Origin of the sequence: Prevotella sp. HUN102 (genome assembly GCF_000688375.1) — a bacterium.
Classification (GTDB): Bacteria; Bacteroidota; Bacteroidia; order Bacteroidales; family Bacteroidaceae; genus Prevotella.
Genome location: NZ_JIAF01000004.1, coordinates 1,036,906 through 1,152,248 on the forward strand (window position 1 = coordinate 1,036,906; position 115,343 = coordinate 1,152,248).

Below are 115,343 nucleotides of genomic sequence, written 5' to 3' on the forward strand. Positions count from 1 at the left end.
GCCCGTGCCCGCAGCGAAGCCGACTGGCTGGTGGGCATCAATGCCACACAAGCCATATCCATTGCCGCAGGGCGAGGCACTTACTCCTTGGGCAGGGTACAGACCTCGACGCTTTGTATGGTCTGCTCCCGTTTCTTGGAGAACAAGAAGTTCGAGCCACAGTCATTCTGGCAACTCAGCCTTGCAGTGAAGGAAGGTGATGAGAGCTTCCGCTTCTCCTCCGCTGACCGCTGGTTCGATAAGACAGAAGCCACCGCCCTGTACGAGAAACTCAAACAGGCTCCTTATGCCACTGTAGAGACAGTTGTGCGCAAGGAAACCAAACAGGAGCCACCGCTTCTGTATGATTTGACAACCCTGCAGAAAGAAGCGAACAGCCGATACGGATACACGGCAGAACAGACCCTTTCCTTGGCTCAGAAACTCTACGAAAAAGCATACATTACCTACCCACGCACGGGCAGCCGCCATATCCCCGAAGATGTATTTGCCGAAATTCCAGCTTTGATAGCATTTTTGCACGACCACCCCGTCTGGGGTGTCCATGCCCGCCAACTGACCGAACTGAACGCACATTCGGTGGACGGCAAGAAAGTGACCGACCACCACGCCCTGCTCATCACGGGCAAGAAGCCGATAGATGCGTTTGGAGAGGAAGCGGTCATCTACAATATGATTGCGGGGCGTATGCTGGAAGCCTTCTCCGCCCGGTGCGAGAAAGACGTTACCACCGTAACCGCCTTGTGCGAGGGCATGAAGTTCATGCTCAAAGGGGAAATCATCAGGCAGGAAGGCTGGCGGAGCATCCTTAAAAACGAGAAAGGAAAGGACAAGGAACAGCTCGAAGCCGAAGAGCGGGAAAGCAGTGAGAACGGTGAGGGTGTCCTCATTCCGGAATGGAACGAAGGTATTCAACTTGCCATTTCCGCCTGTTCGCTGGCACAAGGGACGACCAAGCCCAAACCGCTGCACACGGAAAGTTCGCTGTTAGCTGCTATGGAGACGGCAGGTAAGGAGTTGGAGGACGAGGAACTGCGTGCACAGCTCAAGGATTGCGGCATCGGCACGCCTGCTACCCGTGCCGCCATCATCGAAACCCTCTTTGCACGCGAGTACATGGTGCGCCAAAAGAAGTCGCTCGTTCCCACGGAGAAAGGACTTGCCGTCTATTCCATCGTCAAGGAGATGAAAATCGGCAATGCAGAGATGACCGGACAGTGGGAAGCGGACTTGGCGAAAATCGAACGGGGAGAGTTGAAAGAGCGGGACTTCCGCAAAGGCATCGAAAGCTATGCCACACAGATTACCGACGAACTCCTCTCCTCCAAAATCCTCTTTCCCAAGAAGCAGAGCGACATCCATTGCCCCAAATGCGGCAAAGGGTCATTGGTCTTCTATCCCCGATGTGCCAAATGCTCGGATGCCGATTGCGGTCTGACGCTTTTCCGCAGCGTGGCAGGCAAGAGCCTGACGGACGAGCAACTGACGCAGTTGGCGGTAAACGGAGAGACAGGCATCATCAAGGGCTTTACCTCCAAAGCGGGCAAAAGCTTCGAGGCTTCGCTCTCCTTGGATGGAGAGTTCAAGACGGTATTTGTCTTTCCCGAACGCAAGAAAACGGGCAAATCCCGAAGGTAAATCCCCGTAATTTGCTAATTTTGCCACTGAATGACGCGGTCATAAACAATCATCTTGTTTTTACTGCGGATTTTAGTGGTGGCACTCGGCGGGGACGTCGAGTGCCTTTGCATTATATACCTCACTAAAATCATTCAAAATGACAGCCATTCATTTTTCATACTACGAGCTTTCCCTGCTCTCTTTTCTTCGGGAAAGCCATCCCGGAAAAGCCGATGACATTCCTTTTGTCAAAGAACGTGCGGCAGCCGCTTCCGAAGCCTATGCCGAAGCCTTCAATGCCGGTCTTCCCTTAGCCGAATGTATCGGCATTGCCAATAAGACGCTATATGCAGGTCTGCACTTCTCCCGTCACGATACCATCTCTTCCGTGCTTTGGAACGAGTTCTCCGCCGAAGTGCCGCTTGAAGCGGTCAGGGAGACCGCCATCCGCCTGCGTCCGCTCTTGGAAGCAATCTTCGCCAAGTATCCGATTTCGGACGAGTTCGCCTATACGCCCGAATACAACTCCCTCTATACGGAGCTTACGGGCTTTGTCCAACTAAAACTCGAAGAAGATGGCACACTATAACAAAAAGGAGCACCTAAGGGCGAATATAGAAGCCATCAAGACGCTCTTTGCCCTGCATCGGGAACAGCGCACGGCAACGGAGGAGGAAATGGAGGTGTTGCGGGCTTATACGGGCTTCGGAGCTTTGAAGTGTATTCTTTCACCGGCAAACTCGATGGAGGACATCGCCCGATGGAACAAGTCGGAGTTGGAGCTTTTCCCCTTGGTGATGGAGCTGCATCGCACCATTCGGGACAACACCGCATCAGAGTCGCAATACAGAAGCTATATGCAGAGTCTGAAGAACTCCGTGATGACCGCTTTCTATACTCCTGCGCCCGTAGTGCGGGAGATTGCCGCTTCCTTACAGGAGGCAGGCATCGTCCCCAAGCGAATCCTTGACCCCTCGGCGGGGATGGGCGAGTTCATCCGCTCTTTTGACGGCATTGCAGCCGAAGGGCATACGACCTTCGGTTTTGAGAAAGACATCCTTACGGGACAGATGCTCTCCGCCCTGCATCCCGAAGACAAGATACGCATCCGGGGCTTCGAGGAAATCGAATCCAAGCTCAACGGTTCCTTCGATGTGGTCAGCAGCAACATCCCTTTCGGAGATGTAGCCGTCTTCGACCCTGTTTTCAGCAAGACGGACGAACCAGCCCGAAAGGTCGCCCGCACGTCCCTGCACAATTACTTTTTCGTCAAGGGGGTAGATATGCTCCGTGAGGGTGGTGTGCTGGCATTCATCACCTCGCAAGGAGTTATGAACGCCCCGACGAACGAGTCTGTACGGGAGTGGCTGATGAGCCATACCCGCCTTATTTCGGCAGTTCGTCTGCCCAACAATCTCTTCTCAGAGAATGCGGGAACGGAAGTGGGTAGTGACCTTATCGTCCTGCAAAAGCAGAGCGAAAAGACAAGTCTGACCGAAGAGGAACAGCGTTTCATCAAGAGCGAGAAACGCCCCAGTGGAGTGCTGTTCAACACCTATCTGCGAAGCATGTCGCAAATCGTGCACACCGAGTGGAAGCAGGATACCGACCCTTACGGCAAGCCTGCCATTCTGTTCCATCACGAGGGCGGAGCGGAAGGCATCGCCACCGATATGGGTAAAATCCTGCGGGCAGATTTAGCCAAACGCTTGGACGAGGCATTGTACCAAAAGCATATCTCCATTCAGGAGCAGCCCAAAGTTGCCGTTTCCGTTCCTCCCGAAGTCAAGCAGGAAGAGCCTACGCTTACGCTAGCCGCTTCGACAGAGGAGCAACCACACAAAGAGGTGGTGCAACCGAGAGAGGAACAGCCTGTGGAGCATCCCCGAAGCAGTGTCACCCCGCAGGTACAACTGCTCGACCTTTTCGGCAATGTTATCCCGGAGGAAAAGCCCAAACGAAAAACCGCCACTGTGAAACGTGCTGTGGTTTCTACTCCTTCTCCCACTATCGAAATAAAGCCACAAGAAACTGCTATGAGGTTACGGGACACGAACGAGCTGTGGTGGCAGCAGGACAAGGAGAAAGGGATGCAGCAGCGTCCCTATGAGGGAGTATGGCACGAACACCTCAAAGAGGGCTCTCTGCTTGCCTCGGACTTTCAGGTCGGAATGCTTGTCCGTGATATGGAGGACAACCGAATGTTCCAGCCCATAGACCTCCCGTCCCAAGAGCGACAGAAAATGTTGCTCTACATAGACTTGCGGGATGCTTACCACGCACTCTATGATTATGAAGCGGAACGCAAGGTGGCGAATGAATCCTTGCGACAGAACCTCAATGAACTGTACGACCGTTTCGTGCGGCAGTACGGGTATCTGAACGACCGCAAGAACCACGAGCAGATCCTGATGGATGCCGGTGGCAGGGAAATCCTTTTCTTGGAACGGAAGGTGGATAAAGAAACGCTCAAAGCCGATATTTTCCGTCAGCCCGTTTCGTTCAGCCTGCACGAGGTGACAGAGGTGAGCAATGCCCAAGAGGCTCTCTCAGCTTCACTCAACAAATTCGGATCGGTGGACACCGAGTATATGCTCTCTTTGCTCCCCGACACCTCCGAGGAAGAAATGCTCTCCGAGTTACACGGAAAGATTTACTACAATCCCATGGAGGGAGAATATGAAATTGCCGAGAAATTCATATCGGGCAATGTGGTTGCCGCTTCGGAGCGTATCGGACAATATCTCTTGGAGCACCCGGAGGACACAAGGGCGCAAGCCTCCTTGCAGGCACTGCAAGATGCCATCCCCGAACCGATTCCTTTTGTGGACTTGGATTTCAATTTCGGGGAACGATGGATTCCCGTAAATCTCTACTCAGACTATGCCTCGCACCTCTTCGACACGGAGGTGACGATACGCTACAATTCAAGTGCGGACGAATACTCCGTGGAAGCACGGATGCACAATGCCAATATCTGGGACAGGTTCTGTGTACGGGGACAGCATCGTCGCTACGACGGCATTGCCCTGATGAAGCACGCCCTGCTGAATACGACGCCCGACATCACCAAGAAAATCATGGTCGGTGACAAGGAGGTCAAGGTACGGGACACCGAAGCCATACAGATGGCGAATGCTAAAATCGACGAGATACGAAACGGATTCACCGATTGGCTGAACGAGCAGAGCGATGAGTTCAAGCAGCGGTTGGAGAAACTCTACAATGACACCTTTAATTGCTTTGTCCGTCCCCAATACGACGGCTCTCACCAGACATTCCCCGACCTCAATCTGAAAGGCTTGGGCATCGAAAGCCTGTACGACAGCCAGAAAGACGCCGTGTGGATGTTGAAGCTCAACGGAGGGGGAATTTGCGATCATCAGGTGGGAGCCGGAAAGACGCTTATCATGTGCACCGCTGCTTATGAGATGAAGCGGCTCGGCTTGGCAAACAAGCCGATGATACTTGCTCTCAAAGCCAACGTGCAGGAGATAGCACAGACTTTCCAAACGGCTTACCCGAATGCCAAGTTGCTCTATCCGGGCAAGAACGATTTTACGCCCGACAAGCGGCAGCGGATTTTCCACGACATCAAGAACAACAACTGGGACTGCATTGTCCTCACGCACGACCAGTTCGGTATGATACCGCAGTCGGACGAGATACAGCAGAAAATCCTTCAGGACGAGCTGGACAGCGTGGAAGAGAACTTGGAAGTATTGCGTCAGCAAGGACGCAGCATCTCCCGTGCGATGGAGAAAGGGCTTGTCAAGCGGCAGATGAACTTACGGGCAAAACTGGACGAAATCAAGTTCAAGATAGAGAACCGCAAGGACGATATAGTGGATTTCAAGACAATGGGTATAGACCACCTTTTCGTGGACGAGTCGCATACGTTCAAGAATCTGATGTTCAACACCCGCCACGACCGTGTGGCAGGATTGGGCAACAGCGATGGCAGCCAAAGAGCCTTGAATATGCTCTTTGCTATCCGAACCATTCAGGAGCGGACGGGGAAAGACTTGGGAGCCACTTTCCTTTCGGGTACGACCATCAGTAACTCACTCACGGAGTTGTACCTGCTGTTCAAGTACCTGCGTCCCCAAGCCCTAGAAGCACAGAACATCAAGACCTTTGATGCGTGGGCTGCCATCTTCGCCAAGAAGTCGGTGGACTATGAATTCTCTGTCACCAATGAAATCGTGCAGAAGGAGCGTTTCCGCTATTTCATCAAAGTGCCGGAATTGGCGGCGTTCTATGCCCAGATAACGGACTATCGTACGGCAAAGGACATCGGTATTGACCGCCCCGAAAAGAATGAGATTATGCACAATATACCGCCCACTCCCGAACAGGAAGAGTTCATCGCCAAGTTGGTGGAGTTTGCCAAGACGGGTAATGCGGAATTATTGGGACGAGAGAAACTTTCCGAACGGGAGGAGAAAGCCAAGATGCTCATTGCCACAGATATGGCGAGGAAGATGAGCTTGGATTTGAGGCTCATTGATCCGAACAGGTACGGAGATCATGTGGATAACAAGGCTTCCCACTGTGCCACCAAGATTGCGGAGTACTACCAGAAGTTCAATGAGCAAAAAGGAACGCAGTTTGTGTTCAGCGACCTCGGCACTTATAAGCCCGGTGAATGGAATCCTTACAGCGAAATCAAACGAAAGTTGGTGGAAGATCACGGCATTCCTGCTCAGGAGATACGCTTCATTCAGGAAGCCAAGACCGACAAGGCACGAAAGACGCTCATTGCAGGCATGAACGAGGGAACAATACGCGTACTGTTCGGTTCCACCTCCATGCTCGGCACGGGCGTGAACGCCCAGAAACGTGCCGTGGCCATCCATCATCTGGACACGCCGTGGCGTCCTTCCGACTTGGAGCAGAGGGACGGCAGAGCCGTGCGTAAGGGCAATGAGGTTGCCAAGTTCCATGCGGACAACAAGGTGGATGTCATCATCTATGCGGTGGAGAAGTCGCTCGACAGCTATAAATTTAACCTGTTGCACAATAAGCAACTCTTTATCGAACAGTTGAAAAACAACCGTATGGGCAGCCGTACCATCGACGAGGGAAGCATGGACGAGAAATCGGGAATGAATTTTTCCGAATATGTAGCCATCCTCTCGGGGAATACCGACTTGCTGGAAAAGGCGAAATTGGAGAAGAAGATTGCCGGGTTGGAGAGTGAGAGACAGGCGTTCATTCGCAGTAAGTCATCCTCCCGAAGCCGATTGGACGAAGTCGTGCGGACGGTGGACGGCAACAAGGAACTGATTGCCCGTTTCCAAAGTGACTGGGATTTGTACCAAAGCCGTGTGCAGAAAGACAAGGAGGGAAACACACTCAATCCGATAACGCTCAAAGGGGTGGAAGGAAGCGACCCGAAACGCATTGCTGCCAAACTCACGGAAATCAACGAGAAAGCCTGCACACGGGGAGAGTATTTCAATATCGGAACACTCTACGGATTTAACCTCGTGGTCAAGACGGAGTCTTCCTCCAAAGACCTTTTCGACCTTTCGCAGAACAAGTTCTTCGTGATGGGCGAAAGTGGAATGAAGTACAGTTACAACAACGGGAGGATTGCGGCAGACCCGCAACTCGCTTGTATGAACTTCCTGAACGCCTTGGAGAAGATACCAGGCTTGATTGAGAAGTTTAAGGCGGATACGGAAAAGATAGCCAAGGATATTCCCGTTTTGCAGGAGGTAGTAAACGGCTCATGGAAAAAGGAAGAGCAGCTCAAAGACCTCAAAACGGAACTTGCCGCCCTTGACCGCAAGATACAGCTCTCCCTAAAGCCCATTGAGCAGGGAGATAGTCCGCAAGAGGAAGTGGAAATGATGCAGGATGGCGAAGGAGCGAGGGAAGAAATGGAACGGTCTCGTCCGATTGAGTCGACTGTCACCGCTCCCTCCGTCAGCACCTCCGTGGCTCAAACCGACAGACCGTTGGAAAGCAACGGGCAGAGTAGCTCAGCTACACAGCCCTCGATGGACGGACTGCCGCCGTCTTTGGCGGAAAAGGTGTTCGTTGTCAGACCAAAAATATAATGTACATCCTAAGAAACCATATCAACCCTAATTATAGGATTGATATGGTTTCTTGCCCTTGAATTAAGAGCATATAGTTTTAGGGGATATTACCTTTGTTAATATTTGTCTTTATTGTTTGTTTTGATGTAATTTCAACAGATTCTGTAGGTGCTGAAGGTATTCGCTCTTTTTCTCTCCTTCTTTCATGAAGAAATGAATATATTCCCATAGAGCGCTAATTCCAACAATAATATTGGAATTCATAAGATCCTTAGATTCTACATCAGTATTAATACAGACATTGTCAAAATCTGCCAATTTATACAACAAATCCACATCTGTCTGCATCTTATTTCTACCAAAGAAAAAGGCATCCTCACAAATAGATATATGATTTTTTGCCAATGTAGTCACATCTTTTTTTATTCGATCCAAAATAATTTTATAATTATTTATTTGCTTTATCTGATTTTGCAGACAGTATTCCTCTTCTTCTGATATTTTATTGCTATGATTCTCTATTCCGATAGCTTGGAGCAATTCCACTTTTTCAGTAGGTATATAACCTCTAATCGTATTAGGCGACACATAAAAAATATCACCTTCATTTAGGTTTTCACAAACCAAGTTTTTTTCATTATCGCAAATATGAAATATACAATATTCTATCGTAGGTATTCCTATTGACCTTATCTGTTTGTGAATATCTTGACTATGGATATACATGTCATCCTTGGTAGATCTGATACATCTTTTTATAATAGGATTCTTATATTCATTGGGATGAATACAAAGAATTCCATCAAATTTATAGACATTCCAATGACCTCCGTTGGCAATAAATTTCATATTATCCATATTTTGAAATTTCTTTTAGTTGCAAAGTTACAGAAATCAAGACTAAAGGAATAATATGTCTAATGCAAATTCCATCTTTGTCATCAAAATTGGTATAATCTCTAAAACAACAAGATGAGAAGAATTTATGTCTGTTTGGGTACTCTCTTCCTCTTGCGTTTGAGGTTCTCCGTAAAATGGGCTTTCATAAAGGCAAGGATTTCCGATTCCAAATACCACGTCTTGTGGTAAACGATGTGGAAAGGAAGCGTACCCGATGCCCGATAACGTTGCAGGGTACGCTTGCTGATTTGGAGCATCAGGCAGACCTCTTGGTTATCCAGCAGAGGTTCTCCGTCTATCATCGGACGTTGGGGGATGTCGGGAGCCGTCTGCTTCAAGTCATCAAAACGCTTCATGATGCGTTCCATCCATTCAAGGAAAGTCGCTCTATCCAATAGTTCCATCCTTTACCCTCCTGCTTTTAAGTTCGAAGTTATGCCGTAGCTCTTTCAGGTTCTGAGGATTGCAGTACAGGCTCTTGCTTCGTATCGCCTCCTCGATGTCATGCAGGGCGTAGTAGCAACGTCCGTAGATCATCTTGTAGCTGATTCTGTCCGCACTGCGCATACGCTGAAGGGTACGCTTGCTGATACCGAGTATATCGGCTAACTCATCATTGGTAACAAGGCGGTTCTCATACTCCGTCTTTGCCTTTTCCTCTTTCTCCACATACCGGAGGATTTTTTCTATTTTGCCCATCAATTCGTGGTAGGCTTTGCTTTCGATTGTTATGACATCCATGACGCTTTGAATTTGATTATACTGCAAAGTTCGGGAGTTAAAACCGTCCGGATTGTATGCTAAATATGTACTGAATAGAGATTTTTCTGTCTGCTTCCAAAAGTCATACGACAAAAGTATCCATATCGAAGCCACAAGTACGCAGTAAAGAGAATGATGGTTTTGAATACTTACTCCGTAAGTACATTTGCACAAAGTGTAACATTAAAACGGACAAGAATATGGAAGTAATAACAATCGAGAAGAAAACGTATGAAGCCATGATGGAGCGTTTCCGCATTTTGACCGCCAAAGTCGATGCCCTGTGTCGGGAGTGTGACGAAAAGCGTATGGGCAGGTGGCTGGACAATCAGGATGTCTGCCAAATCCTGAACATCAGTTTGCGTACCCTGCAAACCTACCGCAGCAACCGGATGCTGCCCTATACGCAAATAGGGTATAAGATGTTCTACAAGCCGGAGGATGTCGGGAAACTGCTCGAACAATCCTCCGCTTTATGACCAATGAATAGTATCACCGCTAAATCCGATGTAAAATATGGACAACGATGTAAAGACCAAGAACAACGAAGAGATTGCGCACTTTCTCAACGCGAGCGACCGCATGATAAAGGGAATAGATGTCCTGCGGAAAAAGAACAGACCTCTGCTTAACGGGCATCGCTATCTGACGGACGATGAACTGTCCCGCCTGTTGCATATCAACCGGCGCACGTTGCAAGATTATCGCAACATGGGAAGAATCTCCTTTATCAAGTTAGGCGGAAAGGTGCTCTACCGGGAAGAAGATGTGGAAAAACTGTTGCAGGAGAATTATCGCCCTCGGTTTGAGAAGCCTTGACAGAGAAACAGGCAGTAAGACAAGAGTTTCTTACTGCCTGTTCTCATATTCAGTTGTACCATCCGCCTTTGGTATAGCACACGAGTAGCGGAGGAGCTGTTCTCTTCTTTTCGGTCAGTCTTCCGATTATCCATTGACGGAAACTATTTGCCTGTGGAGAGGCAAAACGAAATGACAGCATCGTTATCATTTCAAGATTGTATAAATCCACCGAACCATCCCTAAACAATAGCGTTTGCATCACCTCATCTTCTCTGAGTAAGCCCTCTTTGAAGATAGACTTGATGTGGCTGTTTATCTTACCGGAGAATACGCCGAACAAATCGGCTATTTCACAAGCCGACATCCAAACGGGAGCTGTCGGGATATATACTTTTCCGTTCTCTCCAATGGTTATGATTTCTCTTTTCATCGTTCGTCCTCCTTTTATATAGTGATACCATTGAACTGCTCTATCTTACTCAGTTTGTCGGAGAGTGCCGCCATGTCCCGACTTTCCTTTTCGTGGGTGATTTTGGCGTAAATCTGCGTGGTGCGGATATTCGTGTGTCCGAGCATTTTGGAAAGGGTTTCGATGGGAACGCCATTGGTCAGGCAGATTTCCGTCGCCATAGTATGGCGGCTGGTATGCCACGTAATCTCTTTTTCGATACCGCAGAGTCCGATGATTTTCTTGATGTTCTTACAAGCAGTTATATACGTCGGAACGGGAAGAAGCAAGTTGTCTTTTGCCATACCATCGTATTTATCGATAATCTGCTTCGGAATATCCAAGAGCATGATGTTGGATTCCACACCCGTCTTTTGTCGCTTGGTCATAATCCAGAGTTTCCCGTCAAAGGAAGTTTGAAGGTTGTCCTTGGTCAGGTTCTTCATATCTGTAAAGGACAAGCCTGTAAAGCAACAGAAAACATACAAATCCCGAGCAAGTTCCATTGACTTGCGTCGGAATTTCAAGTCCAACAGCCTGCGGATTTCATCCTTAGTCAGATAGTCCCTATCAGTACTCTCGGCGGATATGCTGTAATCCACAAATGGGTCACGGACTATCCATCCGTGGTTCTGGGCAATGGTAATCATACGGCGCAGGGGCATCATGTAAATCCATACCGTGTTGTTACAGCATTGTTTTTCGGTGCGAAGAAAGATATCAAAGTCGGTAATGAAAGCCGGAGTGAGTTCTTTCAAAGCAATGTCGCTGACACGGTAGCGGGTCTTGATGAACTCCTCCAGATGCTTATAGACAGTGCAATACTTGTGGTAGGTGGATTGGCTTCGCAAGCCTGCATCGACCTGTTTGAAAAAGTCCTCATTGTGCTGGGCAAAGACTTTCAGCAAGGTTTCATGCCGCATTTCCAAGCCCAAGAAAGCGTTCTTCACTTTCTCGGCAGTGACATAGTTATCCCGCTCGGCTATCTCCTTGTATTTGGCATTGATACCGACACGTATCTTGTCCAAGAAACGGTTGGTTTCCAAGGCTACGGTACTTTTGCCCGAAGCTCGGTTGCTCTTGATGTCCCACAAGTCGGGATGGATGTCGCATTTGCAACTGAACTGGGCTATCGTACCGTCAATGGTGATACGACACATCACGGGAACGGAACCGTTCTTCTTGGGGGCGTTCTTTTTGAGGTAGAACAGAACCTTAAACGTACTACGCATAACTCTGACTTTTTACGGTTTACAAAACTATTCATTGTCAGGTTATTTGTTGCTATGCAAAACATTGTCGTTCAATGGTAAAGAAACAATCTGCAATTTATTTGCCTATTTCTTTTCATCGACGTACCTTTGCAGGAGGTAATCCCCGAAGTTCAGGTCGGATTTTACACTGTTCGTTACCGCTTTTCCCAATCCTCACTTGCAAAGGAGGTGGTAATGTTTTGGTAACGCTGCTCTGTCCGAAGTTGGTATAACCCCGTCTTTTCGAGGTTTTGCGTCGAAAGGCTCAAAAAACAGAACCGACTGACTCACAAATCATTCACGCTGTTTCGCCTTTTCTTGAACCTTGAGGATAGATTTTTCACAAAAAAATAACATAAATAAATCTTAAAAATGCTTTTTTGCAATAATTCCATCCATATATTTACTAATTATAATTATAAATGTGGAAAAGAAAAAATAAGGAGATAAGTGCAAGGTGTTCTTTAATTTATTTATCTAAATTTATTTTGCTGCTTGTTCAGCAAAACAATAACAATTTCAGACCGATAAAAGAACGATTTGCAAACGTGCGAAAAACGCAGCGCATTCTTCGCACGTTTGCCCTGCATTTGTGCGAAGATTGAAACGCATTCTTCGCTAAAATGGAAACCGATTTTTTATCCATTGATTTTCAATGATTTACGGATGGATGACAGAATAAAGAATTTTATGTTTTCATTTTCGATACTTGGCAATTATCAATATTTATAAATTCAATTCCATTATCGGAATATTCTATTTTAAAATGTGTACTTCGTCCTTTATGCAATCGTTTGCATACAAATTGATTTAAATCGTGCAACGGTGCAAGAGGCTTTATTTAAATTATTATTATCTTTGAACAAAAATAACTAACCATACTCTATGAATTTACAGTTTATTATAGATTATCAGACCTATTACGGTCAGGACCTTATCCTGAACATCATAACGGGTCAGCATTTGGGAGAAACTGATTTTTCTCAATACAGAATGCACACTCACGATGGCAGCCATTGGTTTGTGGAACTTAATAAAGATGTAAAGCCGGGTACGCAGATTGATTACTTTTACAGCATCAATCGGGGCGATTACGAGGAGAGACGCGAGTGGGGAGTATGCCCCCACCGTATTGTCTTCGACGCCGACCGTGGCTTGAACTACAAGGTTTTCGACCATTGGAGAGACATTCCTGAAGATGCGTATCTCTACACCTCTGCCATTACCGACTGCGTGATGGGCAAGAAGGTGGGAAAATCATTCCTCCACAGCTATCGAAAAACGGTTTGCCTGAAGGTTCAGGCTCCGCAGCTGGGCGTTGGCGACAGGCTTTGCGCCGTAGGTGCCGACCCGATGTTCGGTGCGTGGAAGCCGAACAAGGCGATGGCTCTGGTTCAGCAGAACATCAACGAATGGGTTGTTGAGTTCGATGCAGGCAAACTGGCAGGTAATAAACTGGAATTCAAGTTCTTCATCGACAACGACAACAAGGAATACACGCCCGTTTGGGAATACAGCGAAAACCGTACTATCGAAATTCCGGAGATGGGCGACGGCGACGTAGTTGTCTACGAGCTTGCACAGGCCAGCTTCCCCGTACCTCCGGTCCGCGTTGCCGGCACATTGGTTCCGGTGTTCTCGCTGCGTTCCAACGACAGCTTCGGCATCGGCGACTTCGGCGATATGAAGAAGATGGTGGACTGGGTAAGCCACACGAACCAGCGATTGCTGCAGATTCTTCCTATCAACGACACCACCACCACGCACACGTGGACAGACTCCTATCCATACAGCTGCATTTCCATCTTCGCACTCCATCCACAGTACGTGGACCTTACTGCGCTGCCGGCATTGGACGACAAGGCACAGGCAGAGAAATTCGAGGCTCTGCGCAAGGAACTCAATGCGCTTCCTCAGATAGACTACGAGCGTGTGAACAATGCAAAGACGGAATACCTGCACCTGCTCTACGAACAGGAAGGCAAGAATACAGTTGCAAGCAACGAATACAAGGCATTCTTCCTCGAGAACGAGAGTTGGCTGGTGCCTTATGCGCAGTATTGCTATTTCCGCGAACAGTACGGAACGGCCGACTTCTCGCAGTGGCCCGACCATAAGCAATGGGACGAGGCCGACCGTAAGGCACTTACTTCTGCCCGAAACAAGGCTTATAAGGACGTAGAGTTCTACTATTATGTGCAGTTCGTGCTGAGCAGTCAGCTCAAGGCAGTCCACGAATACGCCACAGCGAAGAATGTAATCCTCAAGGGCGATATTCCAATCGGCGTGAACCGTTACGGTTGCGACGTATGGACGGAGCCCCGCTACTTCAACCTCAACGGACAGGCAGGTGCACCGCCCGATGATTTCTCCGTGAACGGTCAGAACTGGGGCTTCCCCACCTACAACTGGGATGCAATGATTGCCGACGGCTGCAAGTGGTGGATCCGCCGTTTCCAGAATATGGCGAACTATTTCGACGCTTACCGTATCGACCACGTGCTCGGCTTCTTCCGTATCTGGGAGATTCCAGTGCATTCGGTTCACGGCCTGTTGGGGCAGTTTGCGCCGTCGCTCGGTATGTCGCGCGAGGAAATTGAGGGCTACGGACTGCATTGGCAGGAAGAATTCTTCACGGAACCGTTCATTGCCGACTGGGTGCTCGACCGTATATTCCGTGAGCACGCCGACGAAGTGCGTGAGAAATATCTCGAAAAGACTTGGGGCGACCGTTGGAAGATGCGCCCTGAATACGATACGCAGCGCAAAGTGGAAGCAGCTTTCGCAGGCAGGGATTCTGAAGTGGACAAGTGGATCCGTGAGGGTCTCTACGCTCTGATAAGCGATGTGCTCTTCGTCCGCGACCATAAGGACCCGAATCGTTTCCACCCACGCATCACGGTTCAGTTCGCCTTCATCTACGAGAGTCTCTACGACAGCGACAAGGCCGTGTTCAACAGGCTTTACAACGACTACTTCTACCGCCGCAACAATCAGTTCTGGTATCAGGAAGCGATGAAGAAACTGCCTAAACTGGTAAACGCAACACGTATGCTGGTGTGCGCCGAGGACTTGGGTATGGTGCCCGACTGCGTGGAATGGGTTATGAACGAACTGCGTGTTCTCAGTCTTGAGATTCAGAGTATGCCGAAAGACCCGAAGGTGCGCTTCGGACATTTGGGTTCCAACCCATACAGAAGTGTCAGCACAATCTCCACGCACGATATGGCAACGCTCCGTCAGTGGTGGGATGAGGACTGGGCACGCACTCAGGACTACTTCAACAGTATGCTGCACCGCGGCGGTCCGGCTCCGCATCCGCTTCCGGGATGGTTGGCGCGCGACGTTGTAAGCCATCATCTTACCTCTCCGAGTATGCTCTGCATCCTTGGAATACAGGACTGGATGAGCATCGACGAGAATCTCCGTCTGGCAGATGCCGACGCAGAGCGCATCAATGTCCCGGCAAATCCGAAGCACTACTGGCGTTACCGTATGCACGTAAGCATTGAGGATCTGATGAAGAACGAGGAGTTCAATGCAAACGTAATGGATTTGGTAAGCCAGTCTGCACGCAGGTAATTATCATCTTCTTTCCCTCTCTCCGTGAATGAGGAAAGAGTGGAGGCGCAACCGTGCTGTTATGCCTCCATTCTTCCCCGAATCGGAGAAGAGGGAATAATCGTATATATATTAAAGGTAAAAGATGGCAGACCGATTAAAACATTCTCTGTTTTTTCCGTCTATGAAATGTATTCTCTGAATATGTTGATGTATCTTTTCTCAACACAAAACAAATCAAATCATTATTGAAATATGCTCAAACGATCAAAACTTCTTCTGGCAGCCATCGCGCTCCCGCTGTTCGCGTCTGCCCAGACCGTGAGTTCGCCCAACGGCAACGTGGTATTGAAATTCTCACTGACCGGCAACGGCGTGCCTACTTATGAAATGACCTACAAGAACAGGGCTGTGGTAAAGCCGTCGCACCTCGGACTCGAACTGGCGAAGGACAAGCACGCCTCAAAAGGCAAGAACGAGACCGACCTGATGGACGGTTTCACTACGACGAGCACGCAGACTTCTACATTCGATGAGACGTGGAAGCCGGTGTGGGGCGAAACGAAGACCATCAGGAACAACTATAACGAGCTGCAGGTGAACCTCAATCAGGCAAGCAGCAGCAGGGACATCATCATCCGTTTCCGTGTCTACGACGACGGTATGGGTTTCCGATACGAGTTCCCGCAGCAGAAAGAGCTGAACTACTTCATCGTGAAGGACGAGAAGACGGAGTTTGCAATGGCAGGCGACCACACGGCGTGGTGGCTTCCGGGCGACTACGACACACAGGAACAGGAAACACAGGAGAGCAGACTGTCGGAAATACGCAGCAAGTTCCGCGACGCTGTGAACTGGGGAAATTCCTCGGTGGCAGTATTCTCGGAAACCGGCGTGCAGACATCGCTTCAGATGAAGACCGAGGACGGACTCTACATCAATCTCCACGAGGCGGCACTCGTGAACTATCCGGCGATGCACCTCAATCTGAACGACAGGAATATGACGTTCACGTCGTGGCTCACGCCCGATGCCACAGGCAACAAGGCTTACGTACAGACGCCGTTCAACACGCCGTGGCGCACCGTAATCGTGAGCGACGACGCCCGCGATATGCTTTCAAGCAACCTGATTCTCAATCTCAACGAGCCGTGCAAGATAGAGGACACGAGCTGGATTCATCCAACGAAGTACGTCGGCGTGTGGTGGGAAATGATCACGGGACACAGTGCGTGGAACTACACCGACGACTATCCTTCCGTTCATCTGGGTAAGACCGACTATGCGAAAGCAAAGCCGAACGGACGGCACGGTGCGAACAACGAGAACGTGCGCAAGTACATAGACTTTGCCGCCGAGCACGGCTTTGATCAGGTGCTCGTGGAAGGTTGGAACATCGGTTGGGAAGACTGGGCGAATATGTGGAAAGACAAGGTTTTCGATTTCGTTACCCCCTATCCCGACTTCGACATCAAGGCACTCAACGAGTATGCGCACGCAAAGGGCGTGAAGCTGATGATGCACCACGAGACTTCCTCGAGCACAATCAACTACGAACGCCATCTGGAAAATGCGTTCAACCTGATGAACAAGTACGGCTATGACGCTGTGAAGACCGGCTACGTGGGCGACATCATTCCCCGCGGCGACTTCCACAACAGCCAGAACACCGTGAATCACTATCAGTACGTCGTGGAAACGGCTGCCAAGCACAGGATTATGGTCAATGGACACGAGGCCGTGCGCCCGACAGGCCTTTGCCGCACGTGGCCGAACCTCGTAGGAAACGAGAGCGCACGCGGCGGAGAATACGAGGCGTTCGGCGGCTCCAAGCCCGACCACACCGTGGTTCTCCCATTCACACGTCTGCAAGGTGGCCCGATGGACTACACGCCGGGCATCTTTGTTACGAAGCTGAGCGAGTGGACGGACAACAAGAGTTGGGTGCGCTCCACGCTCGTCGGCCAAATGGCTCTCTACCTCACGATGTACAGCCCACTGCAGATGGCTGCCGACACGCCCGAGAACTACGGAAAATATATGGATGCCTTCCAGTTTATCAAGGACGTGCCCTGCGACTGGGACGACTCGAAATACCTTGAGGCAGAACCCGGCGACTACATCACCGTTGCACGAAATGAAAAGGGAACGAAGAGCTGGTTCATCGGTGGAAAGTGCGACGAGAAGGGACACAAGAGCACAATCAAGCTCGACTTCCTCGACAAAGATTACGTATATGACTGCACCATCTACGCCGACGGCAAGAACGCTCACTACGAAAAGAACCCACAGTCGTACACCATTACTAAGAAAAATCTGAAGAAGGGCGACGTGCTGGAGCTCACGATGGCTCCCGGAGGTGGTTTCGCAGTTTCCCTGCACGCCAGATGGAACGGCGAAGACAGGGCAATAGGCAAGTAATCCTGCCAGTTTGTCCTGTCGGAAAAACATCGTGAAACGGAGGCGAAAACGACCCTTTTGAGGAGGGATACGGAGCCTTTCAAAAAAAGGTACGTACTTTTCATTGAAAAAGTACGTACTTTCCGGGCAAAAAGTACGTACTTTTTCTTCAAAAAAATACAGTAGAGTTTCATTTTTATTATACCTTTGTACCAAAAATTTATATCCTCATAAGAGGAAACATATCTATCTCAAGAAAAAGATATAATATTCCTCATTTTAGCTGAATGGAATTTACAGAGTTGAGAACTTTGCTATAAACTAAATTTACTGATGAAAAAAACTGTAATCATCTTTTGTATGAGCTTATTGTGCAATGCAGTCTTTTCGCAAAGGCAACAAGGTGTGTATCTTGAGTTAGGAGGTGCATCTACATCGGTTGGGTTGCACTACGACACGAGATTTAATGAAAAGACAAGATGGGGAGGACGAATAGGAATAGCCTATACCTATTCGTCGTCGGAAGATTTCTTTGATTTTGGTCCCCAGAAAACATCAGGGTGGAGCATACCTGTTGCTGTTAATTATCTGATTGGCAGCAAAAGGCATAATCTGGAACTTGGTATTGGAATTAGCTATGGTATGTATTCGTGTAAAAAACAAGCGAATGGGTTTGAAGTTGAACAACCACGCAACGGTGCTTTCGGTTTTGTGGACATAGGCTACCGTTATCAATCAAGCAAAGGGTTGATGGTGCGAATGGGAATGAATCCCGGTGTGGCACTTGGAGAATACAATGAGTTTGGAATAAAAGAGAATGGAGTAAGCCGTGCAGCAGTCATATATCCGTATGTAAGTGTTGGATATGATTTCTAATTTATTGCGCTTATGAGTTTTATGATGTAATCTCTCACAAACTCCACAGAATCACAGACGTTTATTTTCGCCACAAAGAAGGCAAAGCCTTCAAGGATGGCACGGATTTCCTTGTGTGAATGAGTGTTGCAGCTTCGCAAAAATGCAGGGCAAACGTGCGAAGAATGCGCTGCGTTTTTCGTACGTTTGCAAATCGTTCCTTTATGCGTCTGAAATCGTTATTGTTTTGCTGAACAAGTAACGAAATGATTTTGGATAAATAAATGAAAAAATACTTTTAATTTATCTCCTTTTATGATTTGCAACTAATTATAATCAATGCGAGATAAATTAAACATTTCGGCAATCCTATTTACTGTTGCTTGTTAATTTTTATTAATGATATGAATCGAAGTGGATTAAAAATAACTTTGAAAATAAAATATTTGTATATTTGCGCACAATTTAATTCAAATAGAAATTTAACCATTAAACCATTAAAAAAATAATCAAGTCGACACGATTATATGCAGACCTTAATTACTGCTAAAAGGAGCGGATACCGAAAAGCTATTATTAAAGAGTAGGTAAAAAAAACATAACTATGAGAAAAATTTTATTATTAATTGTTTTAGTTTTTTCACTTTTTGCGTGCAATTCTGAAAATGAAATTGTTCAGGTTGAAAAATCTACTAGTGGTGTTGTATCTAATGATAATGTACAGAAAATAGCAGTTTATAATGTACAAAGTCAGATAGATTCTTTAAATCACACAATGTTTACTACGGAGTATGGTCAGACAAGAGGTTTCTTCAAATTTTTAAAGAAGTTCTTATTTGTTACAGTTGCTGATGCTGTTGGAGGGATGTTGGGTTCAATGATAACTCCTGCCGGAACGGTAGCTGGTGCTACGGTAATGTCTGGATTAGCTTCAGGATTAGTCTCAAGAACTTCTGCGGATAAGATAGATATGAATATAAGACTTACAAGAAGTGCAAATGCAAATAATCCTGAAATATTTATGCCAATGAATCCAGATAGTATTGCATTGAATAATCTCATTCCTTTGAAAAAGGATTGTAGTATTCCTGAACTCTCTGACAGTATTGGTTACAATCATAATCGTATTTTATTAGAGTTGAAGGCTGAAGCAACTGAGGAAATTTTAGATTTAGATACAATGTTAACAAAAATTGCCCAAAAGACATCTAAAATATACAATGTTGACGAACAGATTGTTTTGCGAGATTTACAGATTAACAGAAAAATTTTTGATGATGTTGTTTCGCCTGAAATGGATATTGAAAAGATGAATTCACTTACTGATTATCTCAATGCTTGGAACCAGAAATATCCAGAGAAAACAGATGAACTTTCTGTGTTGAAAACTTTCTTTGAGGGAGTTGCTCAACTAAAAGTGGAAGAAAATGATGGACAATATCTTTCTAAAATTTTAGATCTAATTTCAAATTCTTCTTTAAATCCTGAAATGAAACAGAACTTAAGAAATGCTTTTGTAGTAGGAAATGCAAGTTATCAATTATGGAATACAGAAAATTAAAATCTAAAATGCGCTTGATGTTTGCATCGCTGTTGCTGCTGAATCCACTTTGTGGTTGGGGACAGAATGCGCAAAATGAAACAAGGAAAGAATCTCCGTGGCATTTTGAAATGGGACTGTCGGCTGGTAGTCCTCAAAAAAAAATAATGCCATTTGGGGCAGTTGCCGATGTGAATTACAGTTTAAGCAGCAGATTCTTGCTCCACGCAGTGGCACAGGGCGATTATTTTCATCCTAAGAATGGTCTGACGGTGGACTACAACAAGACATTAAATCTTGGTGGTGGTGTGGGCTACGTGTTGAATCTGTCAGAGGATGGGAGCAACAGTACATTGGAAGCGCGTGCTTTCGTTACTTCTTCCGTTAGTGGAAAAGATGCCGTTAGGAATACTGCCTACAATGCCGGTATCTATTGGTATGGGAAGCATTCGCAAAGAGGAATTGGCACCGTATTAGGATTAGGGCTTTCAGTAAGAGATTTTCATAAGGATGGAGTTCCTACATACGTTGGAGGATACCTGTCTTTTGGAATAAATTTCTAATATGAAGCCATAGAATATTCTCCCGCATATAATGTTGGAGATTCATTACCAATAGCTTAGAGCTTATAAAACAGAAAAACAGAGAGGTCGGAAATAGCTGACCTCTCTGTTTTTGTTATAATGGTAAAGGTATATACAAACAATGTTTCTTTTAAGTTTGCATCCCGATATGAAGCATTTTTATTCTGCCGACTTCACGTCCTTGATAACGGAAACACAGAGTGCGCCGAGCACCAACGCCACGCCTGCAACAATCATCATATTGCTCTGCACGCCACCTACGACAGTAAGAATTGCTCCGCCCACGACGGCTGCTACAATCTGTGGGATACAGATGGTGCCGTTGAACAAGCCGAGATAGGCTCCCATGTGGCCGTAGCCTTCCAAAGCATTGGTAACGAAAGTGAAAGGCATTGCAAGCATCGCAGCCCAAGCGCATCCGATGAGGACGAACGGAACGAACATCATATACTGGTCGTGAACGAATGCCGTCATTGCGAAACCTATGCCGCCGAGTATCAGCGAAAGGGAATAGGCGAGCTTACGGTTCTTGAACTGCGGCAGAATCATTGCCCAGACCACAGAGCCGATGGCCTGAACGGCAAACAGCACGCCCACCCAGTTGCCTGCTTCCTGATAGCCCTTGCTTGCAACGTCTGTCGTGTCCCAGCAGTTGGCAGCCACGGTGCCGTTGGTGTAGGTCCACATATACATAAATGCAAACCAAGAGAAGAACTGCACGAGTCCCACCTTCCAGAATGTAGCCGGAGCGTTCTTCAGCAAGTCTATCCAGTTTGCCTTCGATTCATTGTCCGTTTCCGTAAGACTGTGGTATTCTGCATATTCCTTCGGAGGCATTTCCTTTACCTTCGCCGTGGTGTAAAGCACGCAGAGGATGAGGATTGCGGCACCGACGTAGAATGAATAGATAACCGAATCGGGCACAACGCCGCTCGGAGCCGTGTTGGCAATGCCGATGGCTGTGAAGAAGAACGGGAACACGTAGCCCACGAGCGAACCTGCATTGCAGAGGAAACTCTGAATGGAGTAGGCGAGGCCTTTCTGCTTCTCGTTCACTTGATCGCCCACGAGCATCTTGAACGGCTGCATCGCCATATTGATACTGGTATCGAGGAACATCAGGGCTATCAGTCCGAATATCATAGCCGTGGAGACGGTCATTCCGAACGAACCGGAGTTGGGCAGAAGGCACATTACGAGCACGGCAACGGCTGCACCCACGAAGAGATAGGGAATGCGGCGGCCGAAGCGGGTCCAAGTCTTATCGGAGAGCGTGCCTACGATAGGCTGCACGATGATGCCCATCAGCGGAGGAAGAATCCAGAAATAACTCAAATTGTGAGGGTCTGCTCCCAATGTTGCGAAAATACGTGAGATGTTTGCACTCTGAAGTGCGTAAGCAATTTGCACACCGAAGAATCCGAAGCTCAGATTCCATAGTTGCCAAAAACTTAAATTTGGTCTTTGTTTCATATCTTTAGTTGAATAATCGTTATGTTCTATGCTTTTTTATCGTGTTGTTCCCCTGACAATGAGCCTTGTCCGTACCACGCGTTTCTCGACTGCGTCCATAGCCAAGGCTCCTTCCACCTTTTCTATGAGAATGTTGGCAGCCTCTTCGCCTACCCGGAGACCACGCTGTTCAACCGTGGTCAGCATTGGTTCGCAGGCAGTTGCACGCTCGCCGTTCGTGAATCCACAGATGGAAATATCGTCGGGAATGTGATAGCCGAGTCGTTTGCACGAGTAGAGAATGCCGATGGCAGTATCGTCGTTCACGGCGAAGAACGCATCGGGAGGCGTCGGCAGCAGCATCACGTCGGGGGTGATTGCCTCTGCGTCGGTACGGTTGTCGCATATTCTTATGAGCGACTCATCAGGCTTTAGTCCGTGCTTGAGCAATGCGTCGCGATAGCCGTTGTAGCGGTTCTTTCCGATTTCCAAATTGAGCGACGTTCCGTAGTAGGCAATGCGCGAACAGCCGCTGTCTATCAGGTGGGTAACGGCTGCAAACGCACCCATATAGTCGTCTACGACTACTCTGCTCGCATTCACACCCGTGCTGATACGGTCGTAGAACACCAATGGCACTCCCTGATTGATGAGATACTGGAAATGGTCGTACTTCTGTGTGTCCTTTGCCTGCGATACGATGATGCCGCAAACCTTGTTTTCGTAAAACGACTTGCAAATCTTGACCTCCTTCTCGTACTTTTCGTCGCTCTGCGCAACCATTATCCGATAGCCGCGTGCGGAAGCCTCTTCCTCGATGCCTGCGAGCACGGAAGAAAAGTAATAGTGTGCAAACTTTGGAACAATGACACCGATGATTTTCAACGGCTGCACCTTGCTTTTGCGCAAAGTCTCTGCAAGCATATTCGGGAAAAAATTATGTTCGCGTGCGTAACGCTTGATTTCCTCCCTCTTCTCGAGCGAAATTCTGGGGCTGTCCTTCAAGGCACGAGAGACCGTAGCCACGGACACACCGAGTTCCCGGGCTATATCTTTCATTGTCAGATTTGCACCTTCTTTCATAGATTTGTTGTCGTTTTTAGTCTAAAATCAAGTTTGATAGGACAAAAATACATAAATCCACAGAAAGATTGACCTATGTCAATTTAATTAATGCTAAATAGTTTGTGCAAACGTTTGCATTAATTAATTAGCGTTTTTAAACATAAAAAAGGTACAAAATAGGTTTAAGAGTCCTACCTTTGCCCTCGAATATGCCTGAAAACAGGCTATTAACCGACAAACGCAATAGATGCGACAATTACTTTAATCAATTATTAATAACTTTAGTAACAAAATGATGAAGCAGGTAAAATGCAAATTTCCTGTCAGGATGCTGGCTTTCGTGGCCGGTATATTCCTGTCAATCAGTGCCTTTGCACAGACAACTGTGAATGGCCATGTTAAAGATGCTGCCGGCGATGACGTTATTGGAGCCTCTGTCCTGATCGAAGGAACAGCAGACGGTACCACTACTGACATCGATGGTAACTTCTCATTGAACGTACAACCGGGTGCAAGACTCAAGATTACCTACATTGGCTATCAGGCTTTCGTAGGTGCTGCCGTTGATGGAATGGAGGTGGTTCTCCAGCCGGACCAGCAGCAGATCGAGGAAGTTGTTGTCATCGGTTATGGTGTTGCCAAGAAAAGCGACCTTACAGGTTCTGTTCTCGCAATGAAGCCGGATGCTAAGAACAAGGGTGTTGTGGTAAACGCTCAGGATATGATGCAGGGTAAGATGGCCGGTGTCAATGTAACCAGCGACGGTGGTACGCCGGGCGGTGGTGCGCAGATACGTATTCGTGGTGGTTCTTCTTTGAACGCATCTAACAGCCCTCTGATTGTTATCGACGGTGTGGCAATGGACAACACCGGTATCAAGGGTATGGCTAACCCACTTTCTATGGTTAATCCACAGGATATTGAAAGTTTCAACGTGTTGAAGGATGCTTCTGCTACTGCTATCTACGGTTCTCGTGGTTCTAATGGTGTCATCATCATTACTACAAAGAAGGGGCGCTCCAATCAGCCTCTCTCAGTTTCTTATGCAGGTAGCGTAACTGCAAGTATGAAGAAGAAGGACATCGACGTGATGACCGGCGACCAGTATCGTGAGTTTATTACAAACTTGTTCGGCGCAGGTTCTCCACAGGTTGCAGCTTTGGGCACTGCCAACACAGACTGGCAGGATGAAATCTATCGTACTGCTTGGAGCCACGACCACAACCTGACGGTTTCAGGTGCAATAGGCAATGGCAAGAATGCACTTCCGTTCCGTGCTTCTGTTGGCTATACCAACAATCAGGGTATCCTCAGAACTTCACAGTTCGAGCGTTACACGGCTGCATTGAACTTGAATCCTTCACTCCTCGACAATCATTTGAATGTGAACATCGCTTTGAAGGGTATGTTTGCAAAGAACCGTTATGCTGATGGTGCTGCAATTGGTAGTGCAGTAGGCTATGATCCAAGCCAGAGCATCTACGACCATACTTCTCCTGATGCGGCAAACTTTGGCTTCTATCACACTTGGCGTGGTGCCGGTCTTGAAAAGGCAGAAGATCCAAACTGGCCTTCTACTTTCAACACTTTGGCTACTAAGAACCCATTGGCTATTTTGAACTTGAAGAACGACCGTGCTCATTCACGCGATTTCATCGGTAATGCTGAAGTAGACTACAAGATTCACGGTTTTGAAGATTTGCGTCTGCACGCTACCGTTGGTGCTGATATCGCAGCAGGTCAGCAGGACACAGACATTGACCCAACGTCTCCTCTCGCTTCTTATTATGGTTACACAGGATGGAGCCGTCAGTTGAAGCGCAACTTGACTTTCAACACTTACGCTCAGTACTATCACGACTTCAATGATAAGTACAACAACCATTTCGATATTATGGCCGGTTACGAGTGGCAGCACTTCTGGCACAGAGACAAGAGCAACTCTATTCAGTACTATCCATCTACCAACCTCCTCAAGGCTGGTCAGATTTACAAGCAGGGTGGTAAGGACTACAACGGCGACGGCGTATTGGAAGATTACGTTTACGCAACAGAAAACTACCTTGTATCATTCTTCGGTCGTGCTAACTGGAGCTTGATGGATCGCTATTACCTGACTGCTACTGTACGTGCTGACGGTGCTTCCCGTTTCAAGGACCACTGGGCAACATTCCCATCTTTGGCATTCGCTTGGAAGGTTAAGGATGAAAACGCATTCAAGAATATCAACTGGCTTTCTGATTTGAAGTTCCGTCTCGGTTGGGGTATGACCGGTCAGCAGGAAGGAATTGGCGATTATAGCTACTTCGATATCTATCAGATGGGCAGCGGCACCAACAACTTCTATCCAATCACTGGCGACGGTACAGTTGCTCGTCCACAGGCAGTAAATAAGAATCTGACTTGGGAAACAACAACGACTTATAACCTTGGTCTTGACTGGGGTGTTGCTAACCAGCGACTCACCGGTAGTTTGGACTGGTACTTCCGTAAGACTACTGACCTTTTGAATACGGTTTATGTTCCTGCTGGTTCTAACTTCCGTAATCAGGTTTCTTCTAACATTGGTTCACTTACAAATACTGGTGTTGAAGTTGCATTGAGCTGGAAGGCTATTCAGGCTAAGGACTTCTATTGGACTTTGGATTACAACTTCACTTACAACCATAACAAGATTACTGACCTGACAGGTGGCAGCGATGCTAACTACTTTATTCCAACAGGTGGTATCTCTGCCGGTACCGGTGGTAACGCACAGGCACACGCAGTAGGCCATCCTATGTCTTCATTCTACGTTTATCAGCAGGTTTACGACAAGGATGGCAAGGCTATCGAAGGTGCTGTTGTAGACAGAAATGCTGACGGTCAGATTACAGAAGCCGACAAGTATTTCTACAAGAGCCCTAACGCTCCTGTAACAATGGGTCTTTCTTCTCGTATGGACTACAAGGGATGGGACTTCGGTTTCACACTTCGTGCAAGTCTTGGAAACTATGTGTTCAACGATATGATGGCAGGCAACTCCAACGTTTCCGCTGCTGCAATCTGGGCTTCTTCCGGCTTTATGTCAAACCGTCCGGTGGCTTCTCTTGCAGACAACTGGCAGACAGGTGCTACGGCAGCTATTCTTTCAGACCGTTGGGTACAGAATGCTTCTTTCTTGAAGCTCGACAACGTAACATTGGGTTACAGCTTTGCTGATCTCTTCAAGACAGGTAACTGGCGTGGTTTGAATGGCCGTGTTTACGGAACAGCTTCTAATATCCTTACTATTACAAATTACGATGGTATTGATCCGGAAGTGTTTGGTGGTATCGACAACAATCTCTACCCACGTCCTATCTCATTCATTCTCGGTTTGAACTTGAATTTCTAATTCTATAAGATTATTACAAATGAAACAATATATTAAGAAAATTGTACCGGCAGCTGCACTGTTGCTTACAATGGGCGTAACATCTTGCGTCGGCGACCTGGACGTTACACCTATCGACCCTAACCTCCAAACGGAGATCGATGCTAACAACCTATTTAACAAGTGCTATTCAGACTTGGGTTTGGCAGGTAACAGTGGTCCTGATGGCGACTGTGATATCGACGGTCTTGATGGTGGTACGACAGGTTTCGTTCGTCAGATGTTCAACTCTAATGAATTGACAACCGACGAAGCTATCTGCAACTGGGTATCTGACGAAGGTATTCCTGAATTCAACTTCAATAACTATGGTGCTTCTCATCCGATGCTCCGTGGTTTCTACTATCGTTTGTATTTTGGTGTAACTATCTGCAACCAGTACATTAATAACTTTGGTAAAATTGACAAGCAGAAGACGGCAGAGGTTCGTTTCCTCCGTGCCCTCAACTATTACTTCTTGATGGATGCTTACGGAAACGTTCCTTTCACAACAGAGATTTCTGCTTCTGCTGCACCTCAGTACACACGTAAGCAGGTTTATGATTTCATTGAAAAGGAATTGCTCGAAATTGAACCTGACTTGGCTGATGCAAAGGCAAAGACATCTGCTGATGCAAACTACGGCCGTGTTGATAAGGCTGCTGTTTGGATATTGCTTTCCCGTCTCTACTTGAATGCTGAAGTTTATACAGGAACTCCACAATGGGCTAAGGCTGCTGAATATGCAAAGAAGGTCATAGATTCTCCGTATCAGCTTTATACCGGTGCTACAACTAATGGTTGGACGGCTTATCAGCAGCTCTTTATGGGTAACAACGGCGAAAACGGTTCTTCAGTAGAAGCTATACTTCCTGTTCTTCAGGATGGTAAGACAACTGCTTCATACGGTACAACGGTATTCTTGATTAACGGCTGCTTCGATGCAGATGCAACTGTTAAGCGTGACGGTGCCAAGGCTGGTAACCTGTATGAAAATGCCAACTGGGCTGGTAACCGTGCTCGTAAGGAGTTGGTTGCAAAGTTCTTCCCTAACAACAATGCACCTGCCGTGTCTGGTATAGATATGCCGGCTGAAGCAGGCGACGACCGTGCTCTCTTTGATGGCTTGGATCGTACAGTCAGTCAGAATACTTCAACAGAAATCTCTCAGTTCAAGAAAGGTTTTGCAGTAGTTAAGTTTACAAACTTCTACTCAGACAACTCTTCTGCTCACGATTTGAAGTTCGCTGATACTGATTTCTTCCTCTTCCGTGCTGCTGAAGCATACCTGACATACGCTGAAGCTACGGCTCGTCAGAACGGTGGCAACACGACTGCTGAGGGTACGGCTTACATCAATAAGCTCCGTGCCCGTGCTCACGCACAGCAGAGAACTTCTGGTTCATTCTCTCTCAACGATATCCTTGATGAATGGAGCCGTGAGTTCTATTTCGAAGGTCGTCGTCGCATTGACTTGGTTCGTTTCAATGCTTTTGGTGGAAACAACAACTACAACTGGTCTTGGAAGGGTGGCGAACTTAACGGCCGTAACTTCTCTGCTACACGTAACATCTTCGCTATTCCAACCAGCGACTTGACTGTAAACACCAACTTGGTTCAGAACCCAGGCTATTAATAAAAATAAGTTGAGGGGACTAACCTCTCCTCAACTTCAATCATTTAATAAACATAAGAATTATGACAAAGATATTAAAGTCAGCATTATTGCTTCTTTGCACAGTATGTTTCTTTACTGCTTGTAGCGATGATAACGATGACAACCCAGTGTTGAAAGCTCCGACGACTTTCCACTTGAATACACCAGCCCTTGCTGCTAACGGTGTATACGACTTGGCCAACTCTTCTACTTTAGAGCTGACTTGCTCTCAGCCAGACTACGGCTTCCCGGCAGTTACCAAGTACACCGTAGAGGTTGCAACCAGTGCTGATATGTCAGACGTAAGAGCTATGTCTGAAACTTTCACAACAGCTAAGATGAACATTAACTCTGCTGACTTGGCGAGTTTGCTCACAGATATGTATGTAGCCAAAGGCAAGACAGAAGCAGATTTTCCTATCGATGGTCCTGTCTACATTCGTTTGAAAGCTGTTCAGACTACTGCCGACGGTACAGAAATCGCAGGTACGGAAATTACTTCAAACACTATCACTTTGAACAAGGTTCACTTGTTGTTCTCTCTTCCTCCTGTTAAGACTCCGGAGAAACTTTACATTACCGGTGCATTCAACAGTTGGTCTTGGGATAGTGCTCTTGAAATGACTCCGGTAAACAGTGCTACAAACATCTTCTGGCATCTCGTTTACATTGATGGTTCTGGTATTAAGTTCAACACAACCAAGGCTTGGGACGGCAACGAAGCAGGCTTCACTAAGATTACTGTGAACGCTGCAAGCGAATTAGGAAGCGAAATTATCGACAACGGTGGCAACATCGCATCTTCCACCCCGGGTTGGTACCTGATGATCGTTGAGTGCTCTGTTGTAGGTCGTGATATCGTTTACAACGTAACATTTAACAAGCCTAACGTCTACCTTATGGGTCCTGTTACTCCTGCCGGTAGTTGGGATGAATTGCAGGCCGATGCACTCTTCACAGTTCCTACAACGGCGACAGGTGAATTTGTTTCTCCGGCATTCTCTACATCAGTTCCCGGTGGCGACGGCGACGGTATCCGTGTTTACGTTAAGATTCCGGGATTCGACTGGTGGAAGTCTGAGTTCATTGTAATCGACCAGAAGATTGTTTACCGTGGCAATGGCGGCGATCAGGCTCGTGTGGCAGGTTCACAAGGTCAGAAGCTCTACTTGAACTTCACAAGCGAAACAGGTAAAGTTGAATAAAACCAAACAAAGTTTTAAAAGAAAGTTATGAAAAAATTATCATTATATGTCTCTCTCGCAATCGCAGGACTCTTTTTAGGGTCTTGCGGTGAGGACAACAGCTATGGCGATTGGGCAAATCCTCAGGCCTACAATCAGGAAGATGCAATCACTATCCCGGGTTTCAAAGCTACTGCCGTAGCAAATCAGGATTTGGCAACAACCGGCGACAGCACAGCTACATTCGTATTAAGCAGTGCTGCACTTCCAGAAGGATTCTCACTGGCTAATGCCCGTGTAGAGCTTACTCCAACTGGCTTAGATGGTGCCAAAACAACTACTGTAAATACTTCTTTGGCAGGTTTGGCTTCAACATCTGAGCTTCAGGCCCTCGTTGAAAGTGTATACGGAAAGCGTCCGGAAGCCCGTACTTTCGATGCACACGTTTACGTAAACGCTGTAAAGGATGGTCAGGCAGTTCTCATTGATGCCGGCACTATTACTGTTACACTTATTCCAGAAGCTCCATTCATCGACTCGGCTTACTATCTCGTAGGCGATATGGCAGGTTGGGATGCTGCTTCTGCTGTCAAGTTCAATCACAGTGGTGCAGACGTTTATGCTGATTCTAAGTTCACGGTAACATTCACCACAACCAAAGCCGACCAGTACTGGAAGATTATTCCTCAGAACAACTATGCAGGCAACTTCTGGGCAGAAGGCAAGACAGGTGTTGTTGGTGTTGCAGTAGATGGCGATGCAAACCTTGAAGGCTCATTGACAACAGACGCTCCTAAGGCAGGTAAGATTGCTGAAGCAGGTATGTACCGTATGACGCTCGATATGATGTCATACACATACAAAATCGAGAAACTCAATTTCGTAGAATTCCTCTATATGGCAGGCGATGCCAACGGTTGGAACCACTCAGACATTCTCCACGGACCAGCATTCGACGGCAAATACACTGGCTATATGTACTTGACACAGAATGGCTTCAAGTTCTCCGAAGAGCAAGGATGGAACGGCAAGAACTATGGTGCAGGCTTCAGCACAGCAGGCGATGCTGCCAACATCACAATGTCAGAGCCTAATGGTTTCTACAAGGTTGATGTAGACTTGGGGGCACAGTCATACAGCTTGACAGCTATCAACACCATTGGTATCATCGGCGATGCTACTGCTGGTGGTTGGGACAGCGATCAGGATATGACCTACGATCCTACCAACCACTGTTGGGTGGCTAACGGCGTTGTACTCACTAACGGCACTATCAAGTTCCGTGCCAACGATGCTTGGTCAATCAGTTGGGGTGGTACAGACCTTAACAAACTGACAACTGCAAATGGCGGTAACATCAGCGTAACTGCTGGTACTTATACCATCAAGTTGTATCCTTCTTACGACGGCAACACTAAGGTTACATTCGAGTAATCTTGTTGATAATAATTAAAAATAGGAGAACATCATTCGGTGTTCTCCTATTTTTTTGTATTTCTGTCAATGTATAAGTACGCCATTCATCAGCGTTAATCCCATTCCTCACGGTATTTCCTTAGCGTCTTATTGTTTCTCGTTTTTATGCGCATTATGATTGTAAATATTCTTGTGTAGCGTGCTTTTTTGTTTCAATTCTGTATATTTATTGACATTGTTTTTTGCCAATCTCCAAAAAGTTGTTATATTTGCAAATCAAGTTATATAATAATTTATTTTTTATGAAGAACATTTTACTTTTTTGTTTCGCGCTTGTCTCTTTCTTTACAGAGGCATTTGCTCAAGGAGAAGTAGTCATCGGAACGAATATGCCCGAGGGCAGCACGTTCAAGTTTTCCGTGGCTCGAGTTGATGAAAACGCCGACGTCTATGTGGACTGGGGCGATGGTGTAAAACAGAAAGCCACGCTTTCGGGATGGCGCGACGTGAAGGATGCCGAAGGCGAACTGAAGAACGACACCATTATAATATATGGCGATTTCACGAAAATTGAAATCGAGGACAGAAAGATTGACTACTTGAATTTTAAAAATCAGAACAGCCTCAAGCAGCTTTCCGCACAGAACAATGAATTGACTTACGAAGGATTCCTGTTTGAAGGTGCTCCGAATCTTGAGATTATCGACATTACCAACAACAAGGTCAGACGATTGGATCTGCGCACTCTCACTAAGCTCGTACAGTTTCAGGCGAGCAAAAATCCTGAACTTGCAACCGTGCTCTTCAAGGATGGCTGCACAACGTTGAGGACCATTGATATGAGCGATTGCGACATTACGCATTTCTATCCAATCAGCTTGCCCAATCTCGACCATCTGAATCTTGGAAACGACAATCTTATGGACTTGGAAATCGGCGGGAACTATCCGAATTTGAAGAGTCTGACCGTAACGAACAACGTGGGGCTTGATAGCATTGACGTTACCAGTCTGAAGACGCTGACCTCACTCAAGATTGCCGGAACGCAGATAGTGGAATTGAATCTTGTGAACAATCCCGAGCTTATCACTTTGGAAGCAACAGGCACAGGGCTTGAAAAGCTCGACCTGACACAGAATCTGAAGATTACAACCTTGCTGCTCGGCAACACAAAGATAGCCAAACTGGATGTCAGCAAGTTGGCTAATCTGACGACAATCAATATGGAAAACACGCTCGTGAAGCGTGTAGACCTTTCAAATTGCCGTGCTCTTAGAGAAGTGAATATGAAGGGAACAGGCATTCAGTTCCTTGATATGCACAGCGCAATCGGTACAAACCGCCTGAACAAACTGGATATCAGAGACTGTAAGGAAATGACTCCGCAGTCCTTGAACTTCACTTATATGGCAATGCCCCCACACCGAGGCAGCTCCTATGGTCAGAATGTGCTGATAAAAGGCTCTAACGGCGAGACTTCAAAGACAGATTTGCTCAAATACGACGAAGACAACTACTACATTTCCGATGTGAAGGGCGACGGTACTGCAAAGATGGATTCCATCAACATCGTTATGACACCGGTTGATGGCGTTGCATATTCTCTTTCTCAGGTAGCCAACGACGGCTACTATGCAACTTGGAATGCCATTACGAAGAAAGCCGTTCCGGGTTTCCCAATCCGAATTTCCGGAAATGCACCTGAAGGACAAGAACTTATTGGCGTTGAAATAAATGGAAAGCTCTATGAAGACAGCATATTCGTGGTTTCAGCAGACGCTACTGTCAAGCCAGTTTATGCCACAACCGGCAATGGCGATTACATCACGATTACTGTTCCGGCAGGCGTTGCACAGCAATATTTCCTTGCGAAGAGTGCCGACGACAATGAAATCTCCATCGACTGGGGTAACGGCGATAAGGTTCCGGTAGATGTAAGAACCACAACCACCGTTGTTCAGGGAACCACAAGCGGCACGAAGGTTACTATCTACGGTGCCGTTACACGTGCCGACTTCTCAAGCTATCCACAGGCCAATCTCGATAATAAGATTACGGCTGTCGATGTAAGCCACAACAACAACCTGCATTGGCTTTCAACCTATATGAACTCTATTCAGACATTGAACATCAGCAACTTGACTAACCTCGATACACTTGATTGTGCATACTCTGAACTCAGCAAACTCGACGTAACAAAGAATACAAAGCTCATCTGTCTGCGTGCAAACGGCAACAGTTTCGAGCAGATTGACCTGAAGAATGCACCTGAATTGCAGTATCTCGAAATCAACAACAACAGCCTCGACGACCTCGACTTGAGTAAGAACAGCAAGTTGGTAACGATTATTGCAAGTACCAACAGTCTCACTTCTATTGATGTTGCGAATATGCCAGACCTTGAAGTACTGCGTGTGGGTGCAAACGTTCTGAGCACATTGAATGTGGATGCCAATGCCAAACTCAGAGAACTGGATGCTTCCAACAACTCTTTGACAACCCTGAACCTTACCAACAACAAGAACCTGAGCCGACTGATGGTAAACGGAAACAAGCTGACGGGTCTTGATTTGACAGGTCTCGACAATCTCTCCTATATCAATGTAGGCGATAACAAATGGGATGCCTGCACGCTGAACGATTTTTATTACACACTTTCCGAATACAAGGCTGAACCGAATGCGCCTGCCGGTTTCAAACTGTTCTCACGAGGCGATAGATCCGACAGATACAACGATGCCGATCACGCAGAGTCTAAACTCGCCACCGATAAGGGATGGGCAGTAAACTACGAGGGTAACGGCACAGGTTGCGATATGGCTTACGTAACGATAGAGAATGCTGAAAACGGTACGGTGAAGGTGTTCACTACTGCCGACACAGAGGTCTTGAGCGGCACCAAGGTTAAGAAAAACTCCGACCTGAAGGTTGTTTGCACACCGGCGACAGGCTATGCAGTCCAGTCTTCAACTGCTAATGGTGCCAACATCGTGAACAATACGTTCAAGATTACGGAAGCTACCACGGTGGTTGTGAAATTTGCAGTAGCAAACGGCATCGGAGGCGTAAGCGAGAATGCTACTACCGTTGAAGGCGGCAGCAACGAGCTTTTGTTCACAACTTCTGAACCTACCGAAATCCGTGTTTACACAACAGGCGGAAAGCTCGTGTTTGCAGAAACTGTACGTGGCTCTCAGGCTATTGGTCTTCCATCAGGTGTATATGTAGTGAAAACTCGTGGAGTGGCCAAGGCAGTTGTAGTGAAATAATATGCTTGTGATTCAGTTCACTTATTTATAGGCTTGTTCTTGTGGATTTGGAGTTTGTCTCGAATCCAGTTATTACAGGTCTTTCTTTCTCAAACAAAGAGCGCGGCAGATAATTGTCGCGCTCTTTTCATATTTTGTTGTATTCCCTTTCGTTTGTAAGTGCTTGAAAATCAGATGCTGTTTTCTTGGGTTTCAAACGTGCGAAGAATGCAGCGCAATCTTCGCAAAAATGGCGTGCAAACGTGCGAAGAATGGAATGCGTTTTTCGCAAGAATGGAAAATGCCTGTATTTTAGATGAGTAGACAAGTGAACAGACAGGCAAATATTTCCTTGTTTCCTCGTCCTCTTTGTCCCTTGTCCACTTACCCGAAAAACAACTATATAATGATGAAGAATCTTCTTTAAAATGATAATTTGGAATAAAAATCTTGTTTTTATGTTAAAAAAGTTGTTGAAGTCTTATTTTATTTATAACTTTATCATTCATAGAAAACAAACAAGAAAACCTTATTGTCATTATTTTTTTGATTAATATATTATTAACTTAAACCTAAACAGGCGTATGAAAAAAGTATTTTTACTTCTTATTGCTATTTTCCAATTCTGCTGTATGACCTATGCGCAGACCGTGGAGAATGGGGTTTTGAAGTCGTGGGGTGGTGCTTCCGGTGCCATAACTATTCCGGATGAAGTTACGGAAATTGCTGCTAACTGCTTCTATACAGAGGGAGAAGAAAGTGGCGATGACGGTTGGGGCTCTTCCGATCCGCAGAGCAACACGGACATTACAAGCGTGGATCTCAACAATGTGAAGAAGATTGGCAAGAATGCCTTTAACGGTTGTCTGAACATTGAGACAGTCAAAGCCGGAAAAGTAGAGGAAATTGCCGAAGGTGCATTCTCAAAATGCAGCAGCCTGAAGAACATTAGTCTCCCTGCAATCAAGGTGTTGGCAAGGAAGCCTTTGCTTTCTGTTCTGAAATTACTGGTGTTGAGCTTGGCAATCAGCTTGCCGACGTTACGGATAATCCTTTCAAGATGTGCGGAGCCGTAACTTCGCTGACCGTAGCGAACGGTTGTTCGGTATTCAAGAGCGTGAACAACGCGTTGATTAGGACTGCCGACAAGACTTTGGTGGCACTTGCAGGCACGGCGACTGAGATTGTGTTGGGTGAAACGGAATGTACGGCGATCGGTTCGGAAGCCCTTTATGGCAATGCTGCTTTGAAGAAAGTGAATCTCCCCGGAGTTGTAACGATTGGCAACAAAGCTCTTACCAACTGCTTTTCCTTGTCGGAACTGTTGGTTCCTAATCTGAAAAATGTAGTAGACGACAGCTTTATTACTTGGAATGGAGTCGGTTCGCTCAGTGTGGTCGATATTCATTTGAGTGCTGATTTCGATTCTTTCGGCTATTCTCCGTTCCCCGATAAGACTGTAACGATCATTTACGTGGCAAATAATACCATTAAGGAGAAACTCGAAAAAACTTTCAAGAAATGCAAAATTGTGGTGGGTGCTCCCGGAGAAGTTCAGAAATATGCCGTAACTTTCAGCCACAACGAGGGCGGCACGATGGAAGCGTGGAACACTGGCGGCGTGGATGTTGTGAGCGGACAGGAAGTGAATGCAGGCAGTATGGTCAGAATCAAGGCTGTGCCCCGCTATGGATATGAGATAGAGAAGTGGGAAGTAAACGGCACCGTGCTCACGGAAACACTTCCGTCTGAAGGCACGAACGGGCAGATATACACGGTAGAAACGTTGAATGCACCTTTGAATGTGGTTGTAACATTCGCTAAACTTCCCGAAGGCTATGTGGTGTTCTTCAAGAGCCGTTCGCCTAATTATGGTAAGCTGACCTGTAAAACAGAAAAGGGCGAAGAGGTTACGTCGAGTGGTTTGGTGCCGGTCGGCAGCAAGCTCACGTTCACGGCTGTTCCGAACGAGGGTATGCGCGTAACGGAATGGTACAAGGAGGTTACATCAGGCACGGAATCTTCCTACCAAATCATCGAGGGACAGACCGGCAAACTTACCTATACGCTTGATGCTTACGACGCAATGGATATTCAGGTGGACTTTGAACGAAATCAGGGCACACATATCGTAACTTTCAGTTCGCTCAATGAGTTTGCCACGGTAACAGCAAAAGCAAATGGAGCGGAAATCAATTCCGGCGCAGCCGTTGCTGAAGGTGCTACGGTTGAGTTTACTGCGCATCCAAAGGAAGGTTATAGTGTAGACAGTTGGCTGCTCGGCTCCGATGTGGTAGATGGCGAAAAGGGACTGACCTATACTATTGAGAATCTGTCTGCCGACGTGAATGTATCGCTTGTTTGTGCCGAAACGCAGCCCGAAAAACCGAAGGACGCGGTAATTGTAGACGGACATCTGGTTTCGTGGACACCTGAAGGTGCTGCCGTTACGCCTCCTTCCGTTACAGTTATCGACCGTGAGGCTTTCAAGGGAGCCAACGAAATGACCTCGTTCCACATCAGCAAGGACGTAAAGGTCATCGGAGAATTGCCGTTCCTCTATTGTGCGAAACTCGCCAAGATTACCGTTGAACCGGAAAATCCTTATTTTACCGAAGTAGACGGCGTGGTTTACACGAAAGACAAGACTAAACTCGTAGCTTATCCTATTGGCGACCGTCGCGAAAATTACGAGATTCTTGCCTCTGCTACCGGTATTATGCCAGGCGTCTTTGCCACGAATATGTACCTGAAGGGCGTTTCCATTGCGAAATCCAATACGGCAATGAAGGCCGTAGAGGGCATACTCTATTCTAAAGACGGTGCAAAGGTGCTCTTCCACCCTGTAACCGGAGCATCGGAAATTACGCTTGAGGAGGGCGTTAAGACCATAGGACGCTATGCCCTTGCATTCAATCCTGTTTTGGACAAGCTCCATCTCCCGCAATCTCTGAATGCCATCGAGGCTTTGGCGTTGCCGTATAACGGTCTGCTTACGAGCATTGAGTGGGAAGAAGGCATCGCGCCGGAACTGGAGAGCATCGGCGACTCTGCATTCTACTATAACTTCTCGTTGTTGCAGTTGCCATACATCGGCACGTTGAAGTCTGTCGGAAAGGCTGCATTCCTCAACTGTCTGCTGCTTGAAGAGGTTCATATCCCTGCATCTTGCACAGCCATCGGCGAGAATACTTTCTCTCATTGCCGTGCGCTGAAGAATGTCTATGCCTATGCTGCGACACCGCAGAACATTGCAGACAACCTTTTCCACGATATAGAATATATTGACGAGGCTACGCTCTATGTTCCGGAAGGCAAGGCAGACGTTTATAAAACTGCATTGGGATGGAGACATTTTAATAAGGTTGTAGATGTAATCACGGGCATCGGCAGAACTACGGCAGATGCAGCAGTAGGAATTACTGCACAGGCTGACGGCTATCTCGTGGAAGGTTTAAAGGCTGGTCAGGGCTATGCCGTTTATGCGCTTTCCGGCGCAAGGGTTATGGCTGGTAAGGCGAATAGCAACACCCTGTTCTTGCCATTGGAAAGAGGAAAGATGTATATCCTGCGCCTTAACGATGGTAAGGCATATAAGCTCTTTTAAGCCATTAGGCAATGAGTAGGATTGGTTAAGAAAACGAGTTCTTGTCTGAATAAAACTTTAAAAGGCATCTGATGAAATACCATCCGATGCCTTTTTTGAGTTGGGAAACAAGTTTACAAGTGGACGAGTGGACAAGTTTACAAGTGGACGAGTGGACAAGGAAACAAGTGGACGAGGAAACAAGTGGGCAAGTAGGTTTCTTCATTTCTGTTCTTTCATTCATAGCCTGCCATTAATTTTTGTGCAAACATAAGGAAACTTACTTGTCCCCTCGTCCCCTCACTCGTTCATCCTCCCTCACTCCCTAATACTGAACGCAAACTGCAATCCGTGTGGGCTTCTATTGTGTGCTTCGATAGTGCCGTCGTGCAGCAAAATGGCGTTCTTCACGATGGCAAGTCCCAGACCCGTTCCACCGAGTTTTCTGCTTCTGCCTTTGTCTATCCGATAGAAACGCTCGAAAAGCCGGTGAAGATGCTCGTTAGCGACTCCCTGTCCGTTGTCGGAAAAAGTGAAGTGCCAATGCCCGTCCGTCTTCTTTGCATTCAGGGTAATGGTGGTTTCTTCGCCGGCGTAGGCGATGGCGTTGTCCGTTAGATTTCGGAAAACGCTGTAAAGGAGACTTCTGATGCCCTCCACGATAATGTCGTCGGGGAGATTGTTCTCGAATTTCATCTTGCGTTCTTGCAGTTGCAGGGCAGTTTCCTTTAGGATTCCCGCCACCATACTGCTGATGTTCACTGTTTCCTTGCCCATCATCTTCGCACCGTCGTCCATTCTGTTCAGTGTGGAAATGTCGCGGAGCAGCGATGTCAGCCGTTCGGTCTGTGTGTAACATCGGTCTATGAATTGGCGTTGATTCTCTTCCGTAATCTGTGGATTGCTGATAATGGTTTCGAGATAGCCTTGAATGGAAGCCACCGGCGTCTTGAGTTCGTGGGCAATATTCTGAGTTAATTGTCTTTTCAGAATGTCCTGTTCCTGTCGTGTAGACTGCAACCGTTTGTAAATCTTGATGATGCGTTCAGCAATTTCGCCAAGTTCGTCGTCGGGGAAATCGAGAAGGTCGTCGGTGTCGAGGCTCTCGTTGTGGTCGGCTCTCGAGGCAAAGGTTTTCAGTTTGGTGATGTTCTTGTCGAGACTGTTCACGAAACGGTAGATAACGATAGTGAGCAAGGTCAGAGCCACGAGTGCAAACCAAATATAATGTTGGTCGGATTGCAGCGACTTGATGAGGTCGTTGTTGTAGGGTAGGGCAGAGCGCACCACCAGTTGTCGGCCTTTAAAGTAGGTTGCGGAATAGAAATAGTCTTGTTTCAGCGTCTTGCTCTTTCTTTCCACCGTCGATCCTTTGCCCGTTCGGAGTGCCTGTGCCACTTCGTCGCGGTTCCTGTGATTGGAGATATTGGCATAGTCCTTCCTGATGTTGTCGAAAAACACGGTCCCGTCAGGGCGGACCAGCGTGATTCGCATATCCCTTTTGGAGTGCGTCTTTACGAATTGAGTGATTTCCATTTCGTTGAAGCCCTTCGTTTGCAGTATCTCCGCCATCTGATCGTTGAACATCTGGAGCTGCAAATCGAGCGTTGCAACTTTGAATTGCTTCTCACGGTCTTGCTGGAAGATGATGAAAGCAATGGAAAAAATAAGAAAAACGGCCATAATGCTCAGGTAGAGTTTACGGCCGATGCTGATTCTGTTCATAAAAGGGGACAAGTTTACAAATTTACAAGTTTACGAGGGAACAAGTTTACAAGGAGACAAGGAGACAAGAGGACGAGTTTACGAGGGACAAGAGGACAAGGAGGGCTTACAAGTTCTTTCCCATTAGTATTATTGGCTGTCTTCCTTGTAAAACCGTCGATTCTATGAGTTGAAGTAATAGCCAAATCCCAGTCGGGTGGCGATGCACTTTGAGAATCTTCCAATCTTCTTGCGCACCCTCGTGATGTAAACATCGACGGTTCTGTCGAGCACCAGCACGTCCTTGGGCCATATTCGCTCGATGAGTTCCTGACGTGAGAACACCCTTCCTTTTTCTCTCAAGAGCAGATGGAGAAGTTCAAATTCGGTTTTGGTAAACGGAATTTCCTCATTGTCAATCTTTACAGTCTTCTTTTCCAGATTCATTTCCAGTCCTTGAAACGAGATGGTTTCTCCCATCGGGACGTTGGTTTCCCTGAAAAGGTCTGTTCGGTTGAGCACGGCACGCACTCTCTGGATTACCTCACGAATGGAAAACGGCTTGGAGATGTAGTCGTCGGCACCGAGGTTGAACCCTGTTACGGTGTCGTTTTCCGAATCGCGTGCCGTGAGGAAGATGATAGGAATGTTCTTGGTAGACGGATTTGACTTCAGCCGCTTTGCCATAGCAAATCCGGAGATTTCTCCCATCATCACATCAAGGAGAATGAGATTGTAGTTTTCAATATTCAGCTCAAGAGCTTCTTCGGCAGAGTTGGCTGTTTCAACAGCATATCCCTCTGTCTCCAAGTTGAATTTGAGAATTTCGCACAAATCTTCTTCGTCGTCTACTACTAAAATGTTCTGTTTGATGTCGCGCATCGTTCGTTTGAATTAGAGTTTCTGCAAAATTATCAATTTCTTCCTTAATACCTTTGTTATTCGTGTTAAAATACTATGAAACTCGCATCGGATGGATTGAAATCATAAAGTGCGGCGTAATGAATAGTTTTCTGATAATTGTTTAGCTCTTATTCTATCTTTCACAGGTTTTACTGAATCTCTGATTTTATTTCTTTCTTGAATCCCCTTATGTCCTGTATGAGAAACCTGTACGAAACGCCGTCGGCAAAGGGATATTCCTGCATTTGTTCGAGCGAGTTGATGGGCTTACCGTCGATGGAAAGGATGATGTCGCCTTCCCTGATGCCCTTCTTATAGAGATTGGACGTGTGTCGGATGGTGGCCACCATCGGTTTTCCGTCCTTTTCCATATAGGAAATGTCTTCAATCTTATTGCTTACTTCTACGGATTTTCCACCGGTGTATGCCCAGAACTTGATGCGCTTGCGCTTGGGATTAATGACGAGGGTACCGTAGTTCAGTATCTGCGCACCGATTTTTGAGTCGCCTTGCGTGGTTGTTCCGTGAACGTTTCTGAAGGAGAAGTTTCCCCATCCTATCGTTGGAAAGTTGATGATGAACATCAGGGCTCGCTTTTCTACGCCATAGCTTCCCATTACCGATTGTCGGTAGATGGTTTCTTCTATCATTTCCGGGATTCTTGGGTCTTTGTAGCGTTCTGCGTCGAAGCTGTTCTTGTTCATCACGAAGAAATCATCTGCTCCAAGGTCGAGCAGCGTCGACTCTTTATGGTCGAGAAAGGTGTTGATTTCCAGATAAGGAGTCCAGCGTTGGAGTTTGTATTTTACCTCAAAACCGGGCTCCTTGTCGAAATAGTTTTTGATGTCGGTAATGATGAGCCGTCCTCGTTTGGCATCTATCTTTGCCTGCAAGCCCTTGTTGAACAAGTCGAAACCGATGATGCCGTCGTAGATGTAGTGCCTTTGCGGCCTTTTGAGGAGTGAACCAACGTAGTTGCTGATTCTTATTCCGCCTTTATGACCCAGTTCAAAATCGGGCAGTCTCACAATTTGCAGCGTATCGATGATACCGTTTGCATCCTTTGAATTGATGTCTCCCAAGGGGTTGCTGTATTTTATTTTTGAATCGGTATAAGCAATACCCTGCGACGAGCCCGTGTCGAGATTGAAGAGATGCCGTTCCCCGTTGATGTAGACGGGTACGTAAATCTGGTTTCCCATCATTTTGATAGGAATTGTGTCTACGAAATTTGTTTTCGATATGCTGAAATTCGTGTTGTATCTGTGAATCCCGTCTGTTGTTTGCCCGAACGAACTTATTGAAATTAATAGTCCCAATGTTGTTTTAAGGAATCTTCCTTTTGTCATTTAGTATCTTGTTCTTGAAAAATCTTCTGCAAATATAGTAATTTTTGCTTTACAATTCGATGTCTGTAGATTTTATTATTGTGTTTATTGTCGGATTTTCAGTCATTATATTATTCCCTGCGAATGGAATGATGCCAGAATAATGAAGATTATGATAGAGCAGATATGGAGAAAAAAGCAGTATCTTTATTAGTCTTGAATGCTCGTGTAGTGCTATCTGATGATCCTCATATTTTTGCCTGAACGTTTTTATTTTTCCGAATAAAGGATTTATAAACCTCTTCTGTCTGGAATTTCAGGAGTGCAGTTTCTTTTCTTATAGTTTGTTTATAAAGTCTGTTTCCTATATATAATATAATGTGTAGGGGCGTATTTTGATTGATTTAAATCAATCTTTACTTTGTTTTTCAATAAATTTCCAAATTTGTCGCCGAAAGTTTTGGTGGTAATTTAAATTTGTCTTATCTTTGCACTCGCTTTTCAGAAATGAACCTTTCAGCAGTTTCAGTTGAGCGCCGATTAAGAAAGAGTTCTTTGAATAGATTTACATAATACAGAGTAGTAGTACAAGAAGCGTCCGCTTTTTTAGCGGACGGGTATAAGAAACGAACCTTATCAATTCCGGTGTGTGTGCCCTGTGGTCTTGTGGTTCTGTGTCCTTGCGAAATTTCATATTTCCCATCACACATTTCCCATTTCCCATTACACATCACACCGAACATATCGAACAGGTACTTTTGGACTTGATACTTTCATTATAGGATAGGCATTCTGGAACAGAGACAGCTCGGCGCATCCTTCCCGTTGTTTTCACTTCGGTAGGATTCCGCCGGTACACATATTTTTACAGTGGAGAGTTTGATCCTGGCTCAGGATGAACGCTAGCTACAGGCTTAACACATGCAAGTCGAGGGGAAACGGCGTTGGGTGCTTGCATCCTTCGGACGTCGACCGGCGCACGGGTGAGTAACGCGTATCCAACCTGCCCCGGCCTGCGGGATAACCCGTCGAAAGACGGACTAATACCGCATGGGGTTCCCTGAGGGCATCTGACGGGAACTAAAGATTGATCGGACCGGGATGGGGATGCGTCTGATTAGCTCGTTGGCGGGGTAACGGCCCACCAAGGCAACGATCAGTAGGGGTTCTGAGAGGAAGGTCCCCCACATAGGAACTGAGACACGGTCCTAACTCCTACGGGAGGCAGCAGTGAGGAATATTGGTCAATGGGCGGGAGCCTGAACCAGCCAAGTAGCGTGCAGGAAGACGGCCCTATGGGTTGTAAACTGCTTTTATGCGGGGATAAAGTGGGCCACGCGTGGCTTATTGCAGGTACCGCATGAATAAGGACCGGCTAATTCCGTGCCAGCAGCCGCGGTAATACGGAAGGTCCGGGCGTTATCCGGATTTATTGGGTTTAAAGGGAGTGTAGGCGGCCTGTCAAGCGTGTTGTGAAATGCGGATGCTCAACATCCGCACTGCAGCGCGAACTGGCTGGCTTGAGTGCACGCAACGTAGGCGGAATTCATGGTGTAGCGGTGAAATGCTTAGATATCATGAGGAACTCCGATCGCGAAGGCAGCTTACGGGAGTGCGACTGACGCTAAAGCTCGAAGGTGCGGGTATCGAACAGGATTAGATACCCTGGTAGTCCGCACGGTAAACGATGGATGCCCGCTGTCGGTGTTTTGCTCCGGCGGCCAAGCGAAAGCGTTAAGCATCCCACCTGGGGAGTACGCCGGCAACGGTGAAACTCAAAGGAATTGACGGGGGCCCGCACAAGCGGAGGAACATGTGGTTTAATTCGATGATACGCGAGGAACCTTACCCGGGCTTGAATTGCAGATGAAGGATCCAGAGATGGTGACGCCCCTCGGGGCATCTGTGAAGGTGCTGCATGGTTGTCGTCAGCTCGTGCCGTGAGGTGTCGGCTTAAGTGCCATAACGAGCGCAACCCCTCTCCCCAGTTGCCATCGGGTTATGCCGGGCACTCTGGGGACACTGCCGCCGCAAGGTGCGAGGAAGGTGGGGATGACGTCAAATCAGCACGGCCCTTACGTCCGGGGCTACACACGTGTTACAATGGCCGGTACAGAAAGTCGGTGGCGCGCGAGCTCCATCCAATCCTCAAAGCCGGTCCCAGTTCGGACTGGGGTCTGCAACCCGACCCCACGAAGCTGGATTCGCTAGTAATCGCGCATCAGCCATGGCGCGGTGAATACGTTCCCGGGCCTTGTACACACCGCCCGTCAAGCCATGAAAGCCGGGGGTGCCTGAAGTCCGTAACCGTCCAGGAGCGGCCTAGGGCAAAACTGGTGATTGGGGCTAAGTCGTAACAAGGTAGCCGTACCGGAAGGTGCGGCTGGAACACCTCCTTTCTGGAGAGGGTGCCTTTTCCGGGGAAGTTTTCCTGTTCGGAAGTTGCGTTTGGTATTCATTGGTGGGTTCATTTCCCTTCTTGTGCTGCGCCTCGCTCTGTATTGACTCTGGAGATCCGGGTTCTAGGCCCGCCGTCCGAGGTTCGAGCCCTCCGTCTTCACTTCCGTTCCCCCGCGCCTCTGGCGTTTGCGGGAATGCACGATCTTTGACATATTGACACAAGCAAACTGTAAAGTAAAGACGAAAGTGCGCGCTCCTTTGTGGAGTGTGTGCGCAAATGATTTCTAGATACAGCTGAAAGTATGAGCTACTCGCTCCTTTTTTGGAGCCGAGTCGAGCAGAAAGTATATAAGGGCGGATGGCGGATGCCTAGGCTCACGGAGGCGATGAAGGACGTGATAAGCTGCGACAAGCCCGGGGTAGGTGCAAATGACCTTTGATCCCGGGATTTCCGAATGGGACAACCCGGCATCCTGGAGGGATGCCATCCCGGCTGCTGCCGGGAGGCCAACGCAGGGAACTGAAACATCTTAGTACCTGCAGGAAAAGAAAATAATTCAATGATTCCCCCAGTAGTGGCGAGCGAACGGGGAGCAGCCCAAACCCGCGGCGTGGCGACGCGCTGCGGGGGTTGTAGGACCGCGGGGTCGCATCCCGGAGGCGAGAGGAAGATTCTGGAAAGAATCCCGGTACAAGGTGACAGGCCTGTACTCGAAGCCCGAGGGAGCGTAGCGGTATCCTGAGTAGCGCGGGACACGTGAAATCCTGTGTGAATCCGCCGGGACCATCCGGCAAGGCTAAATACTCCCGTGAGACCGATAGTGTACGAGTACCGTGAGGGAAAGGTGAAAAGCACCCCGGCGAGGGGAGTGAAACAGTTCCTGAAACCATCCGCCTACAAGCGGTCGGAGCACGCCCTGCGTGTGACGGCGTGCCTTTTGCATAATGAACCTACGAGTTACCATGTCTGGCGAGGTTGAGGGGCTCAGCCCCGTAGCCGCAGTGAAAGCGAGCCTGAAGAGGGCGTTTAGTCAGATGGGGTAGACGCGAAACCAAGTGATCTACACTTGCCCAGGTTGAAGTCCCGGTAACACGGGATGGAGGACCGAACGGATAAGCGTTGAAAAGCTTCCCGATGAGGTGAGTGTAGGAGTGAAAGGCCAATCAAACTTGGAGATAGCTCGTACTCCCCGAAAGGCATTTAGGTGCCGCGTGCGATGTTCTCCGTGAGAGGTAGAGCGACCGATAGGTCGAGAGGGCTTCACCGCCTATCGAGACCTGACGAACTCCGAATGCTCACGGACTGGAGTCGCGCAGTAAGGGGGCGGGTGCTAAGGTCCGTCCCCGAGAGGAGAAGAATCCTGACCGCCGTCTAAGGTCCCGAAATTCCGTGCTGAGTTAGTCTAACGAAGTCTGGTCCCGGTGACAGCTAGGATGTTGGCTTGGAAGCAGCCATTCATTCAAAGAGTGCGTAACAGCTCACTAGTCGAGGGTCCGGGCGTGGATAATAATCGGGTATAAGCCGGATACCGAAGACGCGGGATAGCATTGTATATAAAAAGTATCGGTAGGGGAGCATTCCATGTGCGCCGAATGGTGCGGGTGACCTATCCTGGAGCGCATGGAAAAGCAAATGTAGGTATAAGTAACGACAAGGGGGGTGAGATTCCCCCCCGCCGCAAGACCGAGGTTTCCCGGGCGATGCCAATCAGCCCGGGGTCAGTCGGGTCCTAAGTCTCAGCCGAACGGCGATGGCGATGGCAGACACGGTTAACATTCCGTGACTTGCGTGTTCAGCGACGTGGAGACGGAGCAGTGACACTCTCGCGCCCTGACGGAATAGGGCGTTGAAGGGCGTAGTCCGTGAGGGGTGCAGGCAAATCCGCATCCCGAGACGAACCCCGACAGTACGGAGCCTCCCCCGGGAGGGTCCGACAGCAGAGGTAACCATACTCCCGAGAAAATCCGCTAAGCTCATGTTCACGCAACCCGTACCGCAAACGGACACACGTGGTCGGGTAGAACATACTCAGGCGTTGAGAGATTCATGGTTAAGGAACTAGGCAAACTGACCCCGTAACTTCGGGATAAGGGGTCCTCCCTGTTAGCTCAGGGAGGCGCAGAGAATAGGTCCAGGCAACTGTTTAACAAAAACACAGGGCTGTGCAAACTCGAGAGATGACGTATACAGCCTGACACCTGCCCGGTGCCGGAAGGTTAAGAGGAGAGCTCAGGAGCGATCCGAAGGCTTGAATTGAAGCCCCGGTAAACGGCGGCCGTAACTATAACGGTCCTAAGGTAGCGAAATTCCTTGTCGGGTAAGTTCCGACCTGCACGAATGGTGTAATGATCTGGACGCTGTCTCAACCATGAGCTCAGTGAAATTGTAGTATCGGTGAAGATGCCGATTACCCGCGATGGGACGAAAAGACCCCGTGAACCTTTACTACAGCTTAGCACTGACCTCGGTCATCCGATGTGTAGGATAGGCCGGAGGCTTCGAAGCGGGTGCGCCAGCATCGGTGGAGCCATCCTTGAAATACGGCCCTTTGGCTGTCTGAGGTCTAACGCGCGATTTGTGCGGACACTGCTTGGCGGGTAGTTTGACTGGGGTGGTCGCCTCCAAAAGCGTAACGGAGGCTTCCAAAGGTGCCCTCGGGCCGATTGGTAACCGGCCTTACAGAGTGCAATGGCATAAGGGCGCTTGACTGGGAGGCAGACATGCCGAGCAGGCAGGAAACTGGGGCATAGTGATCCGGTGCAAGTGTATGGAAACTGCATCGCTCAAAGGATAAAAGGTACTCCGGGGATAACAGGCTGATCCCCCCCAAGAGCTCATATCGACGGGGTGGTTTGGCACCTCGATGTCGGCTCGTCACATCCTGGGGCTGGAGAAGGTCCCAAGGGTTGGGCTGTTCGCCCATTAAAGTGGCACGCGAGCTGGGTTCAGAACGTCGTGAGACAGTTCGGTCTCTATCTATCGTGGGCGTTGGAGTTTTGCGTGGTGCCGCCACTAGTACGAGAGGACCGTGGTGGACAGACCTCCGGTTTGCCGGTTGTGCCGCCAGGTGCACCGCCGGGTATCTGAGTCTGGTATGGATAAGCGCTGAAAGCATCTAAGTGCGAAGCCTTCCGCAAGATTAGAGCTCCTATTTGAGGGTCGTCATAGACGATGACGTTGATAGGGCGCAGGTGTAAAGACGGCGACGTCAAAGCCGAGCGCTACTAATTGCCCGAAGCTTTCGCTTGTTGGTTTATGCTTTGAGCTGTATTCCGGTTCGGGTTTCCCCGTGTGGTCCGGAAGTGAGAGAGGATTCTTTGCGGCGTCTTTCCTTTGTTTTGCTTGTGGCGATAGTCGCCCTTACGGTTCCTCCCCAGAGTGAGCGGGGATGGTGGTCCGATAAAACTTATCAGGTGGTTATTGCGCCGGGGTTCCACCTCTTCCCATTCCGAACAGAGAAGTTAAGCCCGGCTGCGCCGATGGTACTGCGATGCAATGCGGGAGAGTAGGTGGCCGCCTTCTTTTATTTTGAGTTCCCTTCCATCTTATCGTGGGAGGAGACTCTTTTTTGTTATCTGTAAGTTGATATGACACTCTTGCAGGCCTAAATGTTGCAGCTGGGATAAAACTTGGCATAATGGACATCTGGAGCTTTTTCAGCCTGCCAAATATCCATTATGCTGAACTTTATATGATTCAATTCTACTATGGAGAGTGCGTTTTTTCACAAAGCAGATAAATAAAAGTCTATTTTTTCATTTATGATGCTTTTGTTCTGTATGATTTCAATTCCTGAAAAGCCCAGACCATCATTTATCGAAAATGAGATAAACAGGTTATCATTTATCACATAATTATATTTACATTCCCCTTCAAATGTTTTATCTGTAAAATTGGGATGCCCATATTTATCTACAATAATATCCTCTTTAGAGCCAAAGTCAAATCCGATTCCAATTTTTTGAATAATTTTTCTTGCAAATTTTAGCAACTGCTTATTTTCAAAAACATCTATCATTGAGATTGCAGTGGTTTCAGACGATTTCTTTTCTCTAAAGAAAATAATTTGCCACCCATATAAATCAGCAATTCCACGAATATCACAATAGTAGAATTCTTTTTCTGCAATGAAACTATGAGGTATAAAGTCTGATAATCTGAGTGTTAGAATATTCATTATTGCCTATATTATTTATAAACTTTATATGACTTGACAATATCATAGGATTGACAATCTCGTTTATTTTCAAGTTACAGATATTGTATAGGATAGCCGTTAAAAGGCGGCTTATGTATCACTTGCAGCACTTAATTCAAGTCTGTCAAAAATCAAGAACTCAGAGGAGTGGTTTAGTTTCGACAGCCTTTCTTTCATCCGTTCGTTTACTATGACTTCAAATTGACTGTATTTATCCCAACCTGACAGAAAGAAAGCGTCAATATGCTTGGGAATTTCAGATTCTTTCAATATCAGTTTGCTGAGAAAGGTAAAATCTTTCCGAATGGATTTTTCTTCATCAATGCAATCAGATGTAATGTTTGCACACTGCATCAGTTTATAGGAACTTGTATAGCTGCCCCTTATCTCTAAGGGAAGAAAATTTACTCCTTTGATATCATCAAACAAGTCGTTTTGGAAAACAGTATCATTAATAAGGATGATACTCTCCACGCTGCAAAAATATGGTGCAGTTGTTTTAGAAAATTCTCTTTCATCATATACTACAAAACCTTTTGAATCTAAAGCCCGTATATAAAGATTTTTAAGTATGTTCTGCTTGTTATATATGTTATGAAATTTCACCGTATTCTCGTTGTTAAGAAAGCATTCGTCTATGACAAAATACTTTTTCCAAACTTTGTTTTCAGTTGTTGTTCTCAGTTTATAATAATTCATAGTTGTATTAGAAGTGTTTGTTAATCGGTAAAATTAGTGCCCACTAATGTATATGAAAGTGTTGTTATAGGCGATGGATTCAGGTTTCTAAACTGCTTATAATCTTTGTACCACATCATACAGAATAACGTATGCCATTTCTGTTATATTATATATTGGGAGAATTTAACCTAAAGGTTGTAGAGTCAACCAGCAAGTGCAAAATTACAACACATGTTTGAAGAACTCGCACTTTGGTGTGGAAAAGTTTAGTTTTTCCCTTGGTCTTTCATTCAATTTCTTCTGTATGGCCATAATCCTCTTGTCCGTATAGTTCTCAAAGGAATCCTTTTTAGGTATATATTGCCTGATTAACTTGTTTGTATTCTCAATGGCTCCCTTTTGCCATGAACAATATGGATCTGCAAAGTACACAGGCACGCCCAACCATTTCGTGATATCCTTATGTGCGGCAAACTCAGGTCCGTTGTCAGTGGTAATGGTCTTCAGTCTGTCCTTGTATGGCAGCAGCAGTCTCCTGACTGCTTTTGCCAGAGGCTTCGACTGCTTCCCAAATGGCAGTTTCTGCATAAGCAACATATTGGTGGGTTTCTCCACCAGTGTGAGTATGGCGCGCTGGGCAGGGTCGACGATCAGGTCCATCTCAAAGTCTCCAAATCTCTTCCCGTCCACTTCCTTGTTTCTCTCATGGATGCTCACCCTGTCCTTGACAGGAAGATGCCCCCCTTTGGGTGATGCCTGTATTTCATCTTGTGTCTTGTGTGCCCGGCAAGTTTCCCTGTCGGGTCATTGTGGATGATGTTGTAGATGGACTGATGGGACACCCTTATCCCCTCATTCACACGCAGATACCCTGATATTTGTCTTGGAGACCATTGGTCATTAACGATATATTCCTTGATTCTCCAGCCCAATTCGTCGGAGAGCCTGGAGTTGCTCACCGTTCGCCTCCTTTGCTCCATGGCCATGTCGTGCGCCTTCGTCCAGATATACTTTCCCGAGGGCGTGCTGTTGCGTTTGATTTCACGTGAGAGTGTTGCCTGACTGATGCCGACGATGGCGGCAATTTCTTTTCTTGCGGTTTTCTTTTGAAGTAAGGCGAAAATTTGCGACCTTTGCTCCGAGATTAATTGATGGTACATAAACAATACAAAGTTAGTTAATCTTGGGGAGACTTCGGTCTCCCTTTTTTAATTTGTATTGCCGGTTGTTGCTTTTTCCTCGCCGAGAGATGCAGACAACCTCTCGCTACGCTTCGAGAACGTCTGCATCTCTCGGCGAGGGCTACTCTTTTTTGCACTTCGATTTGGAATCTTCAAGGTTCTTTTAATAAATTGATTGTTGTTTATTTGTTGTTTTCGTGGGCTTAATGCTGCGCTGAATCTTGGTGTTTCAAATCATTCTTCTTATCTTTGCAGAAGATACTGGTGGGGCAAACCGTTGAAAAACCACTTTCAGGTATCAGGAATGAATATATAATAATGTGAGGTATGAGATGTAAACTTCTTTCTTGGGCTATCATTGCAGGCTTTATAGTCTGGATGGTTGATTTTGCGATACAGGCATTGAATGGTAATGTAACTGCTGAACTGGGAATATCAACGTTTGCTATTTCCCTGATTACGGCCCTCCACATAGTGGAAAGTATGCTGCATTCACGGAATAAGATTCAAAGTAATGTCTTGTATTTTATGATTGGAGGATGTTATCCGGTCTTTATATTCATCTGTTATCACGTGTTGCGATAAACAAGGGAGTGGCAAGATGGTAGTGAATAGGTGGACTGAGATAAAACTTTGCTGAATAATAAATTGTGATATATCCAATAGTTGAGAGCCTTCCGAGTGGATTCGGGAGGCTCTTTTGTTTATGTGCAGACAGTTGAGATTAACCGTGCCCGAGATAAGCATTTGCTCTGATTCCATATAAGTAATGCGAGAGAACCGAAAGGGTGGATAAATAATAATGAAATGCGATAAGGATAGTTGTTTGTTTATCTTGGAGTGGGGTTTAGGGAAGAAAAAGGGTTATATTCGGCAGTTCGATTATCGTGATTAATACATTATTTTTGTTTTTTTATGATATACACCTTGTGCAAACGTTTGAATAGGGCTGTTTGTTAATTGTAGTTTAAGGAATTGATTGTCAGTCATTTTTTATGTATCTTTGCATCGCAAATATGGAACTGAGACACGGTGGTAACTCTATTCTCACATAGGAACGTGTCGCTAATTTTATTTCATTTGAGATAACTTTTCAAGTTCCGGAAATTTATTAATGATGAGAATAACAAAATTATTTTGTTTTGTTTTCTTTATGTTTACAGCAATAACTTCTGTCAATGCAGAAACTGCAGGCAAGGGAAAGCAATTCAACTGGGGTCCGGTTATGGACGCAATTGGTAAAGTAGAGAGTAGTGGAAATTCAAGAGCCGTAAATGGTGCTCACGTTGGAATTTTACAGATTTCTCCGGTTCTGGTAACAGAATGCAACAAGATTCTGAAAAGTCAGGGCAGCAAGAAGCGTTATTCGCTGAACGACAGATACAGTGCTGTAAAATCACGTGAAATGTTTGTACTGATACAATCTGTTCACAATCCACGGAATAGTGTTGAAAGAGCTATTCGCTCTTGGCACGGAGGAATCAATTACAGTGTCGCCAAGACACAGCGTTATTACAGAAAGGTTATGAACCATTTATAGGTTTATTCTATTGGAACAGTCCGATTATCAGCAATGGTAATCGGACTTTTTCTTTAAATGTTATTTCTTCCTCACTTTCCAAATTTCAGGAGAAACTCTTTGTATCTTGTCAAGATAATTTCCGAGTATTGACAATGAGTTTTATACGCACGGGCTCTGTGTTTGTAAGTTATTGAAGATCAGCTTGTAAAGTCCTCGTTTTCAAACGTGCGAAGAATGCAGTCCAATCTTCGCACGTTTGCAGTGCGTTTTTGCGAAGAATGGGCTGCATTCTTCGGTTACTTGTAATTGAGCTTGGTTCGGGATAAGCCCAAACTATGGGAATAGGCTGAAAAAATGAATAAGTTTATTATTATTTACATCATATTTTGATGTTGCTACTCGTATTTGCCATTATATTTTTATCTTTGCATAATGTATGGAAAATAAATTAATGACATTGGAGAAATTGCGCAGATATAAGGTTTGGTTGCAGCGAATGGGCTGCTCCAGAGGCTTTGGGGTGCAGTCGCCTTCGGCCTACTCCTTTGTTCGTTATGTCATCAACGAGCATTATCCATACTATGCATACGAAGAACTGTTGGGGGAATATCCTGAAATAAGTGTAATTACGCGCAGAAAAGCAGAGTTTCTGTTCCGGTTGAGCAACTTTCTGCAATATGAATACTGCTATATGGGCGGAGATTCGGAATCCTGTTTCAGCACCTATATAAGTTACGGATGCAGGAAAACCATCATTCGTTCTTTTAATGTCGGGATGAATGCGCCTGATGCAGCCTTATACATTCTTAGTCAGAAGGATGTTGATTTGAATGATTTTTCGGATTTCATTGACTGTCTGCCGGATAATTCCGTGATTTTTATCAATGGTCTGCTGAAGGAGGAGCGCACCAAGGCCGTGTGGAACATAATGATGCAGCACAAACGGATAAGTTTTTCTTTCGATATGTATTATTGTGGTGTGGCGTTTATGAACCCCAAGACACCCAAGCAAAACTTTAAAATAAATTTTTAATCTTGATATAATGGGAAATTTTAAAATTTACACAAAGACCGGCGATAAGGGAATGACCAGTCTTGTAGACGGAACGAGAGTGAAGAAAAATTCGCTGCGCATAGAATCCTACGGCACTGTCGATGAGCTGAACGCACAACTCGGTTTGCTTGCCAGTTTCGTAACCGACGAAGCTACCCTTAAAATCCTCTCTTCCATTCAGAACGAACTATTCACGCTTGGCTGCAATCTTGCTATGGGCGACAATCCAAAGCGCAGTTTGGAGGAATCTATCGTTTCTGATGAAGTAATTAAGATAATAGAAAATGAAATCGACAGACTGCAGGCAATAGTTCCGCAGCTCCGGGCTTTCATCTTGCCTGCCGGTTCGCACGCTGCATCCGTTGCGCACGTGGCAAGAACGGTTTGCAGAAGGGCGGAGAGAAATATCATCTCGCTCGATGAAGTCTCACCAGTGGACACTAATCTGATGGCATACATTAATCGCCTGTCCGACTATTTATTCGTGCTTTCACGTTACTTGAACTTTATTGACAAGGTGGAAGAAAAAACTTGGCAAAAAACTTGCAAATAAAAAATAATATATTACTTTTGCACGCAAATCGAAACCGAATTAAATAATAAGTATTATGTATTGGACACTAGAATTAGCATCAAAGTTGGAAGACGCGCCGTGGCCAGCAACAAAAGACGAGTTGATTGACTATGCTACTCGTTCTGGAGCCCCATTGGAAGTGTTGGAAAATCTGCAGGAGATTGAAGACGAGGGAGAAATCTACGACAGCATCGAAGATATCTGGCCGGATTATCCTTCAAAGGACGACTTCCTATGGAATGAGGACGAATATTAAGGGAAAAATAATTTGTTGATAAATAATTGTGCAGCCTATAATGCTTTTAGCAATAGGTTGCACTTTTTTTGTTAAGGAAGTAGAGAATTGAGAATTTTCTGTATTTTCACTTGGCTTATTTTTTCAACTTCGGAGGATATTCTTCGCCCTGATGCAATAATAAGCAACAAATATCGTTATAAAGTCGTGTTTAAACGCTTAATACTCATAATTGCAATCGTTGTTTCAGCCAGTACTTCCGTTCTGGCTCAATACGATGTGTCGTTCAGCCATTACTGGGCAATGGAACCTTCGTTCAATCCGGCAACCGTAGGTAAGGGCAACAAAATGAACGTGGTGGGTGCCTATGCACTTGATTTTGCAGGCTATGAGCACAATCCCCAGTCGTTTTACGTGGGTGCCGATATGCCGCTGTATTTTATGAAGCAGTATCACGGCGTAGGTGTGTCCGTGCTGAATGATAAGATAGGTCTTTTTACGCATCAGCGCATTGCCGGTCAATACGCTTTCCGTAAGAATCTGTTGGGAGGTATGATTTCAGCCGGAGTGCAATTGGGCGTGCTGATGGAAAAGTTTAATGGAACAAAGCTCGATCTTGAAGATGCAAGCGACCCTGCTTTGCCACGTTCGGAAGTCAGCGGCAACTCGCTGGATATGGGGTTCGGACTCTATTACACGAAGAAAAACTGGTATGTGGGCGCATCCGTTCAGCATCTGAATGCGCCGTTGGTGGAACTGGGCGAAACCAACGAACTGCAAATAGACCGAACCTATTATTTGACGGGAGGATACAATATTAAATTAAGAAATCCGTTTCTTTCTATACCGACTTCGGTGCTGGGGCGATATGACGGAAATGGCTATCGGGCCGACGTTTCTGCGCGTCTTTTGTACACGAACGACAAGAAGATGCTCTACGGTGGAGTTTCCTACAGTCCTACCAATTCGGTTACGGCATACGTTGGAGGAAGTTTCCACGGCATAAACATCGGTTACAGTTATGAAATGTACACAGGAACGGCAGACCCCGGAAACGGCAGCCACGAACTGTTCGTGAGTTATCAGACCGACATCAATTTGCAGAAAAAAGGCAGAAATAAACATAAAAGCGTTAGATTCCTTTAGTAGAAAGATATATGAAAATGAGAAAAAGTATAATAACTCTTTGTCTTAGTGTCGTAGTTATAGGAACACTTACGGGATGTTTTTCCGGTAAGTCGGCTTCGCCCTCCGGTCGTGGTGGCGAAGTTACCGGCGTAGGAGGCGGAAAGTCGTTTCGCGAACCGGCTCCTTACGGTATGACAATGGTAAAGAGAGGATGGCTGAAGATGGGTATCGAGAAGCAGGACAGCCTTTGGGGCAAGGAAACTCCGGTAAAGGATATTTCCGTGGATGGCTTCTGGATGGACGAAACTGAAGTGACGAACTCTGAGTACAAGCAGTTTGTGGAGTGGGTAAAGGACTCCATTCTCCGAACACGTCTTGCCGATCCTGCATACGGAGGCGACGAAACCTATATCATTACCGAAGACAAGAATGGCGATCCCGTTACTCCTCATCTGGACTGGAGCAAGCGTCTGCCGCGCAAACCTACCGAAGACGAGCAGCGTGCCATTGAAAGTCTTTATGTCACCAATCCCGCAACTGGCGAAAAGAGCCTTGATGCACGTCAGTTGAATTACAGATATGAAATCTATGATTACACTACTGCGGCATTGCGCCGCAACCGTCTGAATCCGGAAGAGCGTAATCTGAATACGGATATTACGGTGGATCCGAATGAGGTTGTGATGATTTCAAAGGATACTGCCTATATCGACGATGAGGGGAGAATACATTCAGAAACAATCAATCGTCCGTTGTCTGGCCCTTGGGACTTCCTGAACACCTATATCGTAAACGTTTATCCTGACACAACGTGTTGGGTAAATGATTTCCGTAACTCTGACAACGAGACTTACCTGCGCAACTATTTCAGCAATTCCACTTATAATGAATATCCGGTAGTGGGAGTAACGTGGGAACAGGCTAACGCTTTCTGCGCTTGGCGTACGGACTACCTGCTGAAAGGTCTTGGCAAGGAAGCACGTTTCGTGCAGCGTTATCGCTTGCCTACTGAGGCTGAATGGGAATATGCGGCGCGTGGAAAGAATCAGGACGAATTTCCGTGGGAAAATCAGGACGTAAAGAGTGGAAACGGATGTTTCTATGCTAACTTCAAGCCCGACCGGGGAAATTACACGAAGGACGGTAACTTGATTACGAGCAGGGCAGGTATTTACAGTTCCAACTCTAACGGCTTGTATGATATGGCAGGCAACGTGGCTGAATGGACAAGTACGATTTACACCGAGGCAGGTGTGGACGCAATGAACGACCTTAATCCGCAGTTGGACTACAAGGCTGCGAAAGAAGATCCGTACCGTTTGAAGAAAAAGAGCGTGCGTGGTGGTAGTTGGAAAGATCCGGAGAGCTACATCCGCAGTGCTTGGCGTACGTGGGAATACCAGAATCAGCCCAGAAGCTACATTGGCTTCCGTTGTGTCCGCAGTTTGGCAAGTTCGTCAAGCGAGGCTGCAAAACAAATGAAGAAGAGCATTAAGAAAAGTAAAAAGAATAGAAGATAATGTCACAGTATAGCAAATATAATATTGTGTATCGTCTGCAGAAGTGGATTGATACTGTTCCCGGTCAGACTTTCCTCAACTATGGCTACAGTTGGGGCGCAGCAGTCGTTATTTTGGGTGCCCTTTTCAAGCTCACCCACCTTCCCGGAGCCAACATTTGGCTGTTCATCGGTATGGGAACCGAGGTTGTGGTGTTCTTCCTTTCGGCTTTCGACCGTCCTTTCGACAAAACTGACGATGGTAAGGAGATTCCTACGCATTATGAGGAAGAAGGAATGGAGAGCGAATCTATGGCTGACGGTGCTGCAAGAGTGAGTCAGTCTGCATCCGCATCAAACATACCGTTTGATGAAGTTGCACGCCAGACAATGCCAACGGCAGATGCCATTGCGGCAGCCGTCGTGAATCAGCAGAGTCAGGTCATTGCAAATGCTGAGCAGCAGACACCGGAAATGGTTGAGGCGCAGACCAACTACGTGGACGCTTTGAAGAGTCTTACCGAGATGTTGGGACGTGTCAATGATCAGAGCCAGCGACTCACGCGTGATAGCGAAGAGATGGAGAATCTCAACCGTACACTTACCGGTATCACTAAGGTTTATGAAATGCAGCTCAAGGGAGCAAGTCAGCAGATCGGAACAATTGATCAGATCAATGAGCAGACCCGAAAGATGGCTCAGCAGATAGAGCAGTTGAATAAGGTTTATGCCCGGATGATTGAGGCTATGACTGTCAATATGCGAGTTGCTGCCCCTGCGGCAGCACAATCAACGGAAGAATTGTAATACCGACTGTACGCAATCTTGCGTTCTGAATGCAAGATGATGACAATAAAAAAGAATAAATAGTAAATGGCAATCATAAAGAGAAAGGTTTCCCCACGCCAGAAGATGATCAACCTGATGTATATCGTCTTGATGGCTATGCTTGCGCTAAACGTATCTACGGAGGTTCTCAACGGATTCTCTATCGTTGAGGAAAGCCTTAACCGTACAACGGGAAACTCGTCGAAGGAAAATGCAGCTATCTTCAGCGAACTGGAACAGATGATGCAGAAGAACCCTCAGAAGGCAAGAGAGTGGTTTGATATGGCAACGACCGTTCGCTCTATGAGTGATTCTCTCTTCAATTATGCGCAGCAGTTGAAGGTTGATATCGTGAAAGAAGCCGACGGTACTGATGGCGATCCTTTGAATATTCGTAATAAGGAAGACTTAGAAGCTGCTTCGTTCGTGATGCTTGCACCGGGAACAGGACAGGGACATAAGCTCTTTGAGGCAATCAACAGCTATCGCAACAGAATCCTCGGCTTTATTACCGACCCTGTAAAGAAGGAAATTATAGCAAGTAATCTCTCTACTGAGGTTCCTTCGCACTCAATGGGCAAGAATTGGGAGGAATATATGTTTGAGGATATGCCTACGGCAGCGGCAATTACCTTGCTTTCAAAGTTGCAGAGCGATATCCGTTACGCAGAAGGAGAGGTTTTGCATACGCTGGTGGCAAATGTTGGATTGAAGGATCTTCGTGTGAACAAGTTGCAGGCGTTTGTCGTTCCGAGCCAGACTCGCCTTTATCCGGGCGAAGAACTCACAGCGCAGATGTTTATGGCAGCCGTCGATTCAATGCAGCAGCCACAGGTTTATGTCAATGGTCAGTTGATTCAGGGCAATCAGTATAAGGTCAAGGCTGGTGCTCCGGGAAAGCATACGTTGAACGGTTACATCCTCGTAAAGGATTTGATGGGAAACGTTATCAAGCGCGACTTCTCTCAGGATTATTGGGTTGTGGGAGGACCGAAGCCTGAAAGCTACATAAGTCCTGACGGAATGCAGAAGACACCGGCATTTGAAGGAATGGCTACAATCGCTGCCGACCTGATGAATGTGCTTTATGCAGGATTCGACAACCCGATAACCATCAGTATTCCTAATACTGCACAGGGCGACGTACAGGCTTCTATGTCGGGTGGTTCGCTTATAGCCAAAGGTGGTGGTAAGTTTGTTGCTCGACCATCAGCCGTTGGTCAGCCTGTCAGGATTTCTGTTTCGGCAAAGGGAAGAAAGATAGGGGAGTACGAATTCCGTGTTCGCAAGTTGCCTGATCCGTCTCCTTACATTGCAATGGGTGCCGACCGATTCAAGAGTGGTGCTCTGTCAAAGGCCAGTCTGATGGCAGCCAATGGTATCCACGCGGCAATCGACGACGGTCTGCTCGATATTCCATTCACGGTAACAAGTTTCCGTACCGTGTTCTTCGACAGTATGGGTAATGCCGTACCGTTGGCAAGCAACGGAGCTTCGTTCTCCGAACAGCAGAAGGCACAGTTCCGTCAGTTGAGCAGAAACAAACGCTTCTATATAACGAATGTAGTTGTACACGGGCCTGATGGTACTACACGTACATTGAACGGACGTAATATGGAGGTTATAGTTCGATAATTCAAACATTAATATCTACCATCTTCCTGTTGAAGGATTTTGATAGTTTTATAAGATATAGAGAATGAAAAGAATATTCATAATTGTATGTGTTGCTTTTGTGGCTATGAGTGTGTGCGCGCAGCCTGCACGTCGCCGAAACGAACAGCGACAAGGAAGCAGATCGAATGCAAACACGATTACCACACGTGCTCAGATTTCGTTCCCAACTACGGCGGCGATGAATGAAGACGTGGTTTGGCGCAGAGACATCTATCGCGAAGTGAATCTCGTGGAGGATGCAAACGCAGGACTTTATTACCCGACGGAGCCTGTCGGCTCGCAGATGAATCTATTCAGCTACATCTTCAAGCTGATGATGATGGGTACGCGCAATGGTGGCATCAATGCTTACGAATACAGAATGGACGGAAACGAGGTGTTCAACGATTCGTCTCGCGTGAAGCCTTTGCAGTTTCTGGATAATTACCATATCTATTATGAGCGCACGGATCGTGGAATCCGTCTGGACAACAGCGATATTCCGTCGGCAGAAGTAAAGGGATACTATTTGAAAGAAAGTGCGTATTATGATCAGGGTACGTCTACCTTCCACCGAAAGGTCATTGCGCTTTGTCCGATTATGTACCGCAGTGATGACTTTGGCGATGACGAAGTGAAGTATCCTTTGTTCTGGGTGAAATATGATGACCTTGCTCCATTCCTTTCAAAGCAGACCATTATGACGAGCAATCTGAACAATGCTGCAACGATGAGCGTTGAAGACTACTTCACGATGAACCGTTATCAGGGAAAAATATACAAAACTACCAATATGCTTGGCAGAACGCTCTCGCAGTATTGCCCAACGGATTCAGCAATGACTGCTGAACAGAAGAAGATAGAGAATGAATTGGTGGCATTTGAGAAGAACATTTTTGGCAATCAGGCTAAGAAAGACAGTTTGGACAGCATTGCCAATGCAGGCGAAAACGTTAAATCTGTAAAGAAGAATCGTCGTGCAGGCAGAAGCAATTCGGGAAGTTCGGCTCGTTCCTCACGCCGTTCACGCAATACATCTTCTTCGGGCGCAAACGCAGCGCGCGTAACGGTGCGCAGAGAGCGCCATTAATTGTTCACAAACCTGAGTTCGCTACGGATGCGAACTCAGAGTTTCCAAGTTTACAAGGTAACAAGTGGACGAAGAAAACACCCTGTAAGTAGAAGAATATAACGGAAACGTGAGACTGAAGCGTTTGATAAACGTGTGTGATTCATTATTTAATTTGAATATACAATGAAGAAATCTGCCTATTCTTTCGTTCCTTATATTTCAGTTTACTTTCCCTCTCGTCCATCCGTTTCCTGAATCAAGGCTCAAAGGATATGATTAATAATCATCAATAACATTAACTTCGGTGTCTTTGTATTTTTTTTCAGAGATATTTGGACACCCATAATTTACTACCACTATGAAGAAAGTTTTTATTTTAGCATTTCTTGCATTAGGAATGATGTTTGCCAATATGGCTAATGCACAAGGACTCAAGTTCGGTTTGAAGGCAGGTCTCAACGTTACGGATATACATTTGAGCAGCGAAGTATTCGACAAGACCAATCGTGCCGGTTGGTTTGCCGGTCCAACTGTCAAGTTCAGTCTTCCATTGTTGGGGCTGGGTGTGGATGCTGCTGCGCTTTACGATGTGCGTTCTGCAAAGGTTGCCAACACTAAACTTGAAGAAAGAACCATCAAGCAAGAGCAGATTACAATCCCTGTAAACCTGCGTTATTCTATCGGTTTGGGAAGTTCAGCCAACATTTTCGTTTTCGCCGGTCCACAGTGGGGCTTCAATGTGGGCGACAAGGACTTTAAGTGGACAAATGGCAGCAGCTATTCCCTGAAGAAAAGCAACTTCAGCGTGAATGCAGGTCTTGGTTTCACGGTTCTCAATCATTTGCAGGTCAGTGCCAACTACAATGTTGCTTTCGGCAAGACTGCCGATGTGAAGATTCTCGATGCGCTGTCGGATGCTGCCGGACAAATAGTAGGCTCGAAGGGCAAGAGCCGTAACAATTCTTGGCAAATCGCTTTGGCATATTACTTCTAAAGTGAAGTTCTAATTTGAAACAATCCCCCCATTGCTTTTCAGATTGTGAAGGCAACGGGGGATTTTCTTTTTCTTGTATTCAATAAGGAACGGATAGGAACATCCCTGTACGATGAAACCTGTTTCTTTGGGCAGACTATTCAATCAGCCAGCCCTCTATACAGCGTTTCTCCAACGAGAAATTGACACCGATTTTATACAGTTTCCGACCGTCCATAGCGAACGGCTGGGCATAATTCTTGTCGTTTATTTGCTGCAAGGCAGCTTCGGCAGAGCCGTCGAGCTTGAACTCCACGATGTAAACGTGGTCCTGTGTCTCTATCGTAAGGTCTATGCGGCCGTTGCTCGTGGTGCGTTCCACCTTCGTATAGAAGCCCATCATCTTGGCAACAAGGTAGAAAGCGTTTTGGAAATACAGTTCGGAGTTGCCCACAATCTTGTAGTCGGTGTCGGCAAAGAGCGTTTCCATTCGCTTCATAAACTGCTCGGGACGCCCTGAACGGAGGTCGCGTACGAAGTTGGCAATAGCAAACACCGTCTCAGATTCGCGCACACGGGTATAGAAAGGCATCAGATAGGTAAAGAATCCTTCCTCTACTTCCTTGTTCGGAAAGCCGAGGCGATAGATGCGAAACTCCGGATCGTAGTCCTTGATGGTAAGATAGCCACTCTGATAGATGACCGGAATGGGGTTGTTGGACAGCGAATCAATGCTGTTGAGGAAATCTCCTGTAACCTGTTCCTCCGTCAGGTCGGGCAGTTGGTAGTTGTCTGCCTTCAGAAGCTCCACAAGGTAGGAGGGCGTCCCCGTCTCAAACCAGTAGCTGCCGAACTGCAATCGTTTGAAGGTGTTGAGCAGACTGAAAGGATTGTAGATGCCGATGCCATTCTCCACGAAGTGATAGCCGTCGTACCGTTCCTTTAGTCGGGCGCGCGTTTTCTCTTCCGTAATTCCGTTCTTCTCCGCCAAGGCTTGGATGGGTTCTGCAAAGTAATTGTGAACTTCCTCTTCGGTAATGCCGCAGAGCGACTGAAACGCTTCATCCATCGAGAGATCCTGAAGATTATTGAGGTCGCTGAACACGCTGACTTTTCCAAATTTTGTTACGCCCGTGAGGAGGGCAAAGCGAATGTAGCGGTCCTGCGTCTTGAGAACAGAATAGAATGCCTTCAGGGTTGAACGGTAGGCTGACTGCAAGGGGACGTTGTTGATAGCCTGCAAGAGTGGCTTGTCGTACTCGTCCACGAGTATTACCACCTGTTTCCCTGTCTTTTTGCAAGCACGTTCTATCACACCAGAAAATCGCAAAGAGAGCGTAACTTCCTCATCGTAGCGTCCATAGATAGCTTCCCACTTTGAAACATTCAGGTTGAGTATTTCATTAAGACTTTCGGGCGTTTCATATTTCTGGTTGTTCAGGTCGAGTTGAAGAATTGGATAGCTTTTCCAATCCTTTTCCAAAGCCTCTATTGCCAGTCCCGAGAACAAATCTTTGCGTCCTGCGAAGTAAGATTCTAATGTGGAAATAAGAAGACTCTTACCGAAACGACGTGGACGGCTGAGGAAATAATATTTTCCCTCTGCTGCCAATCGGTATATCAAATCGGTCTTGTCAATGTAGAGAAACCCTTCGCTCCTTACTTCTTCAAAACTCTGTAAACCAATGGGATATTTCATACCGTTTTCCTTTCTTTGATGGATGATGTTACAAAGATACATAAATATTTTGAATGAAAGAAAATAATACCTCCTTCCTTATTACATAAACAGGGATAATAAGGAATATAGGATATATGAACTAACGTACAGAAACGTCAAATAAAGAATTATTTGACGTTTCTGTATGTAAATGAGCCATTTTTATTCTACAATTAGACTGGTATTGGACGCTACATTTGCTTGTGCTTCATATCCAGCCTGCATTTCTGCCTTTGAACCACAGATAAAACATCCGGGCCAGATAAAAAATGCAAACAGGCATACTGATAAAGCAGTTCTGTTCTTTCCTTTAATGTGGATCTTTCCATTTTGTAGTGGTATAACCGTACCATTTGGCATTACCATTTCTGTTATATCCATGCTCAACCTTCCTCTTGTTCCCCACCAAGAAGACTTTTTCGCTAATGTTACATTTCCTGAAACGAGCGTTCCATAAGGTATTGCAGTTACCCCATCAATGTTGATGTCGCGAGACACCGTAAATAAAACTTTGTCTCCGACTTTGACATCTGCCGCAGCAACCGTATTGCTGGATCTCAGTGGAACGATAGTTCCTGCTTTCACAATGACTTCCTTCTGTGCGAAAGTTGTTGCGCAGATCATACTCATTAAGAGCATTAAAAACATTTTTTCACTAGTGTCCACTAAAAATAGACGAGTTTAAAAATTAAATAAATTAGATTCACCTGAACCGCTTCGGTCTTGTCATTTTTGAATATAGTTTTGTCGAAGAGATCTCTGAGATTTGTTGTGTCTGTAAGTGCCATGCTGAGGATTTGCAGCACCTCATAAGTGCTTCTATCCAATCGCATATCATATTGCACAATGGCAACGAGGCAGTAGGCACAGATGGCGGAGTAAATCTGTATTCTGACAGCATTCTCAGTTGTTCCCCAAAATTTCTTGATTTTGAGGTGCTGCTTGAGCCACTTGAAGAAAAGCTCTATCTGCCAACGATTCTTGTAGAGGTCCGGAAACCTGCAGTGCGGTCAGTTCCATTGCGTTAGTCAGGAACATGAACTCACGGCCTTGCTCCTCATCGAAGAATCGTACAAGCCTAAGATGTTCTGGATAGCCTTTCTGACTGCCATAGATGGTCAGCTCTATCTCAGCATCTGTCATTATTCCCCCGGGCAGCCTGCGTCTCCACTTGATGCACTTGTACTGCAAATTGGTCTTGGCCCTGACAACGAAGAACGACTCTGCACGATGTATGCGATAGAGCTCATTGAAGTTGTTGTAGCCAGGGTCAAAGATGTGGTAAGCACCAGTCTCAATGGGGATTTCCCCCATCGCCTTGGAGTCATGCACTGATGCTGTGGTGATATGAAAGAAGGCGGGAATCTGAGTCTCCAGGTCATATAGGGTATGTATCTTGATACCGCCCTTATGCTTGCGGAACTTGGCCCGCCAAAACACATTCAGGCATAGCGAGATGGTCGTGGAATCGAAAGCATAGACATTACCGTCAAGTTTGAAGATATTCGCAGCCCGTTTGCGCCTGGCCTTACTCACAAGGTAGTAGGCATACTCCTCGAAGATGCGATAGTCACGATTTGTATTGGCTTTAGCCAGATTACTTCTGGTCACGTGCTTGCCAAGTCCGAGATGATAGCACTTCTGGTAATGTGCCTCTATGGCGACAATCAAGTCTCGCATGCTCTCACGATTGCTCAACTGGCCAAACATGAGTGTAAGGAGCTGGTTCCAACATGTGAAGTGCTTCACATAGCGGTTACCGCCATACTTATCAACGATGTGACGAAACTTGTCTGAATCCATAAAAGCGACCAATTGGGAGAAAACGTATTTGGGCTTGTTCATATGCAGTCATCTGTTTGGACTGCAAAGATACAAAATCAAATCGTCGCACCTTGAAAATCTCTGTAACCAACTATATTTCAAATATTTCAAAGAACGCTTAGCGATTTTTAGTGGACGGCAATGACATTTTTTTCATAAATGTGTTCTCCTTTGCCTGCTGTTTCCCTGAAGCAGGTGGTTAGTTGAATAATTTATTAAAGTTTAAAAGCGTGGGAACTATTGAATGTTATCTTGTCCGAGGTTGTGGAATACCTACTACCAAATAACAAACAATAGCCCACGCTAAAAGATATATTACCCTTTTTAAAAAAGGTATAATAATCCCTTGCGTGAGCGTATTGCCATTATCCTTGGTAGTTGAAATTTCCACATTTCGGACAAAGGATAATATCAAACGCTCTTTCTAAAGTTGAACTCCTTATGATGCACGGCTGCATACAGACGTGCTGAAAGTTCTGTTACAAAGGTAGATAAAAAATCTTATTCAAAGTCCTTTTTCTGTAAGAAATTTATAGATAGTGATATTCTTTTTTAACGTGAGTTCGATGAATTATAAGTTCTTGTAAATTTGGTAATTAGCGAAATTTGTTGTAACTTTATAGTGCTAAAATACAAAGAATTACAAACAAAAATCGCTATGTTCACCGAAGACAAAGTTATTGAAATTTTCTGTGTTATTGATGACTTTTGCAAGTTTTTTGATGCAATGATGACAAAATATACGCTAAAACCCGTCAATAAGAGGAAATAACACCGTGATTCCACCATGTCAGAAGCAGAAATCATACTGATTATGATACTCTTTCACGATTCGGGCTATCACTACCTGAAGCATTTCTATCTTGAGAAGGTGTGCAAGCATTTACGTCATCTATTTCCCGAGGTAGTTTCGTACAACCGTTTCGTAGAATTGGAAAGAGAAGTCGCCATTCCATTGGCTTTGTTTATCAAAAAGGTCCTGCTGGGAAAATGCACAGGCATCAGTTTTGTTGACAGCACGCCTCTTCGCGTCTGTCGAAACCAGAGAATACACATTCATAAGGTTTTCAAGGGCATTGCCCAAAGAGGGAAATGCTCCATGGGTTGGTTCTTCGGATTCAAGTTGCATTTAATCTGCAACGAGAGAGGAGAACTTCTCAACTTCATGATTACACCAGGTGACATTGATGACCGTAAGCCTTTGGAATACAAAGCCTTTGTAGAGTTTATACATGGTAAGTTGGTCGGTGGCAAGGGGTATATCAGCAAGGGGCTCTTCCAAAGGCTTTTCGTTGATGGCATACAGCTTATTACCAAGTTGAAAAGCAACATGAAAGGAGCATTGATGAGCGTCTCGGACAAACTGCTGCTCAGAAAGAGGGCTATCATAGAAACGGTGAACGATGAACTCAAGAACATTGCACAGGTGGAGCACTCCAGGCATCGGTCCTTTGACAATTTCATCGTCAATTTATTGGGAGGCATTGCGGCCTATTGCCTGTTTCCAAAGAAGCCGTGCATCAATGTACAAAGGACATTGGACACACAGCTTGCTTTGTTCTGAATTCGTCGAACTCACGTTTTTTTAGTTTATCTCTCCCTTATTCTTTGATAGTAAGTCTGTATGTTCACATCTTTTTTCATTATTTTCAGATGGTCGTTCATCAATGGAATGGTTAGCCGAATGCTTTTTAATGACGACAGATTGGCAGAAAATCAAACACGGAGATTGTAAGAAATAATGCCAAAAATCATTTTTGCGAGATATGGATTATAAGTATGCGAAGAATGCAATCCAATCTTCGCAAAAATGCACTGCAAACGTGCGAAGATTAGAGATTGATTTATTATCATCTGATTTTCAATTACTTACAAATCGCTAATCTTTTCGCGCAGCGCAATGCTGCAACGGACAAAGAAGAGCAGCGGTAAAGACGGATGAACCACGGCAAAAAACGCATCACGATATGCTTAATCTTACTTAACAGTTGCGTAAAAAGCCGTTGCAAACAGAACTCTTATTGTCCCATAATAGAAAAGAATACGAAAAATATGCACAATAAAATTCACATTGCAGACTTTTTTGTGCAATTTATTTGGAAGTTTAGAACAATCTACATAACTTTGCAACCAAATTTACAAGTATTTACATATTTTACTGTATTTAATGAAACAAAGAAAACTAACAGCTATTGCAGCTTTTCTGACAATAGCAACAGCATCTCAAGCCGGTGGTCTGCTCACTAACACAAACCAGCATATTGCATTCAACCGCAATTTTGCCCGAGTAGGTGCAATCGGTATCGATGGAGTTTATTTCAATCCCGCAGGTGTTGCCTTCCTTTCAGAAGGATGGCACTTATCATTCAACGCACAGAACATCTATCAGACCCGTGTCATAAATTCCACTATGTCCGTTCCTTCATTGCAGGGCACACCATTCTACCAGCCATTCAAGCTGAACGGAGGCGACGAAAACGGCTACAAGGAATTTAAAGGCAAGGCTTCTGTGCCACTTCTTCCTTCATTTCAGATTGCACGCAACTTCGAGAAATGGGGCTTTCAGGCAGGTTTCGGCATCGTTGGTGGCGGTGGAAAGGCTACTTTCAACAGTGGGCTGCCTACATTTGAACGACAGCTTGCTATGATTCCGGCAATGCTATACAGTCAGAAGATAACATCTGCAACACCTTCGTATAGTTTTGACAGCTATATCAACGGACAACAATACGATTTCGGATTGCAGTTGGGTGCTACCTATAAGATAAATGAGCACTTGGCAGTCTACGGTGGTGCGCGCTTCAACTATATCTATAACAAGTACGAAGGCAACATTCTGAACGTATCTGCCAATATTGACGGACAGAATCAGAACCTGTACGATTATTTCGATACGAGAGCAAAGGGCTATGCTCAGTTGGCTACCCAGACACAGAACCAAGCAAATCTTACCACCGACCCTGCTACAAAGGCCAAACTTGAAGGTGCTGCAAAGCAATATCAGGCAGGTGCCGACCAGTTGAACAATACCAAGCGTCAGTTCGCCGACAAATATCTGGACTGCACACAGCGCGGATGGGGCATTACGCCTATCATCGGCATAGACTATAAGGTGGGCAAGTGGAATTTCGGTGCACGCTATGAGTTTACTACCAAGTTCAACATCGAGAATCATACGAAGCACGACGACACAAAGATGTTTCCTAACGGCGTAAATACGCCTAACGACCTCCCGGGTATTCTTGCAATCGGTGCGCAATACGAAATCCTGAAAAACCTCCGTGTGATGGGTAGCTACAATTACTACTTCGACAAGGATGCACGTATGGACAAAAACAAGCAGCGTTATCTGAGCAAGAACTCACGTGAGTACCTCGCAGGTGTTGAATGGGACATCACTCCGGCCGTTACCGTAAGCGCAGGCGGACAGCGTACTGTCTACGGATTGGGCGACGGCAAGTATCTTTCAGACCTCAGTTTCGTCACCAACAGTTACAGTTTGGGCTTCGGTGCAAAGGTAAAGGTAGCAAAGAATATGCACCTCAATGTGGCGTATTTCTTCACGAACTACGAGCATTTCAACAAGGAATACGAAAGCACAATCACTTCCGGAGGCAAGGATATCAAGGTGGAGAACACCGATGATTTCACAAGAACCAACAAAGTGTTCGGTGTAGGTTTGGATATTGATTTCTAAAAAGCTGAAAAACACACTTTCCCGGAAGGATGCTCTCGGGCAAGAAGTGGCACAAACGAATCAGTCCCGTCAGGAAATTCATCCTGACGGGACTGATTCGTTATTGCAAACTGAAGTTGATGGCGAAACGCTCTTTGCTCAAGACCCACCCTGTTTACAACGGATCCACGTCATAATACGTCATCAGCGCACCATATCTCTTCTCCTTCATCATAGCTTCCTGCACCTGTCGCAAGTAAGTCTTCACGAGTTTATAGTCTATTCCATTCTCCAACTTGAGAATTATCTTGCGTATATGCAGCGTCTTGACACGGGCAATGGCAGGTTTGTCCGGTCCAAGCACACGGTTTCCGAATATCTCCCGCAAACGGGAACCCATCTCCAGACTTGCAGAATTAACGGTGTCGCCGTCCCGATGCTTGAGATACACGTACACCAGATGATAGAACGGAGGATAACGGAAGTCTTTTCTCTCTTCGAGCAACGAACGGTAAAAGCCTTCATAATCGTTATGCACCACCTGTTGTATGACCGGCAGGTCGTGGTTCTTGGTCTGCAGGATTACCAATCCCCGCTTTCCCTTGCGCCCCGCTCGTCCACTTACCTGACTCATCATCATAAAAGCCTGCTCGTAGGAACGGAAATCTGGATAATTCAGCATTGAATCGGCATTCAGGATTCCTACCACCGACACCTTATCGAAGTCCAGTCCTTTTGAAATCATCTGAGTTCCGATGAGCAGATTCGTCTTTCCTTCCGAAAATTCCGTTATCAGCCGTTCGTAGGCATTCTTTGTTCGGGTGGTGTCCAAGTCCATTCGGGAAACTCTCGCTTCAGGAAAGATGTTTATTATCTCGTCTTCTATCTTCTCCGTGCCGTATCCTCGGTTGCGAATGTCCCTGCTCTCACAGTTCGGGCAAGCCTCGGGCACACGATAGGTGTAGCCGCAATAATGACAGGAAAGCAGTCCCATATTCTTATGATGCGTAAGCGATACATCGCAGTTGGGGCACTTCGGCATCCACCCGCACGTGTTGCACTCCACCATCGGGGCAAATCCACGACGGTTTTGGAACAGAATCGCCTGCTCTCCGTTCGTCAATGCCTCGCGAACCACCGACAGCAAACGCGGCGAGAAAGGTCCGGCCATCATCTTCCGTCGCTGCAAATCCTTCACATCCACGACTTCTATCTCCGGCAGTTGTATATCCTTGTAACGTCTGTCCAGTCTTACAAAACCGTATTTCCCCTGCTGGGCGTTATAATAGCTTTCCATAGACGGCGTTGCCGTGCCGAGAAGCGTCCTTGCGCCATACATCTGTGCCAGAACTATCGCAGCCGAACGGGCGTGATAGCGGGGAGCGGGATCCTGCTGCTTGAAACTCGTTTCGTGTTCTTCGTCTATAATTACCAGTCCGAGGTTCTGAAACGGCAGAAAAACGGCACTGCGTGCTCCCAAAATCACATCGTAAGGATGCGATGACAGCTGCTTGTTCCATATTTCCACGCGTTCGGCATCGCTGTACTTGCTATGATAAATTCCCAGACGATTTCCGAAAACCCGTTTCAGTCGGTCCATTATCTGCACCGTAAGGGCTATTTCGGGCAGAAGATAAAGCACCTGCTTGTGCTCATCGAGCATTTTCTGAATAAGATGGATGTAGATTTCCGTTTTTCCCGAAGAGGTTACGCCGTGAAGCAGGGTTACTTTCTGCCCAAGCATCTGAAGAAGAATCTGATTGTAGGCCTCCGTCTGCGCTTCGTTCAATGGCTTGATGGTATCGCGATGCGCATTTCCATCGTTGTTCAACCTACCGACTTCCTTCTTGTAAGTTACGAGAATCTGCTTGTCGAGCAATCCCCGCAAGACAACCATCGTGCAATGCGCCGCATTCATCAGTTCCTCTTGCGTAACGGCATTGAGTTCCGAAGGCTCGCCATCGTCCGGATTTTCGGCATCAATGGTCAAGGCAACCGGATTTTCGGCTATGCCTGAAAGCTGAAGATACGCCATCAGTACTTCCTGTTGTTTCACGGCACGCCGCAGACAGTCTAAAGCTATGTGCAGCGACTGCTCCGTTCTAAACTTACGGCTCAAGCAGACATACGTTTCCGTCTTCGGTTTGAATCCCTCTTCGGCTTTCAAGCCTGACGGGAGTGCAGCCTTGTAGACATCCCCAATGGGCGACATATAGTAATCGGCTATCCAATGCCACAGCTTCAACTGCTGCGGCAGGAGCACCGGCGTGTCGTCGAGTACGGAAAGAATGTTCTTGTATTCCACTTTCTTCCCGCCGTCAGCCTGTTTCCCGGCACTTTTCGTTTCGGAAAGTTCCAAAGCCCGACTGTCGCACACGCCTACATAAGTCTTGCTTTTACCCAACGGAACAAGCACACGCACTCCCGGCTGCACCCTCGCTTCGAGAGGTTCGGGCACACCGTAGGTAAATGTTCCTTCCAAGGGCAAAGGCAGTATGACTTCAACGTATTTCATTCGTAGTGCAAAGATAATGCAAACCACAAAAATAACAAAACTAAAACTTGTTTATTAATCCTCGATACATTCAAAACCCGATTAATAAATAGCAGCTTTCAGTTGCTTCAGTATCTTGCTTCATACCATTTCAGAACAGGTAATATACCCAATATATCGGCTGACGAAACATATTCTGTCTATGCTTCTTTTCTCTTTCCATCCTATGCTTCAAAAACACGATTTGCAAGTGACCGAAGAATGCGCTGCAATCTTCGCACGTTTGCAATGCGTTTTTGCGAAGATTCACTTGCATTCTTCGCACGTTTGAAAACCGAAGAGTCAAGTACTGATTTTCAGATACTTACAAATGGTTTAGTTTCTTTGTTCTATACTTTGAATAATGAGAAGATTATACTTCACAAAACAATCCCCCGACAAGCCCATATAGGGTTTATCGGGGGAAGTCTTAAAGATATAAGAACACGTCTGACCGAAAATCAATCAGCAAATCGTGTTTTATGAATATTCCTAAATGGCAATCTTATGAGCCGTCTTGCCAACCTTCACGACGTAGATACCGTGTGGCAAGTAAGTAGTTGCCGATTTCGTCTGAACGGAATTGAAAACGCTTCTGCCTGCTGCATCGTAAATAACAACGGTAGTAGACTCGGAAGAAGAAACTGTCAGGCTATTGCCGGAAACAGATACTTCAGTATTGCCGGCCTCAATGTTATCAACAGACGAGGTTACAGGCGTGTCAAGTTCTTTTATATCGGAGAAAGTTACAGACAACAACTCCTTGTTATCGACAAAATTCATAACATCAATTACTGTTACAGTATTAGGCATTATGACTTTCTTCACATTTTTGTTGTAGGCAAAAGCCCCCTTGAAAATCCGTTCCGTACCTTCTGCAATGGCTGCTACGCCATTATGGGGCACAAAACGAAGCGTATAGAATGACAGAGGGTCGAAAAATGGGTGAAGTTGTTAGTTTACAAACAGTTAGACGTAGTTTGATGGTTGAGGCTCCACAAAACGAAACGTTTACATAGGTTTAATTTTGGTTTACATCGAGGGGCTTTTCGTTTACATGAGACTGACGAAAGGTTTACTCACATAGGGCTGCACGTTTACGCGTGTGGCCTTTTTTATTGATATGCGTGGAAGCCCTTTATACACGGGCGTTTCGGGCGTGCAGGGACTTTATACGCGCCCAGGATTGAACAGTGCGAATACGGTATCAGAACGGCCTTAAAACATGGTTTGAGCGGAGGGGTGAAAAAAGGGGAAAAATGGCGATTTTAGGTGTTAGGTGGACTGTTAGATGGACAGTTTAGGTAGACAATTTCAAAAGTTTAGGTGGACAAAACTCCTGCCAAGCCCCCCCCCTGTGGGGATATAGCAACAATCCCAAAAAGGGGGGATTGATGTAAGAAACTGACACTTTGTGAACAACTTTTGAAAGCCATATTTTAGCGTAAACCCCTATATATACAGGGGTTGAGGCCATTGACATGGGTGTTATTGGGGCATTTGGGGAGGGGGACACCCCACTGGGGGGTACTATTTCGTGAACTTTCCACCCCTAATGACACCAAAAAGTTCTACCCTGCGCTCGCAGTGTCTGGCAAGCGGGCATTGGAAGCAAGCCTTTCTTTTTCAATAGTTAACTGGCGGACCTGCTCCTTGAGCTGTCCTATTTCCTCTGCTTGCTCTCTTATCGTGGTATCTTTCTCGTGTAGTAGTTTCAGAAAAGGCGCAATAGAAGCATTTTGGCCTTCAAATTTATTTTTTTTCTCATCTGAGGATACTTTCTTAATCCACTTCTCATCATCTACACAATAGTCAGGGAGTTCAGAGGCTCGGAAGATGTTATTCCCTCGACTCATCAATATCCAATCTGGGGAGATATTGTAAAAGTCACACATTATTGCAACCATATCAATACCCACTTTCATTCTTCCGTTCAGAATTTCTGAAAACTTCGAAGGCTTTACGCCCAAAGATTCTGCCAACGCTGTTTTATTTGGTATTAAATTATTGGATAGTATCGCACTAACAGCCCAATGAAACCTTGTATTAATCTCATCCTTGGATAGTATTCTTTCCCATATTTCCATAATTTCTGAAATTTATTTTGTAATTTTCTGAATAAAAGTTTGGTATATTACAGAATTTCTGTATCTTTGCAGCATATTCCACTTGGAAACGCGCTCAAAGATACGAAAAAGGGGCGAGATTAACAAATTTAAAGGATTAAAGATTATGAATGAGACACTTTTGTATCAAGTAGATGATGATAATCTGGACAGGCTATTAGATGCTGTAGGTGAAGTTATTTGCGACATGAACGATGTGGAGCCAAATAAAGAAGTGCGTTACAAGGACGAAACATACATATCCGTCCTAAAACTGAACAGTATGATATTTGAAATCATCAAGAAGAAATATCTGGAAAAACAAGGTAACAGATTGTAGGATAACAAGACGGATGGCTCGGACAGCAGGATCGCTACCTCCGGGTTCGACTCCCGGCATCCGTCCCAAGTATAACACACAAATAAATAAGTGAGATTATGAAAAAGTACATTCACATTCAGAAAGAGGACCGCGAGTTTATTGCGAAGGTGTTCAAGGTTTCCAAGCGTACCGTGTATAACGCCATTCACTTTGAAGACATGAATGAGGGTAATGACCTTGCAAGGAAGATACGCTCCCTTGCCTTGGAACGTAAAGGTATCGTGATGATTGCGGCTCCCGAATGGGAAGTTCTGCATGACGCGGACGGCTATATTAGGTATTATCTGGGTGATATTCTGCTGGAGTTCTCAAAGAAAGAACCCGTGTGCGACGTGTTCAAGCATGGCGAGAAGGTACGCCATTACGACAACGTAATGACGAGCGACATACAGGGTATTCAGGACTGGGCTACAGGGCTGAGGTAAAGGAGGCGCGCGATGGAGTACTACGAAGGCAAACTGTGCATCTCGGCCCGTGAACTGGTGAACAAAGGCATTATGACCAGCGCCAACTATGCAAAGAAGGCAGGGCGTGGTCAGATAGATGTAGTCCGTCAGGGAAAGGGATTGGGTAACTATGCCCTCGTTGCCATTGACAGCCTGCCCGGCAAATACAAGGAAAAGGTTAAGGAACTCTATCCTGACGGTGCACAGACCCATCTGAGGCTTTGGGTGATGGAGAACTACGAGACGGACGATGAGGCCGTGAAGTTCTTCCGCGATGAGGAAAAGACGGGCGTGGATCTGAAGCAATATCCCGAGAAGATAAGGGAGTATGTTACGAATGCGAGCGTGCTGAACTGCTGCATCAAACTCTACGACCGTGCCTCTACTGCGCGCAAGTTGATGGGTGAGAAGTACAACTGGGATTACATGGCCGATGCCATCGAGGCATTGCGGACGGAACTCGGGCACACGCTCCCTACGAGCACACTGAGGTTCAGGAAGAAGGTGAACGAGTACCGACGCGAGGGTTATGCTTGCCTCATCAGCGGCAAGTTCGGCAACCAGAACAAGCGACTGGTAACAGAAGCTGTGGAGGAAGCCGTACTGAGCCTCTCCTGCCTTGAGAACAAGCCTTACAACACGACCGTCTGGGAACAGTGGAAGATGTTTCTCTGCGGCGAGCTTGACATCTTCCACCTCGACACGGGCGAGTTGCTCAATCCCGATGACTTCACCGATAAGAATGGTGAGCCACTAATTCTGAGCGAGAGCACGATCAGCAACATCCTGAACCAGCCGGCGAACAAGTTGCGCATCAACCAGCGCCTGCTGATGCCTGTTACGCTGATGCACGAGCAGCTGCCCCACATGCACCGCCACAACGGCCGCTACTCGCTGAGCCAGATTACGATGGACGACGTGGACTTGAGCCGTAAACTGAAGGATACGAAGAAGTGGGTACATGCCTACTATGCCTACGACGACGTGAGCGAGTGCGTGCTTGGCGCGAGCTACGCCAGGGAGAAGGACACGCCGCTGGTGGTGGAATGCTTCAGGGACATGTTCCGGCTTCTTGCCGCTAACGGCTGGGGTACGCCGAAGGGTATTGAGGTGGAGAATCACCTGATGTCGCAGTGGCGGGACAACTACCTGAGTCCGGGCGTGGTGTTCGAGTTCGTGCGCTTCTGCGCCCCGCAGAACTCGCAGGAGAAACGTGCGGAGCACTACAACGGTGCAAAGAAGACGAGCATCATCCATAAGAACCACGCGGGCATCGGTCGTCCTTTCGGTAAGGGCAAGCGCCGGGTGGAGCAGAAGAAAGTAAGCGACGCGAGCAACGAGTTGTACGAGGAAAAGAAGTATTACAGTTGGGACGAACTTGTGGCCGACGACCGGCAGGACAACTGGGAATGGAACCACTCACTGCACAGTGACCAGAAGAAGTGGCCCGGCAAGACCCGCTGGGAGGTGCTTGTGGAGAACGTGAATCCCGACTTATGGCCGTTGGACCGCCGGATGCTGGCGAGATGGATAGGCGTGAGCGTGGAAACGAGCGTGCGCAGGAACTCCACGGTACGCGTGAACTATGCCGACTGGTGGCTGAGCGGCCCTGAGGTGCTGGAGCGCCTTGCCCCGAACAACTACAAGGTAACGGCGTGCTACCTGCCCGACGAGGAAGGACAGCCGCAGGATGTGTACATCTATCAGGGCGAGCGGTACATCGACAAGGTGGAGAAGGTGGAGACCTACAACCGCGTGATGGCCGAGCAGACAGCCGAGGACAGGGAGAAATTCGAGAAGCAGCAAAAGAAGGTAAGTCACTTTAATAAGTATCTGAAGGAGCGCGCCATCAGCAAGGTGGGTGTGATGAAGACCACGAAGGCACCGGCACTGGAGGAGCCGAAGGAGCTGACCATTGCCACGCATGAGGAAAAATCTCTACCTATGCCTCCGGTAAGCGCATCAAGCCACGCCGTAGCAGATATATAAGAATAACGATTAAATGCCATTAGAATATGATTACAACAGGCAATAAACAGCGGATTTTGGAGGCAATAGCCGCCAACCGCAGAAACTATCCGAGCGACGCGAAGCACGCATCGGCGCTGGGCATATCGGCCAGCGTGTATAACGGCTTGAAGAAAGGGCAGACGGAGAAGGCGCTGAGCGATGCCAACTGGATAAGCATAGCCCGGCGACTGGATGTGAGCCTGCGCGAGACGATTGAGTGGAAAGGTGCACAGACGGAGACCTTCAAGTACATCAGTATTCAGCTGGAGGCGTGCCAGGAGCGCAGCCTTAGCGTGATACTGTGCGACCTGCCGAACATCGGCAAGACCTATACCGCCCGCTGGTATGTGCATGAGCACCGGAACGCTGTGTATGTGGACTGCTCACAGGTCAAGACGAAACGTGCGCTGGTGAAGAAAATCGCCAAGGAGTTCGGTGTGGACGCTACGGGTAAGTATCAGGACACCTACGAAGATCTGGTGTATTATCTGCGCTCAATGGAACGCCCGCTGGTGGTGCTTGACGAGGCAGGCGACCTGCAATACGAGGCCTTCCTGGAACTGAAGGCCCTGTGGAACGCCACGGAGATGTGCTGCGGCTGGTACATGATGGGAGCTGACGGCCTGCGTGCGAAGATAGACCGCATGGTGGAATGTCAGAAGGTGGGCTATGCCGAGATATTCAGCCGCTACGGCGGCAAATACAGCAAGGTAACGCCCGACCAGGCGGAAGACCGCAAGGCGTTCCTGCTGGAGCAGGCCCGCGTGGTGGCGACGGTGAATGCCCCCGAGGGTATGGACATCGGCCCAATCGTGCGCAAGAGCGGGGGTGGACTAAGAAGAGTATATACTGAAATTGAGAAACTGAAGAAAGGAGTATGATATGATGACAAAAATAGAAATGGAGGCTATGGAAGCCGTTATCGGCATGCGTAAGGAAATGGCCAAGGCTAACGAGATAGACTGGGAGCAGCGCAGGTATGAGATAGCAAAAGACCTTTATATCCAAACCTGCCAACAGGCTAAATTAGAAGGTGATAATACGGCTGGAGATGTATTCAGAAGTGCGGCATGGTTATCTCGTGTGGCTGCCGATTGCTTAATAGAGGTTCTGAAAAAGTAGGTATGGCAAAGCGAGCGTACAGTCCGAAGGAGATTGCGGCGAAGACCTACAAGACGCTGCCTTGGAGTGGCCGCTGGGCGGAGTGCTTCGGCCTGCCTGAGGAGAACTCCACCTGGTTCATCAGCGGCTCGAGCGCAGCCGGCAAGAGCAGTTTCGTGATGCAACTGGCGCGTGAGCTGACCCATTACGGGCAGGTACTCTACCTAAGCTATGAGGAGGGCGTGAGCCAAAGTTTCCAGGAAAGAGTAAAACTCTTCGAGATGGAGAAGTGCCAGGGCTGGTTCCGCGTGGTGACGGAGGACACGATAGAAGACCTGACAGCGCGGCTGAAGAAGCGGCACTCGGCGAAGTTCATCATCGTGGACAGTTACCAGGAGAGCGGCTGGGAATGGCCGGAGACGAAGAAGCTGATAGAGGCTTTTCCAAGAAAGAGTTTCATCTTCATCAGCATGGAAGCTAAGGGACAGCCACTGGGCAAGCCTGCGCTCAGACTTCGCTACAAGGCAGGCGTGAAGGTGAGGGTCGTGGGGTTCAGGGCATACTGCCAGGGACGTTTCAATCCCGATGCAGGTAACAGTTTCGTAGTTTGGGAAGAAGGCATTTTAAGAACATCAAATAAAATAAAGGAATGAATAAGAAAATCTACATCAGCGGTGCGATAGCGCACTATGACATGGACGAGCGCAAGGCTGCCTTCAAGGCCGCCGAGGAGCGTCTGAAAGCCGAGGGCTACCGCCCCATCAACCCGTTCAACAACGGCCTGCCCCAACCGGGCGACTGGCGCAGGCACATGAAGGTGGACATCGGCCTGCTGCTGCAATGTGACTACATCTATATGCTGAAGAACTGGTGGGTGAGCAAGGGCGCAAAACTGGAACTGGACGTGGCGACGAGCTGCGGCATAGAGCCGGTGTTTGAGGAAGAGGAAAAGCAAACCTGCTGCATCTGCGGCAAGGAGATAGCGGGAAACGGCAACGACCCCTACCCGGTCAAGGAAGAGGGTACGTGCTGCGACAGGTGCAATGCCACCATAGTGCTGCCGGAACGAATGAAACTGGCAAGGAGGGGGTTATGAGCATAAAAGACCTGACAGCGGAGCAGTTGGAGTGGCTGAAGGAAAACTTTTGCCACACCAAGAACCAGGAACTGGCCGACAAACTCGGGACATCGCCCCGAAGTGTCACCAGAATGGCAAGGGCGCTTGGGCTGTGGAAGACCAGTGAGTTTGTGGCAGCGATGCAGCAGAATGCCGCCGATCATGCCGCCAGGGCAAACCGAGCCAACGGCGGCAATGCCGGGACGAAGAACCTGCTACTCTACGGAAAGGCTTACCGGTTCAAGGCAGGTGAAAGCAACAAGGACCGCATGAGTAAGGAAGCCTTCAAGGAAATGCACCGCAAGATTGGTGAGAGCCGGAAGGAAACATTCAGAAAGGAGAAGCGGCGCGTGCTGTTCGGACTGGAGCAGAAGACACAGATGCGAGTCGTCCAATGCCCGAGAGAGAAAATCTGCCTCAGGAACAACCTGCGCAAACGTGGCTACGAGATAGCCCGCGCCTCAAACGAGGCCACAGTGACGGACGATACCCGCCGGTCCGTTAAGATGGAAGCCAGGGGTATGCGAATGGGAATAACGTTCAATTTTAATCAAGTAAGGATATGAAAACAGAAAAGATTAACGAGAAAATCGAGAATGTACTGGCCCCAAGGTGGTGGAACCCGCTGTCATGGGTTGTTACGGTGCTTGCCCCCGTATTTGGGATTGTGATTGGTGTGGTGTCCGGTGGTATTGTAGGGCTTCTTGTAGGCTATCAGAAAGGACTTGAACTGTCGAGCAGTAACATTGACAAAATTCTCAGCAAACTATGATGGGCGAGATTCACAATTACCACCGCTTCTACGCCCTGTTGAAGCAACTGCCAGGTGCCGACAAGGAGACACTCGTGTCGAGTTTTACAGACAGGCGGACTACGCACCTGCACGAGATGACGGCAAAGGAGTATAATGCGATGTGCGCCTCGCTGGAGGAGCAGACGGGGTGGAAGGGCAAGGTGAGGAAGAAACGCAGCCTGTGCCTGAAACTGATGCAGCAGGCGGGTGTCGACACGACGGACTGGCAGCGCATCAATGATTTCTGCCGCCACCCGAAGATTGCTGGAAAGGCATTCGCCCGGCTGTCCCTTGCTGACCTGGACACCCTGCAGACGAAGCTACGGACCATCATACGCAAGGGTGGGCTGAAGCCACACCCAATGGCCCAAGAGCAGAATAATGCGACCACGTTTATTTATTTCCCGATGGGCACTATCGCAGAGAGTTGAGCAATATGACATCAAGAGATTTTGTAAAGCGTGCGATGGAGCACATCAAGGAACTCGGCAAGGACATGAGTAACGAGGATTATAGCAACAGTCTTGAGCAACTTGCCTACGAACTTGAAACCGAACGGCAGGAAGTAAACTGGCAGCTATTGACCAGCGAAAACAAATTTGTTTAATAACCCATAAAAAGAAAAGACAATGGCAACAAGAAAGAAAAAAGTAATCATTACCGGCGTAAGCAGAGAAGCCGCCGACGAAGCGTTCGCAACCTACGCCAAGAGCGATGCACAGTTGCAGAAAATCAATGCGGACATTGAGCTGCAGTGTGCCAAATACCGTGAGAAGTATGCCGAGAAGATAGCCACCCTCTCGGAGGAACGTGAGCAGGCGTTCGACACCCTGCAGGCCTTTGCCACGGAGAACCAGGCCGAACTGTTCTCCAAGAAGAAGAGCCTCGACATGGCGCACGGCACTATCGGCTTCCGCACGGGCACCCCGAAACTGAAGACGCTGAAGGGCTTCACCTGGGCAAGTGCGCTGGAGCTGGCGAAGCGTTTCCTCCCGATGACCTACATCCGCCAGACGGAAGAGATTGCCAAGGACCGGCTGCTCGCCGACCGTGACCTGAAGGAGGTGGCCGTCTATGACACCCCCACGGGCGACCTCCGCACTGCGACGATGATCGAGGCGATGGCCGTTTGCGGCATCCAGGTGGTGCAGGACGAAGCATTCTATGTAGAACCGAAGAAGGAGGAGACGACATGAAGAAGGAAGTGACCAAATCGCCGAAGGTAGCCCTGTGCCGTGAATGCCACGGCACGGGCCTGGTGCGGAACGTGTACGGAGCACCGGTCATTCCTTGTCCGCAGTGCGAGGGCAGCGGCAGGGTGATGGTGAGCTGCACGATGACCCTTGACATCCGCCCCTATAATGAGAAACGATAACCCCATAAACCTGACCAGCAAGGTGAGCAAGAGGAAAGGAAAGAGCTATGCGAAGCGTGTTGCCGACATCAACCAGATATACGATACCTACATCAAGACGGGCCTGACGAACCGCGAGATATGGAAACGGTATGTCTATCCGAAGTACGGCATCAGCGAGCGCACCTTCTACAATCTGCTGAAGGCATCGACAACCTCCCATGTGGAGGACTTGTCGGAGCTTTCAGCAGAAGGCTTTTTGTTCCCCGAGCTGTTATTTCCCGAAGATGAGACCCGAGACCCGACGTATTTTAGGAAACATCCTTAACGACATCCGTGTGGAGATGTCGGACGAGTTCGACCAGAATTTCGAGCGCGAGGCGTTTTTCAGCGAGGCGTGGGAGCGGCGTAAAGGCCCGATAAACTCGGACTACAAGCTGCTTGCCGGCAGGAACGAGCGCCTGCGCAAGAGCATCATGAGCCGGACAACAGAGAACAGCATCACCTTCTATACCACCGAGCCTGATGCCCGGTACCACAACGAAGGCTGCGAAATCGTGGTGACGAAGAAGATGAAGCGTTTCTTCTGGGCGAAGTACTATGAAGCCATAGGAGCATTCAGCCGCAAGAAGGACGGGACGACGCGGAAGACCAAGCAGAACGCGGTGATAGCCGAGCAGTCGGAGTTCTGGAAGTTTATGGCGCTGAAGAAAGCCGGCACGACCATCAGGATACCCCGCCGCCGTTTCCTGGGTACGAACCCGGAGGTGGAGAAAGCCGTGCGTGAGATCATCGAGAGAAACATCACTGAATATATAAATTTAGAATTTGAGATTAACGAGAAATGAGAAAGGAACTGTACGGACTTATTTGTGAGCGCCTGTCGCGCCTGTATGAAACGGCGGATGGACAGCATGTGTATGTGGACGAGGGCGAGCCCGTGCCTGAGGGTGCGCAGCGCCTGGTGAAACATATAGACCTGTGGAACCACAACGTGGAGTTCATCGAGCAGGAGGAGAACTGGGAGCGTCCCGCGGTGTTCGTGGAGTTCGTGCCCATCCGCTGGAACGCCATACAGCCGGGCGTGGAATACCGTGCCGAGGCACAGGTGAACCTGCATGTGGTGACCGACTGGCAGGGCAGTACCTCACTGGGCAGCGAGTTGCGCGAGGACGGGCTGCGTGTGTTCGACCTGCTGGACACCATTCACAGGGAATTGGCCTGTGCCGAGGGAGAGACCTTCATGGAACTTGACCTTGTAGGCAGCCAGACGAACCACAACCACGAGGAAATCATCGAAAACATCGAGATGTACCAGTGCGTGGCCATCAGAAGCCTGTAAATGGTGAAAATCGAGCGAAAAGATAAAAAATCCGCTACTTTTGTTTGGAAGTAACGGATTTTTTCGTATATTTGCGGAAAGAACGATGCGGAATTTCACATGTCGGCGTTTTCAACGTGCAGGCTTCGGAATTTACAGCATCGTTTTTTTATTATATAAACCTCATGGTATAGAGGATTTCGCCGGAAGTCAGTTTACACTTGAACTCGATGGTCTGACCTTGATATTCCACGGTGTAAACGCTGAATTGATAGTCGTGGTCAATACCATCCTCAACCCTTACCCTTTCTGCGAAAGGAAGCCACTGTTCAAATTCCGTAGCGCTTTTCAAGACATGCACCAAGTCGGGATTCCTTTTGTTCTTGGCGGCAGTTTCTGAAAAGAATTTCTTTCCCACTTTTATCTCATGCTCGTCTGCCGTCATCACCAGCGTGCGTTTGGCCGGGGTGCCATTTATCACTGTTGGCGTCAGATGCTCATCAGCCCATCGGTTGGCAATGCCTGTGGCTTCCCTGAACTCCTGCGGTGTGAGCCTTTGGTTTGTTCTCTCGGCCTGTTGCTGACGAATTAGCCGACACACCGCGCAAAGTTCATTGTCGGGGATAAACACGAGGTTTGTCTTTCCTTTGGCCAGGTCGCAGTCGTTGCACCGTCTGATGGTATAGGGGTTGTAGTCGGGCACGGCCTTTTGCTCCAGCCCAGCATTGAAATGGAAGATTCCCTTAGTGTCCTTGCCCGTTGCCTCCTCTCCCAGTGCCATAGCCTCGTCGTGCGACGTAACAGGATACTTGGACTTGAGCACCTGTACGACGGTACAGCGGCAATTCCAGCCGTTGGGTGGGTAATACTCCTCCCAGAACGGGTCGGTGATGGGTAGTGTTACCCTGTCGAGGGCGGCATGTTCCGGCCTTACCTTCTTGTCGCCGGCCGTGCGGTACTGCAGGTTGTATCGGTCGCCGTCGCGCATGAAGCCTTCCCACTTGGCCGCCATCTGCGCCGAGGCCTGCACGAAGTTGTACTCGGCACGCAGGTAATTGGCGTTGTAGGTCTTGTCTATCCTTTGAACGTCATTCAAGAACTGTTTGAACGGCTTTCGATTGCCGTTCTCATCAAGGAGCGACGGGAACGCCTCGTTGAGTTCGTGGAAGGTCTTCATGCCGGAGAAGATATAGTTGGAGCGTTCCAGGCGACGGCGCATGGCATCGGACATCTCCACCTTCTTGAAAGATGTATCCAGCGCCGCGGCATGTGCCTCTATGAACTTCCGTATCCTGGGCGCTTCCAGTATCTCGATGCGGAACTGCGCTCCCTCCACCTTGTGGAGCGTCTTCATCATTCCCTCAAAGAGTGTGGAGAGTTCTTTCCTTATTTCCTCCTCACGGCTGAAAGTGGCTTGCAGTCGGCTGCTGCCCAGCAGACGTGCATAACGCTGGTGCAGCCCCTCGTAGTCGGAGGGGCTCAGTCGAAAAAAGGGCGTTTGCTTTGCTCCTGTCGCTTCTTTTTATCAGGCTTGGGTGTTTTATTGTCCTTGGGGTCTTCATCGCCACCGTCGGGACCTGTGGGGGCAAGAACGGGAGCCTGCTGCCTGCGCTCGCCTACGGGCATGTTGTATTTTTCCTCGAAATAGGCAGGGTCCACCTCATAGTTGTTCAGTACGAGCTGCTCGTAGGCCACCTGCTGCTCTGGTGTATAGTCCACACTGTAGTCCCAGTCGAAGTGTATGCCTGCGAGCGGGAAGCCATGACGAATCATGATGGGCAGGAGCTGGTTGTTCACCATATCCCTGATAGTGTCACAGTCTGCCTCGATGATGTTCTGGAACACCTCCAGGTGCGTCTCGGACTGCGAGAGCGAGGAACCGTCCTCAATGGTCATCGTCTGACCGATGATGAGTTTGGAGAGTTCGGAGTTGGCCCTGTCAATGCGCCGGTCATAGACATTGAAGGCATCGCCCTTGCTGGACTCCACCACTTCAATATTCGTACCCTCCTGGAATATGCCCCAGCCCTCAGTGCCCATCTCCGACATCATCTTCTCCATCTTGGCGAGTTCCTTGTCGTCGCGCGTGGTGGTACGTGCGATGCGCATAGGCATTCCGAATATCTCGGCAAAGGTGTCCCAGAAGGCCAGCGCGTTCTTCTTCGATATGGTCTGCGTGGCCGCCTTGAGATAAAGGCCGAGACTGTCCGGCAGCCCCACCTCGATGTACCAGTCGGCGAGTGGCGGCTTACGGTAGTCGAGACCGTCCTTCCAGTCCTGCCCGAGGTCAGTGATGATCCTGCCGTATTCAGGTATGACATGCTTGCGGGGTATCAGTTTGACACCGTCGTAGGTCATGCGCCCGTTGATGTCGGTGGTGATGTTCCCCAGTTCAATGAGCGAGTGTCCCCAATAGTTGGCATCGAGGCTGTATTTCATGAGCTGCTTGAACCATGCCGTGTTGAAATAGTTCACAGCCTCCTCGTCCTCCTCCCCATTCTCACCAGTGAGTTTGAAGGAACGTGCCATGCCGAAGCCCTCACGCTGCTGGATACATCCGGAGAGGTGCAGGTCAATGTCCACGTCGCGGTAGATGTCATAGAGAGGCTGCCGGTTGGGGTTATCCACATTGATGGCCCGCTGCCATGCCTGACGCCAGTCGCCCAGATCCTTTCGTATGAGCGCATCCGTGGTGCGCTGGAGCTCCACGACCGTTTTCTTGAATCGGCCAATATCTTTCTTGGCGAGGTGCAGTGTGCCGTAGGGCGTCTGCACAGTCGCCGGTCTTGCTGCCTGTTTTCTGTTCTTTCCCATGATAGTTACCAGTTATGCCTTATCTTCTTCTGACTGCCATATACCAAAGGTATTCCGACAGGGTTTCCCTGCTCGTCTGTGGCCAGCGGCAGGTCGGGCACAATCTTTCCTGCCTGTACCCCCTCCAGCCACTTGACCGCCCTCTCGTAGCGTTCCTTGCGTATCTCCATACCCATTTTCTGAGGTGTGGAGGCAGCCATGTGGTAGAGGGCGATGTCGCAGGCATACATGACGGCGAGCCTGTTGCGCCGGCTTCCGGTGGCAGAGAATATGGCCTCCGTGTCGTATTTCGGGCGGAGGTAGCCGGCCATTTCCTCGATGGCCTCCGCCTCCGCATTCTCCCTGTTATCGGTACTGACCTGTGACACCACCTTGAGTGCCTGGTCGCCGATGACAACTTTGTAATCTTCGTCTGTGATAAACATAAGCCACGTTTTACATTGTTATATACAAAGCCTTGGCTTCAATATCCCCGATGGTTGTCCCTTTGAGGAATATTCCGTTTGATACGAACTTCTTGAGTTCCTGTTTGGAGAGCACCTCAAGTTTACCCTTGACCACGATGACCATGTACTTGCGGTGCGTGATGTGGTGGAAATAATCCGCCTTTCTGACCGCACGCTTGAAGCGGACGGCAAAAACGATGTCTTTAATGAGTTTGAACATATCACCATAAGTTTTTAGAAGTCGGACGGTGCCCGAACCTCGGTTTGTAAATCTGCTGTCTTGTATTCTTCTGGAGAATATAGATGGCTCCCTCGTCGGCATCGGGCGCGTCGTCATTACCGGACATGCCTTTCTCAAAGGCGAGCGTCTGCGCTACCCCGGCCAGCATGTCCGGATCTTCCTTCTGTGTCTGGTCGTAGAAGACGAAGCCCCGCTCCCATAACGGGCTGATGGCCTCAACGCGCTGGAACTTGTCCGGCTTCTTGCGTGTGTCGCCCGTGATGGGAAGCTGGTATCCCCGGATGTTGCCCTCTATGGTGAAATCGTCGAGGATGATGTCCTGCATGAAGTTCGCCTCCATGACAAAGCGGATGGCGATGCCGACTTCCTGGCTCCATTCGTAGAGGTCGTAGCACCAGCGCACCATCTCGGCGACGGAGGCCTTGCGGACGAACGCTCTGAGATGCCAGAGGTTGGTCTTGTGCTTTCCCCACAGCTTGGCAGCCTTGGTGTCATTGGTCTTCTTGCTTTTCCACGAGGGGTCGATGTAGAGGACGAATTCGGTAAAGTCCTTCCATGCCGGACGCTTTGCCCAGCGTATCCATTCCTGCCGGAATACCGTGCCCTCGACGATGGGGTTGTGCATCATCTCCTTGTTCCAGGCGCGGTACCCCACGAAGTCGGCATACTCCCGTGCCTCCTCCTTGGTCCATTTCTCCTTCCATACGGGATTGCCCTCGTTATCGACGGCCTTTATCTCGGACACATGTACACCCTTGGTGGCGCAGATGTTCGCCAGCACGGAAGTCTTGGAGATAAGGTTGCCGACCATAAGGAAACGACCGCGCCCCACGTCAAGCGCACCGAAGAGCGCCTCCTTGACCCAGTCGGTGAGCTCACGGACACGGCGCTCGTTGCGGCAGAGTTCGTCGTCGTCGAGGTCGTCGATGACGATATAGTCCGGACGCGCCTCACGCTTGCGGAGACCACGCGGCGACTGTCCGCGTCCGCACGCCAGGAAATATACACCCTCCTTTGTGGTGAACTCGCCCTCGGTCCAGTTACCCATAGACATCTGCTTGCCGAAGTCTGCGATGATACGCTTGTTATATTGCAGTTCAGCCTGAATATCTCCGAGCAGACGATCGGCACTGTCCTCGGATTTACCCACCAGCACCATGAAATTGATGAGCCGCTTTGGCTGAAACATGAGCCAGAGCGGCATGAAGATGTCGAAATGTGTGGACTTGGCATGACCGCGCGGCCACTTGAACACCGCCTTGAGATTGGGTGTGTCGTGTACCTTGCGCGCCGCCGCGTTGTGGAACGGCGCATTGTGGATGGTGCGGATGACCTCTCCCGTCACCTTGTCGCGGAGTTGCAGAAAGTGCGGAAAATAATACTCGCAGAAAGCGGCATAGTCCTTCTGCAGGCGGCGTATGCGCTGCTCCTTCTGCGTTGCGGTTTCCCGGACAAGGCTCCTGGTGTCGGTAATGGACTGTATCTGCCGGCAATGCTCCCTCCACTCCTCCTGTATCTGCTTGAGTTCTGTGATTGTTGCCATAGAATATGTGCTTTACAGTTCCGATGGGTGCTGCATGCGCTCCATGAGGAACTTGTTCTGGTACTTATTGATAGCCTTGATGAGCTCCGGCGTAATCTCCGGGTCGTATGAAGCCTGGTCCTGGATCCAGCGGTTGAAGGCCATGAACACCTCTATGGCGTCGATGACGTTGGCCTTCTTGTCGAGCTTCTCGATGGTGGCCGACAGTTTGGAAAGTTTGTCTGCCAGGGAACCGATGGCTTCCGGGTCTCCTGATGCGTTTACCTGTCCGATGAGGTTGTCTATGGCGAGGAGCAGTTTGTTTACGAGTTCCGGGCGCGTGATGTTCTTGGCCGCACGTGCCTCCTTCCAACCTTCCGAAGCGCACCATTTGGAGACGGTGACGCGCGACACTCCTAACTGGTCAGCAATCTCCGTCTGCTCCATCCCGGAGAGGTAAAGCGACCTGCCGATGTTCTTTTTTTGTTCTATCTCTGCCTTTGTCATAAAATGAAATGGATTAAAAAACAGTGCAAAGATGCTGTTTTTCAGCCAATCTGGAAAAGAAGTGTGCATTGCTTGCATAGAAGTGTGCAACCGTTTCACACTTTTTTTGACGGGCGATGAAAACACCGCATCTTTGCATCAAAAAAGCGATGATATGAGCAAGACAAATCGAGTGAGAATCAGCAATGAGAGCCTGAACAGCTACGGTACACGCGTGCTGACGGCGGGAATGAACGTCGAGCAGTACAACCGCAACCCCGTGCTGCTGTACATGCACGAGCGCGGTCAGGTCATCGGCGTGGTGAAGGACCTGAAGGTGGAAGAAGGTGAGGTCACCGGTGAACTGGTGTTCGACGAGGCCACGGAACTGAGCCAGCGCTGCAAGAAGCAGTGGGAGTTTGGCTCCCTGAAGATGGTGAGCGTCGGCATAGACATTCTGGAGACCAGCGAGGAGCAGAAGTTCCTGGTACAGGGACAGACCGCCCCGACCATTACAAAGAGCAAGTTGTTCGAGGTGTCACTGGTGGACATCGGAGCGAATGATGACGCCATCGCGCTGCACAAGGACGGCGTGCGACTGACATTGGGCAAAGATGCGGCAGACGTGTTGCCGCCACTGCATAGTAATAACAAATCCAAAAAGCAAAAGACAATGGATCAAGAGAAGTTAGCCCTCATGCTGGGCTTGCCGGCTGATGCCGACGAAGCGGCCATCCACGCCGCCATCGGCCAGTTGCTGGCGAAAGGAAAAGAGGTTGATGACCTGAAGAAGGAGAAGGATGCGCTGCTTGCCGCCCGCATCGAGGCGATGGTGGACGCTGCCGTGGACGAGAAGAAAATCCTGCTTGCCAAGAAGCAGCAATTTGTGGACCTTGGCAAGAAGATCGGTGCCGATGAGCTGAAGGCCACCCTTGACGCGATGGCTCCCGTAGTGAAGGCAAGCGAGCTCATACACGGTGGTGCGCCTGCCGGCAATACCGCGGAGTATGCCAAGCTGAGCGACGTCCCGGCCGACAAACTGGAGGAAATGCGCAAGAACGACCGTGCGCAGTACTGCAGGCTGTACAAGGCCGAGTACGGCTTCGACTGTGAGATTTAACCAACCCTGTAATAACAACAAAACAAAAGAAGCAATGACAAGATTGATTGCAATGTTTGCGGCAGTCCTTTTTAACTGCCTCATGGGCGGCACCCTTGCCGCCGTTGCCGGCCTGTCGCCCATGACGGGTGCCGTCGGCATGAATGTGCTTGCCGCCGTCATCGGGCAGGCCGCCCCTGTCGGAAGTCTCCGCGAGGGTGTCTATACCGAGATATGGACGGGCGAGCTGGTGAAACACCTTCGCCGTGGACTGGAGGCTACCTTCCTCGACGGTATCCCCGACAGTTCGAGTATCGTGAACAACGATGTCATCCACCTTGTGGAGGTTGGCGTGGACCCTGACGTACTGGTCAACAACACGACCTATCCTATTCCCCTCCAGGCACTGGATGACAAGGACATCGCCATCAAGCTGGACAAGTTCCAGACGAAGGTAACTCCTATTACCGATGACGAACTCTACGCATTGAGTTACGACAAGATGGCCCGCGTGAAGGAGAGCCACGGTAATTCTATAAACGACTCGAAGTTTGCCAAGGCTGCCCATGCCCTTTGCGCACAGAAGAACACCGCCACCACGCCCGTGCTGAAGACCACCGGCGAGAAAGACCCCGTAACGGGTCGCCTGAAGATGACGGCAAATGACCTGTTGAATTTGAAGCGTGCGCTTGATAAATTGAAAGTGCCCGCCCAAGGCCGTCGCCTGGTGCTTTGCAGTGATCATGCCAACGACCTGTTGGAGGTTTCCCAGGTGTTCAAGGAGCAGTACAACATCAACCGCAACGACGGAACGGTGGGCAGACTGTATGGCTTTGACATCTATGAGTTCGGAAATAACCCGCTGTACACCACAGCCGGCGTGAAGAAGGATGTCGGCGCGACAGCGGAGGCAGGTGAGTTCCAGTGTTCCTTCGCCTTCTACACCCAGCGCGTGTTCAAGGCCACGGGCTCAACGAAGATGTACTACAGCGAGGCTGCCACCGACCCCGAGTATCAGAGAAACAAGATCAACTTCCGCCATTACTTCATCTGCATGCCGAAGAAGGCAGATGCCGGTGCCGTGATGATGAGCGGTTACAAGGATCCAAGCATTCCTGAAGGATAAGTATAACCCAAAAAGCAATACAAATGAAACTGAAAGTAACAAGCATATTTCGTGACCGTGACGACCATGTTACGGTGTATGAGCCGGAAACCATTCTGGAAGTGAAGGACAAGGAACGCGCCAAGTCGCTCATTGGGCGCGGGCTGTGCAAGGAATTCAAGGGCAAGACAGAACCTGCCTATATCCTCGGAGAGGAACATGAGGAGGTGAAGCAGACTCCGGAACCCGAAACAGAGCCAGAGGTATCCACCAACACGGAAGGCGATGAGTAAGCCGATGAAGTATCTTGTAATCCACTGCACCGCCACGCCTGAAGGCCGTGAGGTAAGCTCCAAGGAGATACGCCACTGGCACACCGACCCGGTAAGCAAGGGTGGGCGTGGCTGGAAGCAGGTGGGCTACACGGACCTATTCCACCTTAACGGCAGCGTGGAGCGGCTGGTGGACAACAACGAGGATGCTCAGGTGGACCCGTGGGAGGTTACCAACGGCGCAGCAGGCTACAACAGCGTGAGCCGGCACATCGTGTATGTGGGTGGCTGCGACAAAGCCATGAAGCCCAAGGACACGCGGACGGCGGTGCAGAAGGAAGCCCTGAAACGCTATGTGCGCGACTTCCACGAGCGTTTCCCCCAGATACGAATCGTAGGACATCATGAACTGAACCCCGGCAAGGCCTGCCCCTCCTTTGACGTGCAGAAGTGGCTGCTCGAAATAGGAATCAGGCAGTAATGCCCTAATATGACAAAGGTATGGAACTCAGTGAAATTATCAATCTGGTGCTGGGTGGCGGCCTGGTGGCAACGATAGCAGCCATCATCACATTGAAATCGACCGTGAGGAAAGCGAAAGCGGAAGCAGAGAAAGCGACAGCCGAAGCCGAGACAGTCCGGATTGATAACACTGAGAAAGCCACCCGAGTACTGATAGAGAACATCGTAAACCCTCTAAAGGAAGAACTCAATGAAACAAGAAAAGACCTCAACGCCACCAAACGCGAGATGGCGCGGCTCCGCAAGGCTATCGACGATGCTAACAGCTGTCGTTACAGCGATGACTGTCCTGTGCTTCACAGGATGCGCGTCGAGCAGAAAAAGCGTGAGCCGGGCGACCTCCACGAGCCACGAGGTGAGCCACCTCGCCGTGGACAGCACGGTGAGCGTCGAAGAAACCTGGCAAACACCCGTGAAGGTGCCGATGTCGGCAGTGAGTCTGACGCTGAACCTGGACAGTCTCCGACTGCTCCCTCAAGGGGCGGGCTACACGGCGAGACAGGGCCAGGCGAGCGTGAAGGTGAGCCGCAAGGCACCGACGGCTGATGAGCCGGAGCGGATAGTGATTGAAGCCGGATGCGACAGCCTGGAACTGGTGTGCGCCAGATATGCCAAGACCATCAACACGCTGAAGCGACAACTCAAAATTGCGAGCGACAGCAAGGCTGAGCACAAGGAGGAGGCGAAGGAAAGTACCGGTAACGGCTTCCTCATGCGGCTCAAATATTTCCTGGCCGGACTGTTGGCTGGAGTTATCGGAATAGTATATACATTCATAAAACTGAAAAAGAAATGAGCAAGAACAAATTCATCTACGGCATCGCAGCCGTGAAATTCAACTCAACCCTGATGGGTTACATCGAGAAGGGCAGCTGGGACTGGGGCGGCACGAAGCCGGAGAGTACGGACGTGGAAGCCGAGCAGGTTCCCGACGCACCGGTTCTGACGCTGATGCAGAAGAACGGGCAGATTGCCCCGACCTTCAACCTCATCCAACTGGACTACGAGAATTTCAAGAGCGCCCTCGGCGGTACGCTGGTGGAGACCGGCACGGAAGGCAACAAGAAGGTGACGGGCTGGAAGGCCCCGACCTCACTCGTGGATCTGCACGGCAAGTGGGAAATCGACTTTGTGAGCGGTCAGACCATGACCATTCCTAACGGCACCATTCTTGCCAACCTCGGCGGCAAGCTGACCCTGACGGAAGTGTCGAAGATAGAGTGCCAGCTGAAGGTGAACAAGCCTGAGGACGGCGGCGCTCCTTACGAGATCAACGACACTCTTGATGAAGGCTGATGGATGAGCAAGTAATCAGGAAAATCCAAAGAGAGGGAGCGGAAGCCTTGCTTGATGCGGGTGTTTCCCTCCCTCTCAAGGATTTGAGGATACCCTTCAGGAAGCAGCCCCTGCGGCTGCGCCTGACGATGAAGCGCCCGACGCTTTCCAGGCAGATAAAGATTGCGCACGCCTACCTGACCATGAACACGACGGCGGAGGAACTGGAAGCTATGGACCATGAGGGGCAGATGGCGTTCCTGGCGCGGCACGGCAAGACGCTGAGCCGCATCATTGCCCTGACGATGGAGCGTTGGTGGCTTCCGGTGTGGCTGCTGTCGTGGCTCGTGAGGCACTGGATGAAGTGGGAGTACCAGAAGGCCGCCTTCTCCCAGTTCGTGCTGCTGATGGGCACGCAGTCTTTTATTCCTATTATCAGATCAGCCGAGATGACGAACCCGATGAAGCTGAGACTGAGCCACGGAAAGAAGGGGAGTTAAAGAGCCGTTGGGAAGGCTCCCATAGCCCCTTTGGATTTGTCTGGCAGATAGCGAGCGCGACAGGCTGGAGCGTGGACTATATCCTTAATGGCGTGAATTACCAGACACTCATCATGATGCTGAGCGACGCTCCGCGCTATGTGGACGGCAAGAAGAGAGAAAGCGACAAGCGAACCGCCGAGGAGGAAGCCGGGGACATCGTGGGCTTCTTCCAGAGCAATCTAAAACAATGACAGAATGAAACCAGTAGAGATAGAATTCCTGATGCGCGACAACCTGACCGCCGGTCTCGACAAAAGCAAGATGAGCGTCGAGCAACTGCTGGGTGCCGCCCGCCGTGCCTCCCTTGTCATCAACACCAAGATTGAGGAGCAGCGGAAGGTCATCGACGGCGTGAACTCCGACCTGGACAGGATGCAGCGGAAACTGCAGACGATGAAGCCCGGTGCCGGTCAGCAGGAACTGCTGGCGGAGATAAGTGCCTGCAAGAAAGTCCTCGCAGAGGAAACGGGCGCACTGCAGCAGTTGGAGAAAGAACACCAACAGGCCAAGCAGGGCGTGGCCCAACTGGAGCAGGAATACCGCAAGATAAGCATTTCAGAGGAGCAGGCAGCAGCGGCGAATAAGAGCCTTACCGACAAGATACGGGAGCAGAAAGCCGTTGTCAAGCAGGTGGAGGCCGACGTGCGTGCCTTGCAGAAGGCCTACGAGCAGGCCGCACCCGGTAACGCGCAAGGTGCGGCGCTTGCGGAACTGAACGCCGCCAAGAAAGCCCTGCAGGAGGACAAGAACATCCTCGCCTCGCTGACCGAGGAGCAGGAGCGCAACAGGGAGAGCAACAAACGCCTGTCGCGCCAGTTGCGCGAACTGCAGAACGACATGGCACGCATGCGCCTGAACGGTGAGCAGAACACCGAGGAGTACCGGCAGATGGCACAGAAGGCCGCGCAACTGTCCGATACCCTCGGCGATTTGCGTGCCCAGACCAATATCCTCGCCAATGACGATGCGAACCTGCAGGGCTTCATCTCCGGCGTGAACGGCCTGTCCGGAGCGTTCACCACGGCCACGGGTGTTATGTCCCTGTTCGCTTCAGAGAATGAGAACCTGATGAAGGTGCAGGCGCGTGTGCAGAGTGTCATGGCCATCACGATGGGACTGCAGCAGGTGTTCAATGCACTGAACAAGGACAGTGCCTTCCGTCTGGTTACGGTAACGAAAGTAAAGAACCTGCTGACGGCAGCCAACTACCGCCTTGCCACATCGCTGGGAATCTCCAACGCGGCGGCGACGGCACTCATGGCCACGCTGACGCTCGGCCTGTCCGTCGTCATTACCGGGCTTATCGTAGCATGGAACAAGTATTCTGACGCACAGGAAGAGGCTGCACGGAAAGCCCAGGAGCGTGTCGAGATAGAATCGCAGGGGCGTGCGGAGATGATCAAGACCCGCTTCGAGATAGACACCACCCGTGAGAGCCTGAAGAACTTCACCGGCTCCAAGGAAGAGGAGAAGAAGAAATGCGAGGAGATGAACCGCAAGTACGGCGAGGCTTTCGGCTATTACGACACCGTGGCCCAGTGGTACGACGTGCTGACACAGAAAGCCGAGCAGTATATCCAGATGCTGTTCCTTCAGGCAAAGGCACAGGCACTTGTGAACAAGGCCGTGGAAGCGGACGAAAAAGTAAACAAGCACAAGGCCACCAAACCAGGCAATGCCGACAGCGATATGGGTTTCTTCGCCCGTATGGGTCATTATATGATGACTGCTGAATCCCACGGTGCCTACGATGGCTATGCCGCCATTGAGAGGTACAACAAGGAAGCCTACGATAAGAGGACTAAAGAACTGGAAGCCGAACGCGACGGCTTCCTCAAACAGGCAGCCGATCTGGAAAAACAGGCTGCCTCCATCGGTAAGAGCAATAATATCGGCGGACATTCCGCCCCCGACAAACCCAAGAAGACAAAAGAAAAGAAGCCTAAGGACACCAAACGGGAAGAGGAACGCCTTGCCTCTGAACTGCTTGCCCTCCAGCAGAAGAACCGCCAGGCAGAGATAGACCTGCTGAAGGAGGGCTCGGAGAAGAAACGCCGGCAAATCAGGGAGAACTACCAAAAGGAAATAGAGGAACTCGCCACCCAGGAGAAGAAATGGCGCGACGCCCAGAAAGGACACCTTACCCAGGAGCAGAGCGATGCGCTGGAGAAAGGCCGCAGCCTCGCCGCCCAGAAGCAGAAAGACGGCGAGGCCGAAATCGCCAAGGAAGAAGCGAAGAAACGCCTGGAGCAGCAGAGGGACGAGGTACAGGCCATGAGCGGCTACCTGAAGACCTACGGCTCGTTCCAGCAGCAGAAACTGGCCATTGCCAAGGAAACGGCGCAGCAGATAGCGGAGGTGGACGCAAGCGAGGTAAGCGAGGCGACGAAGAAGTGGCAGAAGGCAAAGATACTGAAGGAGCAGCAGGAGCGTGAGGCAAGCCTGCGGTTCGAGGAGATCAGCCGGGGCATAGACTGGAACGCCCTCTTCAGCGGCGTGGGCAACCTGACGAAGGAGATGATGGAGCCGATGATGGAGCAGCTCCGCGCATACGTGGAAACGGAGGATTACCGGAAGGCCGACGCCGAGACACAGCAGAAGGTGTCTGACCTGATACAGGAGATGCGGAAGTATGTGGGCACGGACCAGAGCGCGACCTGGCAGAAACTGGACGAAGCCATCAAGCAATTCACGGACAGCGTGGCTGCCTACGACCGCGCTGTAAAGGCTGAAGAGGCTGCCGTGAAGGCACGGGACGAGGGCAAGAAGCGCCTGGCTTCCGGGGACATCACGGAAGAGGAGTACAAGGCACTTGAGCAGAAGGCCTTGGAACTTGGCGCAGCCACGGCACAGGCCCGCGAGAACATGGAGGACTTCGGCACGGCGCTGAACCGCACCTCCGACGAGGTGGCGAACTTCACGAGCGGCCTGACTACGGCGCTCAGTAATGCCAAGGGCTGGCAGGGCGTGGAGGGCTTCGGCGGCCTGCAGCAGAGCATGGGGCAGATAGACCAGTTGAAGGGCACACTTGACTCCATACTGCCCCAGATGGGCGAAGGGATGGCGAAGACAATAGGCACGACGCTGTCGGGAACGATGGGCAGTGCTCTGGGCAGCATCGGGGGCGGGCTACAGAGCGTGCTGTCGAGCGGTATGGGCAGCGTGATAGGCATCGTGGCTCAGATACCGAAACTGATACTGGATCTTGCGAACGGTATCAAGAGTTTCGTTACGGGCGTGCTGGACTCCATCACGGAACTTATCTCGCTCAGGTGGATTGATGACCTGGTGGTGAGCATACTGGACGCCGTCGGCAACCTTATAGACGCCATCTTCGACCTTCCGGAGAACCTCTTCAAGGTGCTGGAGGGCATCGTGGTGAACGGCGTGGGCGGTCTGCTGGACACAGTGCTGGGGCGCGTGGGCAACATCCTCTCCTTCGGCGCTCTGAGCAGCAAGGGGCCGAGCGACTGGTTCACGAACAGCAACGAGAGGGAGGTGGCTGCCGCCATCGACCGACTGAGCAAGCGGAACGAACTGCTGGAGCAGGCCATCGAGGACCTGACGGACGAGATGAAGTCGGCACGGGGCGCGACGGCGATACGCATATCGAGCGACGCGGAGAAGCTGCAGCGCGAGACGAACGAGAACTACAAGGGCATAGCGCAGGCGCAGGCCCGCTACCACTCGGCGCACCATAGTTTCAATTATTATTGGGGCGGCTACAGCGACGAGCAGATAGCGCGGCTGAGCCGCCAGATGGGCAGGCAATGGACCGGCGACCTGTGGGACCTGAGCCCCGAGGAGATGAAGATGCTGCGCTCCAATGTCGATATGTGGAAGCAGATCGAGGACACCGGCAAGGGCGGCTACGGCGGCCGTGTGGCGGAGAAACTGAACGCCTACATCGAGCAGGCGGGCAAGCTGGAGGAGATAACGGCCACGCTCTATGAGAACCTGACCACGACAACGAAGGCGAACGTGTTCGATGACTTCCTGGGCTCGCTCTACGACCTTGCGGACGGCTCGGAGGAGGTGTTTGATGAGATAGCCGAGAACTGGCAGGCGATGGTGAACAAGATGGCGGTGAACAACCTCGTGGGGGCGAAGTTCCAGAAGAACCTGGAAGACTGGTACGAGAACCTGGCAAAACTGAACCAGGCGCGCACGAACGGAGAACTGACGGACGCGGAGTACCGGAAGCGGCTGGACGATTTGAAGGCCGAATACGAGGGCTACGTGAACAGCGCAAGAAGCGACATCGACCAGCTGCGCCAGGAGGGTATCATCAAGGAGACCGACAAGGCCGGCGGCACGACACAGAGCGGCAAGGCGGGTGCCTTCATGGCGATGAGCCAGGACCAGGGCACGAAACTGGAGGGACTGTTCGTGAGCGGGCAGATGCACTGGGCAAGCATCGATGACCGTGTGGAGGACGTGGCAGGGAAGATGGACGCGGCGCAGCAGCACCTGAAGAAGATAGAGGACAACACGGGAAGCAGCGCGGCGTCGCTGAGCGCCATCAAGGATGAGATTAAGAAAATAGTACGCGACGGCATAAAAGTGAAGTGATATGGACAAGATATTAGGCGGACTGGTGCTGATCAACGGCACGGACATCTGGAAAGAGTACGGCGTGTTCCTGACGGAGGAGAAGAAAGGCGGCAGGGAGAACCTGAACGCCATCCTCACGCCGAGCAAGGCCAAGGAGCATGTGGGCGTGGACATACGGGAGCATGACGGCAAGAAATACTCCCGGTCGCTGGTACCTGCCAACGCGGAGCGCGACATCACGCTGCACTTCGCCCAGTATGCGAGGTCGCGGGAGCAGTGGCTGGCCAACTACATGGCCTTTATCCGCTTCCTGAAGACGGGCAGGGACGGCTGGCTGACGATTACCTTCACGGAACTGGGGCTGACGCTGAAGGTGTTTTACCTGGACTGCAGCGCCTACCGGTCGCTGACCTATCTATGGAAGGAGGGTGTGCAGGCCAGCCGCTATAAGGTAAGGTTCCGCGAGCCCGAACCGATAATATAAAAAGCCTCCCCCAACCCCTCCGAAGGGAGGGGAGCCATTATACACCATTAGTAAACTGATAATCGGCTGCATTCGGCAAATCAAGCGAGCTTGTTTGCACTCATTTGCACGATTATTAAAACATCATTCAAACACCGATTAAACGATATAAAAATGCTTCTGACACTATATGACAGTTACGGCAACGTGAAGGCACGGATAGCACCCGACGAGAGCAGCACGCAGGACAAGGAGATACAGGGGGACAACCTCCTGAAACTCTCGTTCACGCTGTACGAGTTCGTGCCTATCGACGTGAACGACTATGTGGACTACGGCGGTGAGCGGTACTGGGCGGTGGAGAAATACGCCCCTGCCCAGAAGAGCACCGTGGAATGGGAATACAGCCTCCAGTTGTACGGCATAGAGAGCCTGATCAAGCGTTTCCTCGTGTTGAACAACACGGACGGCGGGAACGAGGCGGTGTTCACGCTGACGGGCCGTCCCGTGGACCATGTACGGCTGATCGTGAAGAACATCAACGACGGCATGGACGGCACGACGAACTTCAAGGCGGGTGCCGTGGAGGGTACGGAGAACGTGGTGATAGACTACACGGGCAAGTACTGCCACGAGGCACTGAAGGAACTGGCGGAGGCCGTGGGCACGGAATGGTGGTTTGACGGTCAGACGCTGAACCTGTGCCGCTGCGAGCACGGCGAGGAGGTGGCGCTGGGCTACGACAAGGGGGTGACCTCGCTGGACCGCGACACGGCCGACGGGGCGAAGTTCTACACGCGGCTGTTCCCGATAGGCAGCACGAGGAACATCGACCCTGAGAAATACGGGCACAGCCGGCTGATGCTTCCTGACGGTGCGCAGTATGTGGACGTGAACGTGGAGAAGTACGGCATCATCCACCACTACGAGCAGAGTGCCTTCGCGGACATCTACCCTCGGCGCGTGGGCGTGGTGGGCAGCGTGCGCCACGAAGATGTAAAGGACAAGGACGGCAAACCCTTCACGATATACTACTTCCGGGACAACGACCTGCCCTTTGACCCGAACGACTACGAGATAGGCGGGCTGGTAAAGCGCGTGTCGTTCCAGGAGGGCAGCGAACTTGCCGGGCTGGGTACGGACAATGACCATTACTTTGAGGTCAATTTCAACAGCGACACGAAGGAGTTTGAAATCATCACGATATGGCCCTACGATGACGACACGCAGCTGCCGGGCGGCACGCTGGTGCCGAAGGCGGGCGATAAATACATCCTGTGGAACATCCGCATGCCGGACGAGTACTACGGGCTGGCGGAGAAGGAACTGCGCAGCGCGGTGGACGAGTACAACCGCAGGCACGCCTTAGACGTGAGCCGCTACAAGGCACCGACGGACCATGTGTGGATGGAGGACACGGGGACGGAACTGTTTATAGGCCGGCGCATACGATTAGAGAGCAAGGAGTATTTCCCCGAGACGGGCTACCGGCAGAGCCGTATCACGCGGATAAGCCGGAAGGTGAACCTGCCGGGGCAGATGGACCTTGAGATCAGCGATGCCCTCTCGACGGGGGCGATGGCGAAGATTGACGATGCCATCGCCGAGGCGAGGAACTATGCGGGGACGATGGTCGGCTCCATCAACGTGCCGGATATTATCCACAGCTGGGACACGACGAAGCCGGCGGACACGAACCTGTACAGTGCCAGAAGGACGCACAAGGAGTTCCTGAGCAAGAACAGCGAGGACCGTGCCCGGAAGAAAATCATCTTTGACGAGGGACTGGACCTCGGCGACTTCGAGGCGGGCACGCGGGGCGGTCGCCTTGATGGCAAGGGCAACGCGGAACTGCTGACGCTGGTGGTGCGCCAACTGCTGCGCAGCGCGAGGTTCGTGGACGGCTTCGGCGGCGAGGGGTGGCAGTTGTGGATAGACGAGCAGGAGCTGGCTAACCTTACCATCGACAAACTGACGGTTCGCCAGGTGATGACCGTGTTTGAACTGCTGGTAGAGAAGATCCGTAGCGTTGGCGGTCAGATTGTGGTGAGTGCCGCCAATGGCAAGATAAAGACCGTTGAGGAGGTGGACGGCTATTTCAAGATCACCTTCGAGCAAGAGAATACCTTCCGGGAACACGACCTTATGCGCTGTCAAACCTTCACAGGCGGCAACCTGAAATCGTACTGGGTGGAGGTGGCTGCAGTTGACGGCAATTCGGTACTGGTAGAAACGAGTGAGTTTGACACCGGCCTTCCGGCTGAAGCCGACGAGGTTGTGCTGATGGGCAACACCGAAGAGACAAAACGGCAGAATCTGATCCTCATATCAGCCACGGAAGACGGACAGCCCCGCGTTGATGTGATGGATGGCGTGAAGGCAAAGAACTTCAAGGACTGCCTCCGTGCCCGTCTTGGAAATCTTGACGGCATCAGGGACGACTGGTTCCCGGCGGACAACCAGCCTCACGGCAACGGCCTGTACAGCGACAACGCATACCTGCGCGGCACCTTCCTGCTCGTTACGGGTGAGGACATCAAGACGAAATTCGAGATAACGGAGGGAAAGATAGCGAGCAGCGTGTCCGCGCTCCGTCAGGACTTTGCCAGTGATAAGGGATATTTGAACAATCCCAGTTTTGATGATGGACTCTCCAAGTGGCTCACAGAAAACGAGACGGTGTTCTGGCTGGTCGGCAATAAGTGGGTTTGGGCCAACAAGAACGTGCTCACGAAAAAGGGCGACGGCGCGAGTGTTACAAAGGATGACGGGCGTGTGGTGGTGCATATAAAAAACAAGTATATCACGCAGAAGAACGCGAGCTTGAAGAGCGTACCCCCGATGAGTACGAATGCCGACGGCAAGAAGGAAGCCCTGCCGGTGTACCTGAGTTTCTTCTACCGCTGCGCGAAAGAAGGCATGCTGAAGGTGCGGTTCGAGAACGTGGATAAGACCGGCTTTGAGAACTTCAACTCCCTTGAGGTGGAGGAAGTGCTTATGCCGACGGAAGGCTACAAGCAGTACACCTGCACAGGACTTTGGAACGGCACGGGCGACTTCACGCTGAGCTTCACGGGGGACATCTACCTCTATATGCTCATCCTTAGTACGGATAAGATAGAGAGCCTGACCTACAAGTACCGCACGCTGTTCGAGCAGAGTGAGAAGCTGGTCAATATCGCAGCGCAAAACTTTGATAAAGACGGTCGTGTGCTTGCAGAGAGCGGTATTATGGTAAAGGCGGCTGGTTCGGGTATTTATGCGCAAGGTCCTGACGGGAAACTTGCCCTTATCGGGGTGGCTGTGGAAGAAGCTGACGGGGAGGGCAACACGAAGACGGTCATTAAGTTACTTGCCGATAACATCAAACTGGAGGGACTGGTAACGGCCAATGGAAATTTTAAGATACTGTCCGACGGCAGCATTGAGACTAACAATGCACAGATAAAGGGTTATGTATATTCCGTGTTCAAGAAGATAGATAAAAGCGATGCGGAAAAGTTGAGAGATGGGAATTTTATCTTTGGTAAAAACACAGAATACAAATTGAAGACAAACCTCTATGTAGATGCCACTTTTTGTGGTGTGGTGCTCCCTGTTTCGGAAGCCTATGAGGGAGCGAGGGTGCTGATAATGGACTCGTATTTTATAAAGACTCGAGCCGTTACCCCATCGACAACTATCCGTTCAGAGGATGGCAGCCCGATTGTGAGCGGAATGTTTGCACAGACGGCAACATCAGGTGAATTTCAGGCAGACGTGCTGACTATAGACGCAGGCTGTGTGGAACTGATACTTCAGAACATCGCGTCGGAGTATGACGAAGTGGGGAAACCATTGAGACAGTCGCTCCGCTGGGTACTGGTAAGTAACTCCTGCCAAAACCTATACTGGACATACAAAGGCAAAGGATATGCATACATATACAACCTCAATAAAGGATTATAACAAAAAGGCATTACGTACAGGCAAAGTTAAAACAATATAAGTATGAAAGTGATTTACAACCGGCTGCTGCCCCTTAAGGGGTTCAAGGCCATCAATCTTTTTGGTGTGGTACTGGTCAGGAAGGAATGCCGTATGACGGCCACCGACCTGAACCACGAGGCTATCCATACGGCACAGATGCGCGAGCTGCTGTATGTGCCGTTCTATGTGCTGTATGTGTTGGAATGGCTGTGGCTGCTGCCGAGATACAGGAAGCGGCACGAGGCTTACCGGAACATCAGCTTCGAGCGCGAGGCATACGCTCATCAGGCGGAGCCGGATTACTTGAAGGCAAGACCGAAATACAATCAATATAAATCATAACGATATGGCACTGACAGAACAGGAAAGACAGGATTTGAAGCAGGACATACTCTCGCAAATCAAGAGCGAGAGCCAGAGTGTAACCGAGCTGCAGGAGGTGCAGAGCCTCGACGGTGTGAAGACCTTACCGGCGATGCGCGGCGAGGAACTGGTGACCGCCCCGGTAAGTCTGCTGGGCAAGCCTGCCATTGATGCGGCAGCGCAGGCTCTGGCAGCCAAGCAGGCGGCAGATACCGCGGCGGAAAAGGCAGGGCAGGCAGCCACCAATGCCGACACGAAGGCACAGGCAGCACAGGAGGCCGCGCAGGTTGCGAACAAGGCCGCGGAAGACCTTGCTGCGGTAAAAGACTCCGCCCGGCAGGTCATCGACCGGTACGAAGATGTGGCTGTACAAGCCCTGAACGGTGCCACGGCCCGCTTTGACGGCATACTGGCGGATGTCGCCATTGAGCAGCAGAGTGCCTCGGCGGTAACGGGGGTGTACTTCATTGCCTCCAAGGGAGTGTTTGCCGGTAAACACGAGGGGAAGTATTACGGCAACTGGCAGGGCGCTGACCTCTACCTCACCGAGGACAGGAAGGAGATACAAAAAGACAAACTCTACCTGCTTGGCTCCGTACTCTACGCATGGAACGAGCAGGACGGCACGCTTGCCGAGGCCAGCGGCACAGGCGGCGGCAACACCATCAACGTGAGCGAGACCTATCCCCTCGAAACAGGCTACTACACGCTGGCCACAGCCATCAAGGCCGTGGAAGAGAAGCTGCGCGCCAAGGGCCGGTGCATCACCTTCGAGGTGTCGCAGGGGCGGTACCTGACGAAGCAGTTCGTCGGCACGAACCTGGCGACCTGGGAGAGCGAGAGCAGCTGGGATGACTTCGGCGGTGGCGGCACGGTGAAGAGCGTGACGCTGAACGGGCAGAAAGCCGTGCCGGACACGCAGGGCAACATCAGCCTGACGGTAAACGAGACCGAGGTGGACGAGACACTGGACGCGGAGAGCACGAACCCCGTGCAGAACCGTGCCGTCTCCGGCAAACTCAGTGAGATAGAGGCCGGCACCCTCTTCGACAGCGACGTGACGGAGGAGGATGACGGCAAGCAGACGGTGACGCTGAAGAACAAGAGCGGTGCGGCCATCACGCAGTTCACGCTTGCTGCCGGCGGAGGCGGTGGCGGCGGGGACACGGCGACGGCGAAGATCGTGCTGGGCGCGGGCGTGGACCACAGCGTCATCAAGGAGGGCGGCGACTGTATGCTGACCTACAGCTACGACCACCAGTATGTGGGCGGCGAGGACGCCGGACAGACCACCGGACAGAAGGCGATCATCGAGATACGCGTGCTGCGCGGCTCCATCCTGGTATATGGCCAGACGACGGACGGCGTGAGCCGCGGCACCTATACGCTGGACCTGACGAAATACCTGCAGGTGGGTACGACCGACATCTATGTGAAGGCCACGGCCACCGACCCCGACACGGGCAAGCCCCAGACGAAGCAGGCCTATGTGAACGTGAAGGCGGTGAGCCTGACGCTGGGCTGCGACTATGCCCTGACGGACGGCACCGCCGGTGGCGGCTACGGCTCCGCGGACAATGCCGTGATACCCTATACCGTACAGGGCACGGGCACGAAGACCGTGTTCCTCTATCTGGACGGCAAGCAGCACGAGAGCCGTGCGGTGACGCGCAGCGGCACCACGAACGGCAGTTTCACGATTGCCATGCGCCCTCTGGCCGTAGGACGGCACACGGTGCAGCTGGTGGCGGAGATGGAGGCCGGCGGCGGTCTGACACTCAGGAGCGAGAGCATCTACCTGGACATATACAAGGCCGGGAGCAGCAGCCCGCTGATAGCGACGAAGCAAGTGTTCCGGGACGGGCGCATCCTGACGGACGGACACCTGACACCGCTGCTGACAGCCGGGCAGTACGAGCAGCTGTCCTTCGAGTATGCCGTATATGACGCCGGCGCCACTCCCGCGGCCATGACCGTGGTGCTGAACGGCACGGCGGCACAGAGTGTGAGCGTGCCGCGGACGGTACAGACCTACACGAACCGCTTCACGACGCAGGGCACGCAGAAGATGAAGCTCGTGTGCGGCGCGACCGAATATCCCCTTGACATCGAGGTGGAGAAGAGCGGCATAGACATCTCCGAGGCTACGCTGGGGCTGAAGCTGAAGCTCAGCGCGGCGGGAAGGAGCAACGGCGAGGCCGACCCCGCGCACTGGGAATACGGCAACGTAAAGACTGCGTTCGAGAGCGTGGACTGGAACACGAGCGGCTGGACGGGCGACTCGCTGCTGCTGCGCAACGGCGCGAGGGCACGGATAGGCTATGCCCCGTTCACCGCCGATGCCGCCACGGCAGGCTGCACGGTGGAGGTGGAGATGAAGGTGTCGAACATCACGGACAAGGACGCTGCCGTGGTGTCGTGCATGAGCGGCACGAAGGGCTTCCGCATAACGGCCGACAAGGCGATGATGTACACGGGCTCGACGAAGGAGGTCGTGGACGAGGACGGCGGCAGGACCACGCAGCAGGTGGGCGTTGGCCGGCAGTACGGCGAGGACATGTGGGTGAAGATAGCCTTCGTCATCGGCCGCCGCTCGGAAGGCAGGCTGATGGAACTGTATGTGAACGGCACGCGGAGCGCGGCGGACATCTACGGCGAGAGCGATAACTTCATGCAGGACAGCCCCCAGGGCATCACCATCGAAAGTGCCGGCGCCGACGTGGAGGTGCGCAACGTGAGGGTGTACGACCGCGCGCTGGGCGACGACGAGGAGATGGACAACCACATCGTGGACCGCCGGACGCTGGACGAGATGGCGGCGCTGTTCGAGGAGAACGACGTGCTGGGCGAGGACGGCCGGAGCATCGACTTCGAGAAGCTGCGGAAGAAGGGCAAAGGCATCATGCTCGTGGTGCGCCAGGGCGGCCTCGACCCCGTGAACGCGGAGAACAACAAGAAGGCGGACTTCCTGGCCGACGTTCACCTGTGGCTGCCCGACGGCCGGTACATCTACCTGAAGAACGTCTATATCCGCATCCAGGGCACGAGCTCGACGAAGTACCCGACGAAGAACTACCGCATCTACTGCGCCAAGGGCGAAAGCCCGGAGATGTACATCGACGGTGTGAAGCAGGAGGAACTGAAGCTGGCGCTGCGCCTCGGACAGAAGAAAGTGAAGGTGCTTTGCGCCAAGGCGGACTACTCCGACTCGTCAATGGCGCAGAACACGGGCGGCGCGAAGCTGTGGAACGACATGATGAAGGCGCTGGGCTTCCTCACCCCGGCGCAGCAGGCGGACAGCAGCGTGCGCACGGCCATCGACGGCTTCCCCATCGACGTGTTCTCGGCGGAGAGCATGGAGGACACGCCAGTCTACTACGGGCAGTACAACCTGAACCACGACAAGAGCGACTGGCACGAGATTGTCGGCCTGAAGGGCGTGGCGGGTCTTGACACCTCGAAGGCGGTGGCCTTCGAGTTCCTGAACAACACGCAGCCCCTGTGCCTGTTCCAGGGCAAGGCGGACCTTGACGCGCAGGCCGCGGAGGAGTTCGACAACGCGCTGGAGTTCAACTACCCGAAAGACATAACATGGGCCACGGCGACGGAGGAGCAGAAGACAGCCTTCAAGCGCCTGTGGGGCTGGATAAGGGACTGCGTGCCGGAGGGCGCGACACCTGCCGACGTGAGCACCTTCGCCTCGGAGAAGTTCAGGAGCGAGCTGGAGCAGTACATCAACGAGGACTTCCTGCTGTGCTGGTGGCTCTTCACGGACTTCTTCGCCAACGTGGACCAGCGGGCCAAGAACATGATATGGGCGACATGGAACCTGCTGGTGTGGTACATCCTCTACTACGACGGCGACACGCAGATAGGCGACCGCAACGACTCGATGCTGGCATACCTATACGACGTGACGCGTGAGACCTGGGACGCGGAGAAGTCGAAGTACGCCTTCGAGGGGCACGACTCGTGGCTGTGGTGCCTGGTGCTGGCGAACCTGAAGGAGGAGATCGTGGCGATGGCCGGGAAGATGCGCGCCTACCTGACGGAGGAGCGTGCCAGCGAGGTGTTCGACAGGGAGCAGCAGGGCAACTGGTGCGGGCGCGCCTACAACAAGAGCGGCGAGCTGAAGTACATCAAGCCCCAGACGGAGGGTGTCATGGTGAAGGGCGAACTGGTGAAATATCCCTACATCTACGCGCTGAAGGGCGACAAGCAGGCGTTCCGCCACTGGTTCATCCGGAAGCGCTTCTCGCTGCTCGACGCGAAGTACGGCACGGGCAACTTCCTCTCCGACAACATCGACATGTACATGAGCCGTGCGGCGGATGCGCCGGAGAACACCATCACGGTGACGGCGGGCGACCTGTACTACTTCGGCTACGGCACGAACAACGCGCCGCACCTGCAGGCGAGCCGGCGCGCTGAGAAGGGCGGGAAGGTGACGCTGACCTTCAAGAACGCCTTCACGGTGAACGACCCTATCCGCGTCTATGGCGCGAGCCGCATCGCGGAGCTGGACATGCGCGGGGCGGCTGACAACCTTACGGGCGACGTGAATCTGAACAAGTGCAAGGCCCTGCGGAAGCTCGACCTTCAGACGGCGGCCAGTGGCTCCACGGGGTGGTGCCTGGTGCTGGACCAGTGCCGCCAGCTGTCGGACATCAACCTGTACGGGCAGAAGAACGCGAGGACGGGCACGCTGTCGAGCCAGGAACTGGACTTCACGGCGCAGACGAAGCTGCGGACTCTGGACGCCCGGGGCGTGGAGGTACAGGCCGTGCTGCTCGCCCCCGGCGCGCCGGTACAGACGGTGAAACTGGGCGGCAGCATACAGACGCTCCGGCTGGAGTACCTGCCGGAGTTGCGGGACAGCGGGCTGACGCTGCAGAACTGGCGCACGGTGAGGACGCTGCGCTTCGCGGCCTGCCCTAACCTGGACTGGCAGACGGTCCTCGGCAGGTGCGTGAGCGTGGAGCGCGTGCGCATCGAGGGTATCGACGCGGAGGATGACGGCACGCTGCTGGGCAGGTTCAAGGCACTCAAGGGCGTGGATGCCGAGGGCAACGCGGTGGACTACTGCGCTCTGGTGGGCACGGTGCACCTGACGGCGTACATGGAAGATGAAGAGTACGCGGCGATGAAGGAGAAGTTCCCGGAACTGAACATCCGGCAGCCGGACTACACGATGATAGCGTTCGACGACACGGTGGCGGACGACGCGAACGTAACGAACCTCGACAACGGGACTGGCTACGGAGGCGGCACGGCCTATGTGCCCAGCGGCCACATCACGGCTATCCTGAAGCAGCGGCACAGGGTGCTGGCCAAGGTAACGAAGAAACCGAGCACGCACAATGTGAACATGGCCGGACAGGAGGTGACGGTGAACAACCCGGACGGCGAGATGACCTACTATCCCCTTGACGATGCGGATAGCCACAAGTATGCCGACGGTACGGAGGCGAAGCTGGACGGCACGGAGGGCGACTGGATGATGTACGAGCCGTTCTTCTGGTCAAAGGGCATCAACGACTACCTCGGCGGCAAGCACTACAGCTGCTACAGCAGCAATGATGCCGCACACAAGCCGGCAAGTCCGGAGGCGACGGTGGTGAGCCTTGAGGACATCAGGGGCACGCAGGGCGGCTGCCTTGCCGGCAAGAAAATCATGAGCGGCAAGGAGACGCTGCAGAACTCCTATACGAACGACACGGCCTACAGCGTGTGCAAGGTGAGCGTGGAAGGCTACAAACGGGTGCGCTTCCCGAGCGTTCCGGGCACGAACCTCATCGGCTCGGTGTTCGTGGACGCGGAGGGCAAGGTCGTGAAGTCGGTTGTCGTTCCGACCATCGGCAACAAGTTTGAGGCTGGCATGTACCTGATAGCCGACGTTCCGGCGACGGCCGTGAACCTGCACTTCACCATCCTGAACACGGCAGAGTTCGACTGCGTGGTCCTGAGTAACAGCACGCGGATAGAGGACATGGAGCCGGAATGGGTGGCCAACGACGAGCACCTGTGCGCCGTGGTAGGCTCGACAGTGATCGGCTCGAAGCTGCGGGCGGCGATAACCGGCGGCAGCACGACGGCGAGCATGACATGGACGGACTTCCATTACTACTCGGTACAGAGGGGCATGCAGCAGATAGACGCACTGATGCACTCGCGCATCGCGAACCTGTTCTTCGCCTTCTATGGGCGCAGGAACGCGCAGGAGCAGTGCGGCGCTGGACAGCACACGAACAACCGCACGACGGGCGGCACGGCAAGCCGCGGTATGCGGGACACCATCGGGTACGAAGAAGCGTCCAGCGTGAACAGCGGCGTTACGAACAGCATCGTGGACTATGGCGTACACCAATATGCCTGGTACCGGAGCGTGGACGAATACGGAGGCGCGGCGGTGTCGCAGGTGAACAACACCTGCTGCCTGGGCTATGAGGACATCTACGGCAACAAGTATGACATGATGGACGGCGTGGACGTGCCTAATGACAGCGGAAATTACGGTAAGTGGCGCATCTGGATGCCGGACGGCAGCGTGCGCTGGGTGAAGGCCACGACGAACAGCGACTACTGGATAACGGCGGTGGCTCACGGCAGGTACATGGACGTGATACCGGTGGGCAACGTGTCGGGCTCATCCTCGACCTACTATGGCGACAAATACTGGTTCAGCGGCGCACAATCCCGTGTGGTCTCTCGCGGCTGCTACAGCGCGGTTGCGGCTGGCGGTGTATCGTACTCGTATGCGAGTAGCGATGCTTCGTACTCGTTTGCGTTTGTCGGTTCGCGTCTGGCCTTCCGCGGCTGGCTCGTGAGGGCGCAGAGCGTGGCTGCGTACAAGTCGATAAGCGAGGTGGCGTAGGCGGAAACGCGAAAGCGGGAGCGAAGCGACAAAGCGTAATGTCCGAGGAACGAGGACATCGGAATACGGGCGTAAGCCCGTCGATGGCGGTAGAATTTTTACGCTTCCTCGCTGAAATTGAGTACCTTTGCACTTGATATCTATGGCGGAGTTCCCCATATCCCGTGTGGTCTATCGCGGCTGCAACAACGCGAATGCGGCTGGCGGTGTATCGAACTCGAATGCGAATAACGATGCTTCGAACTCGAATGCGAATGTCGGTTCGCGTCTGGCAAACTAAGTAATCGGTTCCACGGCAAGGATGGACGTGTCCCCAATACCGCACCGAGGGGAACAAGCCACGGCAAAAGCGCCTTTTTACAGGCGGAAAGCCGGAACATCAAGTGTCGGGTAGAGTCCGGTAGGCCTCACCACAGGCTCGAAGGACTCAGGCCCGGAGAAAGGAAGGCTCGTGCCTTCAAGTGATGAACGAACAAATAAGTAAAACGAAAAGATGCGCAGGGACGGTTACATCATCGAGGAAATCGTGGAGTATGGCAATATGTCGGACTCATTCGACCAGGTGCTCCGCGGTACCAGGCGGAAGGAGAGCCGGCAGGGACAATGGCTGCTGGCGCACCGTGAGGAGGTCATCCGTGAACTCAGCGACCGTATCAAGGCCGGCACCTACACCGTCAGGGACTACCGCGAGCGTGAGATCAATGAGAACGGCAAGACGCGCCGCATCCAGATCCTGACGATGAAGGACCGCATAGCGGTACATGCCATTATGGCCGTGGTGGACAGGCACCTGAAGAAGCGGTTTATCCGAACGACCTCGGCAAGTATCAAGCAGCGCGGCATGCACGACCTGCTGGCGTACATCCACCGGGACATGCAGGAACAGCCGGAAACGACACGCTACTGCTACAAGTTCGACATCAGCAAGTTCTATGAGAGCATCGACCAGGACACGGTGATGGACTGCGTGAGGAGGGTGTTCAAGGACAGGCGGCTCATTACCCTGCTCGACGGCTTCGTCCGCATGATGCCCAAGGGGCTGAGCATAGGGCTCCGCTCCTCGCAGGGACTTGGGAACCTGCTGCTGTCCGTCCACCTCGACCATGTGCTGAAAGATGAGTGCGGTGTGCGCCACTTCTACCGCTACTGCGATGACGGCGTGGTGCTGGCCGGTACCAAGCAGGAACTGTGGGAGATACGCGCTATCGTACACCGGCAGATGGAAGGCATAGGCCTGAAGGTAAAGGCAAGCGAGCGTATATTCCCCGTAACGGAGGGTATCGACTTCCTCGGCTATGTGATACGCCCTGAGTATGTCCGGCTACGCAAGCGCATCAAGAAAAAGGCGGCGGCGAAACTGAATGAAGTGAAATCAAGAAAGAGACGGCGTGAGATCATTGCCTCCCTGTATGGGATGGCCAAGCATGCCGACTGCAATAATATGTTTCATCAATTAACAGGCAAAGAAATGAAATCATTTAAGGATTTGAAGATCGCTTACAAGCCGGAGGACGGCAAGAAGCGTTTCCCCGGTGCTGTGGTGAGCATCAGGGAGTTGGTAAACCTCCCCATCGTGGTCAAGGACTACGAGACGGGAATCCACACGGAGCAGGGCGAGGACCGCTGCATCGTCAGTATCGAGCAGAACGGCGAGCCCAAGAAGTTCTTTACCAACAGCGAGGAGATGAAGAACATCCTCGCGCAGATTAGTGAACTGCCGGACGGCTTCCCGTTCGAGACAACCATCAGGACGGAGACCTTCGGCAAAGGTAGGACCAAATATGTTTTTAGCTGATGAGAGTACAAGGAAGTGCGGAGGTGGAGTTGCTGGAATGCACCAACCCCGTGAAAGGAAAGTGGCGCGTCCGCTGGGACGTGCGAAAAAAAGAGGACGGTTCGGCTGACTATATGGAGCAGGAGTTCGGGCACCGTCCTGAACTGAAGGAGATAAAGAGCCTTATTCTGGACTGGTACAACGCAAAGGTGGACGAGGCGATATTGTCGGGCTTCATCTACGAGGACATGCCCGTGTGGCTGTCGGCGGAGAACCAGTTCAACTACAAGTCGGCATACGACCTCGCCGTGCAGACCGCAGGGGCAACCTTGCCGGTAACGTTCAAGTTCGGGACGGACGGGCAGCCGCAGTACCGCAAGTTTGAAACGCTCGATGAATTGACGGATTTCTATGTCAAGGCGATGGCCTATATCCAGACTACCCTTGCCGCAGGCTGGAAGGAGAAAGACGCCATCGACTGGTCGGCATACGGAGAGGAGGCGGGCCATGAGTAAGGGCTGTGGCTGCCAGAGCGGCATATTCCGATGGTTCACACCACCGTATGCCGGACTGTTCTACGCGGCGTGCTGCATCCACGATGATGACTACGACCGCGGGGGCAACGAGCGCGACCGGAAGGCGGCTGATCTCCGCCTGTTCGTGAACTGCTTCAGGAAGATTGCCAAGAGCGGATTCGCACCTGCAAAGGCGATGTGGTGCGCCCTGGTGGCCTTGTGCTACTATTGGAGCGTCCGGATGCTTGGAAGCAACTATTTCAAGTATAGTGGATAGTTAGGAGAGTCCCTTCGGGGGAGGGATATAAAAAAGCCCCCGGCCTGTTAATAGTCGTCTCACTTACTATATAACACAAAACGCCACATGAGCGCAGCCGGGGGCAATATACCCTTCGACCGCTCATGTGGTCTTTTTTTTGTGTGCGCATTATGCGCTATAATAAGTGAGACAATGCAAAGATACAAAAATTTGTGATAATGAAGATAATAGAGGTCTTGAAATTTAACAGGGAGCTGATAAAAAGGCTCAAAACAGCGGGAATTCGTCTGGAAGACGAGGAGTTTGTGGACTTATATACAGATTATACCACGCTGCTGGAACACGGCGAGAAAGTGTCGTATATCGTGGCCCGGCTGTCGGATAAGTATGCGGTGAGCGAGCGCAAGGTGTATATGCTTATCAAACGGTTCCAAAGCGACTGCAAGCCGCTTGCAGTGTGATTTGGTGTAAATGTTCTTCTGCCTCATCGAATATGGCGACCTTTGCCGTACCAAATAAGTGCGACAATGAGAAAACAATACCTTTCGGCACCGCTTCCATTCCAGGGACAGAAGCGGATGTTTGCCAAGGAGTACATCAAGGTGCTCCAGCAGTTCCCTGACGGTACGACCTTCGTGGACTTGTTCGGCGGCAGCGGGCTACTGTCCCATATCGCCAAGTGCCAGAAGCCGAACTCCACCGTTGTATATAATGATTTTGACGGCTATCGTAAACGGCTGGAAGCCTTACCCCAGACGAATGCCCTGCTTGCTGAATTGCGTGCAATAGTGGACGTTCCGCGACACAAGGCTATCATGGGAGAGCAGCGCGAGCAGGTGCTGTCGTGTATCCGCAGGCATGAGCGGGAGCGCGGATATGTTGACTACATCACGCTGTCCTCATCCATTCTGTTTTCGATGAAGTATGCCACCGAGTATGCAGACTTGGAGAAGGAGACCTTATATAATAACATAAAGGGGGTGGATTATCCACCTTGCGACGACTATCTCGACGGGCTGACCATTACCTCCTGTGATTACAAGGAGGTGTTTGAGCGTTACAAGGACGTGCCGGGCGTGGTGTTCCTCGTAGATCCGCCCTATCTGAGTACGGACAGCAAGACCTACAGAATGTACTGGAAACTGTCCGATTACCTCGATGTGCTGACAGTTCTCTCCGGCCACCGCTTCATCTACTTCACCTCGAACAAGTCCTCTATCATAGAGTTGTGTGACTGGATGGGCAGACACCCGAACCTCGGCGACCCGTTCAGGAACTGCCACCGCAGGGAGTTCAACGCCCACATGAATTACAGTTCGTCCTATACGGACATCATGCTTTATACGGATGCCGCTTGAATAACATTCTAATACCGTTTGAACGATGAATAAATACTATCAGATACTGGACAAAATTCTGGAACAAGGAAAGACCCAGACCAACAAGAAAGGCAATATCCGCTACTTGCTTAACGAGCAACTTTCATTGTCGCCGGCCGACCTGCTCGACATTTTCGAGAGCCACGGCATAGCCAGGAAGAAGTTGAGGAATGAACTACAACTCTTCATGAAGGGTGAGCGGCAGGTGGAGAGATACCGCGAGGCAGGTATCAACTGGTGGGACTATTGCGGGAGCGTACTCGTCAATAGTTATCCGACTTACTTTGAGAAACTGCCGCCTTTGTTAGCGAGGATAAACCGCGAGAAGCGCAACTCGAAGAATTATGTTCTGTTCCTTGGTGAGACAGGCGCAGAAAGCAATCAAGCTCCGTGCCTCAGCCTGGTACAATTCCAAATTGATGACGGAGAACTTGTTCTGTCGGCCTACCAGCGCAGCAGTGATGCAAACCTTGGACTACCGGCCGATATATACCACCTTTATCTTATGGCGCGGCAGATAGACCTGCCACTGAAAAACATAACTCTGAATCTCGGAAACGTACACATATACGAGAATAATTTGGAGCGAACAAGGCTGCTGCTTGAAGGTAATGAGAGTGTGAAGTTTGACTTGAATGTCTGAATATAGAATGATAAGAAACAAGAAACGCCCCAGGAAAATCTGAGGCGTTTTTTATTGGGAGGGGGGAACCTAAAAAAGAACGTTTCGTTTTACGAGGCAGAACGCTTCGTTTTATTTTTTCGGAACGCTTCGTTTTGCGGATTATACCATCTGCACCAACGCTTGCACTACTGTAATTTACCAAAATCTTCTTGTCCTTTGTGTACAAATGGCCGTTCCAGTTGCAATATGCAGCGTTGGTATCAGCCACCTTGAAGTTCTTCAGGTTGGCACAGTTGGCAAAAGCATTTCCATTCTTGATTTCCTTCACTGTTGAAGGGATATAGAACTCTCCTACCTTGATACAGGAACGGAAAGCCTCAGCCTCAATAACTTCCAGTCCTTCAGGGAGAGTGATTTCAGTAAAATACTCGCAATACATCATTGCACCCACGGTAATGGTCTTCAAGGTTTCGGGCAGTTTTACCTTCGTTACGTCTTTACGGTAGGCCGGACACTTGTAGAGCGTCGTGGCATTGTAGTCATACAATATGCCGTCGATGGTTTTGAAATGTTTGTTTCCTTCTTTCACCGTGATCTTTTCAAGATACCAGCAATCGTAGAAAGCCTCATAGCCGATTGATTTCAGCGATTTGCCCAACGTCAGCTTGCGCAATCTGTTGCAGAATTGGAAAGCATAGCCTCCGATGGTCTCCAATGCGTCGGGCAGAACGATTTCCTTAATATTGTCATTCAGATAAAAAGCAAAATCGCCTATATAACGCAGGGTCTCTGGGAACTTGATACTCGTAAGATTCTTCAGGAAGAATGCGGAATTAGCAATACCAACTACCGTGTATTCCACATTATTGATCTTCACTTTCTCCGGAATAACGGCATCGCCGCTATACGTGTTAGGCTTTTCGTCGTCCGTACTCTTGTCAAGCTTTGTAAGCTTCACTTCCTTCTTCGCCTCGTCAATGATGTTGTATCGGTAGCCGTCGATATAGTAAGAAGGTTTCTTCTCTTCAGGCGCAAGAGCTGCGAAAGCAAAACTGATCTTGTTCATTGACAACTCGGCATCTGTGTGGGCATCGCAGTGAATAGCTTCGTTTCTTGTGGGTTGTGTAAAAGCTGAAGACGCACAAGCCATCATTAGAACTGTGGAAATGATAAAATCTTTGTTCATACCGTTTCTTTTAAATTCTGGTTAATATTAATAAGGTTAATTCTAAAGCATAGGGAATATAGCAATTTTCCGAAACGGCTTCGGAACTGATGCTATCTTATATGTATTTTCTGTACGGTCTTGCTCTTCGCCGTTCTTACAGAAACAACGTAAATTCCTTTTGGAAGCGTTGCAAACGACACAGTTTCTTCCTGTCCTGATGCTATGTTTTCGATGCGACGGCTGTCGATTTTCATACCAGCAGTATTGAAAACCTGAATTTCCGCAAAGCTTTCATCGTTGTTGAAAAGCAACTTGCAGGCATCGTCCGTCAGTTTAATGGTCAGTGCTCTCTGCGTATCGCGAACATCAAAGAGTCCCGTAGGGTCGGCATTCTTAAATTTCAACACGGCTTTCAAGCCTTCGTAAGCATCAATCTTGCCATATCCGGCACTGCGGTTCCAGTCGTCGTGCTCTACCGTTCCGGTAAATTCATCGCGTTTTGAGGTGGTGCGCAATACGGTCATCAACTGATCGTAAGTAAGTTTCGGATAGGCTTCGAGCCACAAGGCGATGATTCCGGTTACTGCGGGCGACGCCATTGATGTACCGTCTATTTCGCCATAAAAGAATTTCTCTCCATTAAAAAAGATTCTTTGCGTAAGCATTGCGCCTTGGGCAGTAACTGCGTAGGAGAAGCCATCGTACTTATCGTTGTAAGCAGAGAGAATCACACTTCCCGGTGCAACCACCGTAGGCTTAGGATTGTTATTGTCGCGCTGCGGACCACGACTCGAGAAATTGCTTATTTCGCCTATTGCACCATTATCAGCCATACGTTTCTCGTTTTTATAAGTAGTCCATTCGGTAGCCGTGTTGTAAGAACCTACGGCAACAACTTTCTCAGACGACGCAGCAAGCTCTCCTACATTGTAATCGTGGTCGCCAAAAGTAAATCTGGCATCATCAACTTTTATGTCTTTATCGTCTTTTCCCACCCAAGTTGCAAACTGTGAAACGCCCAGCCAGCTATCCATACGTGTGCCTTTCGGTGCTATGAAGTACAGACCGAACTTCTTATTGGAAGCAGTAAAAGGACGGTCGGTGTCTGAAGCCTTGTGCAACTGCAAATTGTCAAAGTTGATCAACATCTGAATATTCAGTTTGTTATTAAACTCTGCAAGTTGAGCACCATCGAAAGTCAGCGTGTCTTCATTCAGTTTATCGCCATACCAGAAGGCTTCGCTCAATGTATCAATCTCGTGCGTCTTGATGTCGTAGGCAAAAGGCTGAATGGTTACATTCTTATCGTTTGCCCCCTTTATCCATACATCAACAAAAGTCGGCATAGGAATAACTCCGGGATTCAACAATACAAAGCAAGTGTCATTGTCGTGTTCGAACTCTTTGGTAATATGCAGGTTCTGATTGGCGTCATTACCCATTGCAGCTACAACAAAGCCTCCATCCCCTACATAGGAAGACAGAGTTTTATCGTAGGACGACATACCGCCATGCGCACCTATGGTTGCGCCAAAGCTCATATTTACTACCCACGGCATATTGTGCTTTTTGGCATAATCACGGATAGTCTTTACATCTTCCAATATCTCTGCCGTGCGGAATTTGGAGGGAAACACCATCAGCGTGGCTTCAGGTGCCATACCATAGTCTTCCACATCCTTGACGCGTGAACCTGCCGCGATGCCCAACACGTGCGTGCCGTGGCTTTCCTTCACGCCATCGGTAACTTCCTTCAATATCTTTTTACCGTCGGTAAGAGGCTCTTTGTCGCCACGGAATCTGTTGTGCATATAGACAATGCGCGACGTACCGTCTGAATTTCTGAAGGCGGGATGGTTGAACTGAAAATCTTTATCAATAATCCCCACGATAACGCCTTTACCAGTATAAGGCGTTATCAATCCGTCGCCTACCAGAATCTTGTCTACTTCGGTGCTTTTTCTTGAGTTATGATTAAAGGC

89 protein-coding genes, 3 rRNA genes and 4 pseudogenes (2 of these 96 only partly in view) are annotated in these 115,343 nt (G+C 49.7%); 69 read left to right on the plus strand and 27 right to left on the minus strand.

The features are described from left to right. The 3 genes from P150_RS0109305 to P150_RS0109315 all read left to right on the plus strand — a co-directional run. Nucleotides 1–1,638: the 3' portion of a type IA DNA topoisomerase gene (locus P150_RS0109305; protein WP_028897449.1), read on the plus strand. It extends 492 nt beyond the left edge of the window; the window shows 1,638 of its 2,130 coding nt (coding positions 493–2,130); its start codon lies beyond the left edge, outside the window; it ends in the stop codon at nt 1,636–1,638. A 139-nt stretch (nt 1,639–1,777) separates the two neighbouring features. Continuing rightward, the gene (locus tag P150_RS0109310; RefSeq protein ID WP_028897450.1) at nt 1,778–2,209 is read left to right on the plus strand and encodes a DUF1896 family protein; all 432 of its coding nucleotides are present in this window, start codon (nt 1,778–1,780) and stop codon (nt 2,207–2,209) included. Beyond that, complete coding sequence (locus P150_RS0109315; protein WP_028897451.1) at nt 2,196–7,688, plus strand: helicase-related protein; 5,493 nt, start codon at nt 2,196–2,198, stop codon at nt 7,686–7,688. The genes P150_RS0109310 and P150_RS0109315 overlap by 14 nt, the downstream gene beginning before the upstream one ends. Before the next feature lie 111 nt (nt 7,689–7,799). Here the strand turns inward: P150_RS0109315 and P150_RS0109320 are convergent, their stop codons facing one another. The 3 genes from P150_RS0109320 to P150_RS0109330 all read right to left on the minus strand — a co-directional run bounded on the left by P150_RS0109320 (nt 7,800) and on the right by P150_RS0109330 (nt 9,311). After that, nucleotides 7,800–8,528, minus strand: a complete 729-nt coding sequence (locus P150_RS0109320) for a hypothetical protein (protein ID WP_028897452.1) — start codon at nt 8,526–8,528, stop codon at nt 7,800–7,802. Between the two features lie 125 nt (nt 8,529–8,653). Further along, a complete protein-coding gene (locus P150_RS0109325) occupies nt 8,654–8,974 on the minus strand; it encodes a helix-turn-helix domain-containing protein (RefSeq protein WP_028897453.1) in 321 nt (106 codons plus the stop codon). Continuing rightward, nucleotides 8,958–9,311, minus strand: a complete 354-nt coding sequence (locus tag P150_RS0109330) for a helix-turn-helix domain-containing protein (RefSeq protein ID WP_028897454.1) — start codon at nt 9,309–9,311, stop codon at nt 8,958–8,960. The genes P150_RS0109325 and P150_RS0109330 overlap by 17 nt, the downstream gene beginning before the upstream one ends. 221 nt (nt 9,312–9,532) lie before the next feature. Here P150_RS0109330 and P150_RS0109335 point away from each other — a divergent pair, with 221 nt between their 5' ends. After that, nucleotides 9,533–9,811 (plus strand): helix-turn-helix domain-containing protein, encoded by a 279-nt coding sequence (locus P150_RS0109335; RefSeq protein WP_008564112.1) that lies wholly within the window; start codon nt 9,533–9,535, stop codon nt 9,809–9,811. Nucleotides 9,812–9,848: 37 nt separating this feature from the next. After that, the gene (locus P150_RS0109340) at nt 9,849–10,151 is read left to right on the plus strand and encodes a helix-turn-helix domain-containing protein (RefSeq protein WP_004341615.1); all 303 of its coding nucleotides are present in this window, start codon (nt 9,849–9,851) and stop codon (nt 10,149–10,151) included. A 49-nt stretch (nt 10,152–10,200) separates the two neighbouring features. Here the strand turns inward: P150_RS0109340 and P150_RS0109345 are convergent, their stop codons facing one another. Both P150_RS0109345 and P150_RS0109350 read right to left on the minus strand, forming a co-directional pair. Next, a complete protein-coding gene (locus P150_RS0109345; RefSeq protein WP_028897455.1) occupies nt 10,201–10,563 on the minus strand; it encodes a hypothetical protein in 363 nt (120 codons plus the stop codon). A 14-nt stretch (nt 10,564–10,577) separates the two neighbouring features. Further along, on the minus strand, nt 10,578–11,813 hold the full coding sequence (locus P150_RS0109350) for a site-specific integrase (protein ID WP_028897456.1): 1,236 nt from the start codon (nt 11,811–11,813) through the stop codon (nt 10,578–10,580). 906 nt (nt 11,814–12,719) lie between these two features. Between P150_RS0109350 and P150_RS0109355 the strand changes: the two genes are divergently transcribed. The 5 genes from P150_RS0109355 to P150_RS0109385 all read left to right on the plus strand — a co-directional run bounded on the left by P150_RS0109355 (nt 12,720) and on the right by P150_RS0109385 (nt 20,753). Then, nucleotides 12,720–15,416 (plus strand): 4-alpha-glucanotransferase, encoded by a 2,697-nt coding sequence (locus P150_RS0109355; RefSeq protein WP_028897457.1) that lies wholly within the window; start codon nt 12,720–12,722, stop codon nt 15,414–15,416. A gap of 234 nt (nt 15,417–15,650) precedes the next feature. After that, nucleotides 15,651–17,816, plus strand: a complete 2,166-nt coding sequence (locus P150_RS0109360; RefSeq protein WP_036932170.1) for a glycoside hydrolase family 97 protein — start codon at nt 15,651–15,653, stop codon at nt 17,814–17,816. Nucleotides 17,817–18,128: 312 nt separating this feature from the next. Beyond that, entirely contained in the window at nt 18,129–18,671 is a 543-nt protein-coding gene (locus P150_RS0109365; protein WP_036932171.1) for a hypothetical protein, read from the plus strand. A 583-nt stretch (nt 18,672–19,254) separates the two neighbouring features. Continuing rightward, nucleotides 19,255–20,211 (plus strand): hypothetical protein, encoded by a 957-nt coding sequence (locus tag P150_RS0109380; protein WP_028897460.1) that lies wholly within the window; start codon nt 19,255–19,257, stop codon nt 20,209–20,211. Then, nucleotides 20,193–20,753, plus strand: coding sequence for a hypothetical protein (locus tag P150_RS0109385; RefSeq protein ID WP_028897461.1), 561 nt, complete (start codon nt 20,193–20,195; stop codon nt 20,751–20,753). The genes P150_RS0109380 and P150_RS0109385 overlap by 19 nt, the downstream gene beginning before the upstream one ends. 180 nt (nt 20,754–20,933) lie before the next feature. Here the strand turns inward: P150_RS0109385 and P150_RS0109390 are convergent, their stop codons facing one another. After that, nucleotides 20,934–22,247: an SLC45 family MFS transporter gene (locus P150_RS0109390; protein ID WP_028897462.1), complete on the minus strand. Its 1,314-nt coding sequence runs from the start codon at nt 22,245–22,247 to the stop codon at nt 20,934–20,936. Between the two features lie 36 nt (nt 22,248–22,283). Next, on the minus strand, nt 22,284–23,309 hold the full coding sequence (locus P150_RS0109395; protein ID WP_028897463.1) for a LacI family DNA-binding transcriptional regulator: 1,026 nt from the start codon (nt 23,307–23,309) through the stop codon (nt 22,284–22,286). 277 nt (nt 23,310–23,586) lie between these two features. On the opposite strand from P150_RS0109395, the gene P150_RS0109400 reads away from it, so the two are divergent. The 8 genes from P150_RS0109400 (at nt 23,587) to P150_RS17615 (ending at nt 38,033) form a co-directional block, all read left to right on the plus strand. Beyond that, entirely contained in the window at nt 23,587–26,667 is a 3,081-nt protein-coding gene (locus tag P150_RS0109400; protein WP_028897464.1) for a TonB-dependent receptor, read from the plus strand. Nucleotides 26,668–26,686: 19 nt separating this feature from the next. Then, nucleotides 26,687–28,321, plus strand: a complete 1,635-nt coding sequence (locus P150_RS0109405; protein WP_028897465.1) for a RagB/SusD family nutrient uptake outer membrane protein — start codon at nt 26,687–26,689, stop codon at nt 28,319–28,321. A gap of 62 nt (nt 28,322–28,383) precedes the next feature. Beyond that, nucleotides 28,384–29,547: a SusF/SusE family outer membrane protein gene (locus P150_RS0109410; protein WP_028897466.1), complete on the plus strand. Its 1,164-nt coding sequence runs from the start codon at nt 28,384–28,386 to the stop codon at nt 29,545–29,547. 27 nt (nt 29,548–29,574) lie between these two features. Beyond that, entirely contained in the window at nt 29,575–30,960 is a 1,386-nt protein-coding gene (locus P150_RS0109415) for a DUF5115 domain-containing protein (protein WP_028897467.1), read from the plus strand. 284 nt (nt 30,961–31,244) lie between these two features. Further along, complete coding sequence (locus P150_RS0109420) at nt 31,245–34,211, plus strand: leucine-rich repeat domain-containing protein (protein ID WP_028897468.1); 2,967 nt, start codon at nt 31,245–31,247, stop codon at nt 34,209–34,211. A gap of 563 nt (nt 34,212–34,774) precedes the next feature. Further along, nucleotides 34,775–35,266, plus strand: coding sequence for a leucine-rich repeat protein (locus tag P150_RS18000; protein ID WP_231477592.1), 492 nt, complete (start codon nt 34,775–34,777; stop codon nt 35,264–35,266). Further along, entirely contained in the window at nt 35,251–37,797 is a 2,547-nt protein-coding gene (locus tag P150_RS16310; RefSeq protein WP_051617616.1) for a leucine-rich repeat protein, read from the plus strand. The genes P150_RS18000 and P150_RS16310 overlap by 16 nt, the downstream gene beginning before the upstream one ends. Nucleotides 37,798–37,868: 71 nt before the next feature. Next, nucleotides 37,869–38,033, plus strand: a complete 165-nt coding sequence (locus P150_RS17615) for a hypothetical protein (protein WP_155952990.1) — start codon at nt 37,869–37,871, stop codon at nt 38,031–38,033. Between the two features lie 61 nt (nt 38,034–38,094). Here P150_RS17615 and P150_RS0109435 read toward each other — a convergent pair whose 3' ends face one another. The 3 genes from P150_RS0109435 to P150_RS0109450 all read right to left on the minus strand — a co-directional run bounded on the left by P150_RS0109435 (nt 38,095) and on the right by P150_RS0109450 (nt 41,732). Next, a complete protein-coding gene (locus P150_RS0109435; protein WP_028897469.1) occupies nt 38,095–39,501 on the minus strand; it encodes a cell wall metabolism sensor histidine kinase WalK in 1,407 nt (468 codons plus the stop codon). 162 nt (nt 39,502–39,663) lie between these two features. Continuing rightward, nucleotides 39,664–40,362 (minus strand): response regulator transcription factor, encoded by a 699-nt coding sequence (locus P150_RS0109445; RefSeq protein ID WP_028897470.1) that lies wholly within the window; start codon nt 40,360–40,362, stop codon nt 39,664–39,666. Between the two features lie 170 nt (nt 40,363–40,532). Then, nucleotides 40,533–41,732 (minus strand): hypothetical protein, encoded by a 1,200-nt coding sequence (locus P150_RS0109450; protein ID WP_028897471.1) that lies wholly within the window; start codon nt 41,730–41,732, stop codon nt 40,533–40,535. Nucleotides 41,733–42,578: 846 nt separating this feature from the next. On the opposite strand from P150_RS0109450, the gene P150_RS0109455 reads away from it, so the two are divergent. From P150_RS0109455 to rrf, 3 genes are all read left to right on the plus strand, one after another. Further along, nucleotides 42,579–44,110 (plus strand): 16S ribosomal RNA (locus tag P150_RS0109455). 337 nt (nt 44,111–44,447) lie between these two features. Continuing rightward, nucleotides 44,448–47,360, plus strand: a 23S ribosomal RNA gene (locus P150_RS0109460). A 161-nt stretch (nt 47,361–47,521) separates the two neighbouring features. Next, a 5S ribosomal RNA gene (rrf, locus tag P150_RS0109465) occupies nt 47,522–47,634 on the plus strand. The 16S, 23S and 5S rRNA genes sit together here, the layout of an rRNA operon. Nucleotides 47,635–47,836: 202 nt before the next feature. On the opposite strand, the gene P150_RS0109470 is transcribed toward rrf, so the two are convergent. From P150_RS0109470 to P150_RS16315, 3 genes and pseudogenes are all read right to left on the minus strand, one after another. Next, nucleotides 47,837–48,289 (minus strand): hypothetical protein, encoded by a 453-nt coding sequence (locus P150_RS0109470; RefSeq protein ID WP_028897472.1) that lies wholly within the window; start codon nt 48,287–48,289, stop codon nt 47,837–47,839. Between the two features lie 111 nt (nt 48,290–48,400). Then, nucleotides 48,401–49,009, minus strand: coding sequence for a hypothetical protein (locus tag P150_RS0109475; protein ID WP_028897473.1), 609 nt, complete (start codon nt 49,007–49,009; stop codon nt 48,401–48,403). Between the two features lie 204 nt (nt 49,010–49,213). After that, a pseudogene (locus P150_RS16315) lies at nt 49,214–50,151 on the minus strand (IS30 family transposase). A 348-nt stretch (nt 50,152–50,499) separates the two neighbouring features. On the opposite strand from P150_RS16315, the gene P150_RS17130 reads away from it, so the two are divergent. The 11 genes from P150_RS17130 (at nt 50,500) to P150_RS0109535 (ending at nt 60,733) form a co-directional block, all read left to right on the plus strand. Next, a complete protein-coding gene (locus P150_RS17130) occupies nt 50,500–50,757 on the plus strand; it encodes a hypothetical protein (RefSeq protein ID WP_081819312.1) in 258 nt (85 codons plus the stop codon). A 568-nt stretch (nt 50,758–51,325) separates the two neighbouring features. Further along, complete coding sequence (locus P150_RS0109490) at nt 51,326–51,712, plus strand: hypothetical protein (RefSeq protein ID WP_231477593.1); 387 nt, start codon at nt 51,326–51,328, stop codon at nt 51,710–51,712. 418 nt (nt 51,713–52,130) lie between these two features. Continuing rightward, nucleotides 52,131–52,727 (plus strand): hypothetical protein, encoded by a 597-nt coding sequence (locus P150_RS16910; protein WP_155952991.1) that lies wholly within the window; start codon nt 52,131–52,133, stop codon nt 52,725–52,727. A 10-nt stretch (nt 52,728–52,737) separates the two neighbouring features. Then, nucleotides 52,738–53,301: a cob(I)yrinic acid a,c-diamide adenosyltransferase gene (locus P150_RS0109500; protein ID WP_028897476.1), complete on the plus strand. Its 564-nt coding sequence runs from the start codon at nt 52,738–52,740 to the stop codon at nt 53,299–53,301. A 55-nt stretch (nt 53,302–53,356) separates the two neighbouring features. After that, nucleotides 53,357–53,578, plus strand: coding sequence for a DUF2795 domain-containing protein (locus P150_RS0109505; RefSeq protein WP_025001905.1), 222 nt, complete (start codon nt 53,357–53,359; stop codon nt 53,576–53,578). Between the two features lie 186 nt (nt 53,579–53,764). Then, on the plus strand, nt 53,765–54,703 hold the full coding sequence (locus P150_RS0109510; protein ID WP_051617680.1) for a type IX secretion system membrane protein PorP/SprF: 939 nt from the start codon (nt 53,765–53,767) through the stop codon (nt 54,701–54,703). An 11-nt stretch (nt 54,704–54,714) separates the two neighbouring features. Further along, nucleotides 54,715–56,205 (plus strand): SUMF1/EgtB/PvdO family nonheme iron enzyme, encoded by a 1,491-nt coding sequence (locus P150_RS0109515; protein ID WP_028897478.1) that lies wholly within the window; start codon nt 54,715–54,717, stop codon nt 56,203–56,205. Beyond that, nucleotides 56,205–56,990, plus strand: coding sequence for a gliding motility protein GldL (gldL, locus tag P150_RS0109520; RefSeq protein WP_028897479.1), 786 nt, complete (start codon nt 56,205–56,207; stop codon nt 56,988–56,990). The genes P150_RS0109515 and gldL overlap by 1 nt, the downstream gene beginning before the upstream one ends. A gap of 66 nt (nt 56,991–57,056) precedes the next feature. After that, nucleotides 57,057–58,646 (plus strand): gliding motility protein GldM, encoded by a 1,590-nt coding sequence (gldM, locus tag P150_RS0109525; RefSeq protein ID WP_028897480.1) that lies wholly within the window; start codon nt 57,057–57,059, stop codon nt 58,644–58,646. Between the two features lie 64 nt (nt 58,647–58,710). Continuing rightward, nucleotides 58,711–59,757 (plus strand): gliding motility protein GldN, encoded by a 1,047-nt coding sequence (gene gldN / locus P150_RS0109530; RefSeq protein WP_028897481.1) that lies wholly within the window; start codon nt 58,711–58,713, stop codon nt 59,755–59,757. 340 nt (nt 59,758–60,097) lie between these two features. Next, nucleotides 60,098–60,733 carry a porin family protein gene (locus tag P150_RS0109535; protein ID WP_028897482.1) on the plus strand — a complete coding sequence of 212 codons (636 nt, stop codon included), beginning with the start codon at nt 60,098–60,100 and terminating at the stop codon, nt 60,731–60,733. Nucleotides 60,734–60,869: 136 nt separating this feature from the next. Here P150_RS0109535 and P150_RS0109540 read toward each other — a convergent pair whose 3' ends face one another. The 3 genes and pseudogenes from P150_RS0109540 to P150_RS16325 all read right to left on the minus strand — a co-directional run bounded on the left by P150_RS0109540 (nt 60,870) and on the right by P150_RS16325 (nt 64,277). Next, the gene (locus P150_RS0109540; RefSeq protein ID WP_028897483.1) at nt 60,870–62,411 is read right to left on the minus strand and encodes an ATP-binding protein; all 1,542 of its coding nucleotides are present in this window, start codon (nt 62,409–62,411) and stop codon (nt 60,870–60,872) included. Nucleotides 62,412–62,594: 183 nt separating this feature from the next. Continuing rightward, nucleotides 62,595–63,098: a hypothetical protein gene (locus P150_RS0109545; protein WP_036932175.1), complete on the minus strand. Its 504-nt coding sequence runs from the start codon at nt 63,096–63,098 to the stop codon at nt 62,595–62,597. Next, nucleotides 63,098–64,277: pseudogene (locus tag P150_RS16325) on the minus strand (IS4 family transposase). Before P150_RS16325 ends, P150_RS0109545 begins: the two are co-directional and overlap by 1 nt. Nucleotides 64,278–64,914: 637 nt before the next feature. Between P150_RS16325 and P150_RS0109560 the strand changes: the two are divergent. Both P150_RS0109560 and P150_RS0109565 read left to right on the plus strand, forming a co-directional pair. After that, a pseudogene (locus P150_RS0109560) lies at nt 64,915–65,820 on the plus strand (IS982 family transposase). A gap of 603 nt (nt 65,821–66,423) precedes the next feature. Beyond that, nucleotides 66,424–67,953 (plus strand): membrane protein, encoded by a 1,530-nt coding sequence (locus tag P150_RS0109565; protein ID WP_028897487.1) that lies wholly within the window; start codon nt 66,424–66,426, stop codon nt 67,951–67,953. Between the two features lie 154 nt (nt 67,954–68,107). Here the strand turns inward: P150_RS0109565 and priA are convergent, their stop codons facing one another. From priA to P150_RS0109585, 3 genes are all read right to left on the minus strand, one after another. Beyond that, nucleotides 68,108–70,447 carry a primosomal protein N' gene (gene priA / locus P150_RS0109570; RefSeq protein ID WP_028897488.1) on the minus strand — a complete coding sequence of 780 codons (2,340 nt, stop codon included), beginning with the start codon at nt 70,445–70,447 and terminating at the stop codon, nt 68,108–68,110. Between the two features lie 510 nt (nt 70,448–70,957). Further along, nucleotides 70,958–71,371 carry a T9SS type A sorting domain-containing protein gene (locus P150_RS0109580; protein ID WP_028897490.1) on the minus strand — a complete coding sequence of 138 codons (414 nt, stop codon included), beginning with the start codon at nt 71,369–71,371 and terminating at the stop codon, nt 70,958–70,960. A 665-nt stretch (nt 71,372–72,036) separates the two neighbouring features. After that, a complete protein-coding gene (locus tag P150_RS0109585; RefSeq protein ID WP_028897491.1) occupies nt 72,037–72,552 on the minus strand; it encodes a helix-turn-helix transcriptional regulator in 516 nt (171 codons plus the stop codon). Between the two features lie 145 nt (nt 72,553–72,697). On the opposite strand from P150_RS0109585, the gene P150_RS0109590 reads away from it, so the two are divergent. From P150_RS0109590 to P150_RS0109665, 15 genes are all read left to right on the plus strand, one after another. After that, entirely contained in the window at nt 72,698–72,910 is a 213-nt protein-coding gene (locus P150_RS0109590; protein ID WP_155952992.1) for a hypothetical protein, read from the plus strand. Between the two features lie 98 nt (nt 72,911–73,008). After that, nucleotides 73,009–73,377, plus strand: coding sequence for a hypothetical protein (locus tag P150_RS0109595; protein ID WP_051617618.1), 369 nt, complete (start codon nt 73,009–73,011; stop codon nt 73,375–73,377). Between the two features lie 12 nt (nt 73,378–73,389). Beyond that, nucleotides 73,390–75,387 (plus strand): hypothetical protein, encoded by a 1,998-nt coding sequence (locus P150_RS0109600; RefSeq protein WP_028897494.1) that lies wholly within the window; start codon nt 73,390–73,392, stop codon nt 75,385–75,387. A gap of 26 nt (nt 75,388–75,413) precedes the next feature. After that, nucleotides 75,414–76,289: an ATP-binding protein gene (locus P150_RS0109605; protein ID WP_028897495.1), complete on the plus strand. Its 876-nt coding sequence runs from the start codon at nt 75,414–75,416 to the stop codon at nt 76,287–76,289. Nucleotide 76,290: 1 nt separating this feature from the next. Further along, nucleotides 76,291–76,530, plus strand: a complete 240-nt coding sequence (locus P150_RS16330; protein ID WP_051617619.1) for a hypothetical protein — start codon at nt 76,291–76,293, stop codon at nt 76,528–76,530. A 2-nt stretch (nt 76,531–76,532) separates the two neighbouring features. Beyond that, complete coding sequence (locus P150_RS0109615) at nt 76,533–77,162, plus strand: bifunctional adenosylcobinamide kinase/adenosylcobinamide-phosphate guanylyltransferase (RefSeq protein ID WP_028897496.1); 630 nt, start codon at nt 76,533–76,535, stop codon at nt 77,160–77,162. Then, entirely contained in the window at nt 77,159–77,605 is a 447-nt protein-coding gene (locus tag P150_RS16335; RefSeq protein ID WP_081819313.1) for a DUF4406 domain-containing protein, read from the plus strand. Before P150_RS0109615 ends, P150_RS16335 begins: the two co-directional genes overlap by 4 nt. After that, the gene (locus P150_RS0109625; protein ID WP_231477594.1) at nt 77,536–78,192 is read left to right on the plus strand and encodes an RpiR family transcriptional regulator; all 657 of its coding nucleotides are present in this window, start codon (nt 77,536–77,538) and stop codon (nt 78,190–78,192) included. Before P150_RS16335 ends, P150_RS0109625 begins: the two co-directional genes overlap by 70 nt. Further along, nucleotides 78,189–78,398: a hypothetical protein gene (locus P150_RS0109630; RefSeq protein WP_028897498.1), complete on the plus strand. Its 210-nt coding sequence runs from the start codon at nt 78,189–78,191 to the stop codon at nt 78,396–78,398. The genes P150_RS0109625 and P150_RS0109630 overlap by 4 nt, the downstream gene beginning before the upstream one ends. Further along, the gene (locus P150_RS16340; protein ID WP_197018076.1) at nt 78,395–78,850 is read left to right on the plus strand and encodes a hypothetical protein; all 456 of its coding nucleotides are present in this window, start codon (nt 78,395–78,397) and stop codon (nt 78,848–78,850) included. Before P150_RS0109630 ends, P150_RS16340 begins: the two co-directional genes overlap by 4 nt. Before the next feature lie 5 nt (nt 78,851–78,855). After that, complete coding sequence (locus P150_RS17620; RefSeq protein WP_155952993.1) at nt 78,856–79,026, plus strand: hypothetical protein; 171 nt, start codon at nt 78,856–78,858, stop codon at nt 79,024–79,026. A gap of 22 nt (nt 79,027–79,048) precedes the next feature. After that, nucleotides 79,049–79,615: a host-nuclease inhibitor Gam family protein gene (locus P150_RS0109645; RefSeq protein WP_028897499.1), complete on the plus strand. Its 567-nt coding sequence runs from the start codon at nt 79,049–79,051 to the stop codon at nt 79,613–79,615. Nucleotides 79,616–79,780: 165 nt separating this feature from the next. Continuing rightward, nucleotides 79,781–80,101, plus strand: coding sequence for a hypothetical protein (locus tag P150_RS18005; protein WP_036932179.1), 321 nt, complete (start codon nt 79,781–79,783; stop codon nt 80,099–80,101). Next, nucleotides 80,061–80,621 carry a phage virion morphogenesis protein gene (locus tag P150_RS0109660; protein ID WP_028897501.1) on the plus strand — a complete coding sequence of 187 codons (561 nt, stop codon included), beginning with the start codon at nt 80,061–80,063 and terminating at the stop codon, nt 80,619–80,621. Before P150_RS18005 ends, P150_RS0109660 begins: the two co-directional genes overlap by 41 nt. Beyond that, nucleotides 80,618–81,115 (plus strand): hypothetical protein, encoded by a 498-nt coding sequence (locus P150_RS0109665; protein ID WP_231477595.1) that lies wholly within the window; start codon nt 80,618–80,620, stop codon nt 81,113–81,115. Before P150_RS0109660 ends, P150_RS0109665 begins: the two co-directional genes overlap by 4 nt. A gap of 151 nt (nt 81,116–81,266) precedes the next feature. On the opposite strand, the gene P150_RS16350 is transcribed toward P150_RS0109665, so the two are convergent. The 6 genes from P150_RS16350 to P150_RS0109695 form a co-directional block, all read right to left on the minus strand. Beyond that, a complete protein-coding gene (locus tag P150_RS16350; RefSeq protein WP_369793335.1) occupies nt 81,267–82,325 on the minus strand; it encodes a phage minor head protein in 1,059 nt (352 codons plus the stop codon). 248 nt (nt 82,326–82,573) lie between these two features. Beyond that, complete coding sequence (locus P150_RS0109675) at nt 82,574–83,908, minus strand: DUF935 family protein (RefSeq protein WP_028897503.1); 1,335 nt, start codon at nt 83,906–83,908, stop codon at nt 82,574–82,576. A gap of 5 nt (nt 83,909–83,913) precedes the next feature. Further along, entirely contained in the window at nt 83,914–84,333 is a 420-nt protein-coding gene (locus P150_RS0109680; protein ID WP_028897504.1) for a phage protein Gp36 family protein, read from the minus strand. 10 nt (nt 84,334–84,343) lie between these two features. Continuing rightward, entirely contained in the window at nt 84,344–84,574 is a 231-nt protein-coding gene (locus P150_RS0109685; RefSeq protein ID WP_028897505.1) for a hypothetical protein, read from the minus strand. Between the two features lies 1 nt (nt 84,575). After that, nucleotides 84,576–86,138, minus strand: coding sequence for a hypothetical protein (locus tag P150_RS0109690; RefSeq protein WP_028897506.1), 1,563 nt, complete (start codon nt 86,136–86,138; stop codon nt 84,576–84,578). A gap of 12 nt (nt 86,139–86,150) precedes the next feature. Beyond that, the gene (locus P150_RS0109695; RefSeq protein WP_028897507.1) at nt 86,151–86,624 is read right to left on the minus strand and encodes a terminase; all 474 of its coding nucleotides are present in this window, start codon (nt 86,622–86,624) and stop codon (nt 86,151–86,153) included. Between the two features lie 154 nt (nt 86,625–86,778). On the opposite strand from P150_RS0109695, the gene P150_RS0109700 reads away from it, so the two are divergent. From P150_RS0109700 to P150_RS18015, 20 genes are all read left to right on the plus strand, one after another. Beyond that, nucleotides 86,779–87,723: an HK97 family phage prohead protease gene (locus P150_RS0109700; protein ID WP_028897508.1), complete on the plus strand. Its 945-nt coding sequence runs from the start codon at nt 86,779–86,781 to the stop codon at nt 87,721–87,723. Nucleotides 87,724–87,805: 82 nt separating this feature from the next. Then, entirely contained in the window at nt 87,806–88,828 is a 1,023-nt protein-coding gene (locus P150_RS0109705) for a hypothetical protein (protein WP_369793336.1), read from the plus strand. A gap of 23 nt (nt 88,829–88,851) precedes the next feature. Further along, a complete protein-coding gene (locus P150_RS0109710; protein ID WP_028897510.1) occupies nt 88,852–89,100 on the plus strand; it encodes a hypothetical protein in 249 nt (82 codons plus the stop codon). Continuing rightward, complete coding sequence (locus tag P150_RS0109715) at nt 89,093–89,560, plus strand: N-acetylmuramoyl-L-alanine amidase (RefSeq protein WP_028897511.1); 468 nt, start codon at nt 89,093–89,095, stop codon at nt 89,558–89,560. Before P150_RS0109710 ends, P150_RS0109715 begins: the two co-directional genes overlap by 8 nt. Nucleotides 89,561–89,580: 20 nt before the next feature. Next, a complete protein-coding gene (locus tag P150_RS18010) occupies nt 89,581–90,147 on the plus strand; it encodes a hypothetical protein (RefSeq protein WP_231477598.1) in 567 nt (188 codons plus the stop codon). Then, entirely contained in the window at nt 90,122–90,397 is a 276-nt protein-coding gene (locus P150_RS0109725) for a hypothetical protein (protein WP_028897512.1), read from the plus strand. The genes P150_RS18010 and P150_RS0109725 overlap by 26 nt, the downstream gene beginning before the upstream one ends. Then, entirely contained in the window at nt 90,394–90,897 is a 504-nt protein-coding gene (locus P150_RS0109730; protein WP_028897513.1) for a hypothetical protein, read from the plus strand. Before P150_RS0109725 ends, P150_RS0109730 begins: the two co-directional genes overlap by 4 nt. Next, nucleotides 90,897–91,376: a hypothetical protein gene (locus tag P150_RS0109735; RefSeq protein WP_028897514.1), complete on the plus strand. Its 480-nt coding sequence runs from the start codon at nt 90,897–90,899 to the stop codon at nt 91,374–91,376. The genes P150_RS0109730 and P150_RS0109735 overlap by 1 nt, the downstream gene beginning before the upstream one ends. Before the next feature lie 71 nt (nt 91,377–91,447). Further along, nucleotides 91,448–91,609 carry a hypothetical protein gene (locus P150_RS16360; RefSeq protein ID WP_197018077.1) on the plus strand — a complete coding sequence of 54 codons (162 nt, stop codon included), beginning with the start codon at nt 91,448–91,450 and terminating at the stop codon, nt 91,607–91,609. Nucleotides 91,610–91,613: 4 nt separating this feature from the next. Further along, nucleotides 91,614–95,990: an SHOCT domain-containing protein gene (locus P150_RS0109745; protein WP_028897515.1), complete on the plus strand. Its 4,377-nt coding sequence runs from the start codon at nt 91,614–91,616 to the stop codon at nt 95,988–95,990. A 1-nt stretch (nt 95,991) separates the two neighbouring features. Beyond that, nucleotides 95,992–96,456 carry a hypothetical protein gene (locus tag P150_RS0109750; protein ID WP_028897516.1) on the plus strand — a complete coding sequence of 155 codons (465 nt, stop codon included), beginning with the start codon at nt 95,992–95,994 and terminating at the stop codon, nt 96,454–96,456. A 153-nt stretch (nt 96,457–96,609) separates the two neighbouring features. Beyond that, nucleotides 96,610–100,383 carry a hypothetical protein gene (locus tag P150_RS0109755; protein ID WP_028897517.1) on the plus strand — a complete coding sequence of 1,258 codons (3,774 nt, stop codon included), beginning with the start codon at nt 96,610–96,612 and terminating at the stop codon, nt 100,381–100,383. A gap of 42 nt (nt 100,384–100,425) precedes the next feature. After that, a complete protein-coding gene (locus tag P150_RS0109760; RefSeq protein ID WP_028897518.1) occupies nt 100,426–100,746 on the plus strand; it encodes a hypothetical protein in 321 nt (106 codons plus the stop codon). A 4-nt stretch (nt 100,747–100,750) separates the two neighbouring features. After that, on the plus strand, nt 100,751–107,641 hold the full coding sequence (locus P150_RS0109765; RefSeq protein WP_028897519.1) for a CotH kinase family protein: 6,891 nt from the start codon (nt 100,751–100,753) through the stop codon (nt 107,639–107,641). 493 nt (nt 107,642–108,134) lie between these two features. Then, entirely contained in the window at nt 108,135–109,436 is a 1,302-nt protein-coding gene (locus P150_RS0109775; RefSeq protein WP_028897520.1) for a reverse transcriptase domain-containing protein, read from the plus strand. Then, the gene (locus P150_RS0109780) at nt 109,433–109,930 is read left to right on the plus strand and encodes a hypothetical protein (protein ID WP_028897521.1); all 498 of its coding nucleotides are present in this window, start codon (nt 109,433–109,435) and stop codon (nt 109,928–109,930) included. Before P150_RS0109775 ends, P150_RS0109780 begins: the two co-directional genes overlap by 4 nt. Continuing rightward, entirely contained in the window at nt 109,923–110,207 is a 285-nt protein-coding gene (locus tag P150_RS0109785; protein WP_028897522.1) for a hypothetical protein, read from the plus strand. Before P150_RS0109780 ends, P150_RS0109785 begins: the two co-directional genes overlap by 8 nt. Nucleotides 110,208–110,407: 200 nt before the next feature. Beyond that, complete coding sequence (locus P150_RS0109790) at nt 110,408–110,650, plus strand: hypothetical protein (RefSeq protein WP_028897523.1); 243 nt, start codon at nt 110,408–110,410, stop codon at nt 110,648–110,650. Nucleotides 110,651–110,716: 66 nt separating this feature from the next. Continuing rightward, nucleotides 110,717–111,547 (plus strand): DNA adenine methylase, encoded by an 831-nt coding sequence (locus P150_RS0109795; protein ID WP_028897524.1) that lies wholly within the window; start codon nt 110,717–110,719, stop codon nt 111,545–111,547. A 25-nt stretch (nt 111,548–111,572) separates the two neighbouring features. Next, entirely contained in the window at nt 111,573–112,211 is a 639-nt protein-coding gene (locus P150_RS18015) for a thymidylate synthase (protein WP_028897525.1), read from the plus strand. 253 nt (nt 112,212–112,464) lie between these two features. On the opposite strand, the pseudogene P150_RS18020 reads toward P150_RS18015, so the two are convergent. Both P150_RS18020 and P150_RS0109810 read right to left on the minus strand, forming a co-directional pair. Next, a pseudogene (locus P150_RS18020) lies at nt 112,465–113,379 on the minus strand (leucine-rich repeat domain-containing protein); the annotation flags it as partial. A 92-nt stretch (nt 113,380–113,471) separates the two neighbouring features. Next, nucleotides 113,472–115,343 carry the 3' portion of a S8 family peptidase gene (locus P150_RS0109810; RefSeq protein WP_028897527.1) on the minus strand. 363 nt of this gene lie beyond the right edge of the window, so the window shows 1,872 of its 2,235 coding nt (coding positions 364–2,235); the start codon falls outside the window, past its right edge; its stop codon occupies nt 113,472–113,474.

Excerpts from the sequence above, each read along its gene's own strand:
- P150_RS0109710 (WP_028897510.1), top strand. The coding sequence starts at position 88,852 with ATGAAACTGAAAGTAACAAGCATATTTCGTGACCGTGACGACCATGTT.
- P150_RS0109325 (WP_028897453.1), bottom strand. The coding sequence starts at position 8,974 with ATGGAACTATTGGATAGAGCGACTTTCCTTGAATGGATGGAACGCATC.
- gldM (WP_028897480.1), top strand. The coding sequence starts at position 57,057 with ATGGCAATCATAAAGAGAAAGGTTTCCCCACGCCAGAAGATGATCAAC.
- gldN (WP_028897481.1), top strand. The coding sequence starts at position 58,711 with ATGAAAAGAATATTCATAATTGTATGTGTTGCTTTTGTGGCTATGAGT.
- P150_RS0109450 (WP_028897471.1), bottom strand. The coding sequence starts at position 41,732 with ATGACAAAAGGAAGATTCCTTAAAACAACATTGGGACTATTAATTTCA.
- P150_RS0109505 (WP_025001905.1), top strand. The coding sequence starts at position 53,357 with ATGTATTGGACACTAGAATTAGCATCAAAGTTGGAAGACGCGCCGTGG.
- P150_RS0109760 (WP_028897518.1), top strand. The coding sequence starts at position 100,426 with ATGAAAGTGATTTACAACCGGCTGCTGCCCCTTAAGGGGTTCAAGGCC.
- P150_RS0109715 (WP_028897511.1), top strand. The coding sequence starts at position 89,093 with ATGAGTAAGCCGATGAAGTATCTTGTAATCCACTGCACCGCCACGCCT.
- P150_RS18015 (WP_028897525.1), top strand. The coding sequence starts at position 111,573 with ATGAATAAATACTATCAGATACTGGACAAAATTCTGGAACAAGGAAAG.
- P150_RS16350 (WP_369793335.1), bottom strand. The coding sequence starts at position 82,325 with ATGTCCGATGCCATGCGCCGTCGCCTGGAACGCTCCAACTATATCTTC.
- P150_RS16340 (WP_197018076.1), top strand. The coding sequence starts at position 78,395 with ATGATGGGCGAGATTCACAATTACCACCGCTTCTACGCCCTGTTGAAG.
- P150_RS0109685 (WP_028897505.1), bottom strand. The coding sequence starts at position 84,574 with ATGTTCAAACTCATTAAAGACATCGTTTTTGCCGTCCGCTTCAAGCGT.
- P150_RS0109360 (WP_036932170.1), top strand. The coding sequence starts at position 15,651 with ATGCTCAAACGATCAAAACTTCTTCTGGCAGCCATCGCGCTCCCGCTG.
- P150_RS0109595 (WP_051617618.1), top strand. The coding sequence starts at position 73,009 with ATGAAAAAGTACATTCACATTCAGAAAGAGGACCGCGAGTTTATTGCG.
- P150_RS0109405 (WP_028897465.1), top strand. The coding sequence starts at position 26,687 with ATGAAACAATATATTAAGAAAATTGTACCGGCAGCTGCACTGTTGCTT.
- P150_RS0109535 (WP_028897482.1), top strand. The coding sequence starts at position 60,098 with ATGAAGAAAGTTTTTATTTTAGCATTTCTTGCATTAGGAATGATGTTT.
- P150_RS0109540 (WP_028897483.1), bottom strand. The coding sequence starts at position 62,411 with ATGAAATATCCCATTGGTTTACAGAGTTTTGAAGAAGTAAGGAGCGAA.
- P150_RS0109675 (WP_028897503.1), bottom strand. The coding sequence starts at position 83,908 with ATGGGAAAGAACAGAAAACAGGCAGCAAGACCGGCGACTGTGCAGACG.
- P150_RS0109765 (WP_028897519.1), top strand. The coding sequence starts at position 100,751 with ATGGCACTGACAGAACAGGAAAGACAGGATTTGAAGCAGGACATACTC.
- P150_RS16310 (WP_051617616.1), top strand. The coding sequence starts at position 35,251 with ATGTGCGGAGCCGTAACTTCGCTGACCGTAGCGAACGGTTGTTCGGTA.
- P150_RS0109365 (WP_036932171.1), top strand. The coding sequence starts at position 18,129 with ATGAAAAAAACTGTAATCATCTTTTGTATGAGCTTATTGTGCAATGCA.
- P150_RS0109730 (WP_028897513.1), top strand. The coding sequence starts at position 90,394 with ATGAGCAAGAACAAATTCATCTACGGCATCGCAGCCGTGAAATTCAAC.
- gldL (WP_028897479.1), top strand. The coding sequence starts at position 56,205 with ATGTCACAGTATAGCAAATATAATATTGTGTATCGTCTGCAGAAGTGG.
- P150_RS0109700 (WP_028897508.1), top strand. The coding sequence starts at position 86,779 with ATGAGCAAGACAAATCGAGTGAGAATCAGCAATGAGAGCCTGAACAGC.
- P150_RS0109705 (WP_369793336.1), top strand. The coding sequence starts at position 87,806 with ATGGGCGGCACCCTTGCCGCCGTTGCCGGCCTGTCGCCCATGACGGGT.
- P150_RS0109380 (WP_028897460.1), top strand. The coding sequence starts at position 19,255 with ATGAGAAAAATTTTATTATTAATTGTTTTAGTTTTTTCACTTTTTGCG.
- P150_RS0109475 (WP_028897473.1), bottom strand. The coding sequence starts at position 49,009 with ATGAATTATTATAAACTGAGAACAACAACTGAAAACAAAGTTTGGAAA.
- P150_RS0109585 (WP_028897491.1), bottom strand. The coding sequence starts at position 72,552 with ATGGAAATATGGGAAAGAATACTATCCAAGGATGAGATTAATACAAGG.
- P150_RS16330 (WP_051617619.1), top strand. The coding sequence starts at position 76,291 with ATGATGACAAAAATAGAAATGGAGGCTATGGAAGCCGTTATCGGCATG.
- P150_RS0109340 (WP_004341615.1), top strand. The coding sequence starts at position 9,849 with ATGGACAACGATGTAAAGACCAAGAACAACGAAGAGATTGCGCACTTT.
- P150_RS0109390 (WP_028897462.1), bottom strand. The coding sequence starts at position 22,247 with ATGAAACAAAGACCAAATTTAAGTTTTTGGCAACTATGGAATCTGAGC.
- P150_RS17620 (WP_155952993.1), top strand. The coding sequence starts at position 78,856 with ATGACATCAAGAGATTTTGTAAAGCGTGCGATGGAGCACATCAAGGAA.
- P150_RS0109445 (WP_028897470.1), bottom strand. The coding sequence starts at position 40,362 with ATGCGCGACATCAAACAGAACATTTTAGTAGTAGACGACGAAGAAGAT.
- P150_RS18005 (WP_036932179.1), top strand. The coding sequence starts at position 79,781 with ATGAGAAACGATAACCCCATAAACCTGACCAGCAAGGTGAGCAAGAGG.
- P150_RS0109470 (WP_028897472.1), bottom strand. The coding sequence starts at position 48,289 with ATGAATATTCTAACACTCAGATTATCAGACTTTATACCTCATAGTTTC.
- P150_RS0109795 (WP_028897524.1), top strand. The coding sequence starts at position 110,717 with ATGAGAAAACAATACCTTTCGGCACCGCTTCCATTCCAGGGACAGAAG.
- P150_RS0109755 (WP_028897517.1), top strand. The coding sequence starts at position 96,610 with ATGCTTCTGACACTATATGACAGTTACGGCAACGTGAAGGCACGGATA.
- P150_RS0109695 (WP_028897507.1), bottom strand. The coding sequence starts at position 86,624 with ATGACAAAGGCAGAGATAGAACAAAAAAAGAACATCGGCAGGTCGCTT.
- P150_RS0109335 (WP_008564112.1), top strand. The coding sequence starts at position 9,533 with ATGGAAGTAATAACAATCGAGAAGAAAACGTATGAAGCCATGATGGAG.
- P150_RS0109415 (WP_028897467.1), top strand. The coding sequence starts at position 29,575 with ATGAAAAAATTATCATTATATGTCTCTCTCGCAATCGCAGGACTCTTT.
- P150_RS0109500 (WP_028897476.1), top strand. The coding sequence starts at position 52,738 with ATGGGAAATTTTAAAATTTACACAAAGACCGGCGATAAGGGAATGACC.
- P150_RS0109565 (WP_028897487.1), top strand. The coding sequence starts at position 66,424 with ATGAAACAAAGAAAACTAACAGCTATTGCAGCTTTTCTGACAATAGCA.
- P150_RS0109615 (WP_028897496.1), top strand. The coding sequence starts at position 76,533 with ATGGCAAAGCGAGCGTACAGTCCGAAGGAGATTGCGGCGAAGACCTAC.
- P150_RS0109400 (WP_028897464.1), top strand. The coding sequence starts at position 23,587 with ATGAAGCAGGTAAAATGCAAATTTCCTGTCAGGATGCTGGCTTTCGTG.
- P150_RS0109790 (WP_028897523.1), top strand. The coding sequence starts at position 110,408 with ATGAAGATAATAGAGGTCTTGAAATTTAACAGGGAGCTGATAAAAAGG.
- P150_RS0109690 (WP_028897506.1), bottom strand. The coding sequence starts at position 86,138 with ATGGCAACAATCACAGAACTCAAGCAGATACAGGAGGAGTGGAGGGAG.
- P150_RS0109605 (WP_028897495.1), top strand. The coding sequence starts at position 75,414 with ATGATTACAACAGGCAATAAACAGCGGATTTTGGAGGCAATAGCCGCC.
- P150_RS0109490 (WP_231477593.1), top strand. The coding sequence starts at position 51,326 with ATGTTTACAGCAATAACTTCTGTCAATGCAGAAACTGCAGGCAAGGGA.
- P150_RS0109515 (WP_028897478.1), top strand. The coding sequence starts at position 54,715 with ATGAAAATGAGAAAAAGTATAATAACTCTTTGTCTTAGTGTCGTAGTT.
- P150_RS0109395 (WP_028897463.1), bottom strand. The coding sequence starts at position 23,309 with ATGAAAGAAGGTGCAAATCTGACAATGAAAGATATAGCCCGGGAACTC.
- P150_RS16335 (WP_081819313.1), top strand. The coding sequence starts at position 77,159 with ATGAATAAGAAAATCTACATCAGCGGTGCGATAGCGCACTATGACATG.
- P150_RS17615 (WP_155952990.1), top strand. The coding sequence starts at position 37,869 with ATGAAATACCATCCGATGCCTTTTTTGAGTTGGGAAACAAGTTTACAA.
- P150_RS0109320 (WP_028897452.1), bottom strand. The coding sequence starts at position 8,528 with ATGGATAATATGAAATTTATTGCCAACGGAGGTCATTGGAATGTCTAT.
- priA (WP_028897488.1), bottom strand. The coding sequence starts at position 70,447 with ATGAAATACGTTGAAGTCATACTGCCTTTGCCCTTGGAAGGAACATTT.
- P150_RS17130 (WP_081819312.1), top strand. The coding sequence starts at position 50,500 with ATGAGATGTAAACTTCTTTCTTGGGCTATCATTGCAGGCTTTATAGTC.
- P150_RS0109590 (WP_155952992.1), top strand. The coding sequence starts at position 72,698 with ATGAATGAGACACTTTTGTATCAAGTAGATGATGATAATCTGGACAGG.
- P150_RS0109315 (WP_028897451.1), top strand. The coding sequence starts at position 2,196 with ATGGCACACTATAACAAAAAGGAGCACCTAAGGGCGAATATAGAAGCC.
- P150_RS0109385 (WP_028897461.1), top strand. The coding sequence starts at position 20,193 with ATGGAATACAGAAAATTAAAATCTAAAATGCGCTTGATGTTTGCATCG.
- P150_RS0109600 (WP_028897494.1), top strand. The coding sequence starts at position 73,390 with ATGGAGTACTACGAAGGCAAACTGTGCATCTCGGCCCGTGAACTGGTG.
- P150_RS0109350 (WP_028897456.1), bottom strand. The coding sequence starts at position 11,813 with ATGCGTAGTACGTTTAAGGTTCTGTTCTACCTCAAAAAGAACGCCCCC.
- P150_RS0109345 (WP_028897455.1), bottom strand. The coding sequence starts at position 10,563 with ATGAAAAGAGAAATCATAACCATTGGAGAGAACGGAAAAGTATATATC.
- P150_RS0109355 (WP_028897457.1), top strand. The coding sequence starts at position 12,720 with ATGAATTTACAGTTTATTATAGATTATCAGACCTATTACGGTCAGGAC.
- P150_RS0109410 (WP_028897466.1), top strand. The coding sequence starts at position 28,384 with ATGACAAAGATATTAAAGTCAGCATTATTGCTTCTTTGCACAGTATGT.
- P150_RS0109330 (WP_028897454.1), bottom strand. The coding sequence starts at position 9,311 with ATGGATGTCATAACAATCGAAAGCAAAGCCTACCACGAATTGATGGGC.
- P150_RS0109630 (WP_028897498.1), top strand. The coding sequence starts at position 78,189 with ATGAAAACAGAAAAGATTAACGAGAAAATCGAGAATGTACTGGCCCCA.
- P150_RS0109645 (WP_028897499.1), top strand. The coding sequence starts at position 79,049 with ATGGCAACAAGAAAGAAAAAAGTAATCATTACCGGCGTAAGCAGAGAA.
- P150_RS0109435 (WP_028897469.1), bottom strand. The coding sequence starts at position 39,501 with ATGAACAGAATCAGCATCGGCCGTAAACTCTACCTGAGCATTATGGCC.
- P150_RS0109660 (WP_028897501.1), top strand. The coding sequence starts at position 80,061 with ATGAGACCCGAGACCCGACGTATTTTAGGAAACATCCTTAACGACATC.
- P150_RS0109775 (WP_028897520.1), top strand. The coding sequence starts at position 108,135 with ATGCGCAGGGACGGTTACATCATCGAGGAAATCGTGGAGTATGGCAAT.
- P150_RS0109680 (WP_028897504.1), bottom strand. The coding sequence starts at position 84,333 with ATGTTTATCACAGACGAAGATTACAAAGTTGTCATCGGCGACCAGGCA.
- P150_RS18000 (WP_231477592.1), top strand. The coding sequence starts at position 34,775 with ATGAAAAAAGTATTTTTACTTCTTATTGCTATTTTCCAATTCTGCTGT.
- P150_RS0109420 (WP_028897468.1), top strand. The coding sequence starts at position 31,245 with ATGAAGAACATTTTACTTTTTTGTTTCGCGCTTGTCTCTTTCTTTACA.
- P150_RS0109745 (WP_028897515.1), top strand. The coding sequence starts at position 91,614 with ATGAAACCAGTAGAGATAGAATTCCTGATGCGCGACAACCTGACCGCC.
- P150_RS0109735 (WP_028897514.1), top strand. The coding sequence starts at position 90,897 with ATGGATGAGCAAGTAATCAGGAAAATCCAAAGAGAGGGAGCGGAAGCC.
- P150_RS0109750 (WP_028897516.1), top strand. The coding sequence starts at position 95,992 with ATGGACAAGATATTAGGCGGACTGGTGCTGATCAACGGCACGGACATC.
- P150_RS16910 (WP_155952991.1), top strand. The coding sequence starts at position 52,131 with ATGGAAAATAAATTAATGACATTGGAGAAATTGCGCAGATATAAGGTT.
- P150_RS0109785 (WP_028897522.1), top strand. The coding sequence starts at position 109,923 with ATGAGTAAGGGCTGTGGCTGCCAGAGCGGCATATTCCGATGGTTCACA.
- P150_RS18010 (WP_231477598.1), top strand. The coding sequence starts at position 89,581 with ATGGAACTCAGTGAAATTATCAATCTGGTGCTGGGTGGCGGCCTGGTG.
- P150_RS0109310 (WP_028897450.1), top strand. The coding sequence starts at position 1,778 with ATGACAGCCATTCATTTTTCATACTACGAGCTTTCCCTGCTCTCTTTT.
- P150_RS0109665 (WP_231477595.1), top strand. The coding sequence starts at position 80,618 with ATGAGAAAGGAACTGTACGGACTTATTTGTGAGCGCCTGTCGCGCCTG.